Source organism: Pontibaca methylaminivorans (assembly GCF_900156525.1).
Lineage (GTDB): Bacteria > Pseudomonadota > Alphaproteobacteria > Rhodobacterales > Rhodobacteraceae > Pontibaca > Pontibaca methylaminivorans.
In genome coordinates, this window is the sequence record NZ_FTPS01000001.1 from 1,837,533 (window position 1) to 1,949,060 (window position 111,528).

A 111,528-nucleotide genomic window follows, 5' to 3' on the forward strand; every position below is an offset into this window, starting at 1 on the left:
CTTGACCGCGAGGCGATCGTTGCGGGGGTCTTCGTCGGCGCGCATGAGCGCCACGAGATCCTCGTCATAGACCTCTTTCTTGCGGTCGGCGAGCGCCTTGAAGCGCACGAATACGTCCTGGAGCTGGTTGTCCCCGACCTCGTAGCCGAGATCGCGCAGCCTGCTGCGCAGCGCGGCGCGGCCCGAATGCTTGCCCATGACGAGGTTCGAGACCGAAAGCCCGATGTCCTCCGGGCGCATGATCTCGAAGGTCTCGACGTTCTTCAGCACCCCGTCCTGGTGGATGCCGGATTCATGCAGGAAGGCGTTCTTGCCGACGATGGCCTTGTTGAACTGCACCTGGAAGCCCGACGCGGCGGCGACGCGGCGCGAGATGTTCATGATCCGGGTCGTGTCGATCCGCGTGTGCCAGGGCATGATGTCATGGCGCACCTTGAGCGCCATCACCACCTCTTCGAGCGCGGTGTTGCCGGCACGTTCGCCAAGCCCGTTGATCGTGCATTCGATCTGCCGCGCCCCGCCGGCCACGGCGGCGAGGCTGTTCGCCGTCGCCATGCCGAGATCGTCATGGCAATGGGTGGCGAAGATCACCTCGTCGGCGCCCGGCACCTCGGCGATCAGGCGGCGGATCAGGCTGGCGGATTCCTCGGGCGCGGTGTAGCCGACCGTGTCGGGAATGTTGATCGTATTTGCCCCGGCCCTGATGGCGATCTCGACCACGCGCTTCAGGTAATCCCATTCGGTGCGGGTCGCGTCCATGGGTGACCATTGCACATTGTCGCAGAGGTTGCGCGCATGGGTCACGGTCTCGTGGATGCGCTCGGCCATCTGGTCCATGGTGAGATTCGGGATCGCGCGATGCGAGGGCGAAGTGCCGATGAAGGTATGGATGCGCGGGCGCCTCGCGCCGCGCAGCGCCTCCCAGGCGCGGTCGATATCGGTCAGGTTGGCGCGTGCGAGCCCGCAGACGACCGAGTCCTTCGTGCGCTCCGCGATCTCGGCCACCGCCCGGAAATCGCCCTGCGAGGCGATCGGGAAACCGGCCTCGATGATGTCGACGCCCATCTCGTCGAGCAGTTCGGCAATCTCGAGCTTTTCGGAATGGGTCATGGTGGCGCCGGGACATTGTTCGCCGTCGCGCAGCGTGGTGTCGAAGATCAGCACGCGATCCTTGTCCACGGTTCGGTCGTCCACAGCAGCGGTTTCCGTGGGGGTCGTGTCAGTGGTATTCGTCATGTCGGGACTCTTTGTCTGTTGTTTCCTGTCCGTGGCGCGCAAGCAGCCTCCTCTGAGCGGTCGCGCCGGATTGGCACGCTCAGAGGCGCGCTAGGACGAGGAAAAGGGCGCTCGACACCCTCGCGGAACCGCGGGCAGCGGTGTTCGGTCCGACGATAGACATGGGGCGGGACTATACCGGCCTGCGACGGCGATGAAAAGGGCCATCTTGGGGCCGTTCCGCCATGCTGTTGCACCGGCGCCGCATCCCGCCCCGGCGTGATGGCGGTCGAGAGGGCAGGGGCCTCCGGCGGGGATATTTCTGCCAGAAGAAACCCCGGGCGTTGCGAAGGGATGCAGCCGACCTTTCAAAGGGGGGCGAGCGCCCGTCATGGTGAAACCGCCGGCGGGCGCGCCGTGCCGGGCGGGATCGCCCCTGCCATCGGTTCTTTTTCGACGGGGGCGAGGCGGCCGTTGCGCCAGTGCCCTTCGTAGCGGTATCCGCCCGGTGTCGTCAGCGTGCCCCAGCCGTGCATGGTGCCGGCGCGGAACTGGCCCGTATAGAGGGTTCCGTCGGCATAGGTGGCGCGGCCGCTTCCGTCGAACTTTCCTCTGCTCCAGCCGCCGTCGTAGCGGCTGCCGTCAGCGTAACGGATCATGCCCGACCCGTCCGGGAGATCATCCTTGATCTCGCCGATATAGACGGCCCCGTCCCTGTAGGTGATCATCCCGGCGCCGGACATCCGCCCCGCTTTCCACGTGCCACTGTAGGAAAAGCCGTCCTGCCCGGTCAGGCTGCCATGGCCGTCGCGCCGATCGTCGTGGAACGTGCCGGTGTAGATGTCGCCGTTCGCGTAGTTCATGCGCCCCCGGCCTTCGCGCTGCCCGGCGGCGAGGTTGCCCTCGTAGATGTCGCCATTGGGGAAGGCGAGCGTGCCGAACCCCTCGATCCGGCCGCTGACCCAGGTTCCGGCATAGGAAAGCCCGTCGGGAAAGAGAAGCCGCCCCTCTCCCTCTGGCTGCCCGGCCGCGACACCGCCCTCGTAACGCGCGCCGCCCGGATGTTCGACCACCGCCCGGCCGGTCCTGTCGCCCGCATGCCAGTCGCCCTCGTAGCGATACCCGTCCGGTCGGGTCAGGACACCGGTGCCGTGCGGCCGTCCGCCGTGAAAATCCCCCTCGTAGCGTGATCCGTCCGGGTAGTGCACGCGGCCCGCGCCCTCCAGCCGGCCGCGGTGCCAGTTGCCCTCGTGGACGGTGCCGTCGGAAAAGGTGATGCGTCCCTTGCCGTGCGGTTGCCCGCGGGCAAAGCGGCCCTCGTAGGTCGAGCCGTCGGGGAACTGCGCCCGGCCCTCGCCCTCGATTTCGCCCTCGATCCATTCGCCGCTGTATTCATAGCCGCCCGGCAGGCGATAGTCGCCGCTGCCGTGGCGCAGCCCGTCCCGGAAAGTGCCGCGATAGATCCCGCCCACGTCGTCCTGAAGGCCGCGGACCCGGGGGCTGTCGGCCAGCAGTGTCCCCGTTACGAGGCCGGGACCGAGAATGCCGAAGACCAGGGCGCGCGCGGCAGGACGGGGAAAACGCATGGCAAACCGGACAACGATAACGGTAGTGGGGGATAACGGTATTTCGGGGCGAAGCTACGCGAGCCGGCCGCGGCCGGCAATGCGCTGAAAAGCGGATTCGACGTGGTGGTGCTTTCACTCCGGTGCCGATCTGGTAAACCGCAGATATGGCGCCCGAGGGAGGACCGGACATGAGTGAACGTTTCCGCCTGACACTTGCGCAGCTGAATCCGACCGTGGGCGATCTTGCGGGCAATGCGCAAGCGGCACGGCTGGCCTGGCAGGCCGCCCGCGCCGAGGGGGCGGATCTGCTGGTGCTGCCCGAGATGTTCATCGCCGGCGGTGGCGCAAGGGATCTGGCGGCGCGCCCGGCGTTCAGCGCGCAGGCCGGACGCGTTCTTGCTGCCCTGGCGGCGGAATGCGTCGAGGGGCCCGCGATTCTGGTCGGCGGCCCCTGGAGCGGAGAGGGCGCAGTGTTCAACGGCTGTTTCCTGCTGTCGGGCGGCGGGATTCGCCACGTGGTGGGCAAGCGGCACCTGCAGGGCGCGGGCGGCCACGACGAGTCGCCAAGCTTCGCTCCCGCGCCGGTCTCCGGACCGCTGGCGGTTGGTCCCCTGCGGATCGGCTGCCTGATCGGGGCCGATGCCACGGACGGCGAGGCCGCCGAAACCCTGCTCGAGACAGGTGCCGGGATCCTGATCGTTCCGGATTGCGCCACTTACGGCGAGGATCGCGAATTGCGGCTGAACCGGATGGTCGCCCGGGTGGTCGAGACCGGCCTGCCGCTGATCTGGCTGAACATGACCGGCGGGCAGGATAACCTTGTGTTCGAGGGCGGGAGCTTCGGTCTGAACCCCGGCGGGGCGCTGGCGCTCCGGATGCCGCTTTTCGACGATGCGCTGGTGCATGTGGATCTTGAGCACGAGGGTGACGGCTGGCGCATCGCGCAGGGCGAGCGGCACAGGTTCCCCGATCCGCTTGAGCAGGATTATCGCGCCATGGTCACGGGGCTGCGCGATTACATGGGCAAGAGCGGCCTTGCGCGCGCGCTCATCGGCCTGTCCGGGGGACTGGACAGCGCCCTGGTTGCGACGATCGCGGTGGATGCGCTGGGCGCCGAGAACCTGCGCTGCGTCATGCTGCCCTCGGAATATACCGCGCAAGGGTCGCTCGAGGATGCCGCGGCCGTGGCTGCGGCACTCGGCTGCCGCTCCGACCTGATGCCGATCACGGCGGCGCAGGGCGCGGTCACGCAGACGCTGGCCCCGCTCTTTGCCGGGCGGGCGCCCGATCTCACGGAGGAAAACATCCAGGCGCGGCTGCGCGGGCTGCTGCTCATGGCGATCGCCAACAAGTTCGGCGAGATGCTGCTGACCACCGGCAACAAGTCCGAACTCGCGGTCGGCTACTGCACGATCTACGGGGACATGGCGGGTGGCTATGATCCGATCTGTGATCTCTACAAAACCCGCGCTTTCGACATCTGCCGCTGGCGCAACGAAAATCACCGCCCCTGGATGCGGGGCCCCGCGGGGATCGTGATTCCCGAGCGGGTGATTTCCAAGCCGCCGAGCGCCGAGCTGCGCCCCGATCAGAAGGACAGCGACAGCCTCCCCGATTACCGGCTGCTGGATCCGATGCTGGAGATCCTCGTCGGACAGGAGGGCTCGGTTGCGGATTGCGTGGCAGCGGGGTTTGATCAAACGACCGCGGAACGGGTGGCGCGGCTCGTCGCGATGAGCGAATGGAAGCGCTACCAGGCAGCCCCCGGGCCGCGGCTGAGCGCGCGCCCCTTCGCGGGCGGGCGGGCCTATCCGCTGGTGAACCGCTGGCGCGAGGCCGAATAGGGGGCGCGACGCCCCGCCTTCTTCTGGCAGAAATATCCCCGCCGGAGGCCCCCGCCGCCTGCCAGGTGCTCATCCGGCTGCTCCGGCGCACGCGCTTGCGGACCATTGCCCGAACTGGACAAACCGCATGGGCTGTGACAGATCGCAGATGACAGGAGACGCCCATGACAACGACCCGTTTCGCGCCCTCTCCGACCGGTCTCATCCATGTCGGGAATCTGCGCACCGCGCTCATGAACTGGCTGATCGCCCGCAAGGCCGGCGGCACCTTCATCCTGAGGATCGACGACACCGATCCCGAGCGATCGAAGCAGGAATATGTCGATGCGATCAAGGAGGATCTCGACTGGCTCGGGCTGCATTGGGACCGGTTCGAGCGCCAGTCGGACCGGCTCGACCGCTATCGCGAGACCGCCGGGCGCCTGCGCGACATGGGGCGTTTCTACGAGGCGTTCGAAACCCCGGGGGAGCTCGAGCTCAAGCGCAAGAAGCAGCTGAACATGGGCCGCCCGCCGGTCTATGACCGCTCGGCGCTCGCGCTTTCGGAGGGGGAGCGCGAGGCGCTCCGGGCCGAGCGGGGCAACGGGGTATGGCGGTTCCGGCTGGATCACGAGCGGATCGACTGGGAGGACGGCATTCTCGGGGCGATCTCGATCGACGCGGCGAGCGTGAGCGATCCGGTGCTGATCCGCGCCGACGGGCAGTTCCTTTATACGCTCGCCTCGGTGGTCGATGACATCGACATGGGGATCACCCATGTGGTGCGCGGATCCGATCATGTGACGAACACCGCGACCCAGATCCAGATCATGCGGGCGCTTGGTGCCGGGCCGCCGGCCTTTGCGCATCACTCGCTGCTGACCGGGCCCGAGGGCGAGGCGCTCAGCAAGCGGCTCGGCGTGCTCAGTCTGCGCGATCTGCGCGAACAGGGAGTGCAGCCCATGGCGCTGCTGAGCCTGATGGCGCGGCTCGGGTCGAGCGACCCGGTGGAGTTGCGCCATGACATGGACGAGTTGATCGAGGGGTTCGAGCTCGGTCATTTCGGCTCGGCCGCGACGCGGTTCGACGTGACGGATCTGTTTCCGCTGACGGCGCGCTATCTGCACGGGCTTGATCTTGCTGCGGTGCGCTCCGCGGTGGCGGACGCCGGGGTTCCCGAGCACCTGGCCGAGCCGTTCTGGGCCATGGCGCGGGAAAACATCACCACGCTTCCGGATCTGCGCAACTGGTGGGATCTCTGTCGCGACGGGGCGGAGCCGCTGGTGGACGAGGCCGATCGGGAGTTCGTTGTGCAGGCGTTTGAGCTGCTGCCGCCGCCGCCTTACGGCCCGGAGTCGTGGGCCAGGTGGACGGCAGCGGTGAAGGACGCGACCGGACGCAAGGGACGGGCGCTGTTCCTGCCGTTGCGCAAGGCACTGACGGGGCGTGCGGACGGGCCGGAGATGGCCGCGCTCATGCCGCTTCTGCAGGTGGTGAAGGCGCCGCGTTCCTGATCACGCGCGGCATTGGTTGCGAGGACGGGGGCCTCCGGCGGGGATATTTCTGCCAGAAGAAGGCTCGGGGCGTGACGCCCGACCTTCGCGCCATTCAGACCCGCGTGGCGCCGAGCGCGGCGAGGTGGTCGTCGACCAGGGCGGTTTCGCGGCTCGAAAGCCTGCGGTGGCGCGGATAGCGCGGTGCGCTGTGGTCGTCGAGGACCGGTGCGTCCCAGCCGTCGGTGGTGGCGAAAAAGCGCGCAACGCCCTCTGGGCCGAATTGGTGCAGATAGCCCTGCACCACGACATCCAGATAGCTGAGCAGGATCGGGCGGCGCGGCGCCGTTTCGATCCGGGCCCGGGGCGGAATCGCATAGACCGCGAGTTCGAGCGGGCCGACCCTCACGCAGATGCCTGTCTGGGCAACGCGGTCATAGCCGGCCTCGCGCGCGTCGAGGGCTTGCCAGTCGCCGCCGGGCACATGGGCGATGATGCCTTCGATGCTGCTGCTGTCGTCGCGCACCGCGGTCAGGAAGGCGAGGGGGCGGGCGGCGGTGTCGTACCAGCCGCGCCGCCAGCCATGCAGCGTGCCTGTGCGCGGCTCGCCGAGGCTGTGGGTGGTGAGGTTGACGAGGCTGCCATAGCCGAAGACATGGGGTTTCACTGTGGGTTTCGCTGTGGATTTCGCGGTCATGGATCGTGTTTTCCGTGCTGGGGTCCGGGTCGGTCCTCGGGGTACGGGCGCGGTGTGATGGGGGCTGCGCCCTCAGTTTGTGCCTTCGAGAATGCGGAGTTCGTCGCGGCTGTAGCGGTTCCGGGTCGGGCCGTCATCCCCGTCGCGGAAGTTCCGATCCTGGGGCAGGCAGCCGGGCCCGCAGATCTGGATTACGACCTCGGCGCTGCTGTCGATATACCAGAGCCGCCCGCCCGGGGTCGCGACATAGCCGTTCACGCCTTCGCGCCGGTCGCTGTCCATGTCCTGCACCGTCGGGAATTCGGCCGAGACAGTCGGGTCATAGGCGCCGTGGGTGTGCATGGAGGCGATCGGGGTAAATCCGGTCCGGGGCAGGCGCGGCGTGCAGGTGTTGCGTCTGCCGCGCAGCATTTCGGTAAAGGCAAGCCGTCCGTCGGGCAGGCTGCCGAGATAGCCGCAATATTCCCGGTCGGTTTCGATCGAACGCATCTGGGCCGGCGCGAGATGGGCGCGGACGGCGGCGACTTCGCCGGCCGGAGGCGGGCGCAGCGCCGCAGGTGCCGCCGCGGCGATGGAGGCCGGGAACAGGGCTCCCGCACCCGCTCCGACAGCGATGGCGAGCAGGGCGATGCGCCTGCGGAGGGCCGGGGACCGCGCCGGCCGGTGCCGGGGGGCGGGATCAGACAACGGTGACCATGGTGCCGATCGGAACCCTTTCATAGAGGTCGATCACGTTGCTGTTCGTCATGCGGATGCAGCCGTTCGAGACCGAGCGGCCGATGCTCTGTTCCTCGTTGGTGCCGTGCACGCGGAAATAGGTGTCGATGCCGTTTTCGAACAGATAGAGCGCGCGGGCGCCGAGCGGATTGTCGGGGCCGCCCGGCTGCACATAATCGTTGTCCTTGAAGCGGCCATAAGCCTCGGGGCTCCGGACGATCATGTCGTCGGTCGGCCGCCATGTGGGCCATTCCTTCTTGACGTCGATCGTGGCGGTTCCGGTGAATTCAAGCCCGGCCCTGCCGACGCCGACCCCGTAACGCAGCGCCGTACCGGGCGCGACCACCCAGTAGAGATAATAGAAGCTGGGCAGGATCAGCATTTCCCCCGGCAGGAAATCGGACCGGATGCCGACATAGCGCGGCGCCGGATCGAAGGGGGAACCTTCTTCGGCGCCCTCGGCAAGACCCGCATTCGGGGCGAGCGTGGAGGTGGCGGCGGCGGCGGTCGAGGCAAGCAGGAAATCGCGGCGTGACAGCATTTGGAATCGGACCCTTTCAAATGAATATTATCTGGGCCTCCCGGTTCCGGAATCAATCCCTTGCCGCAACCGGGAATTGCGGAGCGCCGAAATACGCGGGGCCCGCAGAAACTGCGGGCCCCGGTTGTGATTCTACTGGCAGTTCCCGGGCCTTGACGGTCGCCGGGCCGGTGTCATGCCGGTGTCACGCGAGCGAGATGTCGGTCGCGCTCTGGCGGCCGTCGCGGCCGGCTTCGATCTCGAAGGACACCTTCTGATTGTCCGCAAGGCCGGTCAGGCCGGCGCTCTGCACGGCGGAAATATGGACGAACACGTCCTTGCCGCCATCATCGGGGGCGATGAAACCATAACCCTTGGTGGTGTTGAACCATTTCACGGTGCCTGTGGCCATTTCCGTGTCTCCTGAACTTGGTGCTGTCCGCCGGAATGCGACAGCCTGGCGTCGGTGCTCTTTGGATCGATTGGACTGAGCGCCGTTTGGTCGGAGACAGTTGGTCGAGAAAGAAACGTCGGCCGGCCCATATTGCAGCGGAAAACCGGTCTTGCAAGACGATTCGCGCAATCGCCGCCAAGCGGCAAAGAAGTGCCGGATCCGGCCCGCTTTCCCTGGCCGCCGTCAACACGGCGGTGCGGCCAAGGAGCCATGCGCCATGCAGGGCGCGGGGCGGGCTTTTCCCGTCCATGATTGGCCGCCATTCGATGCGGTAGCTCACTTGACGATCACGCGGTTCTCCATGACGATGTGCGCGATTCCGGGCGGTCCCGCCTTTTTTCCGGAGGCCAGTATGAGCGAAACCCTCGAGCGGTTTTCCCCGCAGATGCGTAGCGTGCTCCGTATCGTGGCCGCGCTGATCTTCTTTGCCCATGGCAGCCAGAAGCTGCTCGGGTTCCCGGCAAGTGACATGAGCCCGGATGCGTTCACCCTGTCCTGGACTGCGGGAGTGCTCGAACTGGTGGGAGGCGGTCTGCTGATCATCGGCCTTTTTACCCGGCCGGTTGCCTTTGTCCTTTCCGGGCTGATGGCTGTCGCCTACTGGATGGCCCATGCACCGCAAAGCCCGTTCCCGGCGCTGAACGGCGGCGATGCGGCGATCCTCTATTGCTTTGTCTTTCTGTATATATCCGTTGCCGGTCCCGGCCCCTGGAGCGTCGATGCCGCGGTGCGGGGCAGGCGCTGACCGCCTTCTTTTCCGCCGGGCTGCGGGCCGGGGAGTCGGCCTCCGGGCTTACGCTTGACAGCGTGTTTCGCCACCGCAGCGACATCATCCGCCGAGAACTCGGGCCGGGATTGGAATCGAGGCCGGGGCGACGGCGCTGATTGCGTGCCCCGGCCCGGGTTGGGTCAGCGGGTGAACTTCTTGTGCTTCAGGCGCGTGGGTTCCAGCGCATCGGCGCCGAGGCGGCGTTTCTTGTCTTCCTCGTAATCGGCGAAGTTGCCTTCGAACCATTCCACATGCGCCTCGCCCTCGAAGGCGAGGATATGCGTGCAGATACGGTCGAGGAAGAACCGGTCGTGACTGATGACGACCGCGCAGCCGGCGAAATCGACCAGCGCGTCCTCGAGCGCGCGAAGCGTTTCGACATCGAGGTCGTTGGTCGGTTCGTCCAGCAGCAGCACGTTGCCACCGTCCTTGAGCAGGCGCGCCATGTGAACGCGGTTGCGCTCGCCGCCTGACAGCAGGCCGACCTTCTTCTGCTGGTCGCCGCCCTTGAAATTGAACGAACCGCAATAGGCGCGCGAGTTCACCTGCGCATCGCCGAGGTCGATCACCTCGGCCCCGCCCGAGATCGCCTCCCAGACGGTATCGGTGTCGTTCAGGTCGTCACGCGACTGGTCCACATAGGACAGCTTGACCGTATCGCCGTAGTCGACCGTGCCGGCATCCGGTTCAAGCTGGCCGGTCAGCATGCGGAACAGCGTGGACTTGCCGGCGCCGTTCGGGCCGATCACGCCGACGATGCCGCCGGGCGGCAGGGCAAAGGAAAGATCCTCGATCAGTTGCTTGTCGCCCATGTGCTTGCTGAGGCCGTTCACCTCGATCACCTTGCTGCCGAGGCGCGGACCGTTCGGAATGACGATCTGGGCGCGGGACAGCTTTTCGCGCTCGGACTGGCTGGCGAGTTCGTTATAGGCGTTGATCCGGGCGCGGGACTTGGCCTGCCGGGCCTTTGCGCCCTGGCGGATCCAGTCGAGTTCGCGTTCGAGCGTCTTCTGGCGCGACTTGTCCTCGCGCGCCTCCTGCGCGAGGCGCTTCGCCTTCTGTTCGAGCCAGGCGGAATAGTTGCCCTCGTAGGGGATGCCGCGGCCACGGTCGAGTTCGAGGATCCAGCCGGTGATCTCGTCAAGGAAATAACGGTCGTGGGTGACGATCAGGATCGTGCCCTTGTAATCGACCAGATGCTGCTGCAGCCAGGCGATGGTTTCGGCATCCAGATGGTTCGTGGGTTCGTCGAGCAGCAGCATGTCGGGTGCTTCGAGCAGCAGCTTGCAAAGCGCGACGCGGCGCTTTTCGCCCCCGGAAAGCGTGGTCACGTCGGCATCATCGGGCGGGCAGCGCAATGCCTCCATGGCGACGTCGATCTGACTGTCGAGATCCCAGAGGTTTTCGCTGTCGATCTCGTCCTGGAGCGCGGCCATCTCGTCGGCGGTCTCGTCCGAATAGTTCATGGCGAGGTCGTTGAACCGGTCGAGCTTGGCCTTTTTCGCGGCGACGCCCAGCATGACATTCTCGCGCACCGAAAGCGCCGGGTCGAGTTCGGGCTCCTGCGGAAGGTAGCCGACACGCGCGCCCTCGGCCGCCCAGGCTTCGCCGGAAAAATCGGTGTCGATTCCGGCCATGATCCGCAAGAGCGTGGACTTGCCCGAGCCGTTCACGCCGACGACGCCGATCTTGACTCCGGGAAGGAAGCTCAGGTGTATGTTTTCAAAGCATTTCTTTCCGCCCGGGTAGGTCTTGGACAGCCCCTGCGTGTGGTAGACATATTGATAGGCGGCCATGGTGGTGCTCCGGCTGGTCAGAAAGTTCGACTGCTGCCTCGTCTAGCCCCCGCTGCAGTCTTGGGCAAGGTCGGGTGCGATCGCTGCGATCATGGGGGCCGCCAGCGGCGCAGGCGATTTCCGCATCCGCGTTGGATTCACCGTTCCGCCCCGCGCCGGCATGGGCTATGGCCGGTCGCATGAGACAGGGCTTTCCGATGGCGACGCCGGGCATGGTGATCGGGCTGCTGGGGGGGTCGTTCGATCCGGCCCATGCGGCCCATGTCCATGTCACCCGCGAGTCGCTGAAACGCTTTGCGCTGGATCGGGTCTGGTGGCTCGTGAGCCCCGGCAACCCGCTCAAGGAACAGGGGCCCGCGCCGATGGCGGCGCGGATTGCCCATGCGCGCGGTCTGCTTGACGACCCGAGGGTCGAGGTGACCGGTATCGAGGCCCGGCTCGGCACGCGATATACGGCCGAGACGCTGGCGGCGCTGGTGGCGCGTTACGAGGGCGTGCGCTTCGTCTGGCTCATGGGGGCCGATAACCTTGCGCAGTTGCATCGCTGGCAGGACTGGCGCTGGATCGCCGACAATGTGCCCATGGGCGTTCTCGCACGGCCACGGATGCAGATGGCGGCGCTGTCATCGCCGGCGGCGCGGATCTACCGTGACCGGCGCATCCCCGAAAACGAAAGTCACCGCCTTGGCCGTGCCGAGCCGCCGGCCTGGTGTTTCGTGCATGCGCCGCTGCTGGACATATCCTCCACCCGGATCCGCGAGAGCGGGGCATGGGGCCGGGCCTGACCGCAGCCCCCGGGTGCCTGTGCTTGCCGAGCGGGATGCGCTCGCGTTATATGCGCCCATGAACAGATCGCGTCGTTCGTTCCTCGGCGGTCTCGGAGCGGTCCTGGCTGCGGGGCCGCTCGCGGCCGGAGCACCGGAGACATCGCTGCGCCCCCGGATGCGCGGCGCGATCGCTGCCGAGTTCCTGGACGGGCCGGAAGCGCTGGTAGCTCGTGCCGGGGTTGCGGGCCGGACGGCCTTTGTCGTTGCCGATGCCGAGAGCGGCCTGGTTCTTGAATCCCTTCACGGCAACCTGGGCCTGCCGCCGGCCAGCGTCGTGAAGGCCCTGACCGCGCTTTATGCGCTCGAGACGCTCGGGGCGGGATACCGGTTCAGGACGCGGCTCGCGGCGACGGGCAGTCTGCAGGACGGGGTGCTGCATGGCGATCTGGTCCTGCTCGGCGGCGGCGATCCCTCGCTCGATACGGACGATCTGGCCCGCATGGTGTCGCAGCTTGCGCAGGTGGGGGTGCGGGGCGTGCAGGGGCGTTTTCTGGTTGACGAGGGCGCTTTGCCGGCGGTGCGCAGCATCGACCCGGCGCAGGCGGCGCAACTGGCCTACAGCCCGGCGGTTTCGGGGATCGCGCTGAACTACAACCGCGTGCATTTCGAGTGGAAACAGGCGGGTGACGGCTATTCGCTCACGCTCGAGGCACGGGCGCGGGATTACCGCCCGGCGGTCACGGTCGCGAAGGTCGTGGTCGAAAGCCGGGCAACGCCGGTCTATGGCTACAGTGACACGGGCGGCGGCGACAGCTGGAGCGTCGCGCGCGCGGCGCTGGGCACCGAGGGCGCACGATGGCTGCCGGTGCGCCGGCCGGGCGCCTATGCGGGCGATGTGTTCCGCACCCTGGCCGAGGCGCAGGGAATCACGCTGCCGGCCGCCGGCATCGGTGCCGGGGCGACGCCCGCCGATGCGCGCGTGCTGGTCGAGCACCAGAGCGAGCCGCTGCAGGAGATCCTGCGCGACATGCTGAAATGGTCGAACAACCTGACCGCCGAGATGGTCGGCATGACCGCCACCGCGACGCGCAACGGGCGGCCGGCGTCGATGCGCGCCTCGGCGCAGGTGATGAGCGACTGGGCGGCGGCGCGTTACGGGATGCGCGGAACGCGGCTCATTGACCATTCGGGGCTGGGCGATGCGTCGCGGATGACGCCGGATGACCTTGTGGCGGCGCTGGTCCAGGCCCGCGCGCAGGAGCAGCTGCGCCCGTTGCTCAAGGAATTCACCCTCCGGGATGCGGGCGGCCGCCCCGATGCGAACCATCCGATCCGGGTCGATGCCAAGACCGGCACGCTGAATTTCGTCTCGGGGCTGGGCGGTTTCATGACCGGGGCGGACGGGACCGATCTGGCCTTTGCCATATTCTCGGCCGATGCCGACCAGCGCGCCGCCCACGCCGGCAGCGAGCAGGAGATCCCGCCCGGCGCGCGCAACTGGAACGCACGGGCGAAGTCCCTGCAGCAGAAGCTGATCGAGCGCTGGGGTGCGCTCTACTGCAGCTAGTCGTTCAGGTCATGTGGCGCGCCCGCGCGCCGCGTTCGATCGCCGCGGCATGCAGCCGGTCGATGTCCAGTTCGTGGCGGATTTCCTGCAGCATGCGCAATTCGGTCTGGGCAAGCCCCCCGTCGGAGGCGGCGACGTCGCAGGCCAGTGCATAAGCGGTTTCGCGGAGCCGCTCGGGCAACGCGCCGCGCACCCGGTTGAACAGCGTGTCGAGCCCGTCCTCCTGTTCGAGCAGCCCGAACACGGCCTGCGCCATGGCGGTCATTCTCGTGTCGTTGTAGTCGGCAAACACCGGAAGATGATTTATCAGCGCCTGAATCTTGACCAGTTCGGCAGTGCGGATCGTTTCATCCGCCGCTGATACCACGACCATGAGAGCAACCAGCGCGTCCTGCGCGCTCAACTGATCGACCTCCTGCATGACCCTTCCTTCCTGCTGTGAGCCGGGCATTTCCGGGCAGATTATTGACCCTCCTGCGGTGGCACAATAGGTAGCGGCCCAAGGGGTGCGCGAAGGTCGCATGCCGCTGTGATTTCTGGAGAAGAGAAGATGTCCGAATTGCGCGAAGCCGCGTTTCAGTCCCGAGCCTGGCCTTTCGAGGAAGCCCGCCGGATCCTGAAACGTTACGAAAAGGCGCCGCCGGCCAAGGGACATGTGCTTTTCGAGACCGGTTACGGCCCGTCGGGGCTGCCGCATATCGGCACTTTCGGCGAGGTTGCGCGCACCACGATGATCCGCCGCGCCTTCGAGGTGCTGAGCGATATTCCGACCCGGCTCGTGTGTTTTTCGGATGACCTGGACGGAATGCGCAAGGTTCCGGGGAACGTGCCCAATCAGGACATGCTGCGCGAACACCTGCAAAAGCCGCTGACATCGGTGCCCGATCCGTTCGGCACGCATGAAAGCTTTGGCGCACATAACAATGCCATGCTGCGGCGGTTTCTCGACACTTTCGGGTTCGATTACGAATTCGTCAGCGCGACCGAGTTTTATCGCTCGGGTCAGTTCGATGAAGTGCTGCTGCGCAGTGCCGAGCGCTATGACGATCTGATGAAGATCATGCTGAAAAGCCTGCGCGAGGAGCGTCAGAAAACCTATTCCATCTTTCTGCCGATCCACCCCGAAACCGGGCGGGTGCTTTACGTGCCGCTCAAGAATGTCGATGCGCGCGAAGGCACGATCACCTTCGATGACGAAACCGGGCGCGAATGGACCCTTCCGGTCACCGGCGGCAACGTGAAGCTGCAGTGGAAGCCGGATTTCGGCGCGCGCTGGGCGGCGCTCGGGGTGGATTTCGAGATGTATGGCAAGGACCATTCCTCGAATACGCCGATCTACGACGGTATCTGCCGCGTGCTGGGCGCCCGCCCGCCCGAGCATTTCGTCTATGAGCTGTTCCTGGACGAACACGGGCAGAAGATCAGCAAGTCGAGCGGCAACGGCATCAGCATCGACGAATGGCTGCGCTATGCGACCACCGAGAGCCTGTCCTATTTCATGTATCAGAAGCCGAAAACCGCGAAGCGGCTGTATTTCGACGTGATCCCGAAGGCGGTGGATGAATATCACCAGCAGTTGCGGGCCTATGCCGGTCAGGACGCGGCGGTGCGGCTCAACAACCCGGTGTGGCATATCCACGGCGGGGATGTGCCGCAGTCGACGCTCATCGTGCCCTTTGCCATGCTGCTGAACCTTGCTGCGGTTTCCAGCGCCGAGAATGACGAGCAGCTCTGGGGGTTCATCCGCCGTTACGCGCCGGATGCCTCGCCCGAAAGCCACCCCGATCTGGCCAAGGCGGTCGGCCATGCGCTGCGCTATTACGAGGATTTCATCCGCCCGACCCGCCGCTATCGCGCCGCGACCGAAGCCGAGCGCGAGGCGTTGCAGCAGTTGCGCGCGGATCTTGCCGCTTACGACGGGCCGCTTGAGGACGAGGCGTTGCAATCGGTTGTCTATGCGGTGGGGCGCGAGCGGTTCGACCCGCTTCGCGATTGGTTCGGGGCGCTGTACGAGGTTCTGCTCGGGGCGAGCCAGGGGCCGCGTTTCGGCGGTTTCATCGCGCTTTACGGGGTCGGCGAGACGATCGAACTGATCGACCGCGCGCTGGCGGGCGACCTGCTGGCCGAGGCGGTCTGACCCCTGTCGAAACGGAGGCGCGCAACGGCACCGTGACGGTGGCGTGAGCGCGCCTTCACCCTTTGCCGTTATCTCTTTCCCTCGCGTCGGGGCAGCCACGGATCAGGCCGCCGGGCGCGCTGTTCAGCCGATGGGAAAGGGATATTCATGAACAAGGCAATCACCGACGGCATTCTGTTCATGCCTCCGGCATTTGCTGACGGGCTTTCCGTCTGGTCGAGCGGGGACGGCACGCCGGGCTCGGATACCTATGCGGGGGCGCCGAACGCAGCCGTCGTCACGGCGGATCCGGATTTCGGCAGTTGTCTGGAGTTGCAGAAAACGCAGTCGGTGCAGAAGCTGCGGTTCATGGGCGAGACGCCGCTGCTGCCGGGGTGCTATCTGCAGATCCGCGCGCGCGTCAAGGCGGTGAGCGGCGCGCTGCCGTCGGTGCGGATCGCCGGCTGGGCGGGCGCAGGTGGCGGGGCTCATGTCGGCGGCGTGGTCGAGGTCGGGCCGACGGTGGTGCTGGCAAGTTATGGCGAGGTGGTCGAGGTCGCCGCCATCGTCGGCCCCGGGGCGCGCGGCGGCGTGGACATGCCCTGGGGCACGCGCGCGATCTATGGCCATTTCGGGCTGGATCTGACCGGGCAGAACGGCGGTGCGGTGCGGATCGACGCCATCGAGATCGAGGACGTCACCGGGATATTTCTGGGCGACATGATCGGTCGTGTCGATGTGCGCGATTTCGGCGCGGCCGGCGACGGCAGCACCGATGACACGGCGGCCTTTCTTGCGGCGGATGCGGCGACGCAGGGGCGGACCCTGTTCGTGCCCAAGGGGGATTACTTTCTTGCAGACAGCGTGACCATCGAGGCCCCGGTCGTGTTCGAGGGCACGGTTTCGATGCCTGCGGACAAGATGCTGCTGCTGACGCGCAGCTTTGACCTGCCGGCCTATGCGGATGCCTTCGGCAACGAGGAGCTGGCCTTCCGCAAGGCGTTTCAGGCGCTGCTCAACAACGTGGATCACGAATCGCTCGATCTCGGCGGGCGCAAGATCACCGTGACCGGGCCGATCGACATGGCGGCGGCGGTGCCCAACAAGGCGAGCTATGCCACGCGCCGCGTGATCCGAAACGGCCAGTTCGTGGCCGCGGAGTCGCCGGCATGGGAAACGGAGGTGGTGACGTCGCGTGCCTCTTACGGCTCCGGCGATGCACGCAGGCTGACCAATGTGGAGAATGTCGCCAATGTTCCGGTCGGCGCGCTGGTCACCGGCAACGGGGTGGGGCGTGAGGTCTACGTCCAGGCCAGAAACGTCGGCGCCGGGGAGATCACGCTGAGCGCACCGCTTTACGGCGCGGCGGCATCGCAGGTCTATACGTTCCACGGGTTCAGATATCTGCTGGATTTCAGCGGTTTCGAGCGGCTGAACCAGTTGTCCATCTCGAACGTGGAGTTCCAGTGCGGCGGGATCTGCAGCGGCATCCGCCTTGCGCCGGCGGGGCAGACCTTCAGCCTGCGGGACTGTTTCATCTCGCGGCCGATGGATCGCGGGCTGAGTTCGATCGGGGCCGGCTGCCAGGGGATGCTGATCGACCGTTGCCAGTTCCTGTCGGCGGAAGAGCCGCTCGACGTGGAATATCGCAAGACCATCGCGCTCAACGCCAATGCCAACGACGTCAAGCTGCGCCATAACCGTGCCACCAAGTTCAAGCATTTCGCCGTTCTGGGCGGGACCGACAGCATCGTGATCGGCAACCACTTCTTCCAGGGCGACGGCGTGAACAACGGCGTGCGCACCGCCGGGCTGATCATGATCGGCACTTACAAGGGCGCGACCATCACCGGCAACTATGTCGACAACTGCTCGATCGAATGGACCAACGAACACGACCGCGACCCGGTGTTCACCTCGGGGTTTTCCTTCAGCGCCATGAGCGTCACCGGGAACATCTTCCTGACCAGCGCGGCGGCGCCGTGGTTCAGCCAGATCGTCGTCAAACCCTATGGCGCCGGGCATTTCCTGAACGGGCTGACGGTGAGCGGCAACGTGTTCCGCTCGCTCAGCGGCAGGATCCAGCGGGGCGAGCGGGTGGATGACACCTTTGCCGGGCTGAACTTTGCCCGCACGAGGGATGTGGTCTTTGCCGACAACACCTATCACAACGTCGAGAAGCGGACCGCCAGCCCGCTGCGGCTGCGCCACAATCAGGGCACGGCAGCGGCGCAATGGACCGTCGACACCGACGGAGAGCTGCCCTTCGGCGGACGGGCGCGGGCGGTCGATGCGGTGGTCGCCATAGGCGAGCTGCGCAACGGCCAGGGGGCAACCAGATTCCTCGCGCCCCATGCCGGGCTGGAAAAGGGCGCCGGGCAGGAGCGGATCACGCTTGCCTGGGGCGAGGCGGTGCGGGGCGAGGTCTCCGTGGTGGTGCGGGTCGATCTCTGAGGCATGACGCCAGGGGGTCAGAATTCGCGCCAGATCGCGAGTTCGACCCCGGTGCCGGGGGTCGGGCCGAACCGACGCTCGACCCCGAGGACCCAGACCGTCTTGTCGCCGCGCCCGATCTGGATCGCCGGGATGAGCGACCAGGAGACCGGTGCATCAGCGATCCGGGAGGCCTCGAGCCGCAGCATGGGGCGGAACATGCGCCCGTTCGAGAGCCCGATGCCGGAATCGACCTTGTAGCTGCGGCCCGCCATGCCGGCGTGGTGTTCAACGGTGGCCTGCAGCGACATCCAGCCGCCCCCGAAGGGACGTTCAAAACCGCGCCCGACCGCGAGCGCAAGCGAGGACATGCGCGCCCGGCCGGTTTTGCGCATGGTGCGGCCGAGCCCGAGTTCGAGCGCGTAACGCGTGCGCCAGGATTCGGGGGTAAGCGGAACGCGCAGAAACAGCACTGCATGGCCGGTCTGCACCGCCACCAGTTCGGTTTCGTCGACCGCGGTCTTGTGGTTCAGATCAATACCGAGCGTCAGGTGCCGGAACAGGCCGTATTCGGCATAGATGCGGTTTTCGAGTTGCGGGGTTTCGGTCGGCCCGCGCAGCACCGCCGAGGTGGCGAGGAAGCCGCTGCCCTTTTCGCGCAGCCAGGCACCGGCCTCTGCCGGCGTGCCCGCCAGCAGTCCGATGCACAGCAGAAAGACGAGGATGACGCGCATGGGGAATCCCTTCGCCGTCACCATGAAAGAGCGTGGTTAACAGATCGTTAGCGCTTGCCTTTGCAAGGGCTTGCTCTAGGCTGGCGGAGAGCAGGGCCGGAGAGGCGATGGGGCGGATCATCACCATAGCGCAGCAGAAGGGCGGCAGCGGCAAGACCACCGTGGCGGTCAATCTTGCCGTCGGTCTTGCCCAGGCGGGCCATTCGGTCGCCTTGGTGGATACCGACCCGCAGGGAAGTTCCGGGCGCTGGTTCATGGCGCGGATCGAGGGGCTGCCCGAGCCGGGGATCGAATTTTCCACCGCCTCCGCCTGGGGCGTTCCCTATGAGTGCCGCAAGCTGGCCGACAGTCATGATTTCGTCATCATCGACACGCCGCCCAAGGCCGACAGCGACCTGCGCCCGGCGTTGCGGATCTCGGATCTGGTGCTGATTCCGGTCGCCACATCGCATCTTGATCTCTGGGCGGTCGAGGCGGTGCTGGACCTGACGCGCAGCGAGGGAATCCCGGCGCTGATCGTGATGACCCGCGGCCGGCCGGGAACCCGCCTTGAGAGCGAAGTCGGCGACAGCGCGGCCCGGCTTGATGCCGAGGTCGCGGCCGCGAGCCTTGCCAATCGCGTGACCTACGCCGAGACGCTGGCGCGGGGCCGGGCGGCGCTCGAGGCAGCGAAGGGGCCCGCCCATGACGAGATCCGGGGTCTTGTCGATGAAGTGAAGGCGCGGCTCGGGCCCGCATAGCCGCGGTTCACACCATGCGGGCCGACGGCCCGCAGCGTTCCGGAGAGCATCATGATTTACCACAATATCCTCGTTCCGATCGCATTCGATGCCGATCGCGACCTTCAGGCGCAGCTCAGCCTTGCGCGCAGGCTTGCGGCCCCCGAGGCACAGGTGACGCTCATGCATGTGATCGAGCAGGTGCCGAGCTATGCGATGTCCTATATCTCGGCCGATTACCTGGCCGAGGCGCGCAGCGCGATCCGGGCCGAGCTGCAGGATCTGGCGGCGGAGATTCCGAATGCGCGGGCGCAGGTCGTGGAAGGCCATCCGGGGCGCAGCATCATGGACTGGGCCAAGGCCAACAAGCCCGACCTGATCATCGTCGCATCGCACCGGCCGGGGATGCAGGATCTGCTGCTGGGCTCGACGGCGGCGCATGTGGTGCGCAGCGCGCATTGCTCGGTGCATGTGGTGCGCTGAAGGCGGATTCGGTGCGGACTGTGACCGGAAAACCGCGGAACTGCCAGGGATCCGGGCGAACAGCAACCCCTGGTTGATTGGCGGGCCCGCCCGATCTACCATCGGCGCCGGTGCTGAGAGGCCGGATTGAAACCGATGGCAGGGGGCCGTGGCATGAGCACGACCGTAACCTGGATGTGGATGGGAAACATTCCCGTTCTGAACACCTACCAGACGGCGAATATCTCGGCCCTGCGGGCGTCCTGGCTTATCGGGGAAACAGCCGAAGGGGGCGACATCGCCGCCGTCGACCTGACCGCGGCATCGGACCGGACCGGCGGCGCCGAGGTTTCCGGGCCAGCCACCAGGGCGGGGGCTCGCGCGGGCTCACGCCGCCGCCCTCGCGGTTTTCCTATCTCGACCCGGAAAGCGGCGAGCCCGTCACCGATACGATGGTCGTCGCATTCGTCGATGCGCGGTTCGCGGTCCGGGTGCCCGATGAAACCGGGGATGTGACGGTGCAGGAGCTTGACGGGCTGCTCATGCAGACCGGGACGGGTGACCTGTTCTTTGCCCCGAAACCGGAAACCGCTGCCGACTGGGCCGGGATAAGCGCGATCACCGGGATCGAGGTCATCGCTGCCGCACCCTTTGAAAACACCCATTTCATACCGATCATCAGCTATCGCGTGACCGGGCTCAACGAGGATGCGATTTGTTTCGGGCGCGGTGCCCTCATCCGCACCCCGGCCGGCGACACTCCGGTCGAGGAGCTGAAACCCGGCGATCTGGTCCTGACCCGTGACCACGGGCTGCAGGCGGTCCGGTGGGTCGGCTCGCGGCGGCTGTGCGCTGCCGAACTCGCGCTGTTTCCGCGGCTGCGCCCGATCCGCATCGCCGCCGGTGCGCTTGGCGAGGGGCTGCCGCGGCTTGATCTCGTGGTGTCGCCGCAGCACCGGATCCTGATCCGGTCCCGGATCGCCCTGCGCATGTTCGGCGCACCCGAGGTTCTGGTCGCGGCGCGCCAGCTTCTTGCGCTCGAGGGCGTGGAGACCGACCATGGCGCCGAAGAGGTCGAATATTTCCACCTGCTGTTCGCCCGTCACGAGGTGATCTTTGCCAATGGCTGCGAGGCGGAATCGCTGTTCACCGGACGCGAGGCGCTCCGCATGGCGGGGCGGCAGGCCGTGGCGGAAATTCTGGCGCTGTTCCCGGAGCTGCGCGAGCCCGGGCAGCCGCCGTCAAGCGCGCGGCCGATCCCGCCCGGGCGGGCGGTCCGGGGCATGATCCGCCGGCATATACGCAATCATCAGCCGCTGCTGAGCCGCATTTCCTGACGGAGTCCGGCAATTCTCCGCGGTTTGCGCATCCCCGCCGCAGGCTGCCCGAAAAGCGGACCGGACCCGGTCTGCGGATGCCCGGCCGGCCGCTGCCGTCAGCCGGCCGGAGGCGCGGAGGTTTCCCCCTGCCCGGAGAGGTCGGCAAAGCGCGCCTTGAGCAAGGCTTCGGCATATTCGGACCCGGCATCGCTGTCGTGGATCACGCCGCCGCCCACATTCACCCGCACGAGGTTCCCGGGCCCGCAGATCAGGGTGCGGATCGCCACCGAGAACGACATGGATCCGTCCGGGGCGATCCAGCCGATGGCGCCGCAATAGACATCGCGGGCGGCGGGTTCGAGTTCGGCGAGAATCTGCATCGAGCGGATCTTCGGGGCGCCGGTGATCGAGCCGCAGGGGAACAGCGCCTCGAAAATCTGCGTCAGCGTGATGCCGCGCGCAAGCTGCGCGGTGATGCGCGAGGTCATCTGATGCAGCGTCGCATAGGTCTCGACCGTGAAAAGCGCCGGCACCCGGACCGTGCCGATTTCGGCGATCCGGCTCATGTCGTTGCGCAGCAGATCGACGATCATCAGGTTCTCGGCCCGGTTCTTGGCCGATTCATGCAGCCAGCGGATGTTTGCGGTATCGGTTTCCGGGGTCGCGCCGCGGGCGATCGTGCCTTTCATCGGCTGCGCCGCCAGCCGGCCCTGCCGGTCCACGGAAAAGAACAGTTCGGGCGAACGTGACAGCACGACGGGGCCGCCAAGATCGACCAGCGCCCCGTGGGGCGCCGCCTGCCGATCGCGCAGCCGTTGCCAGAGCGAATCGATGCTGCCGCTGCGCGTCGTGCGCATGGGGAAGGTCAGGTTGGCCTGATAGATGTCGCCGGCGGCGATGTAATCCTGCACCCGGGCGAACGCCGCGCCATAGCTGTCGCTGTCCCAGTCGGGACGGAAGCGGCCCAAGCTCGCCCGCTCCTCGTCCTGCGGGGGGGCGGCCACGGGTTCGGGCGCATCAAAGACGCCGAACAGCAGCAGCGGCATGTCGCGCCGTGTGGGCAGCAGATCGTGCAGCTTGTCCGAAAACAGATAGCCGAGCTCATACCCCGCATAGCCGGCCAGCCAGTGGCCGTTGTCATGGGCATCCTGCAACGCCGCAAGCGCCGCCGGCACCTCGCCCGGATCATCCGCGCGGATGATTCGCCGCAATGAGCGAAACGCCGTGCCGCCGGGAACGGGGCCGTGTTCGAAGATCACGCGCGGATCGGGCATCGGGTGGCTGGTATCCTGTTGCTGTCGTCGCCTGCTTCAGAAATCGGCGGCAATCCGCAGTTCGCGCAGCGGCTTCACCGTGGCGGTGGAGTTCTCATAGATCGGATGCGCCTTGTAGGCCGCCAGATCCTCGGCGCTGGCGAATTCGGCATAGACGATCACGTCGACCTCGGTCGAATGGGCATCGCTGCGGCTGTTGCGGCGCACCTCGAAGAACTGCGCATGCGGAATGTCGGCAAGCTGCCCGAGTCCCTCGACTATGCGCGGGATGTCGGCCTTGTCCCTTGCGCTGAAGAAGACGACATGGCGGATTGCAGGTCTGTCAGACACGATGCACCCTTTCTGAAACGTTTCGCGGTGGTCTAGGCCATATTTTGCGGCCCGCCACAAGATCTGTCATCGGTCCTGCCAGGGCAAGAGGGCGCGGACGGACCACGCGCCGGGACGCAGAAGGTGTGCCCGGTGCTTTGCCGCATATCGACGGATATGCTTGCGCTCGCGCCGCGATTGAGCAAGGTTGCCGCACGGGAAGGTTCGGCGCCGGCGCGGAGAGTTTCCGACCGGATATTGCCCGCATGTCAAGGCGGGTCTCGGCCAGGTTGCAGGCTTTCACGTCGCAGGCTTTCGCGCAGCATGATCGACAACAACGGGATGCCATCCGATGAAACGTAGAACCAGCCTCGTGGCCATTCTCGGCGCCGCCGCGATGGCGCTTGCACCTGTGCCCGGCCTTGCGCAGGACGGGCCGATCCGGATCGGGGAAATCAACCATTTCAAGCGCATGGCCGCCTTTGCCGAACCCTATCGCAAGGGGCTCGCGCTTGCGGTCGAGCAGATCAACGAGGGTGGCGGCGTGCTCGGCCGTCCGCTCGAGGTGATCTATCGCGACGATCAGGCCGAGCCGGGCGAGGCGATCAGGATCGCCGAGGAACTGATGACCCGCGAAGGCACGGTGATGCTGACCGGGGCGATCCTGTCGAATGTGGGGCTCGCGCTCAGTTCGCTCGCGGCAAACCGCGGTTATGTCTATCTCGCATCCGAGCCGCTGGCCGATGCGCTGGTCTGGGAAAAGGGCAATGACTGGACCTTCCGCCTGCGCACCTCGACCTACATGCAGGCGGCGATGCTGGCCGAAGAGGCGGCAAAGACCGACGCGGTCCGCTATGCGACGATCGCGCCCAACTATGCCTATGGCAAGGATGCCGTCGCGGCCTTCAAGGAAACGCTCACCGCGCTGAAGCCCGAGGTCGAATTCGTCGCCGAGCAATGGCCGCCGCTGTTCAACATCGACGCCGCCGCCGAGGTGCAGGCGCTGGAGCGCGCGAAGCCGGACGCGATCTATAACGTGACCTTTGCCGGGGATCTCGGGAAGTTCATGCGCGAGGGCAACATGCGCGGCCTGTTCGAGGGGCGCGAGGTGTTCGGCCTGCTTTCGGGAGAGCCGGAATACCTTGATCCGGTGGGGGCCGAGGCGTCTGAAGGCTGGGTCGTGACCGGCTTTCCCTGGTACGATTTCGACGAAGGCCCCAAGGGGGATTTCGTCCGCGCCTACGAGGCCCGCTGGAACGACTATCCCCGCAACGGCTCGATCGTCGGCTACAACACCGGACTGTCGATCGCCGCGGCGATCGAGCGTGCCGGCTCGACCGAGCCCGAGGCGCTGCGCGAGGCATTCATCGGGCTGACGCTCGACACGCCGGTCGGCGAGATCACCTATCGCGAGATCGACCATCAATCGACCATGGGCGCCTTCGTCGGCACCACCGCGCTGCGCGACGGCAAGGGAGTGATGGTCGATTGGGAATATCGCGACGGGGCCGATTACCTGCCGGCGGACGACGTGGTGCGCAAGCTGCGCCCCGAGGGCTGAGCGGGGCGGCGCGCGCATCGTGGGGCCGCTTCTTGCACAGCTTCTGACCGGGCTTGCCGATGCCAGCGCGCTGTTCCTGGTCGCGTCGGGCCTGTCGCTGATCTTCGGCGTGACGCGGATCGTGAACTTTGCGCATGGTTCGTTCTACATGCTCGGCGCCTTCATCGGCTATTCGCTGATGCAGGCGCTTCCGGGCGCGGTCGGGTTCTGGGCGGCGGTCCTGCTCGCGGCGCTGGCGGTCGGGCTGATCGGGGCGCTGGTCGAAATGCTGGTGCTGCGCCCGATCTATCGCGCGCCCGAACTTTTCCAGCTGGTCGCCACCTTCGGCGTGATCCTCGTCGTGCAGGATCTGGCGCTGATGATCTGGGGGCCGTCCGACCTCTTTGGCCCGCGCGCGCCCGGATTCGACGGTGTGCTGCGGATCATGGGAGAGCCGGTGCCGGAATATGACCTCGTGCTGATCGCGGTGACGCCGCTGGTCGCGCTCGGGCTCTGGTGGCTGATCGCGCGCACGCGGCTTGGCGTTCTTGTCCGTGCCGCGACGCAGGATCGCGAGATGGTCTCGGCGCTCGGCGTCAACCAGCGCTGGCTGTTCACCGGGGTGTTCGCGCTCGGCTGTGCGCTGGCGGGGCTTGGCGGGGCGGTGCAGCTTCCCAAGGGGGGGGCCGATCTCCTGATGGATTTCAACATCCTTGCCGCGGTCTTTGTCGTGGTGGTGATCGGCGGCATGGGGTCGCTGCCCGGCGCCTGGCTGGCGGCGGTGCTGGTGTCGGTGCTCAATGTGTTCGGCGTGACCTATCTGCCGCAGAGCACGCTTGTGCTCATGTTCGTGGTGATGGCGCTGGTGCTGATGATCCGCCCCTGGGGGCTGCTCGGGCGGGCCGAGGTCGCGGGGGACCACGGCCAGCCCGGCGCGCCCGAGCGCCCGATCCGCCCCGCATCCGCGCGCGTCCGGCTGCTGGTCGCGCTCGGGTTAGGGGCGCTGGCGTTGCTGCCGGCCCTTGCACCGCCGTTCATCGTCACACTGGCCAGCGACATCCTGATCTTCTGCCTTTTCGCCGCCTCGCTGCATTTCCTGCTGGGGCAGGGGGGGCTCATCAGCTTCGGCCACGCGGCGTTCTTCGGCGGCGGTGCCTACGGGGCGGCGCTGCTCGTGCGCCATGCCGGCAGCCCGATGGAGCTTGCCCTGCTGCTCGCGCCGCTCTGTGCGGGGCTTCTCGCGCTGGTGTTCGGCTGGATCTGCCTGCGGCTGCGGGGCGTCTATTTCGCCATGCTGACGCTGGCCTTTGCGCAACTGCTCTGGAGCATCGCGCATCAGTGGACCGGAGTGACCGGCGGCGATGACGGCATGGTCGGCATCTGGCCCGCACCCTGGGCCGCGCCGCGGGCGGTGTTCTTCTATCTCGTGCTCGTGCTTGCGGTCGGGGGCATTCTCGTGCTGCGCCACCTTGCCCACGCGCCCTTCGGCTACGGGTTGCGGGCGGCGCGCGACAGCCTGCGCCAGGCCGAGGCGACGGGAATCAACACGCGGGTCGTGCAATGGATCGCCTTTGCCATTGCCGGGGCCATGGCGGGGCTGGCCGGGGGGCTGTTCGTCTTTGCCAAGGGCAGCGTCTTTCCCAACGAACTCGAGATCGCGCGCTCCTTCGATGCGCTGATCGTGGTGTTGCTCGGCGGCGTCAAGACGCTGTCCGGCGGCGTCGTCGGCGGTGCGGGTTTCGCGGCGGTCGAGGATCTGCTGGGGCGGTTCGAATACTGGCGCCTTGCGCTCGGGCTTGTGGTCATTGCCGTGGTGATCCTCTTTCCCGAAGGGATCGTCGGTTCGCTGCGCAACCTTGCCGACCGGCTGCGCGGCCCCGCCCGCGAGCGGGAGAATTCCCCATGACCGCGATGATGACCACCATGCTTTCGGTGCGCGGCCTTGCGCGGTCCTTCGGCGCGATCCGGGCGGTCGATGACCTGTCCTTCGACCTTGCCCGGGGCGAGATGCTGGCGCTGATCGGGCCGAACGGGGCGGGCAAGAGCACCTGTTTCAACATGCTGACCGGGCAGTTGCGACCCGACCGGGGGCAGGTTCTGCTTGAGGGCATCCCGATCACCGGCCTGCCGCCGCGCCGGATCTGGCGCCTTGGCGTCGGGCGCACCTTTCAGGTGACGGCGACCTATCTTTCGATGACCGTCGCGGAGAACGTCCAGATGGCGCTGATCTCGCATCACCGCCGCCTGTTCAACATGATCCGGCGGGCGCACAGGCTTTATCGTGACGAGGCGCGCGCGCTGCTCGATCTGGTCGGGATGGGCGATCAGGCCGGGCGCGCGGCGGCGACGCTGGCTTACGGCGATCTCAAGCGGCTTGAACTCGCGGTTGCGCTCGCGCATGGGCCGCGGCTTTTGCTGCTGGACGAGCCGACCGCCGGCATGGCGGCGGGAGAACGCGCCGCGCTCATGCGGCTGGTCGCGCGCATCACCCGCGAGCGCGGGCTGGCGGTGCTGTTCACGGAACACGACATGGAGGCGGTATTCGCCCACGCGAGCCGCATCATGGTGCTGAACCGGGGCCGGCTGATCGCGGAGGGCACCGCCGGGGAAATCCGCGCCGACCCGCAGGTGCAGGAGGTCTATCTGGGCGGCGGAACGCTTCTTGCACGCAGCGGAGGGGGCGGGGCATGATGCTTGACCTTGCCCATGTCAGCGCCTTTTACGGCAAGGCGCAGGTGCTGCACGATCTTTCCTTTACGGTCGGGCAGGGGCAGGTGGTCGCGCTGCTCGGGCGCAACGGCGCCGGCAAGACGACGCTGCTCAAGACCATCATGCAGATGATCGCCCCGCGCCCGGGGCGGGTGCGCTTTCAGGGCCGCGACATCACCGGCTGGCCGCCGCACCGGGTGGCGCGGGCGGGGCTTGGCTATGTGCCCGAGGAGCGGCGCATCTTCACCGATCTGAGCGTGCTTGAAAATCTTGAGGTCGGGCGCCAGCCGAAGCGGGACGGGGCCGCGCACTGGAGCACCGAGCGCCTGTTCGACCTGTTCCCCAACCTTGCCGAGCGCCGCCGCAACCGGGGCCGCGAGCTTTCGGGGGGCGAGCAGCAGATGCTCGCGATCGCGCGCACGCTCATGGGCAATCCGTCCTGCGTGCTGCTGGACGAGCCGTCCGAGGGCATCGCGCCGGTGATCGTCGAGGACATGGCGCGGGCGATCCTGGAACTGCGCGTGCAGGGGCTGACGGTGCTGCTGTCCGAACAGAACCTGTATTTCGCCCGTGCGGTGGCCAGCCATGCGCTGGTGCTGGACCGCGGCAGCCTGCGCTTCAGCGGCAGCCTGGCCGAACTCGACGCGCGCCCGGAACTCAGCGCTGCGTGGCTTGCGGTATGACGCCGCCGCAATCACCGTGCGGGACCGCGCAGCCGCCTTGCGCCGCACCGCGCGGGGCTTTACATGCTGCGCCATGAGAGTGCCGCTGCCCTTCGTCAAGAAACCGCCGCTGGTCGCGGTGCTGCGCCTGCAGGGCGGCATCGGCACTTCGGGGCGCATGACGCTCAGCGCCGCGCGGATCGCGCCGCTGCTGGAAAAGGCGTTCCGCAGCGGCAGGCCCGCGGCCGTCGCGCTCGAGATCAACTCGCCCGGCGGATCGCCGGTCCAGGCCTCGCTGATCGGCGCGCATATCCGCGCCCTCGCCGAGAAAAACAGGATCCCGGTGCTCGCCTTTGTCGAGGATGTCGCCGCTTCGGGCGGTTACTGGCTGGCCACTGCGGCGGATGAGATCTGGGCGGACGAGAGTTCGATCATCGGCTCGATCGGGGTCATTTCCGCCGGGTTCGGCGCGCATGAATTCCTTGCCCGGCACGGGATCGAACGCCGGGTGCACACGGCCGGGCGCTCGAAATCCATGCTCGACCCGTTCCGCCCCGAAAACCCGGAGGATGTGGCGCGGCTCGACGCGACGCTGGACCAGGTGCACCGGAATTTCATCGCCCATGTCCGGGCCCGGCGCGGCGCGCGGCTGGACGAGGCGGCCGACCTTTTCACCGGCGACATATGGCTTGGCCGGAAGGCGCAGGAGCTTGGCCTGATCGACGGCATTGCCCATCTCGTCCCCAAGCTGCGCGAACGTTTCGGCGACAAAGTGCGGCTGCGCCGGTTCGGCCAGAAACGCCCGCTGCTGGCGCGGCTCGGGGCGGAGACGGCACAGGGCATGCTGGCCGGGCTGGAGGAGCGGGCGGCCTTTGCCCGCTTCGGGCTCTGATGATCGTCAAGATCGTCCTTCTGTTCCTGATCGGCTTTGCGGCCCTCGCCATGTTCGGCAAGCTGCGCCTGCCGGGGCAGGCCCGGCGACGGGGACGGCGGCAGGCCCTGCGCTGCCCCTCCTGCGGGCGCTATCGCATCGGCCGCGGGCGCTGCCCTTGCGAAGACAACGGCCACGGGTGACGATCCCCGGCCGGCAAGAGGCCGATTCGACAGCAAGAGGGAGATCGCGACGATGAACAGGGCACTGGTCACGGGGGCGGGAAAGCGGCTTGGCCGGGAAATGGCGCTTTGCCTCGCGCGGCGCGGTTTTGACGTCGCGGTGCATTACGCAAGTTCGAAATCCGGCGCCGAAGAGGTCGTCGCCGAAATTCGCGCGCTCGGCCAGCAGGCGGTCGCGCTGCAGGCCGACCTGACCGTGGACGAACAGACCGCGGCGCTTCTGCCCGCGGCTGCAGAGGCGCTCGGCGGGCCGATCGACTGCCTTGTGAACAATGCGTCGATCTTTGACAACGACACGCTCATGACCGCGACCCGCGAGACATGGGACCGCCACATGCAATGCCACCTGCGCGCGCCCTTCCTGCTGATCCAGGCGCTGGCGGCGCAGGGGTTCGAACCGGAAACGGACGAAAACGGCGAACCGCTCGCAACCGCGCTCGTGGTCAACATGGTCGATCAGAGCGTGCGCAAGCTCACCCCCGGATTCATGACCTATACCCTGTCCAAGGCCGCGCTCTGGACCCTGACGCAGACCGCCGCGCAGGCGCTCGCCCCGGCGATCCGGGTGAACGCGATCGGCCCCGGCCCGACCATCCGCGCCACCCGCCAGCGCGAAGAGCATTTCGCCGCCCAGCGTGCGGGCACCGTGCTGCAGCGGGGCTCGAACCCGTCGGATATCGTGGCTGCGCTGGCCTATTTCCTCGATGCTCCCGCCGTGACCGGGCAGCTTCTGTGTGTTGACGGCGGACAGCACCTCGGCTGGCAGACACCGGACATTCCCGACCACCTCTGACGTGCCGGACGCGTTAACTTTTGCACCGGTCCCGGCGCGGCGCCGTCCCGGGCTGGAATCTGCGTTTGGATTCATCACCTTGCCGGAACCTGCGGGAAATATTCAGGTTTTCCAGTGGCTTGAGAATTTGCGCAAAATCTGTGCGATTTGGCGAAGTTGATCGAATAGAAGGGAAATTCCGGATCGGCCAAGAATTATCTCCAGGGTTATCCACAGGAACGGTGGATTTGTCCGGGCTTGATTCCGGCGACCCGAGATTGCAGCCGGCACCGGGGAATCATATCTCGGGGCCATGACCGAAATGCCAGAAACCGGGGCCGGAACAGAGGCCGGGAGCGAGAGCGCGCCGCTCAGGGGCTATACCTGTATCCAGTCCTATCTGCACCGGCTCGAATCCTCGCCGGGCGTCTATCGGATGCTCGATGCGCAGGCGCGGGTGCTCTATGTCGGCAAGGCGCGCAATCTGCGGGCGCGGGTTTCGAGCTATGCCCGCCCGGGCCATTCGCATCGCATCGAGCGGATGATTTCCGAAACCGCCTCGATGATGTTCCTCACCACCCGCACCGAGACCGAGGCGCTGCTGCTTGAGCAGAACCTGATCAAGCAGCTGAAGCCGCGATACAATGTGCTCCTGCGCGACGACAAGAGCTTTCCCAATATCCTCCTGACCGGAGATCATCCCTTCCCGCGCATCGTCAAGCACCGCGGCGCAAAAAAGCAGAAAGGCACCTATTTCGGCCCTTTCGCCAGCGCATCGGCGGTGAACCGGACGCTGAACCAGCTGCAGAAGGCGTTCCTGCTGCGCAACTGCACCGATTCCTTTTTCGCCAACCGCAGCCGCCCCTGCCTGCTTTACCAGATCAAGCGCTGCTCGGCGCCCTGCGTCGGGCATATCGGCGAAGGCGACTACGCGCGTTCGGTCCGCGACGCGGTGCGGTTCCTCGAGGGCCGTTCGAGCGACATCCAGGAAAAGCTGGCCGGAGAGATGCACGCGGCTTCGGATGCGCAGGAATACGAACGCGCCGCCGCCCTGCGCGACCGCATCCGTGCCCTGACCCAGGTGCAGAGCGCACAGGGCATCAATCCCCGCACCGTGGCCGAGGCGGATGTGATCGCGCTCCACCTCGAGGCCGGACAGGCCTGCGTTCAGGTGTTCTTCATCCGCGCCCACCAGAACTGGGGCAACCACGATTTCTATCCGCGCACCGGCGACGGGGCCGAGGCCGCCGAGGTGATGGAGGCCTTTCTCGGCCAGTATTACGACACCCGTGAGGCACCGCGGCAGGTGATCCTGTCGGACGCGATCGAGAATGCCGATCTCATGCAGCAGGCCCTGTCCGACAAGGCCCGGCATCGGGTCGAACTCGTCGTGCCCCGGCGCGGTGAAAAGGCCGAACTGGTCGCCGGGGCGCTGCGCAATGCCCGTGAATCGCTTGGCCGCCGCATGGCCGAAAGCGCGACCCAGCTGCGCCTGCTGCGCGGGCTTGCCGATACCTTCGGCCTCGACGCCCCGCCCGCGCGGATCGAGGTCTATGACAACAGCCACATCCAGGGCAGCGATGCGGTCGGGGCGATGATCGTGGCCGGCCCGGACGGATTCCTGAAAAGCCAGTACCGCAAGTTCAACATCCGCGGCGACGACCTGACCCCGGGCGACGATTTCGGGATGATGAAAGAGGTGCTGTCGCGCCGCTTCCGCCGCCTGCAGAAGGAAGACCCCGACCGCGACCGCGGGCTCTGGCCCGATCTGCTGCTGATCGACGGCGGCGCCGGGCAGGTCGGCGCGGTGGCCGCGATCCTGGGCGAACAGGGCATCTCGGGGATCCCCGTGATCGGCGTCGCCAAGGGGATCGACCGCGACGCCGGCAAGGAGGAATTCCACCGCCCCGGCAGACACCCCCTCGCGCTGCGGCGCAACGATCCGGTGCTCTACTACATCCAGCGCCTGCGCGACGAGGCGCACCGCTTCGCCATCGGAACCCATCGCGCGCGTCGGGCAAAGGCCGTGGGCGCGAACCCGCTCGACGATATTCCCGGGGTCGGGGCCCGGCGCAAGCGCGCGCTCCTGTCCCATTTCGGCTCGGCCAAGGCGGTCGCCCGCGCGGGCCTTGCCGATCTGAAGGCCGTCGAGGGGATCTCCGACGCGCTCGCGGAAACCATCTACGATCATTTCCACGACCAGGGCTGAGCGCGACCGCGCATTCTTCTGGCGGGAAATATCCCCGCCGGAGGCTCTGCCCGAAGGGCAGATCGTGCGGGGCAGGGCCTTGCTGCAGGGGGCGGCGCGAAAGCGGCGCGGGGCGGCCACGACACCGCTTCCAGTTCCCGCGCGCGCGCTGTAGATTGCCGCCATGACATGGACCCTCCCCAATATCCTGACCGTGCTGCGCCTCCTGGCGGCGCCGGGGCTTGCGGTCATGTTTCTTTATTTCCATCGGCCCTGGGCGGACTGGTTCGCGCTCATGCTGTTCGTCGGCGCCGCGGTGACCGACTGGTTCGACGGGCATCTGGCGCGCAGCTGGAAACAGGAAACCCGCCTCGGGACCATGCTCGACCCGATCGCGGACAAGGCAATGGTGATCATCGCGCTGATGGTGATCGTCGGCTATTCGTCCATGTCGGCCTGGCTCGTGCTGCCGGCGACGGTGATCGTGTTCCGCGAGGTCTTCGTCTCGGGGCTGCGCGAATTCCTGGGCAATGTGGCCGGCACGCTCAAGGTGACGCGGCTTGCGAAATGGAAGACCACGGTGCAGATGATCGCGATCGCGGTGCTGTTCGCGCAGGGCATATTCGAGCATTTCCTGGCGCTTGCGGCCGAGGGCATGCCGCCGGCCGAACTCGACGCGATCCTCTCCGGCACGGGGGCGGATCCGGAGGGGTTGCGCTGGAAACTGGCGGGGATGGAATGGTGCGGCCATGTCGGCCTTGCGCTGCTCTGGCTGGCGGCGGTCCTTACATTGCTGACCGGCTGGGATTACCTTCGCAAGGCGTTGCCACATCTCAAGGAGGGCTGACCATGGGTATCCCCGATTTCGACGTTCTCTATTTCGCCTGGGTGCGCGAGCGCATCGGCCTGCCGCGCGAGCGGATTTCCAGCACTGCCGGCACGGTCGGCGATCTGGTGGCCGAACTGCGCAGCCGCGAGGACCGCTATGCCGCCGCATTCGCCGACCTTTCGGCGCTGCGCGTTGCCGTGGATCAGGAACTGGCCGATTTCGACGCCCCGCTTGCGGGCGCGCGCGAGGTCGCGTTTTTCCCGCCCATGACCGGTGGATAAGATGCGCGTCCACGTGCAGCCGGGCGATTTCGACCCGGGGGCCGAGCTTTCCGCCTTCGGCCGGCGCGCCGGTGTGGGCGCGGTCGTGAGCTTTACCGGCATCGTGCGCGACAACGGCACCGGCACGCTCGAGGCGATGGAGATCGAACATTACCCGGCCATGACCGAAAGCGCGATCCGGCGCATCGCCGAGGCGGCGCAGGCGCGCTGGGCGCTGGCCGATCTGCTTGTGATCCACCGTTTCGGGCGGCTCGCGCCGGGGGCGCGGATCATGATGGTCGCGACCGCAAGCGCCCACCGCGCCGCCGCGTTCGCGGCTGCCGAATATCTGATGGATTACCTGAAATCCCGCGCGCCGTTCTGGAAGAAGGAAATCACCGCACAGGGCGGTGAATGGGTCGCCGCGCGGAACGAGGACGAGGCCGCGCTTGCCCGCTGGCGCGACGGCGCCGGCAAGGCACCCGGGCCGGGATCAGGGATCTGACCGCTCGATGCGGGCGCGCAGTTCCGCCGCCTCGCGCCGTGCCTCGCGCAGCCCTTCCATGGCGGCGCGCAGTTCCGCCTCGGTCTGGCCGATCTGGGTGGTGAGTTCGGCCTCGCGCTGCTGGTGATAGGTAATGGCGCGGTCGCGGGCCTCTTCGGCCTCGTGCAGTTCCTGGCTCATGCGGTCGAATTCCCCCACATCGCTGGCCCGCACCCGGGTAAAGCGATGCACGAGCCAATGCGCGAACCAGCCGAGCGCGAAGGCCACGAACAGGATGATCGCCGTGGTGATGATGAACTCGGGTCTGTTCATTGGCCGTTCTCTCCTGCTTCGTCGTCCTGGTTGTCGCTTTCGCTTTCGCTTTCGCTTTCGCCGTCATCGGCGCCATCTTCTGCGCCATCGGCCGCGTCGTCACTGATCAGCTGGAACTCGATGCGGCGGTTTTCCTCGCGGCCTTCTTCGGTGCCGTTGTCGGCGATCGGGCGCGAGGCGCCATAGCCCACGGCCTTGAAGCTTCCGGTCAGGATGCGGCGGGCACGCAGTTCGGCAAGAACCGCGTCGGCGCGTTCCTGGCTCAGCCTCAGGTTCATTTCCTCGCGTCCCTGGCTGTCGGTGTGGCCCTGGATTTCCAGCGGCATCTCGCCGCAGCGATCCAGAACCTTGACGATCGCGCTCATGGTCTGGCGCGACGCGCCGGATATGGTGGCCGCGCCCGGCTCGAAGGTGATCTTGCCGCCGCGCTGGATCTTGGCAAGCTGGGCCTCGCATTCCTCGGGCGAGGGTGCCTCGGTGCGGATCACCTCGGATTCGCGATAGGTGATGGCAAGATCGAAATTGCCGCTTTCGCCCAGCTTTTCGGCCAGAAGCTGGGACACTTCCGACCGCGCCTCGGGCCGCTCCGAGACCCCCGTGACCGTCACCGCATCCGGTCGGACCGTGACCGAACCCTCGACCAGCTTGGACAGCGCCTCGAGCCCGGTCAGAACCCGCACCGGCCAGTCGTTCGGCAGGTTTTCGACCTGGCGCGTGGCGGTATAGACATTGGACGAGCCGAAACTCGCGCGTGCATAGCTGTCGGCCATTTCGCGCAGGGCCGCATCGTTCAGCCGGCCGCGCAATTGCGCCTTGCCCTCGGCATCGAGCGAGGCGGTGAATTCGGGCGGGCCCTCGCCCTCGGCGTCGGATTGCGACAGGACCGCGTTCAGCGCAAAGACATCGGGCAGGGCGGTTTCAAGTTCGCCCATCACCCGGTCGAACCGGGCCGATTCGATAGAATCGCTTGCGACCAGCGTGATGTCGGCATCCGAGAAGGTCACGCTTCCCTCGCCAAGCTTGGCCAGCGCCTGGATGCCGGCCTCGGCGGCCTCGGCCCAGCGCGGCGAGGGCACGCCCATGCCGACCGTGCAGCGCGCGCCGTCCTCGAGCCCGGCCGCCTCTGCCGCGGCAAGGATGCGCCTGGCCGCGGCATCGGTATCGGCCGAGCAGGAATCGAAGCGCGCGCCGTCCTCGTCGATCAGGAATCGCAGGGTAAAGGGCGTGATCACCGGCCGCGGCGCGCTTATGTCGAGCACGAGATCGACCCCCGCCGGGGTCATGCGCGACAGTTCCGCCTGGAGCGCGGATTTCTCGGGGGCGCTGTCCGAAATCGCCGTGATGGCGACGCGCTCGGAATCGACCGACACCTTGGCACGGGGGAGCTTTTCGAGCGCGGTGAGCGCAAAGTTCAGGGACCGCTCCCAGCCCTCGGGCACCGGATAGGCCGCGGTTTCCAGAAGGTCGGTCACCTGGCTGTCGCCGGCCATGCGGGTCAGCCGCGCAACCAGCGCAGTGCGGTCCGAAGCCGCCGGGACAAGGCCGATGATGGAAATTCCGCTGTCATTTCGCAGGATTTCGGCAAGGAAATGCGGCGGGGTCAGATCCTCGGCCGGGGTGATCTCGATGCGGTCGACCACCCGCGCCGCATCGACCACGCTACCGGCGATGCTGAGTGCGGCGAAATGCTGCGCCTCGTCCGGCGCCGTGCCCAGAAGCACGACCTGCAACCCGTTCGCCGTCACCTCGGCCCAGCCGAAGGAGGATTCGTCGAGCGCGCGGCGGGTTTCGATCTCGGCGGTGCGCTCGATCGCGCCGACAGCGAACTGCGCGGCCACGAGGCAGAGCATCGCGGCAAGGGCGAAGGTGAGCGGGACGATGGCGGATGCCGACAGGCGGTTCTTCACGAGGGGCTCCTCCGGGCTGGCAGGGCCTCTTAACGCCGCCGGCCCGCAGGATCAATCAAAGCAGCAGGGCCAGCAGGAAGGGAATGAGCGGAATGAAGCCGGTGTCGCGATTGGCGCGGAACAGGCGCAGCATCCGCACCTCGTTGGTATGGTCGAAACCGCGCAGTTGCCAGGCCATATGCCAGCCCATGGCCCAGGGACCGGCAAGCGCCACCACCAGCGCAAGCGGACCCGCCCCCGGAACCATGGCCATGATGATCGCGATCGCCATCAAGGTGACCACCGCGACGAGGAAATAGCCAAGCCAGCGCGCGGTATCGTCCCCGAACAGGAGCGCGGTCGATTTCACGCCGATAAGCGCGTCGTCTTCCTTGTCCTGATGGGCATAGATCGTGTCATAGAACAGGGTCCAGAAAATCCCCGCGACATAGAGCACCAGCGCCGGCCAGCCGAGGCTGCCGGTATGGGCGGTCCAGGCCAGCAGCGCCCCCCAGTTGAAGGCAAGGCCCAGAAAGATCTGCGGCCAGTAGGTGAAGCGCTTGGCAAAGGGATAGATCGCGACCGGCACCAGCGCCACCAGCCCGAGCAGGATCGCCGCGCCGTTGAAGCTCAGCAGGATCAGCAGCGCAACGAGCGCCTGCGCCCCCATCCACGCAAGCGCCTGTTTCACGCTGACCTGTCCTGACGGCAGCGGGCGCGAGCGGGTCCGGGCGACGCCCGCGTCGATCTCGCGGTCGGTGATGTCGTTCCAGGTGCAGCCGGCCCCGCGCATCAGCCAGGCCCCGACCGCGCAGCCGAGCGCGATCCAGAGATCGCCCCAGCGCGGGCTCTGGTCATGCAGCATGGCAAGCAGGAGCCCCCACCAGCAGGGCAGCAGCAAAAGCCAGGTGCCGATGGGGCGGTCGGCGCGGCTCAGCCGCAGATAGGGGCGCAGGCCGGGCGGTGCGTGCCGGTCCACCCAGTTGTTGCTTGCATCAAAGACCCGGCCGGCGGGCGAAGTCTCTGGCCTCGGAGAATTGCCTTGCATATGTAATCCTGCATGAGTGCGAAGATCAGGCTTCATGTAGAGCATCCGCTGGCCGAGGGGCAACCGCTGCCGCTTGATCGCGAGCAGGCGCATTACCTGTTCACGGTGATGCGGCTGGAACCGGGCGCGCGGGTTCTGCTGTTCAACGGGCGCGACGGCGAATGGCTGGCCGAGGTCAGTGAGGCGGGCAGGCGGGGCGGCACCCTGACCGCGCTGGCCCGGACCGCGCCGCAGCGCATGCCGCCCGATGTCTGGCTCTGCTTCGCGCCGCTCAAGAAGGCGCGCACCGATTTCATCGTCGAAAAGGCGGCCGAGCTCGGTGCCGCGCGCATCCTGCCGGTGCAGACCGATTTCACCAATGCCGAACGCATCCGCCGCGACCGGCTGCAGGCCCATGCGCGCGAGGCGGCGGAACAATGCGGCGGCACTTACGTGCCCGAGGTGGCGGAGCTGCGCCCGCTTGCGGCGCTGCTTGGCGACTGGCCGCGGGGGCGGCGGCTCATGTTCTGCGACGAAAGCCGCGCCGGCCCGGCCAGCGTGCTCGAGGGCGAATCGCGGGGCGCCTGGGCGATCCTGATCGGACCCGAGGGCGGGTTTTCGCAGCCCGAGCGCGCGCGGCTCCTTGCGTTGCCCTTTGCCCGTGCGGTCAGCCTCGGGCCGCGGATCCTGCGCGCCGATACGGCGGCGGTCGCCGCGCTCACGCTCTGGCAGCAGGCGCTCGGGGACTGGGCATGAGCTTCATCCGGCCCGAGGCGCGCGCCGCGCTCTGGCGCTGGCGCGAGGTGCTGGCGGGCGGGGGCGTTGCGCTTCTGGGGGCAAGCTGGGCGCTGGGGCCGCGCGGGCTTCTTGGCTGGGTCGGCTGGGCGCTGATCCTCGCCGGCGTGGCGCTGGTCGTCATCGGCATCCAGCGCGGGCGCTTTCGCACGGGCGGCGGCGGGCATGGCGTGGTGCAGGTGGACGAGGGGCAGATCACCTATTTCGGCCCGCTTTCGGGCGGGACGGTGGCGGCGCCGGCGCTCGAGCGGCTGACGCTCGATCCGACCGCGCGCCCGGCGCACTGGCTCCTGGAGCAGCCGGGGCAGCCGGTGCTGTTCATCCCGGTCGATGCCGAGGGGGCCGAGGCGCTGTTCGACGTCTTTTCCACGCTGCCGGGGCTTCGCACCGAACACATGCTGGCCGAACTTCGCCGTGGTCGCCGGCCGGTGGTGATCTGGGAGCGCGCGAGCCAGCGCTTGCCGGAGGTGCCCCTGCACTGATGCGCTGCCGCATCATTTTGCCAACCGGTCACAGCGGCGGGCGGATCGACGGGTTGGATTGACAGTCGGGCCGATCCGCAGCAGTTGTGATTCCGTTGCATAGGTGAACAGCGGAGCTTGCGCCATGTCCATCCCTCAATCCGGCGGCGGCCTGATCGAAAGCACCGATCAGCTTGCCGAATATCTGGCCGATGGCTGCAAACCCGAGGCCGACTGGCGCATCGGCACCGAGCATGAAAAATTCGGCTATTGCAAGGATACGCTGATGCCGATTCCCTACGACGGGCCGCGTTCGGTGAATGCGATGCTCGAGGGGCTGCGCGATGCCCATGGCTGGGCGCCGGTGCTCGAGGCGGGAAAGCTGATCGGGCTGGAAAAGGGGCTGGCGAACATCTCGCTCGAACCCGGCGGGCAGCTCGAACTTTCGGGCGCGCCGCTCGAAACCATTCACGAGACCTGCGACGAGGTGAACCAACATCTGCGCGAGGTGCGCGATGTGGCCGAGCGTATAGGCGTCGGGTTCATCGGGCTTGGCGCCGCTCCGATCTGGACCCATGAGCAGATGCCGATGATGCCGAAGGGGCGGTACCGGCTGATGACCGATTACATGGATCGCGTCGGCACCATGGGCAAATCCATGATGTATCGCACCTGCACCGTGCAGGTGAACCTGGATTTCGGCTCCGAGGCCGACATGGTGCAGAAATTCCGCGTCGGCCTTGCGCTGCAGCCGGTGGCGACGGCGCTGTTCGCAAATTCGCCCTTCTTCGAGGGCCGGCCCACGGGGCTGAAAAGCTGGCGCTCGCGGGTCTGGCGCGACCTTGATGCCGACCGCACCGGGATGCTGCCCTTCGTCTTTGACGAAGGTTTCGGATTCGAAGCTTACGTCGATTACGCGCTCGATGTGCCGATGTATTTCGTTTACCGTGACGGGGCTTACATCGACGCGCTGGGCCAGTCCTTCCGCGACTTCCTGCGTGGCGAACTGCCGGCGCTGCCCGGTGAAAAGCCGATGCTTTCGGACTGGGCGGACCACCTGACGACGATCTTTCCCGAGGTGCGCATCAAGCGCTTCATGGAGATGCGCGGCGCCGATGGCGGCCCCTGGCGGCGGCTCTGTGCGCTGCCGGCGCTCTGGGCCGGGCTGCTTTATGATCAGAACAGCCTCGATGCGGCCTGGGATCTGGTCAAGGGCTGGGATGCGGACACCCGCGAGGAACTGCGCATCGCGGCCAGCAAGGACGCGCTTCAGGCGCAGGTCGGGCGCATCAACATGCACGATCTCGCGCGCGAGGTGCTGGCGCTGTCCGAGGCCGGATTGCGTGCGCGGGCGCGGCAGGGCGCGGGGGGCCTCGTGCCGGATGAATCCCATTTCCTCAACACGTTGCAGGAAAGCGTCGAAACCGGGCGCGTGCCGGCGGACGAGTTGCTGGCGCATTACAACGGCGACTGGGACGGCGACCTGACGCGGATTTATGCGGGTTACAGCTACTGAAGCCCCGGCCTGTCCGGCCGATTGCGCCGGGCCTCCGGCGCGGTGCCTGACGCACATGTCACCGGTGGCGGAGTCATGAATCGACCGGCCCCGCAAGAGGCCGGCCGTCTGTCGCAGAACTGATGCCGGCCCGCAGCTTCCTTGGGGGCGCTGCGAGCCGCCTTGTCAGCTTACCGTGCGGCGATCTGCTTGGCTTTTTCCACCAGCACTTCGGCCTGGCGGATCGACGCGTAGTCGATCAGGCGGCCGTCGAGCGACACGGCACCCTTGCCGGCGGCCTCGGCTTCGGCCATGGCCTCGAGGATGCGCTTGGCACGGGTGACTTCGTCATCCGAGGGGCTCATCACTTCGTTGGCGAGCGCGATCTGGCTCGGGTGGATCGCCCACTTGCCTTCGCAGCCGAGAACGGCGGCACGGAAGGCAGCGGCGCGGTAGCCTTCTGGATCCTGGAAGTCGCCATAGGGGCCGTCGATCGGGCGCAGGCCGTTGGCGCGGCAGGCGACGACCATGCGGGCGATCGCATAGTGCCACATGTCACCCCAGTGCACGTCGCGGTTGCCGCTTTCGTCGGCGTCGGTCAGCACGGAATACAGCTTGTTCACGCCGCCGATCACCGTGGTGCGGGCATGCATGCTGGCCGAATAGTCGGCAACGCCGAAGTGGAGGCTTTCGTTGCGCTTCGAGGCGGCAGCGATCTCGTGGACGTTCTGCATCCCGAGCGCGGTCTCGATGATATGTTCGAAGCCGATGCGCTTCTTGTAGCCTTTGGCATCCTCGATCTGGGTCACGAGCATGTCGACGGCATAGACGTCGGCGGCGGTTCCGGTCTTCGGAACCATGATCAGGTCGAGCCGCTCGCCGGCCTGTTCGACCACGTCCACCACGTCGCGATACATGTAGGGAGTGTCGAGCCCGTTGATTCGGACCGACATGGATTTCTTGCCCCAGTCGATCTCGTTCAGGGCCTTGATGATGTTCTTGCGGGCCTGCGCTTTCTCGTCCGGTGCAACCGCGTCCTCGAGGTCGAGGAAGATTACGTCGACGTCAGAATCCGCAGCCTTTTCAAACATTTGCGGCTGGCTGCCGGGAACGGCAAGTTCGCTGCGGTTCAGGCGGGGAGGGGCTTGTTCGATGGCATGAAAACTCATGTTTTTCGCTCCTGTCAGGGCTCGGGTTGATTTGCGCAAAGCAATTCGAGAAATCCGTTTACTGTCAAGAAATATTTTTTTCGCCTTTTCCCGGGTCCGTTTTCGGGGCCCGTTCCCGGTCGGCGCCGGGGCGCGCTCCGGTGTCAGCGGCGCGCTCAGCGGGGCGGGTTGTCCTGCGGCGCCGGTCCGCCCGGCAGGCGGCTGCGGTAGTAGAAGGCGATGGCCTGGGCGCGGTTGCGGACCGAGAGCTTTTCGAACAGGTTCGAGAGGTGGAACTTGACCGTGTTGATCGAGATGTCGAGTTCCCTGGCCAGTTCGCGGTTGGTCAGCCCCTTGGACAGCGCCTCGAGCATGGCGCGTTCGCGCCGCGACAGGGTGTGGATCGGATCCTTGCGCAATTCGCGCACGTCGAGGAACGGGAACACCATCTTGCCCTCGGCCACCGCCGCGCAGGTGTCGAGCAGCCCCTCGACCGGCCCGCTGCGCGAAACGAATCCCGCGGCGCCGGCGGCCATGGCTCCGCGATGCGAATCGGCGCTTTCATCGGCATAGACGACCATGCGCGGCGCCTTTTCGTGTTCGCGCAGCACCTCGAGCAGGCGCGCCCCCCCGAGCACCGGAAGATTCCAGTCGATCACGCCGACCTGGACCGGCACCCGCATGACCGTGGCGAGGAATCCCTCCGCGGTGGCGGTGGTCGCCACCAGCGAGAATCGCCGGTCGCGTTCGAAAACCGTGGACATGGCCGAGCGCACGAGCGGGTTGTTGTCGGCAAGCATGATCTGGATCGCAGGCGGAGAGTTCCTAAGCATATGATAAAAAAGCCTTTCCCATTTTTTCCCTACCCATTCGGATGGGGTGTTATTGGTATACAAAGGCATTCTTACCATTATGGGTGGGGAATCCACCACCCATTTAGATGCCCAAAAGCAGCATTAAGGAATGTTGCGCGGATTGACCGCGGCGTGTTCAGATATTACCAGCGGAATCGACCGACAGGGAACCGACGTCTTGAATCAGACCACGATCATCACTCGCCGCGCCTCCGCGCCCGTGGCCCCGGCTCGACTGGCCGGTGCCGGGTGCCTTGCGTGTCGCGGCCGGCGGGCGGTGTGCGCGACGGTTCGCCTGCGGTCCGGGTCATCCGCACGGCGGCATGACGCAATGCGCCAAGCCACCGGAGGAATGCGAATGCCCATTGCGATGCACGCCCTGTGCTGACGCGGCATTCCTGACCAGCAAACAGCTCCGATCAATGTCAGACCGAAAGGACGGACCATGGATATCCATGAATATCAGGCCAAGGAAATACTAAGCAGATTTGGGGTCGCGGTGCCTGCGGGTGCGCTTGCCTACAGCCCCGAACAGGCTGCATATCGCGCACGCGAACTCGGCGGAGAGCGCTGGGTCGTCAAGGCGCAGGTCCATGCGGGTGGCCGCGGCAAGGCCGGCGGCGTCAAGGTCTGCGACTCCGACGCCGAGGTCCAGGACGCGGCCGAGGAAATGTTCGGCCGCAAGCTCGTGACGCACCAGACCGGCCCCGAGGGCAAGGGCATCTACCGCGTCTATGTCGAGGCCGCGGTGCCGATCGCCAGCGAAATCTACCTTGGCTTCGTCCTCGACCGCTCGAGCCAGCGGGTCATGATCGTGGCCAGCGCCGAGGGCGGCATGGAGATCGAGGAAATCTCGGCCGAGCGTCCCGAGAGCATCGTGCGCGCCACGGTCGAGCCGGCGGTCGGCCTGCAGGAATTCCAGTGCCGCGAGATCGCCTTCAAGCTTGGCATCGCGCCCGGCATGGTGCAGCAGATGGTGCGCACGCTGCAGGGCTGCTTCCGCGCCTTCACCGAACTCGACGCGACCATGGTCGAGATCAACCCGCTCATCATCACCGGCGACGACCGCATCATGGCGCTCGACGGCAAGATGACCTTTGACGACAACGCGCTGTTCCGCCACCCGCAGATTGCCGAGCTGCGCGACAAGTCGCAGGAAGACCCGCGCGAAAGCCGCGCCGCCGACCGTGGCCTGTCCTATGTCGGGCTTGACGGCAGCATCGGCTGCATCGTGAACGGCGCCGGCCTCGCCATGGCCACCATGGACACGATCAAGCTCGCCGGCGGAGAGCCCGCGAACTTCCTCGACATCGGCGGGGGCGCATCGCCCGAGCGGGTGGCCAAGGCGTTCCGCCTCGTGCTGTCGGACAAGAACGTGCAGGCGATCCTCGTCAACATCTTCGCCGGCATCAACCGCTGCGACTGGGTCGCAGAGGGCGTGGTGCAGGCGCTGCGCGAGGTGCAGGTGGATGTGCCCGTGGTCGTCCGGCTGGCCGGCACCAACGTGGAGGAAGGGCAGAAGATCCTCGCCGAGAGCGGTCTGCCCCTGATCCGCGCCACCACGCTGATGGAGGCCGCCGAGCGCTCCGTCGAAGCCTGGCAGAGCGAACAGGCCCAAAACACTCAAGTGAGGACCAACTGATGAGCATCTATCTGGATCGCGACAGCAAGGTTGTTGTGCAGGGGATCACGGGCAAGATGGCCCGGTTCCATACCAAGGACATGCTGAATTACGGAACCAACGTCGTCGCCGGCGTCGTGCCCGGCAAGGGTGGCGAAAAGGTCGAGGGCGTGCCGGTCTTCAACACCGTGAAGGAGGCCGTCGAGGCCACCGGCGCCAACTCCTCGCTGATCTTCGTGCCGCCGCCGGCCGCTGCCGACAGCATCATGGAAGCCGCCGACGGTGGCATCCGCTTTGCCGTCTGCATCACCGACGGGATCCCGGCGCAGGACATGATCCGCGTCAAGCGCTACATGTATCGCTATCCCCGCGAGCGCCGCATGGTGCTGACCGGCCCCAACTGCGCCGGCACGATCAGCCCCGGCAAGGCGCTGCTCGGCATCATGCCCGGCCATATCTTCCTTGAGGGGAACGTGGGCATCATCGGCCGTTCGGGCACGCTCGGCTATGAAGCCGCGGACCAGCTCAAGGCGCTCGGCATCGGTGTTTCGACCTCGGTCGGCATCGGCGGCGACCCGATTAACGGCTCGTCCTTCCGCGACATCCTCGAGGAGTTCGAGAAGGATCCCGAGACCGACGTCATCTGCATGATCGGCGAAATCGGCGGACCGCAGGAAGCCGAAGCTGCCGATTACATCAAGCAGCATGTGAAAAAGCCGGTGGTTGCCTATGTGGCAGGTCTGACCGCACCCAAGGGCCGCACCATGGGCCACGCGGGCGCGATCATCTCGGCCTTTGGCGAAAGCGCCAGCGAAAAGGTCGAGATCCTGACCGCCGCCGGCGTGACCGTGGCCGAGAACCCGGCCGTGATCGGCGAGACCATCGCTTCGGTGATGAAGTAAGAGGAGTGCCGCGATGGCCGGCAAGCCGAGGGTATTCGTAACCCGGCGCTGGCCCGCGGCCGTCGAGACCGGGCTGACCGAGCGGTTCGATGCGGTGCTGAATACGGACGACCGTCCGCTGGCACCCGAGGAACTCCGGTCAGCCCTTTTGTCTTTCGATGCCCTGCTGCCGACCGTAACCGACGCGATCGGCGGCCGGGTGCTCGATCTCGAGGCCCCGCGCGCGCGGATCATCGCGAACTTCGGCGCCGGTTTCGGCCACATCGACCTTGCGCGGACGCGCGAGCTCGGGATTGCTGTCACCAATACCCCCGATGTGCTGAGCGATTGCACCGCCGACCTGGCCATGATGCTGCTGCTGATGGTGGCGCGCCGGGCCGGGGAAGGGCTGCGCGAGATCGCGGAGCACCGTTGGAGCGGCTGGCGCCCGACCCACATGATGGGCCGCCGGGTGTCGGGCAAGGTGCTTGGCATCATCGGTTTCGGCCGTATCGGGCAGGCGGTGGCACAGCGCGCGCATCACGGGTTCGGCATGGACATCCGCGTGCAGAACCGCTCGCCCGTGGCCCCCGGGGTGCTGGCGCGCAGCGGCGCGCGGCAGGTGGACAGCGTCGAGGCGCTGCTGCCCGGTTGCGATTTCGTCACGCTGCACTGTCCGGGCGGGGCGCAAACGCGGCATCTGATCGACGCAAAGCGCCTTGCACTGATGAAACCGGGGGCGATCCTCGTCAATACCGCGCGCGGCGAGGTGGTGGACGAGGCGGCGCTTGCCCGTGCGCTTTCCACGGGCGCGCTTGGCGGGGCGGGGCTTGACGTGTTCGAGGGCGAGCCGTGCATCAATCCCGCATTGCGCGCCTGCCCGAACCTCGTGATGCTGCCGCATCTTGGCAGCGCGACGCTTGAGACGCGCGAGGCGATGGGGTTCCGCGTGATCGAAAATCTTGAGGATTTCTTTTCGGGGCAGCGCCCGCGCGACCGCATCGCCTGACCGGACCCCCCACTATACTATATATACCCGTGTCGCGTGACCACATATCGCCCCGCCTGCGCCGGCAGCGCATACTATATAATATAGTATGCGCCTGTCCCATGCGCCCGGGCCATTATCCCGCTTCGGGGCGTTCCTCCACCAGTCGTTCAAGTGCTTCGGCCGCGATGGCGAAGGATCTGCGCCGCGCCTCGGGATCGTGGATCATGCCGCTGACCATCAGTTCGTCGGGGCGGTGCGCCTTGATGATTGCGGCGAGTTCGCGCTCGACCGTTGCGGGGGCGCCGGTGGCGGATACGGACAGCGCCTGCTCGGCCTGGGCGAGGAACCCCGGCGCGATCTCGGCCGCCGGGTCGGCGATCGGGTGCGGCAGTCTGCCGGGCTTGCCCATGCGAAGGCGCGCAAAGGACAGCAGTTGCGACGAACGCAGGACGCGCGCCTCTTCATCGCTCGGCGCGGCAAAGACGTTGGCGGCGATCATCACATAGGGCCGGTCGAGCCAGGGCGAGGGGCGGAACTGGTGCCGGTATGAGGCGAGCGCCTCTTCCAGCAGCATCGGCGCGAAATGCGAGGCGAACGCATAGGGAAGCCCGAGATGCGCCGCAAGCTGCGCGCCGAACAGGCTCGATCCCAGGATCCAGACCGGCACATGGGTGCCCTGACCCGGCACCGCCTGCACCTTGGCATCTTCGGGCGTCTCGCCCAGATAGCCGAGCAGTTCGACCACATCCTGCGGAAAGCTGTCGGCGCTTTCGAAATACCGCCGCAATGCCCGTGCCGTGGCCGTATCGGTGCCCGGAGCCCGCCCGAGCCCGAGGTCGATGCGCCCCGGAAACAGGGTGGCGAGGGTTCCGAATTGCTCGGCCACCATGAGCGGCGCATGGTTGGGCAGCATGATCCCCCCGGCGCCGACCCGGATACGCTCTGTCGCGGCGGCCACCTGTCCGATCAGCACCGCGGTCGCGGCCGACGCGATTCCCGTCATGTTGTGGTGTTCGGCCAGCCAGAAACGGTGATAGCCCAGCCTTTCGGCATCGCGGGCAAGATCGAGCGTTGCCGAAAGCGCGGCGGCGGTGGTCGATCCCTCCGACACCGGCGAGAGGTCGAGCAAGGAATAATATCGCATGAAAATCCCCTTTGGTTTCCCCTGATCTAGGGGCGGGGGCGCGCCGTGCCAAGCACGGGCCGGCAGGCGGCGGGACGGGCGCTCCGGCCGGAGCGCCCCGGTTCCCCTCGTGCCGGGTTCAGCCCGCGGCGGCGCGGAACGCCTGTTCCAGGTCGAGGATCAGGTCATCCGGGTCTTCGAGCCCGACCGAGACCCGGATCAGCCCCTCGTTCACGCCCGACAGCTTGCGCGCGGCTTCGGAAACGCCCGAATGGGTGGTCGAGGCCGGATGGCAGACCAGCGATTCCGACCCGCCGAGCGACACCGCAAGCTTGAAGATGCGCAGCCCGTTCAGGATCCGGAAGGCAAGCGCGCGGTCATCCTCGACCACGAAGGAAAAGGTCGAACCCGCCCCCGTGCATTGCCGCGCGAACACCTCCCGCGCCGCCGGGTCGGGGTCATGAAGCGGATGCATGAGCCGGCAGGGGATCATGCCGTTCTCCGCCAGCCACCCGGCGACCTTGCGCGCCGACTGTTCGGCCCGCTCCATGCGCAGCGACAGGGTTTCGAGCGAGCGCCCGATCATCCAGGCCGAATGCGGGTCGAGCTGCAACCCGTAGGTCGATCGCGTAAGCCGCACCGGCCGCAGCATCTCTTTCGAGCCGGTGATGCCCCCGGCCACGAGGTCGGAATGCCCGCCCACGTATTTCGTCAGCGAATAGACGCAGATATCGACGCCGTGTTCGAGCGGTTTCTGGAACACCGGCCCGAGCATCGTGTTGTCGCAGACGATCACCGGGCGCTTCCCGTCCCCCGTCCAGTCATCCACAACCCGGCGGATCATGGCGAGGTCGATCATGGCGTTGGTCGGATTGGCGGGCGTTTCCAGGTAGATCATGCGCACCGGCCCGGCCTGTGCCCCCTGCTCGAGTGCCTCGCGCAGGCCGGACTCGCGCAGCCCGTCGGTGAAGGAGACCGAATTGACATGCCACTGCGCCATCACATCCTCGAACAGGGATGCGGTGCCGCCATAGAGCGGGCTGTAATGCACGAGCGTGTCGCCCGGACGCAGATAGGTCAGCGCGACGGCGCTGATCGCGGCCATTCCCGACGCGGTGACGAGCCCGGCCTCGGCCCCGTCGCAAAACGCGAGCCGGTCCTCGACGATCTCGCTGTTGGGGTTGTTGAAGCGCGAATAGACCAGCCCCCCCGCGCCCATGCCTTCCGGCGGGGGCTTGCGCCCGGCCACCACGTCGAAGAAATCGGCACCCTGCTCGGCGGACTCGAACACGAAGGTCGAGGTCAGATAGATCGGCGGCTTGACCGAGCCCTCGGACAGGGACGGATCATAGCCGTAATTGGTCATCTGGGTGGAGGGATGAAGTTTGCGCCCGGCCAGATGGGTGCGACGGAAATCCCGACGTGTCATGTGGAAAGCCTCCTTGTGAACGCGGGCGGGGCGGGCTCCGGCGGGGCGCGCCTCGTCAGCGGCCGAAGCTTAGCGCGCTCATGGGGCCGGTGCCAGAGCCTCGCCGGGCGAAAACACAATGCCGTGACAACGGTTGCCGGATACCGCCGGCGCCGCGGCCGATGCGTTGACGTTGCGGCCGCCACCCTGCAAAAGTTTGACTTTTGACCTCCGGTTTGGTCATACCCGGTTCCTGAGCATACCGATAGGAAATGCCCCATGATCAAACGCCTCATCATCGCCGTTGTCGTGCTGGGACTGGTTGCCGTCGGGATTATCGGCTTCGAGATGTTCCGCAGCCAGGCCATCAAGGATTTCTTTGCCGGCAACAAGCCCCCGGCGACGGCGGTTCCGATCTATGATGTCAGGCCGCGCGCCTGGACGCCGGTGGTGTCGGCGATCGGCACCGCGGCGGCGGTCCAGGGCGTCGACCTTTCGGTCGAGGACGCGGGCATCGTCAAGGAGGTCGGCTTCAAGGCCAATGACCGGGTCGAGGAAGGGCAGCTTCTGCTGCGGCTCGACGATGGGGTGCAGATCGCGGATCTGAACGCGGCGCGCACCCAGGCGCGGCTGGACGAACAGGCGCTGGAGCGGACGCGGGCGCTGCGCGAGCGCGGCGTGTCCTCGGGCGTGACCCTGGACGAGGCGCAGGCGCAGGCCGATTCCTCCTTTGCGCAGGTGGCCAAGCTCGAGGCGGTGCTCGCGACCAAGCGGCTGCGCGCGCCCTTCGGCGGGATCATCGGCATCCCCGCCGTCGATCCGGGCAGCTATGTCTCTCCGGGTACGGTGATCGCGACGCTGCAGGATGTCGATCAGCTGCATGTGGATTTCAAGGTGCCCGAACAGCAGTTCGCGCTTCTGGCGATCGGGCAGGACGTGCGGGTCGGCCCCGAAGAGGGGTCGCTTTCGCTCAAGGGCGAGATCACGGGGATCGACCCCAAGATCAACCCGGCGACCCGGCTCGTCTCGGTGCGGGCGAAGGTCGAGAATGGCGACCCGACGCTGGTTCCCGGACAGTTCGTGCAGGTCGAGGTGCATCTCCCGCGCGAGACGGGCGTGCTCACCATCCCGCAGACGGCGCTGGTGACCAGCCTTTACGGCGATCACGTCTTTGTCGTCCGCCCGGGCGAGGACGATCCCGAAGTGTTCGAGGCGCGGCAGGTGTTCGTGACCGCCGGGCGCCGTTCCGGCGGGATGGTCGAGATCGTGAAGGGAATCGAGCCCGGCAATATCGTGATCACGGCCGGCCAGAACCGCCTTTCGAACGGCACCGTGGTGAAGCCCGACAACAGCGTCTCGCCGGAGGTGGACGATGTGGGGCAGGCTGAGGACGACGAGGTCGAGGGGGAAACCCGCATCGACGAAACCCCCGACGGGACAGAGCAGGGCGGTGACGGCGACACCGGGGCCGGTGCGGACAGCGGCACGCAAGAGCCTGTGGGCGGCGGCGCCGACGAGGGCGACGACCTGTCCGAGGAGGACCGCGGAGCGGACGGCGCCGGTGCGGATGATGCAGAGGCCGATCCGAGCGAAGCGGTGCAGGAATGAGCATTTCCGACATCTTCATCCGCCGGCCCGTTCTTTCGACGGTGTTCGGCGCGCTGATCATCCTTCTCGGGGCGCAGGGGTTCTTCAACATCTCGGTGCGCGAATATCCCGAGGTGGACGAGACCGTTGTCACGATCACCACCATCTATCCCGGGGCGAGCGCGGAACTGATCCAGGGCTTCATCAGCGAGCCGATCTCGAATGCGGTCTCGACCACCGAGGATATTGATTACGTCACGTCGGAATCGCGCCCCTCCGCCAGCACCGTGACCGTGCACATGGAGCTTGGCGCCGACCCGGACGCGGCGCTGACCGAGGTCATGTCCAAGGTCCAGGAGGTGCGCAGCGAACTGCCGCAGGATGCCGAGGATCCGACCATCGTCAAGGGAACGGGGCAGAATTTCGCCACGCTCTATCTGGCGATGCAGAACCCGAACATGAACGCGGAAGAGCTGACGGAATACATCGACCGGGTGATCCGTCCGCGCATGTCCACGATCGAGGGCGTGGCCGAGATCCAGATCCTCGGCGCCTCGGAATATTCCATGCGGGTCTGGGTCAACCCGCTGAAGCTCGCATCGCGGGGCCTGACCGCGGCCGAGGTCATGGAGGCGATCAACGCCTCGAACTTCCTGGCCGCGCCGGGCAAGACCAAGAACGAATTCGTCGCCTATCCGATCACGGTGAAATCGACACTGCAGACGCCCGAAGCCTTTGGCGCCATGCCGCTCGGGCAGAGCGCGGAGGGCGACGGTGTCGTGCGGCTGCGCGACGTCGCCGAGGTCGAGATGACCGCCAAGAGCACCGACACGATCGTGAATTTCAACGGCGAGAGCGGCGTGTTCATCGGCGTGTCGCCGACACCCTCGGCCAACCCGCTCGACATGACGAGCGCGGTGCTGGACGAGGTGCCCGCGATCCGCAATTCGCTGCCCACGGGCATGACCATGACGGTCATGTATGACGCGACGGAATCCATCGCCGCCTCGATCGAGGAGGTGTTCAAGACCATCGCCGAGGCGGTTCTGGTGGTGGTGCTGGTGATTCTGCTGTTCCTCGGATCGCTGCGGTCGGTTCTGATGCCCATCGCCACCATTCCGCTGTCGCTGATCGGGGTCGGTTTCTTCCTGTTCCTGGCGGGTTATTCCATCAACCTGCTGACCCTGCTGGCCATGGTGCTGGCGATCGGGCTTGTGGTCGATGATGCGATCGTCGTGGTCGAGAACATCCACCGCCATATCGAAGACGGGTTGACGCCAAAGCAGGCGTCATTCGTCGGCATGAAGGAAATCGCCGGGCCGGTGGTCGCCATGACGATCACGCTCGCCGCGGTGTTCGCGCCCCTGCTGTTCACCGGCGGATTGACCGGAGCGCTGTTTTCCGAATTCGCCGTGACGCTTGCGGGGGCGGTCATCATCTCGGGGCTGGTCGCGCTGACCATCACGCCGATGATGTCGGCGCGGCTTCTGACCAGGGGCGGCGGCCGCTTTCAGGCGACGATCGACAACATCTTTGAGAAGCTCGCGAACTGGTACGAGCGCCGGGTGTCGTCTTCGCTCGATTTCCGCCCGGTGACGCTCATTCTGGTGGTGGTGCTGCTCGGGCTGACCGGTTTCATGTTCGTCAAGACATCAAGCGAACTCGCCCCCGAGGAAGACGTCGGCGCGCTGTTCGCGATGGTGAACGCGCCAAGCTATGCCACCGCCGACTATACCAATCTCTACGCCACGCAGATGCGCGACCTGACCAAGGATCTGCCCGAACTGCGGCTGGATTTCCAGGTAACGGGCATGGGGGGGCAGACCAATTCGGCTTTTGCGCTCTGGGCTTTCAACGACTGGGGCGATCGCGACCGTTCGCAGCAGGAGCTGCAGGAGGATATCCAGGGCCGCCTTGCCGGGGTTTCGGGCGTTGAACCGCTGGTCTTTTCCCCGCCGAGCCTGCCGGGCGCGGGCGGCGGCCTGCCGATCGAGATGGTGATCCAGTCCACCGGGAGCGTGGATCGCGTTTATGAGGTCGCCGAGGAAATCAAGGAACGCGCCGAGCAGACCGGGCAGTTCATCGTCGTGCAGAACTCGCTTGCCTATGACCAGGAAGAGGTGGTCGTGACCATCGACCGCGACCGCGCGGCGGCGCTGAACCTGCCGATCCGCGAGATCGGCAATACACTCAGCCTTCTGGTCGGGGACGGCACCATCGCCCAGTTCGACCGCGAGAGCAGTTCCTACGACATCATCATGCAGGTGCCCGAGGAATACCGGGACAACCCCGAGCGGCTGGGTGAATTCTTCGTGCGCAGCGTGACCGGCGACATGGTGCCGCTTTCGGCAGTGGTGACGATCTCGACCGATGTGACCGCCAGCACCATCGAACAGTTCGACCAGTTGAACTCGGCCACCATCTCGGCGCTGCCGATGCTGGGTGTCACAACGGGCACCGGCCTTGCGGAACTGGTCAGCATCACCGAAGAGGTCATGCCCGATGATTTCTTCATCAACTATTCCGGCCAGTCGCGCCTCGAGATCCAGGAAGGCAATACGATCCTGCTCGCCTTTGCCCTGGCGCTGACGGTGATCTATCTGGTGCTCGCGGCACAGTTCGAAAGCTTCCGCGACCCGCTCATCATCATGATGTCGGTGCCCCTGTCGATCTTCGGTGCCATGCTGCCGCTGTTCTTCGGGCTTTCGACGCTGAACATCTATACCGAGGTCGGATTGATCACGCTGATCGGGCTGATCACCAAGCACGGCATTTTGATGGTGGAGTTCGCCAATCAGCAACGCCGCGACCACGGGCTGGACCGGGCAGCGGCGATCGTTGCGGCGGCGCGCACCCGCCTGCGGCCGATCCTGATGACCACGGCGGCGATGGGGCTGGGCGTGGTGCCGCTGATCCTGGCCTCTGGTGCCGGTGCCTCGGCGCGCTATGCCATGGGGCTTGTGATCTTTACCGGCATCATCATCGGCACCATGTTCACGCTGTTCGTCGTGCCGATGTTCTATACGCTGATCGCCAAGCGCGAACTCAGGGCCGAGACCGAGGACGACCGGCCGCCGGTCAGCGCCACCTGACCGGGCGCACCGGCAACGCCGGGCGCACGCTCAGCAGAGAAAGGCCCGGATCTCCTCGCTCCGGGCCATGGTGTCGCTATAGCCGAGGTCGATCAGCGCACCGATATAGCTCGGCTCGAACAGCAGATAGCTCAGCAGCCGGCCGTCGCTCCCCCAGGAGCCGATCGAACGCATCAGGAACCGCATCGACAGCGGCAGTTCGCCGGCATGCCTGGTGGCGATTCCCCGCAGGTCCTTGCTCGGCAGGAGCATGAGCGATTCGATCCGCCGCAGCGGGCTGCGCCGCCGGGCGCGCTCGTCCAGAAGCGCGACGGTCTGGTTGACCCGCGTCAGCCGTTCGTGGTCGGCGTCGAGATTGTCGTTGAAGAGAATGTCGAGCGCATGGCCCACGGTTTCCCCGAGGCTCGGGCTCGCATGGGAGCGGGCGGGCTTTTCGTCGGGTTCGCGGTCACGGCTGGCGACCACGAGGATACGGTCCGCACCCGCATGGATCGCCGGGGAAAGGGGCGAGGTCAGGCGCAGCGATCCGTCGCCGTAATGGCTGGTGCCGATCTTGACCGGGGCGAAGACGAAGGGCAGGGCCGATGAGGCCAGCAGATGCCGCGCGGTGATGCGCGTGCGCTCGCCGCGGCGGCGGGCGCGGCGCCAGGGCTCCAGATCGGGATGCGCCTGGAAGAAGGTGACCGCGCTGCTTTCCTCGTAGCTCGAGGCGGTGATGCAGAGCGCGTCGAGCGCACCGCAGGCGATTGCGCGGCTGATGTGGTCGGGGTGCACCTCGCCCTCGAGCAGCCGCGCGAGCGGGGCATTGTCCAGCAGCGACACCGGCCGCGGCCCGTCGCGGACACCGCCGATCAGGAAGGAACCGAGCCAGCGCAGCCCGGCGAAAGCCAGCGAAAGCGTGTGGGTCTCGTAGACCGAGGTGCTGTGCAGCCCGCGCCAGAGCGTTTCGAGGCGCTGCACGCTGCGGGGAAAGTGGGTCGCCCCGGCAGCAAGCGGCGCGGCGTTGATCGCCCCGACCGAAGATCCGCAGATGATCGAAAACGGAGAGCGGCGCCGTGGTGCGAGTTCGGCAATCGCCAGAAGCGCCCCGACCTGATAGGCGCCCCGCGCCCCGCCGCCCTGAAGAACGAGCGCGCTTCGCGGGCGGAGGTCGGAGCGGAGTTGCAACATCGGGCCGCTGGTCCTTGTCTGAGCCGTTTCCTTCGACGGTGACAAGGCTGGCCCCTGATTGCAAGCATTTCATGAATGCAATCAGGGGCTTCGCGGGCCGGGCGGGGCGGTGCCCCGCATCAGGTGCCGGCGGTTTCTTCCTTGGATGCGGGCGCGGGCAGGCGGCGCCAGGCGATATAGGACGTGCCGGCCACCAGCGCCATGACGGGGATCAGCAGCGCCGCCGCGAGCACCGGATCGGCAAACAGCGCCGCAACGGATCCCATGACGAGCCCCGCACCCATCTGCATGAATCCCATCAGCGAGGAGGCCGCCCCGGCGATGCGGGGAAAGGGCGCAAGGGCTGCGGTGGTCATGTCGGGCATGACGAACGCCACGCCGAAGGAATAGATGCCGATCGCCCCCATGATGCGCAGCAGCGTCGGCGTTCCCCAGAGCAGGGTGACGAAGGCCAGCCCGCCCGCGGCGATGAAGCCGAGCCCCGGCGCCACCAGCCGCGCGGCGCTGTGGCGTTTCATCAGCTGTCGCACGGCGAGCGAGCCGAGAAAGAAACTGCCGGTCTGCAGGATCATGGCCATGCCGAACTGGGCCGGGGTAAAGCCGAGCTCTCCCATCAGGATGAAGGGCAGGATGGTGGCCTGCGTATAGACCGCGCCAAGCGCCCCGGCGATGGTCAGCGCCGCATACATGAAGTGCCGGCTGGTGACGAGTTCGCGATAGGAGCGACCGAGCGCACGCAGCCGCAGGCGGTGAAAATCGGCAGCCACGGTTTCCTGCAGGCCGAAATGGGTGACGATGACGATCAGCGCGCCAAAGACCGTCATGACGAGGAACAGCACCTGCCAGCCGGCATAGGTGACCAGAAGCCCGCCGATGGTCGGCGCCAGGGCCGGCGCTATGGCCAGGATGATCCCGATCAGGTTCATGATCCGCGAGGAATCATCGCCCTGGAACTGGTCCCGCACGATCGCGCGCGAGATCGCAATGCCGGCCGATGCGCCGACCCCCTGCAGGAATCGCGCCGCCAGGAACACCTCGATCGAGGGGGCGAGCGCCGCAAGCAGGCTCGCCGCGCCGAATATGCCCATGAAGGCGGTGATGATCGGGCGCCGCCCGAGCGCGTCGGAAATCGGCCCCGCGATCAACTGGGCAAAGGCGAAGCCCGCAAAATAAAGCGTGAGCGTCATCTTGACCATGCCCTGGGTGGTGCCGAAGGCATGGACGATTTCCGGCATGGCCGGGGTATAAAGCGCCATGCCCACGGGTCCGATCGCCACGAACAGGGCACCGATCAGGCTGACGCGCAGCGCGCTCATCCGGGGCGCGCTGGACGCGGGTAACATGGTCGTGTCGGCAAGGCTCATCTGGTACCTCTCGTTGCGGCGCTCTGCCGTGCCGCGATCTGGTTGTTGCGTATGTGCCGCAGGCTGTTGCGCAGCGCCTCCCATTCGGTTTCGGGCATGGCGCCACGCATCACCGCCCGCACCTCGTCGCCGATGGTGCGCAGTTCCTGCAGCAGCGGCGTGGCGGCTTCGGTCACTTCGACCACCTTGCACCGCCGGTCATCGGGATCGGGAATGCGCCGGATCAGCCCGGCCGCCTCGAGCCCGTCGAGGAACACGGTGACGCTCATGCGACTCTGCCCCGAGAGTTCGGCGAGGCAGTTCTGCCGGATCGGCCCGTGCCGGGCGACACCGGCAAGGGTGCGCGCCTCGCCCGCGGTGATGCCGAGTTCGGCCGCACCGACCCGGGCCTCGAATTCGGCACGGGTCATGCGGGCGATGTCGATCAGAAGGAAAGATGTGCTTTCCGGGTCGATGAGCGGTTTCATGGAGCGTCCTGTATTGTTGTGATCATATATAGTAAGTGACATATACTATATAAGGGAAATGATCGCGGTGCCGGCGCAGAAAGACGGCCTCATGGAGTGAACCGGGATGAATCAGGGCAAGTCGGCTGCGGATCAGCTTGCGCGCAGGGGCAGGATGAGCGTTGCGGTCTCGCCGCCGCCCGCGCGCGGCGCGAGCGCAAGCTCCCCGCCAAGGCGCCGGGCCGCAACGGTGACGATCGCCAGCCCGAGCCCGCTGCCCTGCCGGTTGCCATTCGCACCGCGATAGAACCGCTGGGTGATGCGGGCGCGTTCCTCGTCGGCGATGCCCGCGCCCCGGTCCATGACCAGAAGCCGCAAAACGCCGCCCTCGCGCTGCAGGGCAAGGTCGACCGTGCTGCCCTCCGGCGCGGCGGCCAGTGCATTTTCCACGAGGTTGCGCAGCGCGATCCGCAGCAGCCCGCCATCCGCCACCGGGGCGGGCGGGCCCTCGGGGAGGTCGGCGCGGATGTCGACCGCGCGGGACCGGGCCGTGCGGGCCAGGTCCGCGGCGACCTCGCGCATGATGGTTGCGGCATCGGCCGTGACATCGGCGGCGGTGCTGGCCTCGGCGCGGGTCAGGTCGAGAAGCTGCCGCACGAGCCGGTCGGTGCGATCGACCCCGCCTGCGATGCGGGCAAGCGCCTGGTCGCGGATCGTTGCCTCATCCGTCGCGGCGGCGATCTGGGCCTGGGTCCGCAGCCCTGCGAGCGGGGTCTTGAGCTCATGCGCGGCAAATGCGGTGAAATCGCGCTCGCGTTCCCGCGCGGTTGCCACACGCGCGAAAAGCCCGTTCAGCGCCGCCGCAAAGGGGCGCAATTCGCGCGGGCGCGGGGTTTCGAGCGGGCTGAGGTCGCCCGCATCGCGGGCCGAAAGCGCCCCGGCCATGCGGTCAAGCGGCGCCAGCCCCCGCCCGACGCTGATCCAGATCAGCCCGGCCAGCGCCGGCAGGATCAGCAGCGCCGGCAGGATCAGCCCCTTGATCACATCCGCAACCAGCCGGTCGCGCACCGCGATGCTGTCGCCGACCATGACCCGCAGGCCCAGTTCCTCGTTCACGACCACATGCACGCGCCAGTCGGTGCCATCCACCGAAGTGTTGAGAAACCCGGTCTCGGCCCCCGCGAGCCGCGACAGCGGCGCCCCTTGCGAGCGCCCGACCAGCCCGCCTTCGAGGCTCCAGATCTGGCAGGAGAGCCGGTGCGAATAGGCCGGCTCGGTCATGTCACGCGGCGCGGTGGCGATGTCCGCGGCATCGGCGATGTCGATGCGCCCGTCCGACAGCAGCGACGAGACCATCTGCGCGGCTTCGGCAAGGCGCGCATCCAGCACCCGGCGCAGTTCGGCACGGGTGGAATACTGGATCCAGAGCACCCCGGAAAGCCAGACGACCCCGGTTGCGATCATCAGGATCAGGAACAGGCGGAGCCGGATCGAGGTCACGCCGGATCCTCGGCCGCCAGCCGGTAGCCGACCCCGCGCACCGTCTCGATGAAGCGGCTTCCGAGCTTGGCGCGCAGGTTGTGGATATGCACCTCGACCGCGTTGCTTTCGACACCTTCCTGCCAGCCGTAAAGCCGGTCTTCGAGCGCGGCGCGGTCAAGGATTGCGCCGGGGCGGTCCATCAGAGCCGACAGGATCGTGAATTCGCGCCGGGAAAAGGCCAGCACCCGTCCGTTCATCGTGCCCTCCATCCGTGCCGGGTCGAGCGTGAGCCCGTTCCACTGCGGTTCCGCGCTTGCCCGCCCGCTCGCCCGCCGCGACAGCGCCCGCAGCCGCGCCGCCACCTCGTCCAGGTCGAAGGGCTTGCCAAGGTAATCATCCGCCCCCGCGTCAAGCCCGGTGATGCGGTCGTTCACCTCGTCAAGCGCGCTCAGCATCAGCACGGGCAGGGCGGTGCCTTCCCCGCGCAGCCGCGCCAGCAGATCGCACCCCGAGCCGTCCGGCAGCATCACGTCAAGCACCATCGCGCCGAAATCACCCGCTTCGAGCGCCGCGCGCGCATCTTCGCAGGTGGTGACGAGTTCGGGCGTGAAGCCCTTGAGCCGCAGCCCGACGCTCAGGCCGTCCCCCAGTGTTTCGTCGTCTTCGACAATCAGAACCCGCATGACCACTCCTTGATCGGTGCCGCAGGGTCGCGCCGCGAGCTTAAGCCTCTCTTAAGGCGGGGCCGGGAGAGAGGCCAGACAAGGTGGAAACCCATGCCCCCAACCGCTTTGGGCCGACGCATCGGTGCCGGGCCGGGGAGGGGGCGCGAACAAGGAGAGCAGAGCGATGAACCACGGGCACACGAGGCGCGGTCTGATCCGGCTGGCCGCGGCCGGCGCGGCGGGGCTGGCCATGCCGGCGCTGCTGCGGGCCGGGCCCGCAACCGGACAGGCGAAGGAAACGGCGCGCCGCAACGCGTCGAGCTTCCGGATGCAGGACTGGCGCGATCATTTCGACGAACTCGGCCGGGTGACGCTGGTCTGCGACACGCAGTCCCGCGCGGTGCATTACTGGAGCGCCGACGGCGAGGATTACCGCATCTATCCGACCTCGGTCCCGATGAGCGAGGAACTGACCAAGCGCGGCTATACCAAGGTCGTGCGCAAGCGCATCGGCCCCGACTGGACCCCGACGCCGAGCATGGTCGAGCGCAACCCCGATCTGCGTTACATGCCGCCGGGGCCGGACAATCCGCTGGGCACCCATGCGATGTACCTGTCCTGGCCGGCCTATCTGATTCATGGCACCCATGATACGCGCAAGATCGGGCGGCCGTCATCGGATGGCTGCATCGGCCTTTACAACGAGCAGATCGAGGAACTGTTCGGGATCACCCCGGTGGGCGCGCAGGTGCGGATCATCTGATCATCGTGCCCGTCCGGCGTGAAACCCGTCAGAAAAAGGCCCCGGCAGCGTCCGGGGCCTTTTTGCATCACGTGGCGGCCCGGCGGTCAGCCCCGGGCGCGGGACACCGCGCGCGCCAGCGCCTCGCCGTCCATCGCCCCGCTGTAAAGCCGCCCGCCGATGATATAGGCCGGCGTTCCCTGCAGGCCGAGCTGTGCAGCCTGCGCGCCGGTGCGGCTCATCAGCGCGTCCCATTGCGCCCGCCCCTGCCGATAGGACCGTTCGAGCGCCGCCGGGTCGAGCCCGGCCTCCGCCAGCGTGCGCCCGATCAGCGCCTCGGTCAACTGGCCCGGGGTCGCCATGAGCGCCGCATGGGCGGTTTCATAGCTGCCGGGCTCCACGCCGCCCAGAACAAGCTGGCTTGCCTTGATCGAGGGCGCGCCGAAAATCGGCCAGTCCTTCATGACGAGGCGGATATTGCCGTCCCGCGCCACGAGGTTCATCAGCGCCGGATGGCCCGTCTTGCAGAACGGGCACTGGTAGTCGAAGAACTCGGCAATGGTGACATCGCCATCCGCGTTGCCGAGCACCGGATTGTCGGCGTCCTGCAGCATGTCGTCGAGCGTCGCCTTTTGGCGCGGGCGCAGGGCGAAACTCAGCAGCGCGCCGGTGCCGAGCAGCGCCGCGCCGGCGGCACCGGCGCCCAGCAGCATGGTTCTGCGGTTGATATGGCTCATGGCTTCGACTCCTTTCCCGGCATCAGGTCATGGCGCGGCTTGCAGCGCCCGGATCTGGCACATGAGTTCGGCGCGCGAGATTTCACCCACGTGGACATTGACCAGCGCGCCGTCGCTGTCGAAGAACAGCGTCCCCGGCAGCCCCGGGATTTCATATTCCTGCCCGAGCGTCGAATCCGGGTCGCGCAGGATGGCCGCGTCGGAAAGCCCTTCATCGCGCAGGAATTTCGCGATCACAGGGGCGGATTCACCCTGGTTGACCAGCACCAGATGCACGCCCTCGGCCGTTGCGGCGGTCTCGATCAGCATCGGCATCTCGCGCCGGCAGGGCGGGCACCACGTGGCCCAGAGATTGACCACGACCGGCACCCCGCCGGCGCGGTCGCCGCCGGGAAGAAGCGGGGCAGGGGCGCCGCTCATGTCGGTGAAGAGGCGTGCGGGCAACTGCCCCTCGACCCGGTCGGGCAGGACGCGATGCGCCCCCATGGCGGCGAGCGCCGTCACCGCTATGGCGATCGAGAGCGGCATCAGCGCCGGCGAGCGGCGCAGCACCAGGATGAGCATGATAAGCGCCACCGCGACCGCGCCGATGAAGGGGGCGAAACCGCCCTGCCAGATCTTCAGCGCATCGAGCGGATGGGCGCGGAAGCTTTCGAAATTGTCGAGCACGAAGCCAAGCCGCGCCCCGATGATCCAGCCGACGACCAGCGCGAAGGACCAGAAATGGATCACGCGCGACTCCTCGCGCAGCCAGCGTGCGAGGAGCTCGGCGGTGATGAAGAAGGCGAGCACGGCGATGATCGCGACCAGGCGGTCGCTGGCAAAGACGAGCGGGCCGATCTGCACCGCGTTCATGGGCGTTGCTCCGCTCGCGCACAGGGCGCGGGAAAGGGGGGCATGGGCTGGGTCATGGCGGTCTCCTGTTCGGCCGGGCTTAAGACAGCCTTAACGGATCCCGCCGCTTCCCCGCCAGATGCCCGCGGCCTTGCATCGCGGGGAAATGGCGTCAAATATGATCGGGACAGGCGGCCGATGCGGCAAGCGGACTACAGAGAAACCGGAGACAGATCATGAGCGAAGAAGATTTCAACATGTCGATGCGCAAGTTCCTCAAGAAGGTCGGCGTGACCTCGCAGCAGGAGATCGAAAAGGCGCTGCGCGAGGCCGAAAGCAACGGCAAGGATTACGAGGCGCGCATGGTGCTGACCATCGACGAACTCGGCCTGCGCCACGAGATAACGGGCAAGATCACGAGCGCGAATTGACGCGACTCATCCGTGCCCCCGGGCGGCCCGGCTGACAGCGGCCGCCCGAAGGTTTTCCCGTGCCTATTCGGACACGCCCGATTCGGTCCCGGGTGCGGAAAAGCCGTGCGCGGCCAGGATGTCCTGCCCTTCGGGCGACAGGATATACCCGGCAAAGGCGATGGCCGTCTCCGGTGCGCCGGCGAGCACCGCAAGCCCGTAATCGGCGCCGACCGACAGCGCCTCGGGCAGTTGCACGATCTGAAGCCCGGGCTTTTCGCGCGCAGCCAGCATCGCGTTGGTGCAATAGGTCAGGAACAGATCGGCGCGGTCCTCGTCCATCACCCAGGCATAGGTGTTGCGCCCCTCGGGTGCCGGCGCGCTGTCGGGCCCGCCGGTCAGCTGCAGCGCCTTCGCGGCAAGCGCGGCCTCGGCGCCCGGCTCGACCTGTTCGGCGCGGGCAAAGAGCGCCCAGGCATAATCGCCCGACGGATCGGCGCCGGGCGTCGAGGTGCCGAGCCGGGTGCTTTCATCGAGCATGACCGCAAGCAGGGTCCCGGGCGTGACCTCGACATTATCCTGCGCGATGGCGCAGAGGCGGTTGCGCGCGAACATCACGACCTCGCCCGCCAGTCCGGCCTCGGAAAGCGCTTCGGGATGCGCCATGTTGGCCGAGGCAAAGACGCCCGCCGCCTCGCCCCCTTCGATACGCTCGCGCAAAAGGCCGGACGGCCCGTAATCGGTGCTGACCGCGATGCCGGTCCCGGCGCTGAACTCTGCGGCGATGTCGGTCATCACGTCCCGGAGGCTGCCGGCGGCCAGCAGGCGCACGTCCTCCGTTTCAGACGCCGCCATTGCGGCGCCGCCGATCAGCCCGAGCGCAAGCGCCGCGGTTGCAATCGTCTTCATCGCTCAAACCCCTCATGGAAAAAGGGCGCCCTCGGGGCGCCCCTGCCGAACACCGGATCACTCCGCCGCTTTGGCGTTGGGAAAGAACAGCTCCTGGCCGTCGATCTTGTAGGACGCGATGGCCTCCTGGCCCTCGTCCGAAAGGATCCAGTCGATGAACTGCTGGCCGGCCTCGGCCTTCACGTTCGGGTGCTTTTCGGGGTTCACGAGAATGATGCCGTACTGGTTGAACAGCTTTTCATCGCCCTCGACGGTGATTTCATAACCGTCCTTGTTGCCGAAGCTGATCCAGGTGCCGCGGTCGGTCAGGATATAGGCACCCATGCCGATGCCGGTGTTGAGCGTCGCCCCCATGCCCGAGCCGGTCTCGGCATACCAGCCGCCCGAGGCGTCGGCGATATCAATGCCGGCGTCTTCCCAGATGCGCAGCTCGGCCTTGTGGGTGCCGCTTTCGTCGGCGCGCGAGGCAAAGGGCGCTTCGGCTTCGGCGATCTTGCGGAAGGCATCGACCACGTCATCATCGCCCTTGATGCCGGCCGGATCGGATTCCGGGCCGACGAGGATGAAATCGTTGTACATCACGTCGGCGCGGCTCACGCCCTCGCCATCCGCGACGAATTTTTCCTCTGACGGCGTATCGTGGACGAAAAGCACGTCACCATCGCCGTTCGCCGCGTTCTTGATCGCCTGCCCGGTGCCGACGGCCACCACGCGCACCTCGATTCCGGTCTTTTCGGTGAACTTCGGCAGGAGTTCGTCGAACAGCCCCGAATTTTCGGTGGATGTGGTGGACTGGACGGTGATGAACTCATCCGCCGCAACCACCGGCCCACCCAGCCCCAGCGCCATCACGGCGGCGGTGGCGAGGCCCAGGAAACTGCGTTTCAGCATCATTATTTACTCCCTTTCTGCTGGATATCTGCAGGTGTTTCGTCGTTTGCGCGTTCAAGGAACAGCCGTCCGCCCAGCCAGGCGCGGGCGGCTTCCGAACGGGGTGATGCGAGGATCGTGGAGAGCGGGCCGGCTTCCGCCACGCGGCCGCGATCCAGAAAGATCAGGTCGTCACCCATGCGGCGCGCCTGTCCGATGTCGTGGGTCACCAGAAGCGTGGTGACGCCGCTGCGCTGGGCCTTGCGCAGGATTTCCTCGATCATGTGGGTCGAGGCAGGGTCGAGGCTCGCCGTCGGCTCGTCCAGAAACAGGAGATCCGGCGCACAGGCCAGCGCGCGGGCGACGGCAAGACGCTGCTGTTCGCCCCCCGACAGCACCCGGGCCGGGCGCTTGACCAGGTGGTCGAGCCGCGCCGCATGAACCGCCTCCGTTTCGCGCCGGGCCCGCTCGGCGCCGCGGATTCCGCGGGCGGCAAGGGCAAAGCGCAGGTTCGCGCCCACCGAGCGGCGCATCATCACCGGACGCTGGAACACCATGGCCTGTTCGCTGCGCGAGGCGCGGCCAAGCGGCCGCCCGCGCCACTCGACGCGCCCCTCGCTCGGGGTGATGAGCCCGTGCAGCAGGCGCAGGAGCAGGCTTTTGCCCGCCCCGTTCGCGCCCATGACGACGGTGCGGCTGCCGGGGCGGAGTTCGAGGTCGATATCCTCGATCAGCCGCTGATCGCGCATTCGGAACCCGAGCCCCCGCGCCGCAAGAAGCGGCGTGTCGGCGGGCACCTCCCAGGTGGTCATGACGGCCCGGTCAAGCATAGGCAGCCCGTGCCGCGGAGCCGCGGATCGCATAGACGAGCCCGTTCACGAACATCGCGATGGTCAGCAGGACCAGGCCGAGCGCGAGCGCGAGCTCCAGGTTGCCCTTGGAGGTCTCGAGCGCGATGGTCGTGGTCATGACGCGGGTCACGTGATTGATGTTGCCGCCGACGATGATGACCGCGCCGACCTCGGCCGCGGCGCGCCCGAAACCGGCAAGCGCCACCGTCAGCAGGCTGTAGCGCGCGTCCCACAGCAGCGCGGCCACCCGCCGCCAGGGGCCGACCCCGAGCGAGGCGAACTGTTCCGCATATTCCATATGCAGATCCTCGATGGTCTGCCGGGTCAGCGCGGCGATGATCGGGGTCACGAGGATCGTCTGGGCGATGATCATGGCGGTCGGCGTGTAAAGCAGCCGGAGCGGCCCGAGCGGCCCCGCCGCCGAGAGCATGAGATAGACCACGAGCCCGACCACCACCGGCGGCAGGCCCATCATGGTGTTCAGGACCACGATGATCGGCGTGCGCAGCGGAAAGCGGAACGCTCCGATTATGGCGCCGAGCGGATAGCCGATCACGCAGGAGACCGCGACCGCCGTCAGCGTGACCTTGAGCGACAGCCAGATGATCGCGATCATGGTCGGATCACCCGCGAGGATGAGCCCGATCGCCTCTGCCAGTATCGCCGAGAAATTTTCCATTATGTATCTTACCCCATAACGGTCGCCAACCTATACCAGCCGCCGCGATAATCCAGTCCGATTCGACCGGATTTTTGCTTGCGGCTTGCTCCCGGGGGGAGGATTTGCGACTCTGGCCGCGAGGGACGGCGAACGGGCGGAACAGCCCGCCGCAGGGGCGAACCGGACTGCCGGGGCGCGTTTTGGGAAACGAACGGAAGATGACGCCGCGAAGATGACACTGCTAAGGGGCCTGCGGACGATCAGCGGCGAGCTGTCGGGCGCGCTTGGCGATCTCGGTACCTTTCTGCCCTATGTCGTCGCGATCCTGGGCGCGGGCGTGCTGTTGCCGGAAATGGTGTTCGCCGGTTTCGCGCTGGCCTATGCCCTTGCGGCGCTGGTCTATCGCATGCCCATGCCGGTGCAGCCGATGAAGGCGATCGGGGCGCTGGCGATCGCCGGCGGGATGGCAGCCGGCGATATCATGATTTCGGGCATGATCATCGGGGCGGTGCTGCTGGTCTTTGCGGCAAGCCCCCGGCTCGAGGGGCTGGCCCGCGCCATTCCGCAATCGGTGGTGGTCGGGCTGCAGGCGGGGCTCGGACTGATGATGGGCTGGATCGCGCTCGACCTCATGGCCGGGCAGTGGGGGGTTGCGGCGCTTGCGCTTGCGGTGCTTGCCCTGTCCTTCGTCGCCCCGCGCGGCCCCTGGGTGCCGCTGGTCCTGGTTGCCGCGGTTCTTCTAGCGCCGGGAGGGGAGGGGGCGGGGCTGCTGGCGATTTCCGGCCCCGCGGCGCCAAACGCCGCCGCCGTGATTGCGGGCGTGACCGCGCAATTGCCGCTCACGCTGCTGAACGCGATCGTGGTCACGGCGGCGGTTGCGCGTTCGCTTTATCCCGAGAACGCCGCCCGGGTGAGCGAGCGCCGCCTTGCCGCCACCAGCGGGGCGCTCAATCTGTTTCTGGTGCCGCTCGGGGCGCTGCCGATGTGCCATGGTGCCGGCGGGCTGGCGGCGCATTACCGGTTCGGTGCGCGCGGCATGATCGCGCCCCTGTTCCTGGCCCTGCTCTGCGGGCTGAGCGCGCTTGCGGGCGAGGTGGTGCTTGGCTGGCTCGTGCGGATCCCGCCGCCGGTGATCGGGGCGCTGCTGCTTTACGCGGCGATCGAACTCACGTGGAGCCGCCGCCTGCGCGATGCCCGGCCGGATTGCCGGCTGGTGATCGGCGCGGCCGCCCTTGCGACCCTGTTCCTCGGCGCTCTGGCCGGGCTTGTCGCGGGGCTCGCGGCCGAGGCGCTGCGGGTCTATCTGCGCGGGCGTCGCTCCGACGTCTAGGTCGGCACCGCGCCGCGGCGGCGGGCAAGGCGGAACTGCAGCATCCGGCCCAGCGCGATGCGCTTGTCGGCAAGGCCGCGGCGATGCTTTCGCAGAGCATGGCTGTACAGCTGATCCTTCGGTGAGCGCGGGATCGCGTTGATGTCGCTGCCGCCGGCGGTTTCCCCGGTGATCAGCGGGGGGCAGACCGCAAGCCCGAGCCCGGTGCGGGTCAGCTGGTGGCGCAGGTAGTTGTCGATCGGCGCCCAGATGCGGTCATGCGCATCAACGAAGCGGCGGGCGCCGGCCCGCGACCAGATCAGCCCGGCGGTGGTCATCGGGAAATAATGCGCCCGCGTCAGCGTGTAGCCGTGCCCTCCGGCCTCGAAATCCGCGAGGGTCGTGTAAATCTTGTGCTTGGTTGCGCCGATATTGACCAGATCCCAGGCCGCAAGCCCGCCGAGACAGGCCAACAGCCTGTCCAGCCCCTCGGCAAAGCCGGGCGCGAGTTTCAGGTCGTCCTCGAACACGACGCCGAGCGGCGCCTGCGTGGCCAGAAAACGCCGCGCGCAGTCGAGGTGGCTGAGATAACAGCCGATCTCGCCCCCGCCGAGGGGCCGGCCCATGTAACGAAGTGCGGCTTCGGCGTCGTAGTCGGGGAACTGGTCGGCGCGCAGTCCTCGCCCGTCGAAGGCCGGGACGCGCTCGAATGACAGCCCGGCGGAGTCAAGCTGTTGCCGCGCCGAATGCAGCCGCGCGTCGGAACCGTCGAGGTTGATCAGATAGATCGGAATGCTTGTGATCGCCGGATCGCGGTTGTCCATGGTGTTCTGCTGTCTGCCCGTATGTCGTGTCCCGCCTGCGCAGGTGTGCGCGCGGCTTACTTAGGGCGCTTTCTCAGCCGGGCCAGCCGTAATGTGCGATCATCGCGGCAAGGGCGCGGTCGTTGCCTGTGCCCTGCGTGTTTGCGTCACGCAGGCTCTGGCCCTGGCTGCCCTGCCATTCCAGTATCCGGACGCGGTGGCCGATCTTTTGTGCATCAATTCCGTTCAGGCGGTACATCCAGTACAGCCAGATATCGTCCGAGGTCGGCGCCAGCGTGGTGAACAGATCATCCCGCACGACATCCGAATGGAATATGCCCGGGGCGTAAATCACCCCCGACACACCGGTCGGAAAGACCATGGGCGAGTGTTCGGGCCGGTCCATGTTGTGTTGCCAGACGTCATAGGAGGCCGGCCCGGCTCCGCGCAGCACGACGCGGTGCGCGCGGTGACAGGCGACCGGCGCCCCGGCGGAAGCGGCGGCGACAAGCCCGGCCAGCCAGCCGTGCGGATAATAGACGTCGTCGTCGGCCGTCACTACGAAGGCGTCCGGATGGAGCAGAAGGGTCGGCACGATCTTGTTGTAGGAGCGGAAGTCCGGGCAGGTCAGCACATCGACCCCGGGCAGCGAGGCGACCTCTGCCGGCAAGTGCTGCAGGTCATCATCTGCAAGCCAGAGGATTATCCGATCGGGCCGCACCGTCTGCCGCAGCAGGCAGGCGAGGGTCAGGCCCAGCGTTCCGAAACGCGCCGGATAGCTGGTCAGCGAGACGACCAGCCTGCCCGGCAGGCCATGCGCCGCGCCCCCGTCCGGGCGCGCGTGCAGTTCGGCCCGCGCCCGGGCCAGACGGCGACGGTGTTTGAATTGCCGGAATGTGTCGCCGATCATGGTCTTTGCCATGCCTTTTGCAGCCAGTCGATCTTGCCGATGCGACGATACCAGCGCCCGCCATGACCGGCAAAGACATCGGCCATTTTCGGCTCGCCGGCAAATACGACGATCCGGGCACCATCGGGAAGCACGGGTTCCCTATACCAGTTGCGCAGGCCACGCGGCACGCAGTCGTTCTTGAAACTGACGCACCAGCCGCGGGGCCAGTAATGCAGGTTGCCATGGGCCGCCAGTTGCGCGCTTTGGAATTGCTGGCTAATTTCGTAACTTTCGGTGGCCGCGGCGGGATCGGACAGGAAGGCATCCAGAATATAGGAATGCCGACCTATTTCGTAACGGAATACCGACGAATTGCCAACCGAATGCAGGAATGTGTCACGGGCCGGGTTTATCTTTCGCAGCGGCTTCGGGCGAAAAAGATCATCGTCGCGGATGATGAAAAACTCGCCCGGCAGATCGAAGAACGGCTCCAGGCGGTCAACAACAACCAGGTCGAGATCCAGAAACAGGGCCGTGCCCGACAGACCGGCCAGATCCCGCCGAAACAACGCCAGCTTGCGCCAGCGGGTATCCGTATGACCGGGAGGCAAGCCCAGGTCGGGCAACGGGAGCGCCTCGACCCCCGGCAGGAGCCCGGCGGGATCATCGGTAAAACAGACGAACCGATGCGGCCGCGACAGGTTCCGCTGGACACCCCGGAACAGGTTGTTCACATATTCCGGACCGTAGAGAGTGCCCCATTTCATGCAGAGGATGTTGACAGTATCGGTCATCGTTCGCCTCGATGTCTGCCCACACGGACTGACAGCTTGCGACGAAATTCCTCACGAATACTCCTGCGATGCGTTGAAGAGTTTTCCGCACGTCTGGATTCGAGCAATCCGCGCTGCATTTCCAGATGCGAGGTGCATTGAGGTCCCGGAATTTGATGGGATGCCAAGCGTGGAACCATTAACCACGCATCCAGTTCATAAAGCGAACAAGGCCAGTCGGCGGGGCTTTTGACCGGCGTGGTCGCTTTCAAAAGACGGCCGGCAGCAGTCTGAGAAATCGTATATGCGCAAGCCATGGTACATTGCACCGCCGCCCGATGCAGGGTGCCCTGACTGACAATGCGTCGAGTGAACCGGACAGCGCGTCCATAAGCGTAATAAGCCAGGATCATAGGGGCTTTTTCGTAATCGCGTGCGCGCACGAAGTCCCCGAACGACGGCTTCAGGATTGCGTCGTCCTCCAGAATGATCGCCCCGGGCAGATTTTCGTCCAGTATACGTTTATAAACAGCCCGATGGGATAATGCGCATGCAAATTCGCCATCGGTCATTGGCCGGCCAAGAGATTCTGTTGCCGCATTGCGGTCGACCAGTTTCTCATATTCAGCCGGAAGGCCGGCCCGCCCGTCGACCCCCATTACCAACTCGTAAGACAGTCCCTGTCTTTCCAGAGTGTTTGCCAGCTCTGCTCGGCGGTCGTCGTCACCCTCTAGCGTCAACACGAAAATCGGCCAATCCGTCTGCATCGTGATAACCTCGAGCGATTAATGTAAAGGAGCCACGGCACTGCCGTGGCTCCTGTCAGTGGAAGCGCTACGACTTACTCGTCCCGCGGCTCGCTCCTCTTTTCGGCAATCTCCTGGCCGCTGTCCTGATCGACCATCTTCATGCCGAGCCGGACCTTGCCGCGGTCGTCGAAGCCGAGCAGCTTGACCTTGACCTCCTGGCCTTCCTTGAGCGCTTCGGAGGGGTGGCCAAGGCGCTGGTTGGCGATCTGGCTGACGTGAACCAGGCCGTCGCGCTTGCCGAAGAAGTTCACGAAGGCGCCGAAATCGACGATCTTGACCACCGTGCCGTTGTAGATATGGCCGGTTTCGGGCTCGGCCACGATCGAGTGGATCATGTCGCGGGCCTTTTCGATCGCCGCCGCGTCGGGAGAGGCGATCTTGATCACACCGTCGTCGTTCACGTCGACCTTGGCGCCCGAGGTCTCGACGATCTCGCGGATCACCTTGCCGCCCGAACCGATCACTTCGCGGATCTTGTCGGTCGGGATCTGCATGGTCTCGATCCGGGGCGCGTGCACGCTGAAGCTGCCGGCGCTGCTCAGCGCCTTGCTCATCTCGCCCAGGATATGCAGCCGCCCGGCGCGGGCCTGTTCAAGCGCCCGTTCCATGATCTCGGCGGTGATGCCGCTCACCTTGATGTCCATCTGCAGGCTGGTGATGCCCTGTTCCGTCCCGGCCACCTTGAAATCCATGTCGCCGAGGTGATCCTCGTCGCCAAGGATGTCGGTCAGGATCGCGTAGGAGCCGTCATCCTCGAGGATCAGCCCCATGGCCACGCCCGCGACCGCGGATTTGAGCGGAACGCCCGCGTCCATCATCGACAGCGAGGAACCGCAGACCGAAGCCATCGAGCTCGACCCGTTGCTTTCGGTCACTTCCGACACGACGCGGATCGTATAGGGGAAATCGGTTGCCGGCGGCAGCACCGCCTGCAGCGCCCGCCAGGCGAGCTTGCCATGGCCGACCTCGCGCCGCCCCGGTGCGCCGACGCGCCCGACCTCGCCCACGGAATAGGGCGGGAAGTTGTAATGCAGCAGGAAATTCTCGCGGAAGTTCCCGTGCAGCGCGTCGATGATCTGTTCGTCGTCGCCGGTGCCGAGCGTGGTCACGGCAAGCGCCTGCGTCTCGCCCCGGGTGAACAGGGCCGATCCGTGGGTGCGCGGCAGCAGCCCGGCCTCGGCGATGATCGGGCGGATCTCGTCGGTGCGGCGCCCGTCGATGCGCTTGCCGGTCTTCACCACGTCGCCGCGCAGGATCGCGGCTTCCAGATCCTTGATCGCCGCGCCGAGGTTTTCATCCTCGCGCTGCTCTTCCGACAGGCTTTCGGTGATCGCCACGGCGGCGGCCGCGACGGCGGCGGTGCGTTCCTGCTTGTCGGTGATGGCAAAGGCGGCGCGCATCTGGTCTTCGCCCGCGGCTTTCACCGCCTCGTAAAGCGCCGAATAATCCGGCGGGGCAAAGGCAAAGGGTTCCTTGGCGGCGGCTTCGGCCAGGCTGATGATCAGGTCGACCACCGGCTGGATCTGCTCATGGGCAAAGGTCACCGCGCCGAGCATCTCGGCCTCGGAAAGCTCATAGGCCTCGGATTCGACCATCATCACCGCATCGCGGGTGCCGGCGACCACGAGGTTGAGTTTCTGCTCGGGGTTGCTGCGCAGATCCTGCATGTCGTCAACGGTCGGGTTCAGCACATATTGCCCGCCCTCGAGGCCGACACGGCAGCCGGCGATCGGCCCCATGAAGGGCACGCCGGAAATGGTGAGCGCGGCCGAGGCGGCGATCATCGCCACGATATCGGGGTCGTTCACCAGGTCGTGGCTGAGCACGGTGCACATCACCAGCACTTCGTGGCGGAAACCGGGGGCGAACAGCGGCCGGATCGGACGGTCGATCAGCCGCGCGGTCAGGGTTTCCTTTTCGGTCGGGCGCGCCTCGCGCTTGAAGAAGCCGCCCGGCACCTTGCCCGCGGCATAGTATTTTTCCTGATAATGGACGGTCAGCGGAAAGAAATCCTGACCGGGCTTTGCCGCCTTGGCAAAGGTCACGTTGGCCATGACGCTGGTCTCGCCAAGCGTGGCGATCACCGAGCCGTCGGCCTGACGGGCCACCTTGCCCGTTTCCAGGGTGAGGGTCTCTTCCCCCCACGTCATAGATTTCGTCGTTACGTTGAACATGTGGGTTTCCTGTCTCGGCCGTCAGTGCGGCCATTGCGTAGGGGGCGAATTCCCCCTGACTCCGGGTTCTTGATATTCACGGGCGCTGGAGTCCGGGCGCCGATCTCGGATTTCGGGGCCATACAGCACATTCGCTGCAATAGGAAGCGCCCCCGCACGGGGCCATACCCCTCGTGCAGGCAAAGGGCCGCGCGCCCATTCTCCGGCTCGCGGCCCCGTTGTCCTTGTCGCGGCAGGGCGTCGTCCACGCCCCGCACGGTTCGGGAAAGGCGCGGTTCAGCGGCGCAGCCCGAGGCGCTTGATAAGGTCGCGGTAGCGCTCTTCGTTGTGCTTCTTGACGTAATCCAGAAGCTTGCGGCGCTGGGCGACCAGCATCAAAAGGCCACGGCGGCTGTGGTTGTCTTTCTTGTGCGTCTTGAAATGCTCGGTCAGATTGGTGATGCGATGGGTCAGAAGCGCAACCTGCACCTCGGGCGATCCGGTGTCGCCGTCCTTGGTGGCATATTCCTTGATCAGACGCTGCTTGTCTTCGGCAGTGATCGACATCGGGGTCTCCTTCGATTTTCGGTGATGGTCATGGCGCAGGGCCGGGATGTCGTCCAGCCAGGGCCCATGGAGTTCTTCCGCCCGTTCCGCAAGCCGGACCGGGTGGATGCCGTGCCTCTAGACGGGTTCATCCGCAAAGGCAAAGGGAAACTGGCGCGGGCGCTCCAAATCGTCCAGTGTCAAATCGCCCAGTGTTCGGGTTCCTGCGCATAGGGCAGGTAAAGCGGATGCCGCGGCTGCCCGCCTTTCGTAAGCCCCAGATGCCACACCGGCCGGCCCGCCGCCCGCAGCAGCAGCGCAACCTCGGCACCCCGCCCCAGAAAGTCGCCGTGGCTGCCCCAGGCGGCGATGGTGCGGTCCGCCCAGGCCAGCCCCTCGCGGATCGCCACGTCGTTTTCGGGGCCGACCGGATCGGCAGTCCGGCGCAGGGCGCGGGGGTCGGTGTCGCGCCAGGCAAAGATGTTGGTCACGCGGAACGCGCCGAAGCCGAGCGCCCGCGCGCGGCGTTCGCAACGCTCGACGGTCGGATCGTTCTGCACCTCGGTCGCGGTGGAGGGGTTGAGCATCACGAAATGCGCGCGCGTCCCCGAAGCGTCCCAGATCCGCGTGAGGCTGTAGCGATAGCGCTCGCAGTCCGAATAGACCGCCCATGACGGCGCGTCGCCCTTGATATGGCTGCGGGTGATCACGGGGGTCAGCGGTTGAACACCCGGCTCGGGTGCAATTCGCCCGCCCGGTAGCGCCCGACCGCGATCGCCTGTCCCTCATGCGAGGCCCAGGCCTCCTCGCCGTATTCGACCTCCGAGGCAAGCACCATGCCCGGATTCCCGTTGCGCAGCCGCGCCGCACCCTCTGCCGTGCAGGGGAGTTCCGGCAGATCGGCAAGCCCCGCCTCGAGCGGCAGCAGATGCGTGTCGAGTTCGGGGCTGCGGGCCAGGCGTTCGAGGGTCTCCATCGTGATCCCGTCCTCGGCATCGAAAGGCCCCGACCAGACCCGCCGCAATTGCGTCACATGACCCAGGCAGCCGAGCGCCTCGCCCAGATCGCGGGCAAGGGCGCGCACATAGCCGCCCTTGCCGCAGACCATCCGCAGCACCGCGTGATCGGCGTCGGGGCGCGAGACGAGCACCAGTTCATCGACCCAGAGCGGACGCGCGGCAAGTTCCAGTTCCTCGCCCTCCCGGGCCAGATGATAGGCGCGTTCACCGTCGATCTTGACCGCGGAAAACTGCGGCGGCACCTGCATGATGTCGCCGGTGAAGCCTTTGAGCGCGGCGCGGATGTCGTCATCCGCCGGGCGCGCATCGCTGGTCGCGATCACCTCTCCCTCGGCATCGTCGGTGTTGGTGGCCGCCCCGAATCGCACGGTGAATTCGTAGGCCTTGAGCGCATCGGTGATGAAGGGCACGGTCTTGGTCGCCTCGCCCAGCGCCACCGCCAGCACCCCGGTTGCCTCGGGGTCGAGGGTTCCGGCATGGCCGGCCTTACGCGCGTCCAGCGCCCAGCGCACCTTGTTCACCACCGCGGTCGAGGTCGGGCCCGCGGGCTTGTCGATCACCAGCCAGCCCGAAATGTCGCGGCCCTTTTTCCTGCGTGCCATGGGGTCTTTCCTTTTGCTCCGGCGCGGCCGCCTAGCCAATGGTTCCGCCGCCGTCAATTGCCGGTTCAGTCGCGGGGCACCGTCACCCCGACCACCGGCCCCATGGCAAAGCCGAAATCGTTGCGCCCGAGCCCCGGCGCATAAAGGCGCGAGATGTTGCCATCGAAATAAAGCGCATCGGGCAGCTTCAGCCCGTCGCGGAAGAACCGCCCGAATTCGTGAAACGTGACCCCGCTGCGCGAGATCGCAAAGACCGCGCGCCGTCCGTCGGCGCTCGTGCCCACGCCGTTGCGGATATAGCGCGAGGTGCTGTCGATCAGGAACCGGGGATGAAGCTCGCCCCCGATCACCAGCATCGGGCCGGATTGGGTCGCATGGTCGCATTCCGTGCCCGATTCGATAAAGGCGCGGGTCTCGAACACATCCGCGCGGCCCTTGCGGATACAGAAGATCCCGTTCGGCAGCAGGCCGAAATTGCCGGGGCCGGGCTCGATCACGGCGCCGTGCTCCTCGCTCCCGTCCTCGACATAAAGCCCGACCGGCGCGCGGTCCGAATGATACATGCCCGCATTCATGGCAAAGACGAGGCGGCGCCCTTCCTGCCCGAGCAGGGAATCGATGGTCCGGAACTGTCCGAGCACCCGGCCCGACGGATCGCGCAGGAACAGCCGCAGATCGGCGGCGGCGCTGTCGACCTCGCAGATGCTGTAGCGGTTGCCGTCATATTCGAGCTCGCGGCAATCGACCCCGCCCTCGGCCTCCGGCGCGCCGCCGGAATGTGCCGCCGGACCGGCGGCCGCCCCGGCACTGCCGGCGACCATAAGGGCGACCATGGTGGCCATCACGGCAATGATCGCGCTGGCCGGCCCGCGCCTCATTCCTCCAGATCGCGGCGCACCGCCTCCTGGTCGAGCAGCCGGCGGGTCTCGTCCATGCGGTCGAACGTCTCGTCGAGACGGAACCGGAGCTCGGGCGCGAACTTGAGCGCAAGCCCCTTCGCCAGCAGGCGGCGCAGTTCGGCGTGATTCCCGGCAAGCAGCTTCACCACCCTATCCTGCCCCTCGCCGCCAAGCGGCAGCACATAGGCCGTGGCCACACGCAGATCGGGCGAAACCCGCACCTCGCCCACCGTGATCGACATCCGCTGCAGATCGGGGTCATGGACCTCGCCGCGGGCGAGGATCTCGGATAGGCGGCGGCGGATCAGTTCGCCGACGCGCAACTGCCGCTGCGACGGGCCGGGGCCCTCGTGAAACCTGTTCTTGCTCATGCCGCGTGGATCTAGGCGCTTGCGGGCGCTTTGCCAAGCGCTGCGGGATTGGCTAGGGAACAGAAAAAGCGCAGCAAGGGAAACAGCAGCATGACGGATTTGCCGGTGATCGCGGTCGCAGGGGCCGCCGGACGCATGGGGCAGATGCTCATCCATGTGATCCGCGACAGCGGACAGGCACGGCTCGGAGGCCTGCTGGTGCGCCCGGGGCACGACTGGGCCGGGCGCGATCCGGGCGAGGCCATGGGCGGCAGCGCGCTCGGGATCGTGGCCAGTGACGACCCCGCGCGCGCCCTTGCCGGGGCCGATGCGGTGATCGACTTCACCAGTCCCGATTCGAGCCTCGAATTCGCCGCCCTCGCGGCAGAGCGGGGATTTGTGCACGTGATCGGCACCACAGGGTTTTCCGAATCACAGCTCGCCGGGCTGCAGGACCACGCGCAGCGCGCGGTCATGATCCGCGCGGGGAACATGAGCCTCGGTGTCAACCTTCTGGCCGGGCTCGTGCAGCGGGTCGCGGCGGCCCTGGACGAGGATTTCGACATCGAGGTGATCGAGGCCCACCACAACCGCAAGGTCGATGCCCCCTCGGGAACGGCCCTGATGCTGGGCGAGGCCGCCGCAAAAGGGCGCGGTGTCCCCCTTGCCGAGGTGTCAGACCGCGCGCGCGACGGCCATACCGGTGCGCGGCGGCGCGGCGACATCGGCTTTGCCGTGGTCCGCGGCGGCGATATCGTCGGCGAACATGACGTGATGTTCGCCGGAAAGGGCGAGCGCCTCGTCCTCAGCCACGTGGCGACCGACCGGGCGATCTTCGCGCGCGGCGCCCTGCGCGCGGCGCTCTGGGGCCTCGGCCGGCCCCCCGGCGAATATGACATGACCGACGTGCTCGGCCTCTGAGCCCGGGCCGCATCGCCGCTGTAGCAGCCCGGCGGACATGCCTTCTTCTGGCCGGAAATATCCCGGGGTCCGGGGCAGAGCCCCGGCCCGGTCGGGGCATCCCGCGCAGCCGGCAGATCATCGGTCCGAATCACCCCCGCCCGTGGCATCGGGCAGGCCCCGGAACGGATCCGGCCGCTCGGCCCGCTCGCCGAGCACCCAGGCATAGACCTCGCCGATCTGTTCCGCCTTGCGCTCCCAGGTGAAATGCGACGCAACCAGCGCCGTGCCCGCGGCGGCCGCGGCCCGCACCGCCGCGGGGTTCTCGCAAAGCCAGGCCAGCCGTTGCTGCAGCCCGGCAATGATCGCGTCGCGCGGCCCGATCGGCACCTTGAACCCGGTTTGCGTCCCGACCAGCTCGCCCGGTCCGGCGTAATCGACCACGAGCGGGACGACCCCGATCGCCATGGCCTCGAGCACGACCCCGCCGCCGAATTCGCGGATCGAGGGAAAGCCGAGCACCGCGCAGGAGGCCAGGATCCGCTGCACCTCGCGATGTTCGACCCAGCCGTGGAACGTCACCTGCCCCGCACCCGAACGTTCAGCCAGCGCCTCGAGTTCGCCCCGTATCGGCCCGTCGCCGATGATCTCGAGCCGGAGCCGGCCATCCTCCAGCAGCGGCGCCGCCGCCTCGATCAGCATGTCGGCGCCCTTGTAGGGCACGAGGCGTCCGACGAAACCGACGCGCAGCGGGGTCTGGTCATCCGGATTCGCGCGGGTGTTGAACCGTGCGAGATCCACGGCGTTTTCCGGGATATAGACACAGCGTGCGCGATGGGCGGCCGGGATCTCGCTTTCTGTGTGGCGCGAGCCGACGATGATCGCAGCGGCACTTGCGAGCGTCCTCTTCCGCCCCGGCGCCAGCTTGTAGATGTTGCGGATATAGGACAGCCATTCGCGCTCGCGCCGCCGCTCGCGGTCGAAGCCCCGCGGCCAGGGCACGCCCCCGTTCAGCGGCCCCATGACGAAGGGCACCCCGCAGGCCGCCACCTTGGCGGCGACGGCGCTCGAAACGGTCGGCGTGAGCGGCGTCACCCGGTGCACCACGTCGAATTCGCCCGAAGCGATGCGCTGCCGGAACGCGCGCCAGAGCAGGCGCTCGAAATACCCGTAGGACAGTGCCGAAATCGCCTGCAGCGTGGTCCAGCCCTTGCCCTCGCCCATGCGCAGGAAGGTCGCGAGCTTCCACAGCGGCGCGGCGAGGCGTTCCGAATCGATCGCGGTGAAATCCTGCCCCTCGATCAGCCCCGCCCGCAGGAAGGCCTCGCGGTTGCGCACCTGGGTGACGATATGGACGTCGTGCAATTGCCGCATCGCCGCGCAGACCGACCAGCCGACCAGCGGCACGCTGACGAATTCGGGATTCGCCGCCTCGGCGATCATGAGCACGCGCAATCGTCTGGTCATGGTTCCGACCACCTCCCGAACCCTTTTCGCGCGATCCTGACACGAAGCCGCGCATCAGGCGAGTGTCATATGTCGGGCAGGATGATGGCCCGATCGTGGCGGCCGATCACCTGGCCGGTCATGACGGGCAAGGTCGCGGCCGGCCAATGCGCCGGGCCGGGGGTCAGAAATCGACGGCAAGCCCTTTCTTTTCCCAATCGCCATAGCGTGCGGGATCGGGGCCGTCGCGGCCGCCGATCTCGCGCGGCGCCGGGGCCGCGGCGGCGGCCGCCTTGCGCCGGGCCTCGGCCTCGGCCAGCGCGCGCTTTGCCTCGGGGGGCAGGGAGGGGGGGGATGGCTCGCTCATGACTGCCGTTCCTCAAGAGGTTTCCTGGCCGGAGCCCCGCCTTCGAGTCCCGCGGCGGGTTCCTTGTGCGGGGGCAATGATATATGCGCGGGGCCGACGGGGACAAGGCCGGGAGCCGGGGCGGTTCGGGCAAAGCGGGACGGGGCGCATGACAGAAGGCGGAAAATCCGCGCGGCGGGCGGCGCTCGATCTGCTCGGGCAGGTGCTGGGGGAACGCCGGCTGCTTGGCGATGTGCTCGGCTCCGGGGCGCTCGACGCGCTGCCCCCGCCCGAGCGCGCCCGCGCGCAGCGCCTTGCGGTCGAGACCCTGCGCGGGCTGGACCGGGCCGACCACCTGCTTGCCGCCCATCTCAGGCGTCCGCCGCCGCTCCGGGTCCGGAACGCGCTGCGCCTCGGCACGGTCGAGCTTGCCGGGGGCGCGGCGGCGCACGGGGTCGTCAATGCCTATGTCGGCATCATCGGCACCGATCGCGCCCATGCCCGGCTGAAGGGGCTCGTGAACGCGGTGCTGCGCCGGGTGGCCGGGACGGCATCCGCGGCCTGGGCGGGGCTGCCGGTGCCGCGCATGGCCGGCTGGCTGCGCGACCCGCTCGTTGCCGCATGGGGCGCGCCTGCGGTCGCCGCGATGGAGCGCGCGCATCTCGCCGGTGCGCCGCTCGACATCACATTGAAACCCGGTGCCGCGAGCGATGATCTGATGGCGCAGGGCGCGCATCTGCTGCCGAACGGATCGCTCCGGATCGGGACGGCGGGGCAGGTCTCGGCGCTGCCGGGATACGAGTCGGGCGCGTGGTGGGTGCAGGATGCGGCGGCCTCCATGCCGGTGCGGGTGCTTGATCCGCGCGCGGGCGAATCGGTGCTCGACCTCTGCGCTGCGCCGGGGGGCAAGACGCTGCAGCTTGCGGCCGCCGGAGCGGAAGTGACGGCGGTCGATATTTCGGAGGCGCGGCTCGGGCGGCTGCGCGCCAACCTTGCCCGCACCGGGCTGCGGGCGGATATCCGTGCCAACGATGCGCTGGCCGAGAGCGGGGCATATGACGCGGTTCTGCTTGATGCGCCCTGTTCCGCCACCGGCACGCTGCGCCGGCACCCGGACCTGCCCCATGTGCGCGATGCGGACGCCATCGCCCCGCTGGTCGCGTTGCAGGAGCGGCTGATCGACCATGCCTGGACGCTGGTGCGTCCGGGCGGGCGGCTCGTGTTCTGCACCTGCTCGCTGCTTTCGGCCGAGGGCGAGGCGCAGCTTGAGCGGGCGCTGGCAACATTACCCGGCGCCGCGGCCGACCGCGCCGCCCTGATGCGCCCGGGGGTCGAGCCCGGCTGGATCACGCCCCCCGGCGGTCTGCGCCTGCGCCCGGACTACTGGCCCGACATCGGCGGAATGGACGGCTTTTTCATCGCCCGCCTGAACAGGGCCACCTGAACAGGGCCGTCTGACCGAGACCGCCTTGGCCCGGATGTCCCTATCCGTCATGACTCGCGGGTGCGCAGGTGATATGTTGCGGGCGATGTCATCCGCGCCCCTCACCCAAGGCCCGCCGCGCAGGGCCCGCGCCGCAGCCCCGCGCCGGCCGGGGACAGGGCTTTCCGATGTGATCCACGCACGGCTGGCCCGTGCCGCGCGCCCGATTTCAGATTTTGTCACCGAACCGGTCCCGCGCAGCACCGGCAGCCCCCTGCGCGGGCAGCTTGTCCTGTCGGGCGAGGCGGAGCTTGGCGGGCAGCGGATCGGCGCCGGCGAGGGCGAAGGCGCGGGCACGATCTGGGACACAGCCGCGCGCGCGCCCGGATTCGAGACCGCACGGCAGGATTTCCGCTGGCTCGACGACCTTGCGGCGCTTGGCAGCGCGCCCGCGCGCGGGCTTGCGCAGCGCTGGGCGCGGGACTGGGTCGCGCGCTACGGCCGGGGGCGCGGACCGGGATGGCGGGCGGATATCGCCGGGGCGCGACTGCGGCGCATGATCGACCATGCCCCCTTCCTGCTGGCCGGGATGGAGGGTGCCGCGCGGGCGGATTTCTTCCGGGCGCTTTCGCGGCAGGCGCGGTTCCTGGCGCGGCGCTGGCGCGGGGCGGCGGCCGGCCTGCCCCGGGTCGAGGCGCTGGCCGGGCTCATTCGCGCGGGGCTTGCGCTCGAGGGGCATGACAGGTTTGCCGATCAGGGCCTGCGCGCGCTTGCCCGCGAATGCGGCGGCGGCATCGCGCGCCCGGTCATGGAGGCGCGCGATCCCGGGGCGCTGCTCGATCTGCTGGTGCTGCTCACCGATACCGTTCAGGCGCTCGAGGCGGTCGGCCGCGGCGCGCCGCCCGCGGTTTCGGCGGCGATCGAGGCGCTGGTGCCGGATCTGCGGGCGCTCGCCCATGCGGACGGCGGGCTTGCGCAGTTCCATGGCGGCAGCCGCAGCGTTTCGGGCGCGTTCGAGCATGTGCTTGCCGCAAGCCGCAACCGTGCGCGCTCGGCCGGGCCGGTGATGGGGTTTGTCCGCCTTGCCGCGCGCCGCACGAGCGTGCTCATCGACGCCGCGCCGCCGCCCATTGGGGCCGGGGAAAGGGCCATGTCGGTGCTGGCCTTCGAGATGACCGTGGGGCGGCGGCCGCTGATCGTGAGCGGCGCAGCGCCCGGGGACGGTCGGCGGCGCGCCGGCGCCTCGACGCTCGAACTTGGGGCGGGCTCGGGCCGCGTGCCGCGCAACATGCCCTTCGAACTGGACGAGAGCGCGGAGGGCTTCGGCTTTCATGGTGCGCATGACGGCAATCTGCGCCGCCTTGGGCTCACTCATGTGCGCCGGCTCGACCTTGCTCGCGACGGCGGGCGCCTGTCGGGGGAGGACATGCTGCTTGCGCTCGAGGGGCGCAGCCAGCGCCGGTTGCGGCGGCACCTGCGGCGCGGGGCAGGGCGGCCCGGTTTCGCGATCCGCCTGCACCTGCACCCGGATGTGGAGGTCGGGCACGAGGAGGGGGCGCTGGTGCTGCGGCTGAAGAATGGCGAGCGCTGGATCTTCAGTCATGACGGTCATGCGGATCTGACGCTTGACCCAAGCCGCTATCACGACCCGGAACAGGGGCGGTCCCGCCCCGGCCGGCAGATCGTGCTGCGCGGGACCGTGCGCGGCCCGGCGACGCGGCTGCGCTGGGAACTGGCGCGCCCCATGGGCGCCCCGGTCGCCCTGCGCGACCTCCCGCCCGATGACCGGATCGCGCCCGCCATGCCGGAGCCCGGACCCGCCCTTGCAGAAAGCTGATTGCGGCAATGCGCGCCGCGCTTTATGCCGTTGCGCGACATGCCCGCTGCGGGCGCCATCCCCTTGCCCGTCGCCTGCAAGGACGCTTTCCGGAGGCCCAGATGACCGACCAGACCCCGATCCGCCGTGCATTGCTTTCCGTTTCGGACAAGACCGGGCTTGTCGATCTTGGCCGCGCGCTCGCGACGCAGGGGGTGGAGCTGCTTTCGACCGGAGGCACGGCGAAGGCGCTGCGCGATGCGGGGCTTTTGGTGCGCGACGTCGCCGATGTGACCGGCTTTCCCGAGATGATGGACGGGCGGGTCAAGACGCTGCACCCGGCGATCCACGGCGGGCTTCTGGCGCTGCGCGACGATCCAGGCCACCGCGCCGCCATGGAGGGGCACGGGATCGCGGCGATCGACCTCTTGGTGGTGAACCTTTACCCGTTCGAGGAAACCGTGGCGAAGGGCGCGGATTTCGCCACCTGCGTCGAGAACATCGACATCGGCGGTCCGGCCATGATCCGGGCGGCGGCAAAGAACCACGCCCATGTGAGCGTGGTGGTCGATGTCGCGGATTATGCCCCGCTTCTGGCCGAGATGGAGGCCATGGGCGGCGCGACGAGCCCCGGATTTCGCCGGCAACTTGCGCAGACGGCCTTTGCGCGCACCGCAGCCTATGATGCGGCGGTCAGCAACTGGATGGCGGGGGCCGCCGATGTCGCCACCCCGCGCCGGCGCGCCTTTGCGGGCACCCTCGCCCAGCCGCTGCGCTATGGCGAGAACCCGCATCAGGCGGCGGCCTTCTATCGCGACGGCAGCACCCGCCCCGGCGTGGCGAGCGCGATGCAGATCCAGGGCAAGGAACTGTCCTACAACAACATCAACGACACCGATGCGGCGTTCGAACTCGTGAGCGAATTCGCCGCCGATGACGCGGCGGCCTGCGCGATCATCAAACATGCGAACCCCTGCGGCGTCGCGCGGGGGCAGACGCTGGCCGAGGCCTTCGGCCGGGCCTTCGACTGCGACCGCACCAGCGCCTTCGGCGGCATCATCGCGCTCAATCGCGCGCTCGACGGGGAAACCGCCCGCGCAATCACCGAGATTTTTACCGAGGTGGTGATCGCCCCCGGTGCCGACGAGGAGGCCCGCGCCATTTTTGCCGCAAAGAAGAACCTGCGCCTGCTCGTGACCGATGCGCTGGCCGATCCGGCCGCGGGCGGGCTGGCCTGGCGGCAGGTCGGCGGCGGTTTCCTCGTGCAGGAGCGCGACAACGGCCGCATCACGCCCGCGGATCTGCGGGTCGTGACCCGGCGCCAGCCCGAAGCGGATGAACTGGCGGACATGCTTTTTGCCTGGCGGGTCGCGAAACACGTGAAATCGAACGCCATCGTTTATGTAAAGGATGGCGCGACGGTCGGCATCGGCGCCGGTCAGATGAGCCGGGTCGATTCGACCCGCATCGCCGCGCGCAAGGCGCAGGACATGGCCGGGGTGCTCGGGCTCGACGCCGTGCCGACGCAAGGGTCGGTGGTGGCCTCGGATGCGTTCTTTCCCTTTGCCGACGGGCTGATCACCGCGGCCGAGGCGGGGGCGCGGGCGGTGATCCAGCCCGGCGGGTCGATGCGCGACGACGAGGTGATCGCCGCGGCGGATGCGGCGGGGCTTGCCATGGTGTTCACCGGCATGCGCCATTTCCGGCACTGAGGCGACAGGATGCTCGTGATTTTCCTTGCCGCGCTTGGTGCGCTCATCGCCGATCAGGCAAGCAAATACTTGGTCGTGCACATGATGGGGCTGTCGCAGATCGGCTCCATGGATATTCTGCCGCCGGTGCTGAATTTCCGCTACGGCGAGAACCGGGGCATCAATTTCGGCCTGCTCGACAGCGATGCGGAACTGGCGCGCTGGCTTCTGATCGGGTTTTCAGTCGTGATCTCGGTCGCGGTGGTCTGGTGGCTGCGGCATCGCCGGCACGGGATAATGATGCGGATCTCGGCCGGACTTCTGGTCGGAGGGGCGCTCGGCAATGTGGCGGACCGGCTGCTTTACGGCTATGTGCTCGACTTTCTGAACATGTCCTGCTGCGGCATCGCCAACCCTTTCGTGTTCAATCTTGCCGATGTGTTCATCTTTGCCGGGGCGCTTGGCCTGATCCTGTTCGACGGCGGAAAAGGGCGGAAAAAGGCCGCGTGACCTTGGCTTCCGAATGCGTTAGAAACGGCGAAACTGATGGGAGGATGGCCATGCGGAGGCCGCTGGGCGCGATCATCTTGACGACGGTTCTCGGGGCCGGGGGTCTCGTGACGGGCGCATGTTCGGACGGGAACCTGCGCGACCTGCGCAGCAGTTCCGAGGGCCCCGAAGAGTTCGCCGTGATGCCGGTGAAACCGCTTGTCATGCCGCAGAACCTGTCCGCACTGCCGCCGCCCGCGCCGGGCCAGCCGAACCTTGCCGATACGAACCCGGTCGGAGAGGCGGTCGATTCGCTCGGCGGCAGTTCCGGTGCGCTCAACCCCACGGGGCCGGTTCCGGCCTCGGATGCGGCGCTGGTCGCACGGGCCAGCCGCTATGGCGTGCCCGAGGGCATCCGCGCGACGCTTGCCGCCGAGGACGAGGCATTCCGCCGCCAGCAGGCCCGCTGGTCGGGCTTCCGCCTCTTCCCGGTGGATCGCTACGAACAGGCCTACAGGAACCAGGCGCTCGACCCGTTCAGCGTGACGCGGCAGGCCCGCGCCGGCGGACTGGCGACGCCTTCTTCTCCGCCCGAGAAGAAGCAGACGCGAAAATAAACCTGACGTTGCCGTTCACAATCGTGACAGGGGCGCTTGAGTCGGCCGGGGCTCTCGCGCAGGCTCCGCAACGATCCGCTGCCCTGACCGCACGCGCCCCGACACTCGCGCCGGTGGCTGCGGGCCGGCGGGCATCCGATGGGGTATCCTGAGAGGGTTTGCTGATGTTGCGCGTCATCGTCTCGCTTGCCGTGCTGCTTGTCTGGGGTCAGGCCGCGCTTGCCGCCGAGGCGACGAAAGAGGCGGTGACCGCCTTTCGCCTGGAGAACGGCCTGCAACTGGTCGTGATCGAGGACCACCGCGCGCCGGTGGTGCAGCAGATGGTCTGGTATCGCGCCGGTTCGGGGGACGAGCCGCCGGGAAGCTCGGGGATCGCCCATTTTCTCGAACACCTCATGTTCAAGGCGACGGACAGCCTTGAAGCGGGCGAGTTCTCGCAGATCGTGGCGGCGAACGGGGGGCAGGACAATGCCTTCACGAGCTATGACTACACCGCCTATTTCCAGCGCGTCGCGGCGGACCGGCTCGGCACCATGATGGAGATGGAGGCCGACCGGATGGAGAACCTGCGCCTCACCGAGGACGTGGTCAGAACCGAGCGCGACGTGATCCTTGAAGAACGCAACCAGCGCATCGACAACAATCCCGGCGCGCTGTTCAACGAACAGATGCGCGCGGTCCAGTATTACAACAGCCCCTACAAGCGCCCGGTGATCGGCTGGCGCCACGAGATGCAGACGCTCGACCTGTCCGACGCGCTCGATTTCTACCGGCTGCATTATGCGCCGAACAATGCGATCGTGGTCGTCGCGGGCGATGTCGAACCCGACGCCGTGCGGGTCTTGGCCGAAGAAACCTACGGGCAGATCCCGGCAAACCCCGATCTGCGCCCGCGCGACCGCCCGCAGGAGCCGCCGCAACTGGCGGCACGGCGCCTGACCCTGCGCGATGCGCGGGTCGCGCAGCCCTATCTGAGCCGCTCCTACCTTGCCCCGCCGCGGGCAGGCGGCGCGCAGGAACACGCCGCCGCGCTCACCCTCCTGGCCGAGATCCTTGGCGGCGGCACGACGTCATACCTTGCCGAAAAGCTTGAATTCGATGCCCCTGTCGCGGTCCATACCGCGGCCTATTACAGCGGGCTGGCGCTTGGCCGGGCGGGGTTCGACCTCGTGGTGGTGCCGGGGGCGGATGTCGGGCTTGAAGAGGCGGAAGCGGCGCTTGACGCGGCGCTTGCGGATTTCCTCGAACAGGGGGTCGATCCCGAACAGCTTGAGCGGATCAAGTTCCAGTGGCGCGCGGCGCAGATCTATGCCCGCGACAATATCGAGGGGCTGGCGAACCGGTACGGCAGCGCGCTTGCCACGGGGCTTGCGCTCGAGGACGTGGAGGACTGGCCGGAGGTAATCCAGGGCGTGAGCGGCGATGACATCATGGAGGCGGCGCGTGACCTGCTGCGGCCGGAAACCTCGGTCACCGGCTGGCTCATGCGCAGCGAGGAGGACGCGCAATGAGACAGCTTGCCGCCATGTTCTGCCTGATCCTTTTCGCGCTGCCCGCCCGGGCCGAGGTCGATGTGAAGGAAGTCACCTCTCCGGGTGGCATCACCGCCTGGCTGGTCGAGGAACATTCGCTGCCCTTCACCGCGCTCGAGCTGCGGTTTCGCGGCGGCACATCGCTTGATCCGGGGGGCAGGCGCGGCGCCGTCTATCTGATGACCGGGCTGCTCGAGGAAGGGGCAGGCGACATGGATGCGCGCGCCTTCGCCCGGGCGCTCGAGGCGGCGGGCGCGAGCATCGGCTTTGATTCCGGCGACGACATGGTTTCGATCTCGACCCGGTTCCTGAGCGAGAACCGCAACGACGCCATGGCGCTGCTGCGCACCGCCCTGCACGAGCCGCGCTTTGATGAGGCCGCCATCGACCGGGTGCGGGCGCAGGTGCTGTCCGGGCTCGCGTCGGAGCGGAAGGATCCGAATGCGATCGCCGGGCGCACCTTTGCCGAACTGACCTTTGACGGGCATCCCTATGGATCGAACCGCAAGGGCACGGCAGAGTCGGTGAGAGCCTTGACGCGCGACGACATGATCGCGGCGCACGGCGCGGTCTTTGCCCGCGACCGCCTTTACGTGGGCGCGGTCGGCGACATCGACGCGCAGGAACTGGGCGAACTGCTTGACGATCTGCTTGGCGATCTGCCGGAACAGGGCGCGCGGCTGCCCCCGCCCGCCGAGGTTGCCGGCGACGGCGGCACCGTCGTGGTCGATTACGACACGCCGCAATCGGTTGCCGTATTCGGCCAGGAGGGGCTGGAGCGGGACGATCCCGATTTCTATGCGGCCTATGTGCTTAATCAGATTCTCGGGGGCGGATCGTTCGAAAGCCGCCTCATGCAGGAACTGCGCGTGAAACGGGGCCTGACCTACGGAGTCTATACCTATCTTGCGCCCAAGGATCTGGCGGCGCTTTACATGGGCGGGGTGGCCTCGGCCAATGACCGGATCGCCGAAGCCGTTGAAATGATCAGACAGGAATGGGCGGACATGGCGGAAAACGGCGTCAGCGAAACGGAACTCGCCCGCGCCAAGACCTACCTGACCGGCGCCTATCCGCTGCGGTTCGACGGCAACGGGCAGATCGCGCGCATCCTGGTCGGGATGCAGATGGATGACCTGCCGATCGACTATATCGCCACCCGGAACGACCGCATCAACGCCGTGACGCTGGATGAGGCGAACCGCGTCGCGCGCGAGCTTCTGCGCCCGGGCCAACTGCGGTTCGTGGTGGTCGGGCAGCCCGAGGGGCTGGACGAGGCGCCCCGCGTGGGCATGCCGGAGTAGGAAACATGCCCCGAGCGTGTTTCCGGCCGGCGGCCGGATTTCTGCATCTGCTGGAACAACCCGGGGCGCGCCTGCGGCAGTTGTCCGGCCTGTCTGCCCGGCGGCCGGCTGAGGAAGGGCAGGGCGCGCTTGTCTGGAATATGTCGGGCGCTCAACCGCGCCGTTTGACCCGGGCCTCGACCTCGGCCCCCGATTCGATGACGAGCGTGCGATAGCTGATCGTTCCGCTGACCCGTGCCCCGGTGTGCAGCGTCACCGAATCGCCGGCAAGGTCGCCCTTGACCCGGCCGCGCACCGCGATGGAGCGGGCCGTGAGCGCGCCCTCCGTCTCGCCGCTTTCGCCGACCATGATCGACTCCGCGATGATGGTTCCACGGATCTGTCCGAGCACCTCGACCAGCCCCGGAAACTCGAGATCGCCGGTGATCCTCGAGCCCCGGCAAAGCGCCGAGCGGCCGCCGGCCGGTGCGGTGCTGCTGTCGCCGGCCTGTTTCGGATCGGCCATCGCAATCTGTGCCATCTGTTTTCCCTCGTCCCGCCGGATGCCGGCGAGACTAGCGGCAAGAGCCCGGCATGCAAAGCCGAAACGCCGCTCTGCCCCCGCGTGTTCGCCCGCGCCCCCTGTCCGTGTCAGGCGGTCGCCGCTGCATTGGCGAGCCCGGCGAGGATCGGGCAGTCCGGCCGCTCGTCGCCCGCGCATTCCTTCACCAGCCCGCGCAGGGTCGCGCGCATGGATTCAAGCTCGGCAAGCTTTTCCTCGATCCGCGCCAGATGGTTTTCCGCGATCGCCTTCACATCGGCGCTGGCGCGGCGGCGGTCGTCATGGAGCGCAAGCAGTTCGCGGCAATCCTCGATCGCAAAACCGAGCGAGCGCGCCCGGCGCAGAAAGATCAGCTTGTGCAGGTCGGTTTCGGAAAAGCGGCGATAGCCGTTCGCGCCGCGCCCGGGTGTGACGAGGTTGATCTCCTCATAGTAGCGGATCGTCTTGGCCGGCAGGCCGGCCCGTGCGGCCACATCACCGATGTTCATGTCTGGCCTCCTCTCTGGTTCGTCATTCCGCCGGGGCCGGTTGCGGGACCGGATGCCCGCCGCCACCACTGCCCTGTTCGGGCAGCGGCGCGGCAACGCGGCGCAGGCGCAGGGCATTTCCAAGCACGAAGACGCTCGAAAGCGCCATCGCCCCCGCGGCCAGCACCGGCGAAAGCATCAACCCCGCGACCGGATAAAGCACCCCGGCCGCGACCGGGATCAGCGCCGTGTTGTAGGCAAAGGCCCAGAACAGGTTCTGGCGGATATTGCGCATGGTGCGCGCCGAGATGTCAAAGGCATTGACCACCCCGCGCAGATCACCGGACATCAGCACCACATCCGCGGCCTCGATCGCCACGTCGGTGCCGGTGCCGATGGCCAGCCCGATATCGGCATGGGCCAGCGCCGGCGCGTCGTTGATCCCGTCACCGACAAAGGCGACGCGGCGTCCGCCCCCGCGCAGGGAATCGAGCGCGGCGACCTTGCCCTCGGGCAGCACCTCGGCGACCACGTGGTCGATGCCGACCTCTGCGGCGATGGCCTCGGCGGTGGCGCGATTGTCGCCGGTGATCATGGCGACCCGGCGCCCCTGTTCGTGCAGCGCGGCGATGGCCGCCCGGGTGGTCGGCTTCAGCGGGTCCGAAACGGCGAGCGCCGCCACCGCCTGCCCGCCAATCGCGACATAAAGCGGCGACTTGCCGGCAGCCCCAAGCCGTGCGGCGCTGGCATCAAGCCCCCCGAGGGCAACGCCTTCGCCGCTCATCAGCCGTTCGGTGCCGATTAAAACCGCCTGATCCTCGATACTTGCGCGCAGCCCGTGGCCCGCCAGCGCGGCGAAGCCGGACACCTCCGGCAGGTCCAGCCCGCGTGTCCGCGCCGCGCGCAGGATGGTCTGGGCGATCGGGTGTTCAGAGGCCGATTCGGCCGCTGCCGCGATGCGCAGCACGTCGTTTTCGTCCTGGCCGGGGGCCAGTTCGATATCGGTGAGTTCCGGGCGCCCCTCGGTCAGGGTGCCGGTCTTGTCGAAGGCCACCACGTCGATTCCCTGCAGCGACTGCAGCGCATCGCCCTTGCGGAACAGCACGCCGAGTTCCGCCGCGCGCCCGGTGCCGACCATGATCGAGGTCGGCGTCGCGAGCCCCATGGCGCAGGGGCAGGCGATGATGAGCACCGCGACCCCCGCGACCAGCGCATGCGACAGCACCGGCGCCGGGCCGATCAGCAGCCACACCAGCACCGTGACCACCGCCGCCGCCATCACCGCCGGCACGAACCAGAGCGTGATGCGATCGACGAGCCCCTGAATCGGCAGGCGCGCGGCCTGCGCCTCTTCGACCATGGCGATGATCTGCGAAAGCGTCGTGTCGGCGCCGACACGCGTCGCGCGGAAGCGGAAACTGCCCGCAGCGTTGACGGTGCCGCCGACGACATCATCGCCCGGGGTCTTGCGCACCGGCAGGGGCTCGCCGGTGATCATGCTTTCGTCCACGTGGCTTTCGCCCTCGGTCACGGCGCCGTCGACGGGAATGCGCTCGCCCGGGCGCACGAGGATGATATCGCCCTGCCGCACATCTTCGATCGGGATTTCCACCAGTTCGCCGTCGCGCAGGATCATGGCCGTGCGCGCCTGCAGGCTCAGGAGCCTGTGTATCGCGGCGCCCGTGCGTCCCTTGGCGCGGGCCTCCAGCCAGCGCCCGACCAGGATCAGCACGACGATCACCGCGGCCGGTTCGTAATAGACCGCAAGGCTGCCCTCGGGCAGGAGCGCGGGCAGGAAGGTCGCGACCACGGAGAATCCGTAGGCCGCCGCCGTGCCGAGCGCGACCAGGCTGTTCATGTCCGGCCGGCCGTGCAGCAGGGCAGGGATGCCGGTGGCATAGAACTGCCGCCCCGGTCCCAGAAGGATGACCGTGGTCAGGGCGAACTGGATCAGCCAGCTTGTCTGCATGCCGATGGTGGCCGCGATCCAGTCGTGGAACCCCGGCACCATGTGGCCGCCCATCTCGAGCACGAACACCGGCAGGGCAAGCGCCGCCGCGAGCAGCACGCGCCGCGCAAGGGTGCGGGCCTCGGTGCTCCGGCGCTCCTGCGGATCCTCGCGCGGCGCGTCGGGCTCCTGCGGCGTCGCGGGATAGCCGGCGTCGCTCACCGCATGGGCAAGGTCGCGGATCGAGTGTTCCCCCTCGAGCCAGGTCACGCGCACGGTCTGGGTTGCGAGATTCACATTGGCGTCGATCACGTCGGGCAGGGTGCGCAGCGCCTTTTCGACCCGCCCCACGCAGGAAGCGCAACTCATGCCCTCTACGTCGAGCGTCGCGGTGCTGGTGCGGGCGGGATAGCCGGCGGCGTCGAGCGCCTCGCGCACCGCCCGCGCATCAGCCGCGCCGTCAAAGCGGATCGTGCCCCGTTCGTTCGCAAGGTTCACGTCAGCCGCCTGCACCGCGGGAATCGCGGCAAGCGCCTTCTGCGCCCGCGCCGCGCAGGAGCCGCAGGAGAGCCCGTCAATCCGCACCACGAGGCTGGTTCCGTTCGTCGCATTCGCCATGAGATCGCTTCCCGACATCTGTTGATGCAGGGGACATAAGGGTTCCAGCAACTGGAGGGTCAAGGGCCGGTTGCGAAAAAGACCGGGAATTACCGCGTCCGGGGTCCGGGTTCGGTTGAGCCGGGTCCGGCGGCGGCCCCGCTGCTGCGCTCCGGCGGGCAGAACATGGCGTAAAGCACCTCGACCACCCGTCGCGCCGCCTCGCTTTCGATATGGTACCAGACCATCTGGCCCTCGCGCCGCCCGGCGATCAGCCGGTCCTTGCGCAGGAGCGCAAGATGCTGCGACACGGTCGAATCGCGGATCCCCAGAAATTCGACCAGTTGCCCGACGGATTTTTCGCCCTCGATCAGGTGGCACAGGATCAGCAGCCGATGGCGGTTGGACAGCGCCTTCAGGAGTTCGCAGGCATCGTCTGCGGCGTTCTGCATGGTGTCGGGATCAAGCTTCATTCTTACCTGCATAGTTTCGAAGTCTTGCATATATGTCAATGTCGATCTAGATATAGGATAATGCTGTATCGTGACACTGCGAGGTCAGGATGAAAGCTGCGACCACCATCGTCTGTTCCGAATGTGCCGCAGTCAACCGCGTCTCTGCCGGGCGCGACTTGAAACCGGCGCGCTGCGGCCGTTGCAAGGCGCCGCTGTTCCGTGGCCGGCCGGCCGAGGCCGATGCCCGGATGTTCGAGCGTCAGGTCAGCCGCAGCACGCTGCCGGTGCTGGTCGATATCTGGGCACCCTGGTGCGGCCCCTGCCGGATAATGGCGCCGGCCTTTGCGGATGCGGCCGCCGAACTGGAGCCGCGGGTGCGGCTGATCAAGCTGAACTCCGACGAACACGGCGAGCTTGCGGCGCGGCTCGGCATTCGCGGGATCCCGGCGCTGCTGCTGTTCCGGGACGGGCGGGAACTGGCGCGGCTTTCGGGTGCCATGGGCACGGCGCAGATCGTCGCCTGGGTCGAGGGACAGCTCGCATCCGCAGGGTGACCGGACAGGAAGGGGAGGCGGTCATGGATCGAAGGCATTTCTTGCTGACTGCAACGGGCGCGGTGTCGGCCGGTGCCATGTTCGGCACCCCATTCGGCGGGCGGGCCGAGGCAGCGGCGGTGTCGCCGGCAAAGGCGCGGATCGTGATTGCCGGTGCCGGTGCTGCGGGGCTTTCGCTCGCGTCGCGGCTACGGCGCCAGATGCCGCAGGCGACCTTGACCCTCATCGACGAGAAGACCGAGCACCATTTTCAGCCCGGCTTTACCCTGATCGGCGCCGGCCTGTGGCAACCCGGTGACGTGACCTTCCGCAATGCCGATTTCGTGCCGCGCGGCGTCGAGTGGATCACCGAGCCGGTGGCCGGGTTCGATCCCGAGGCCAACACGGTCGTCACCGGGAGCGGGCGGCGGATCGGTTATGATTTCCTCATGGTCGCGACCGGGCTCAAGCTGGATTATGCCAGCATCGAGGGGATGGAAACCGGGCTGATCGGGCGTGAGGGAATCGCCTCAATCTATGCCGGGCCCGAGGCGGCCGCGGCCTCCTGGCGGGTGATCGACGCCTTTGTCGACAGCGGCGGCACCGGCCTTTTCAGCCGCCCCTTGACCGAGATGAAATGCGCGGGCGCGCCGCTCAAGATCACCTTCATCGTCGATGACCTTGCCCGCCGCCGGAACCGGCGCGATGCGGTCGACCTGATCTATAATGCCCACAATCCGACGGTTTTCGCGGTGCCGCCGGTGAACGAGCGCGTGGAATACCTGTTCGCCGGGCGCGGCATCGTGGTCAATCATGACCGCGTGCTGAGCGCGATCGACCCCGCCGCACGGCGGGCGAGCTATGACACGCCCGAAGGCACTGTCACCATGGATTACGATTTCATCCACGTGGTGCCGCCGATGCGCGCGCCTGATGCCGTGCGCGACAGCCCGCTGCCATGGCAGGACGGGCCCCTTGCCGCCGATGGCTGGGTCGAGGCCGATCGCGCCACCCTGCGGCATCCGCGCTATGCCAATGTCTTTGCGCTTGGCGACGTGGCCGGTGTGCCGCGCGGCAAGACGGCGGCCAGCGTCAAGCTGCAGGTGCCGGTGGTGGCGGAAAATCTCGTGGCCGAGACCATGGGCAGGGAACCACTCGCCGCCTTTGACGGCTACACGTCCTGCCCGCTCATCACCCGTTACGGCCGCGCCATGCTGATCGAGTTCGATTACGAGGACAATCTCGTGCCCTCCTTTCCCTTCATCGACCCGCTCGAGGAACTCTGGGTGTCGTGGCTGATCGAGGAAAAGGGGCTCAAGGGGGCTTATCGCGCGATGCTGCGCGGCCGGGCGTGATCCGGTCAACATGCGTGAGGACAAGACATGCAGGGTTTCGATCCCGTCGCACTCTGGGCCATCATCCGCGAAACCCTGGGGCTCTGGCTGTGGCCGCTGCTGGCGCTCGCGTCTGTGCTGTTGCTTGCGGTGACGGCGGGCGCCCTGCGCCTGCGCGCGGCGGCGGGGTCCTGGCGGCGTCCGCTGATCGCGGCGCTTGTCGGGGGCATCATCGCGACCGCCATTGCCTTTCTGCTCGTGCCGGGCTGGAGCCATGCGCGGCTCTCGGCGCTGGCGGCGCCGGTGGATGTGGTCGTCGCGCTGGCGATTTCGCTCCTCCCCGGAGCGGTGGTGGCCGGCGTGATCTTTTCGCTGGTGTCCGTCACCTGCGCCCGCCGGCTGCGCCGCGGCTAACCATTGCCGACAGTCCGTCCCGACAATTCTCCCGACAAACCGCCGGCAGGCCCGGCTGCAAGATCAGGACTTACGAACACGATGACACGCCAGACCACAGCCCGACGGAACATATATGTCCTGACCACCGCGCAGGCGCTCGGCGCGGCAAGCCCGCCGATCATCGTCTCGCTCGGCGGACTGGTCGGGCAGCAGCTTTCGGAGGATCCGGCGCTCGTGACCCTGCCGGTCAGCCTGTTCAACCTGGGGCTCGCGCTCGGCACGCTGCCCTCGGCGGCCGTCATGCGTCGCTTCGGGCGGCGCAGCGGCTATGTGCTCGGGGCCGGGTTCGGCATAGCCTCGGGGCTGGTCGCGGCGTTCGGCATCTTTTCGGCCTCGTTCCTGCTGTTCTGCCTCGGCACCTTCACCGCGGGTTTCTACGCCGCCTATGTGCAGAGCTATCGTTTTGCCGCCGCCGATGCGGTCGAGGGGGAAATGAAGGCGCGCGCCATCTCGGCCGTGATGATCGGCGGGCTGATCGCCGCGATCATCGGGCCGCAGATCGTGATCTGGACCCGCGATGCCCTGCCGCAGACGCCCTATGCGGGCAGTTTCCTGAGCCAGGCGGGACTTGCGCTTCTGGCCTTGCCGGTGCTGCTGATGCTGCGCACACCGAAGGAAACCGCCGCCCTGGCCGGCGCGGGGGGCGGTCGCAGTCTCGGGCAGATCCTCCTGCAGCCGCGCTACATGCTGGCGGTGGCGGCAGGGGTCGTGTCTTACGGGCTCATGGTCTTTGTCATGACCGCGGCCCCGATTGCCATGGTCGGGCATGGCCATTCGGTCGACCAGGCGGCGCTCGGGATCCAGTGGCACGTGCTGGCCATGTTCGCACCCAGTTTTATCACCGGGCGCCTGATCACCCGCTTCGGCAAGGAGCGTGTCACCGCGCTCGGCCTGCTGCTCATTGCGGTCTCGGCGGTGGTGGCGCTGGGCGGGCTTGCGCTTGCGCATTTCTGGATCTCGCTGGTGCTGCTGGGGATCGGGTGGAACTTCGGCTTCATCGGGGCCACCGCGATGGTGACCGACTGCCACAGCGACGCCGAGCGCGGCAAGGCGCAGGGAGCGAATGATTTCATGGTCTTCGGAACCGTTGCGGCGGCTTCGTTCTTTGCCGGGACGCTGCTGCATGCGTCGGGATGGCAGACCATGAACTGGCTGATCTTTCCCGCCGTCGCGCTGGTCCTGATGCCCCTGCTGCTGGTGTCGGGCCGGTCAGGGCGGGCGCTGAGGGCGCGCTAGAACGCTGCGGCCGCGACAGGGGCGGGCTGATTTTCTGCTTGGCAATACATTCCAAAGTTCGTATATACGAAACATACAGAACACAGAGGTATCGCCATGACTCTTGATCGTGCCATGTTCGCCTTTGCCGGGACGATGGTCCTGGTCTCGGTGGTGCTGACTGTCTGGGTCTCGCCCCATTTCGTCTGGCTTACGGTTTTCGTCGGTGCCAACCTGCTGCAATCGGCCTTTACCGGCTTCTGCCCCAGCGCCTGGGTGATGAAGCGGCTTGGCGTCCGTCCCGGCCCCGCCTTCTAGGGGCGGCGGCCGATGCGTGTGCCCGGCCTTGCCCCGGCCGTTTTCGTCCTGGCCGTGGTCGCGGCCCCGCCGGTATCCGCGGAGCAGATGATCGAGCTCGTCCCGCGGACCCTGCTTGAATGGAAGCCGGTCTATGGACGGGTCGAGGCGCGCAACACCGTGCCGGCGCGCGCCCGGATCGGCGGCACCATTGTCGAGCTTGGCGTGACCGAAGGCGACAGGGTGCGCACGGGTGACCGGATCGCGCTGGTGCGTGACGACAAGATCGCCTTTCAGATCAGCGCGATGGATGCCCAGCTTCGCGCGCTCGAGGCCGAACTGATCCGCGCCCGCGCCGAACTCGAACGGGGGCGATCGCTGGTCGAACGCGGTGTTTCCACCGCGCAGCGGCTCGAACAGCTTGAAACCGATGTCGAGGTGACCGCGAACCGGATCGCCGCGGTTCAGGCGGAGCGTTCGGTCCTCGTGCAGCAGGCGGAAGAAGGGGCGGTGCTTGCCCCGGCCGACGGGCGGGTGCTCGCGGTTCCGGTCACCAGCGAGGCCGTCATCATGGCGGGAGAACCGGTTGCGACCATCGCCGGCGGCGGGGTGTTCCTGCGCCTTGCCATCCCCGAACGTCATGCCGCCGACCTGCGGGAGGGGGCGGAATTGCAGATCACCTCGAACGGGGCGGTGATGCCGGGGCGTCTGGTCAGGCTTTATCCGCAGATCGAAAACGGCCGTGTTATCGCCGATGTCGAGGCCGAGGGGATGAATTCCGATTTCATCGACGCCCGTGTTCTGGTGCGGGTTCCGGTCGGCTCGCGCGAGGGGCTGGTGGTGCCGCAGGCGGCGGTGCAGAATCGCGCGGGGCTGGATTTCGTGCGCATTCGCGAGAGTGGCCGCCGGGAGGTGGACCGGGCGGTCATCCCCGGTGAGGCCATGGTGCTGGACGGCACCGAGATGGTCGAGATCCTGACCGGCCTGCACGCGGGCGACATGGTGCTGGTGCCCTGAGATGGGTGATCGACCACGCCTCGGCATGGCGGGCTGGCTGACCCGCGCCTTCATCGCCTCGCCGCTGACGCCCCTGCTGCTGATCGCCTCGCTCGCCTTCGGGCTGATCGCGCTGATGGCGCTGCCGCGCGAGGAAGAGCCGCAGATCTCGGTGCCGATGATCGACATTCAGGTGATGGCGCCGGGGCTGAAGGCGCCCGATGCCGTCAAGCTGATCACCGAGCCGCTGGAGCAGATCGTCAAGGGCATCGACGGGGTGGAACATGTCTATTCCCGTACGCAGGACGATGGCGTTCTGGTCACGGCGCGCTTCCTGACCGGCACCCCGGCCGATACGGCGGTGCTGCGCGTCCATGACAGGATCCGCGCCAACATGGACCGCATCCCCGCCGGCATCCCCGAGCCGCTGATCGTCGGGCGCGGCATCGACGATGTGGCGGTCATATCGCTGACCCTGACCCCGGACCCGCAGGCGGACGGCATCAGCGCCAATGACCTGACCCGCATCGCCCGCGAATTGCAGGCCGAACTGATCAAGATCGAGGATGTCGGCCTGACCTACCTGGTCGGCGCCAGTGATGAAATCATCCGCATCAGTCCCGATCCGGCGCGGCTCGCGCTTTATGGCGTCACGCTGCAACAGCTTGCGGGCAAGGTGCAGGGCGCGAACCGCGCCTTTCCGGCCGGCCTTGTCCGTGACCGGGGGCAGCAGATCATGCTGGTCGCCGGCGAAACGCTGGCCACGCCCGGCGCGATCGGGAACCTTCTGCTGACCACCCGCGACGGCCGCCCCGTCTATTTGCGCGACGTGGCCGATGTGGCGCTGGCGACCGACACCGGGGATGCGATGGTGGCGACGGTCCTGCGCGGCCCGGACGGTGAACCGGTCCGCACGCCCGCGGTGACGCTGGCCCTGGCCAAGCGCGCGGGATCCAATGCGGTGACGGTCGCGGACACCATCCTGCACCGGGTCGCGGATCTGCAGGGGCGGTTGATCCCCGACGACATCGGCGTGCAGATCACCCGCGATTACGGCGAGACCGCCAATGAAAAGGCCAATGAACTGCTGTTTCACCTGGGCCTTGCCACGATTTCCATCATCGCGCTGGTCTGGCTGGCGATAGGCCGGCGCGAAGCGCTGGTTGTCGCGGTGGTGATCCCGGTGACGATCCTGCTGACGCTGTTCGCGTCCTGGATCATGGGCTATACGCTGAACCGGGTCAGCCTGTTTGCGCTGATTTTTTCCATCGGCATTCTGGTCGACGACGCCATCGTGGTGATCGAGAACATCGCCCGCCACTGGGCGATGAATGACGGCCGCCCCCGCCAGCAGGCCGCGATCGAGGCCGTGGCCGAGGTCGGCAACCCCACCATCGTCGCCACGCTGACCGTGGTGGCGGCCCTGCTGCCCATGCTGTTCGTCTCGGGCATGATGGGGCCTTACATGAGCCCGATCCCCGCCAATGCCTCGGCCGCGATGATATTCTCGTTCTTCGTCGCGGTCATGGTCACGCCCTGGCTGATGATGAAGATCGCCGGACGCGCGCCGATGGCCGGGCACGGCGAGGCCGCGCATGGCGGCGGGCGGCTCGGGCGCGCCTATGCCGCGGCCGCCCGCCCGCTGCTGGCCAGCAAGGCGCGCGGCTGGCTGTTCCTGGCCGTCGTGCTGGTGCTGACCGGCGGTTCACTGTCGCTGTTCTATGTCAAGGCGGTGACGGTCAAGCTGCTGCCCTTCGACAACAAGTCGGAACTCGCGGTGATGATCGACCTGCCCGAAGGCGCATCCGCCGAGGACACCGACGCCGTGGCGCAGGAGATCGCGCGCATCCTGCTGGACATGGACGAGGTGCAGTCGGTCCAGACCCATGCCGGCACCGCCGCACCCTTCGATTTCAACGGTCTCGTGCGCCACAGTTTCCATCGCAACCAGCCGCAACTGGGCGATGTGGCGGTGAACCTGCGCCCCAAATCCGACCGCGACCGGCCAAGCCACGAAATCGCGCTCGACATGCGCGAGCGTCTGAATGATGCCGCCCTGCCCGGGGGCACCGTGCTGAAGGTGGTCGAGCCGCCGCCCGGCCCGCCGGTCATGGCTACGCTGCTGGCCGAGATCTACGGCCCCGACGCCGAGACCCGCCGCGCGGTCGCGGCCCGGGTCGAGGATGCCTTCCGCTCGGTCCCCTTCATCGTCGATATCGACAATTCCTGGGGCATGGCACCGCGCAAGCTGCGCGCGGTGGTCTCGACCGATGACCTTGAGTTCTTCCATGTCGAGGAAGGCGATGTGCTCGATACGATCGGCCTGCTGAACACGGGCACGCTGGTCGGCTATTCCCATCGCGGCGAGGGCCGCCCGCCGATCCCGATCCGCATCGAGCGCCCGAGATCCGCCCGCGTCATGGATGAAACCTTCCTGACCACGCCCATCCCCGCCAATGTGCTGCCCGGCGATCGCGGCGTGGTGGAACTCGGCGACGTGGTGGAGGTGGTCGAGGAGCGCGCCTCGCTGCCGATCTTTCGCCGCAACGGCCGCGCGGCGGAAATGGTGACTGCGGAACTCGCCGGCGATTTTGAGGCGCCGCTTTACGGCATGCTGGCGGTGCAGGATGCGCTTGATGCACAGGACTGGACCGGCCTGCCGAAACCCGTGATCCGCCTGCACGGCCAGCCCGGCGACGAGGCCACCCCGACCCTGCTCTGGGACGGGGAATGGGAGGTCACCTGGGTCACCTTCCGCGACATGGGCGCGGCTTTCATGGTGGCGCTGCTCGGCATCTATATCCTGGTCGTGGCGCAGTTCCGGTCGTTCAGGCTGCCGCTGGTGGTGCTGACCCCGGTGCCGCTGACCTTCATCGGCATCATGATCGGGCATTGGCTGTTCGGCGCGCCGTTCTCGGCCACCTCGATGATCGGCTTCATCGCCCTGGCGGGGATCATCGTGCGCAACTCGATCCTGCTGGTGGATTTCATCCGCCACACCCCGCGCGGGGATCGCCCGCTGACCGAGGTCTTGATCGAGGCCGGCGCCATCCGCTTCAAACCGATCCTGCTGACCGGGATCGCGGCGATGATCGGCGCGGGCGTGATCCTCGCCGACCCGATCTTTCAGGGACTGGCGATCTCGCTCCTGTTCGGGGTGGCGAGTTCGACCCTGCTGACCGTCCTGGTCATTCCGGTGATTTATCGGGTGCTGCGCGGCTGAGGAGGCCCGGGCCGTGGGGTTGCGACGGGCGTGCCGGGCGGGGCGTCCAAAAACGGATCCGGGCGATAGCGGTAAACTAATCGTGATCTCGGTTGAAACCGGCGGATGACGACTGAAATTCCCGGGTATGGGCCGGGCCCCTCTGGCGACCGAGACAGGTCGTGATGTCGGACCGAAATCGAGCATGCTCGATGCTGGTTCTGATCAGAGGGCCTGCTGTGAGTCGTGCTCCGGATACAGGAGACGGCGAGTGGCTTTCATGACGATCCTCTGGCTGGGAAAACCGCTCTGGATGTGGCTGGTTTTCATGGTTGTCGTCGGTCTGCTGCTGGCACTGGATCTGGGGGTGCTGCACCGCAAGCACCGCGTGGTCGGCGTTCGCGAAAGCCTGCTGCTGTCGGCCGGCTATATCGCCATGGGGCTGCTGTTCGGCGTCGTCGTCTGGTGGCAGCTCGGGGCGGATGCGGCGATGCGATACGTCACGGGCTTCGTGGTCGAGAAAAGCCTCGCGCTCGACAATATCTTCGTCATCGCCCTGATCTTCGGCTTTTTCGCCGTTCCGCGCCAGTATCAGCACCGCGTGCTGTTCTGGGGCATTCTCGGCGCCATCGTGATGCGGGGACTCATGATCGGCGGCGGCGCGGTGCTGGTCGCAAGGTTTGACTGGATACTCTATGTGTTCGCCGCTTTCCTGGTCCTGTCAGGAATCCGGATGCTGCTGGTCCGGGGCGAACCTGCCGACCTGTCGAAAAACCCGCTCCTGCGCTTCATGCGCAACCGGTTCCGCATCACCGAGGAGCCGCATGGCGAGCATTTCCTGGTCAAGCTGCCGGATCCCCGGACCGGGCGGATGGTGCGCTACATGACGCCGCTGTTCCTTGCGCTGGTCTCGGTCGAAGTGGCGGACGTGATCTTTGCGGTGGATTCGATCCCCGCGATCTTTGCGATCACCAGCGACCCCTATCTGATCTATACCTCGAACATTTTCGCGATTCTGGGCCTGCGGGCGCTGTATTTCGCGCTGGCGGCGGTGATGCACCGTTTCGCCTATCTCAAACATGCGCTCGCCGTGCTGCTGATCTTTATCGGAGGCAAGGTCTTCCTCACCGATTTCCTGGGCATCGTGCATATCCCCGAAATCTGGTCGCTCGCCATCACCTTCGCCATCCTGCTGACCGGGATTCTCTGGTCACTATGGCGCAGCCGTTTTTCCCGTCCGCATCAGCCAAAGAAAGGATCTACCTGATGCCATTGCTGCTTTGTCCCAACGACAACTCCACCATGCAGACCGTGCAGCGGTCCGGGGTCGAGTTCGATATCTGCCCGACCTGCCGCGGTGTCTGGCTCGACCGCGGGGAGCTGGAAAAGCTGCTCGATGCCGCCAACCAGGAGGCTCACCGCGGGCAGACCTCCACGACCCATTACCAGTCGCCCCCGACGTCGCATTACGCGCAACGAAGCGAGCGGCGCGACTGGGATGACGATGATAACCGTTATCGCAAGCGGCGGCGCCCCAGTATCTTCGATATCTTCGACTGATTTTCAGCGCTCGAAGGGATTGCCGGCGGTCTTTTCGCCCCGGCAATCCCGCGGGTTTTCCGACACGGATAGTCCGTTTCGACGGACTGCGCCTTGAGCGGCCACCGGGCCGGGGAGGAGCGTCACGCGCGCCGCCTCGCGCGATGGCGGGATCAGTTCGAAAGCACCTCGATCAGGTTCAGGATCGCCAGGATCTTCCGGGTATCGCGGTCAACGCGATAGATCCGGTTTTCGTCGCGGTAATATTGCCAGCCCTGACGGCGATCGAGATCATACCGCTGCGGATCCCGGATGACGGCATAATCGCCGATGCGGAGGATCTCTCCGATGCGGTTGCCGTAGCGTTGCTCGTGCTGTCTTGCCTGTCCCGGCGGAACGCATGGCGGGTTCTTCTTGGCAAGACCGGGCGGGCAATGCGCAACGCGATGACGATCATTCGCCCCGCGGTGACTTTCGCTGTGATGCTTGCCGTGCCCGGGATCGGCATGGACCGCCGTGACCGGCGAAAGGGCGAATGCAATGGCGACGGTCAGTCGGACGATGCGGGTCATGATCCTGCTCCCTGAGGTTTCCCCAAATATAGACCTGATCGCGCCGCATGGCACGGGGGACGGTGGTGCCGCGCCCCGCATATGAAAACCAGAGTTCCGACCGGATGCCGGGGCGGCCGGATTCATGGATTGTCCTGCAGCCATTCAATCACCCGGTCGGCATTCCGGTCCGGCGGAAACACCGGATAGAAGACATGCTCGATGCGGCCGTCCTTCGCCACGATCGTCATGCGCTTCAACAGCCTTTGGCCGTGAACCGTGAGGGTCGGCAGCTTAAGCGCCCCTGCCAGCGCAAAGCCCTCGTCCGACAGGAGCGGGAACGGCAGGTGGAGACGGTCGGCGGCTTCCTTCTGGTAGGCGGTGCCCTGCACCGAGAGGCCGAACAGATGCCTGACGCCAAGGTCGCGAAGCGTGGCGAAATGATCGCGGAAGGCGCAGGACTGCAGGGTGCAGCCGCGCGCCCCCGGGATGGTATCCCAGCCGTCCGGCGCCGGAATGTCGGGGCGCCCGGTCATCGGATAGATATAGATGACGCTGCGCCCCGGGAGCTTCGAAAGGTCCACCACGCTTCCGTCCGTGCCGGCAAGCCGGACAGAAGGAAGCGTCATGCCCGGCAGATGCGCGGCCAGACCGTCCTCGACCGGTACAGGAATCCGGGACCAGTCCACTCCCGCCGGGTTCTCCATTGCGCCGCCTCCTGTCCTGCGGGCAGGAATGCCCGGTTGCGGTCCTCGCCGCAAGCCTTCGGATTGCGGGCCCGGACCGCCGCCGGATAGCCCGCCCGGTGGTGGCAGCAGGCGCGGGAAATCTCGACCACCTGATGACGGCGAGCGGGCCATTCAGCGCGTCATTTGCCGGCGCCGGTCATTTGCGCCCTCGCCGGCCCGATCCGCCGGGGCAGGGGTTCGGTGGCATCGATGGCTCCGGACGGGCGACCGCCCGCGTCCATATACAGGTGTCCATATACCTGAAACGACCGCGTCCGGGCATGACCCGGTCACTCCTCGTCCTTCTTGAGCACGCTCAGGCGGCCGTCGCCCTCCACATAAGAGGATTTCACCTTGGAGATGTCATCAATGCCGTGAATGCGCAGGTGACTCATCAGTTCTTCGGGTGTCAGCAGCTCTTTTTTCATGTTGCGCGGTATCGTCTCGCCGTCCTTGATGATCTGCAGCGGGGCATGGGCCGTCATGCGCTCGAACCAGGGAAACCGGAGCACCAGCCGATTGCTGAAGTGATTGAGTATCAGCAACGTCACGATCACCACCACCCCGTCGGACAGGGAACTGTAATCACCGAGCGAGTGCGACGCCGCCTCGGTGATCAGGAGCAGGAACACGAGGTCGACAGGCGCCAGTTCCCCGCCCGTCCGCCGCGGGAGCAGCCGGAAAAGCACCATGAACAGGATGAACAGGAACGCGCCACGCGCGACGAGTTCAAAGAACGGTGTTTCAAGCTCGAACATGGCAGGTGCCTTCCGGTGATGCCTATGCTCAAACCGAACCGGCCCCCGACGGTTCCCCCGGCCGCCCTCTGCCTGCGCCGGCGGTGTCGTCGCGTCACAACACGGGCGCAACCAGCCGGATCCGGGTGCAGGTTTCCCCGGATGGTCCCGGCGCGGGGCACGCGATGGGCCAATGCGTTGAAATAGCGTCTGAACACGTCGTGCGTGGTAGGCCCGGAGGTGGCCCTACCTGCTCGAAAAAACAACAGCTTGGGCAGTCCAACACGGGATTCGACCCTCATTGAGAATGCAGGGGAATTTCCGCGAGTGTCCAACCGGGGCAAGCTGGAAAAAGAAAACCCCGGCGCGCTGGCGGGCGCAACCGGGGCTGAACATTCGAGCGATGCGTATAGTTGCTCTAGGAGCGAGTATACGCCGGCCACGGGCGGAAGCGCAACCGACCATGTGCAGCCCGGTCATCGACGTGCGCTTCATGTGCTCGGACTCGCGCTCGCGCTCGGCGATGCCGACGCATGGGCAGCCTTCGGAGCACTCGCGGCCCGCCACCTGACGGAAACCGAGCGCGCGGGACTTGCTTTTGCGGCGCTGGCCCGTCTTGCGCCGAAGCAGGCCGAACGGGTTGCTGCGGCGGCTCTGGATGCCGCTGGTGCCCCTCTGCCGGCTTTCCTTGGCGACATGGCCGAGGCGCGCCTCTGGGCGTCTCTGGCGAGCCGCACGGAGCGAAAAGCATTCGCGCTCGCCGCCTTTGAAAGCTTGGACGAGACCGACCGCGCCTCTTTCCTGCAACACGTCAGCCCGAGGGCGGCAGCATGACCAGAGGCGTTAAGGATAATCACTCTGCCTTGCGGAACCCGACCCCCTTCAGCCGCCGCCCGCTTTCGCATCACGCGCAAGCGATCCTGTCCCGGATCGTGCCTGCGGATCGCGTCGATGTGGTGATTGATCGCCCCTATGTGGTCAAGGGCTGGCTCGATCAGGGCGCGGTCAGCGTCGTCTATGGCGAGCCGAACGTTGGCAAGAGCTTCTGGGCCATCGACATTGCGCACCATGTGCAGGAGGGCCTGCCATGGGCGGGCCATCGCGTGCGGAAGGGCAACGTGCTCTACGTTGCCGCCGAGGGCGGGGCGATGTTCGACAACCGGCTTGTGGCCCGCAAAGCGCGTTTCCACGTCCTGCAAGGCGCAATCACGCTCACCGGTCGGAGCAGCGATGGTCCCGGCCTGGTCGAGGCCGTGCATGCCCTGTCCGAAACAGTCGGGGAGTTCTCGCTGATCGTCATCGACACGATGGCCCGCGTCATGGGCGATGCCGATGAGAACGCCGCCGCTGACATTGGCCAATTGGTCAAGAACGTGGATCGCATCAAGGAAGCGACCGGCGCGCATGTCATGATCGTGCACCACACCGGCAAGGACACGGCGCGAGGCGCACGCGGTCATTCGAGCCTGCGGGCGGCGGTGGACACGGAAATCCAGCTGACCGCCAAGGACGATGACCTGATGCCGTACGACAAGCGCGCCAAGACCACGAAGCAGCGCGACATGCCGGGCGGGCTTGAGGTCGATTTCAGATTGCAGCGCGAGGTGCTCGGCACTGACAGCGACGGTGACCAGGTCACCAGCTGCACCGTTGTTCACGAAACCGAGGGAGGGCCTGCCTGATCATTCACCGCTGACCACTTTTCAGGAACAGCCCGGCCTTCGACGCAACGCGCCGTACGCCGGAAATGGCCTCCCCGTTGACGAATGTCCGGCGCGGCTGTCGCCCCCGAAAACCGGCCAGCACTGAAACCGCATCAGAACCGTGGAGCGATGGCCACGCGACCACACCTATGAGCGCAGCGTTTCTGCGAACGATATCGGCTTGCCTGATGAAACGAGAGGCTGTTGAGACGATGAGAAAACCGCATAAAATCAACAGTATGGCCGGCGTACGGGCCGGGTGGAGGACCCCCCCTAAAGGGGGGTTCCTCCAACCCCTGACAGGGCAACCACGGCCCGCCCGCCGATTACACCCATTGGCGCTCCGTTTGAGCGCTGCGGCCCGCGTGTCTTGGCACGACACGTTCCGACCCACTGACAACGAAAGGACATGACGATGACCAAGAAGACCAACAAGACAGAGCAGGCCGAGCAGGCCGCAACGCTGATCGCCGAGGCGCTTCTTCGCATTGCCGACGAGAGCGGCTTGCCCGTCGAGGCGATTCTTGCCGGCGCGCACGCGCAGATCGTGACGATGATGGTGACGACGATGGGCGGGCCGGTGACGGCGGCGAGCTGCGAGCGCGCCGCGGCGCGGGTGCGCACCCTGCCTTCGCTCAAGGCGCTGTCGCTCGCTGTCGCAGCACCTGAAGGGCACGCCTGATGGCCCGCCACGGGTCCTTCCTGCGCTCGAGGTATGCGGGGCGGCTTTGCCCGAAAGTTCATCCTGTGCAAATAAAATCAAGGGGATAAGAGACTTGCGCATCTTGGATGAACTGGCTTTGGACGGCGAACGCCTGCACCGCATCGGCGGGAAAGACCTGTGCGAGCTGCTGGGCCTGTCTTCCGGGATGCTGACCCAACTCAAGAAGCGCGGTATTGCCGTTCATCTCGGGCATGATGCCTATGACCTCGAGGAGACGGTGCGCAACTATGTGACGCATCTTCGCGGCATTGCGAGCGGGCGGGGCGGCGAAGCCGAGACGCTGACCCTGACAGGCGAGCGGGCGCGGCTGGCGCGGGCGCAGGCCGAGGCGGTGGAGATGAAGAACGCGGTCCAACGGGGCGAGCTGGTGGCAGCTGCCGATGTGGAACGCGCATGGGGCGACGTGTTGCGGCAGGTGCGGGCGCGCATCCTCGCTGTGCCGTCACGGGTGCAGGCTTCGCAGACTCTCGCCCCGACTGATGTGGAGATGATCGACCGCGAATTGCGAGCGGCGCTGACGGAGCTGGGCCATGCCGACGATTGAGGATATTCAACGCGGCGCCTTGCGCGCCCTGGTCCCTCCGCCGCGCCTGCGCCTGTCAGAATGGATCGAATCGCAAATTGTTCTGCCCGAAGGCGTGAGCGCGCAGCCCGGCCCGGTGCGCCTGTGGCCGTTCCAGCGTGAAATTGCGGATGCGATAGGCGACCCGCTGGTGGAGCGCGTGACGCTGGTCAAGCCGGTGCGCGTGGGCTTCACGACGCTTCTAACCTCTGCCGTCGCGTCCTTCGTCGCAAACGAGCCTGCGCCGATCCTGTGCCTTCTGCCGGCCGAAGCCGACTGCCGCGATTATGTCGTGAGCGATATCGAGCCGATCTTCGCCGCCTCGAAGGCGGTTGCCGATGCGCTGGCCGATGATCGGGAAGAGGGCGAGCGCAACACCCTGTTGAGCCGCCGCTTCCCGGGCGGAAGCCTCAAGGTGGTGGCCGCGAAGGCACCCCGGAACCTGCGACGGCACAATGTGCGCGTGCTCTTCATTGATGAAGCTGACGGCATGGAGGCGACGGCCGAGGGCTCTCCGATCCTATTAGCCGAGCGGCGCACCTTGTCATTTCCTGACAGAAAGATCGTGCTGGGCTCGACCCCTGTGCATGAGGAAACTTCGCACGTCCTGCGCGCCTGGGCGCAGTCCGATGGGCGTATCTTCGAGGTGCCGTGCCCGGATTGCGGCGATTTCTCGGAAATCCTGTGGGAGTCGATCCGGTGGCCCGAGGGCCGGCCCGATGAAGCCGCCTGGTGTTGCCCGAGCTGCGGCACGCTGGTTCCCGAGCGGCGCAAGCCGGAAATAGTTGCGCAAGGCTGCTGGCGTCCGACACGCCCCGAGGTGCAGGGACACGCGGGCTTCCGCCTCAACGCCCTGGTAAGCCTGCACGCGAATGCGGCGTGGTCGAAGCTGGCGACGGAATTCCTGACGGCGAAGACCGATCCGACCACGCTGCAGACCTTCGTCAACACGATCCTTGGTCAAGGCTGGAGGGGCGAGGGCGAAGAAATCGAAGAGGCCGACCTTGCCGCGCGCGGCGAGCCCTGGGGGCTGGAAGCGGTGCCGGAAGACGTGCTCGCCCTGACCGCGGGCTGCGATGTGCAGCACGACCGCCTGGAGCTGACCTTCGTTGGGTGGTCCGAGTCCGGTTGCGCCTTCGTCCTTGGGCACCGCGTCATATGGGGCGCATGGGATGCGGGCGAGACATGGGAAGAGCTTAGCGATCTGCTGCGCGCCCGCTTCCCGCACGCCTTGGGCGGGCGGATAGGCATTGATGCCGCGGCGATCGACGCAGGTGACGGAACCACCATGCACACAGTCACCGCATTCTGCACGCCGAGGACACGGCGGAGGGTGCTGGCGATCAAGGGCGCGGCAGGCAACCGGCCGCTGATCGAGCGCGCAGGCTCGAAGACGAAGACCGGCGCGCGCCTCTGGATCGTGGGCGTGGACACTGCGAAGATGCAGCTCTTCGCGCGCCTGACGCGGGGCGAGTCCATCCGTCTGTCGGGCGATCTGCCCGAAGTCTGGTTCGAACAGGTAGCTAGCGAACGCGCGGTGGTGCGCTATCGGCGCGGGCAGCCCGTTCGGAGCTTCGAGCGGATACCGGGGCGCAGGGCCGAAGGGCTCGATTGTTTGGTCTATGCACACGCCGCACGCGCGATCATCAACCCGGACTGGACCGCGCGGCGGGCCGAGCTGGCGCTTGCCGCGCCCCCGGCCGCGCGTCCAGCACCCATTCTAAAATCGTCGTGGATGGCGGGATGACTCTTAGCGCAAGCCCAAGACCGCACAGGAACCGGCGAACCGTTCCTATTTGTTGTACTCGGTCGATGACGGGCGCGCGTTATTCTCCGAGATTTGATGTAGCAGATCGGCGGCAACCGTCAGGTTTTCTATCCAATCGGTTGCATCTTCTGGAGACAGGAGGATGCCTTTTTCCTTGGAACCCGTGGTCGATAGGAGTTCCAGATTGTATGCCAGATTTTCGGCCATCACTTCCAAAATGCATGCGGCCGAATTGTAAGTCTTTTTCCTGTCATCCATTTGACCCGCCTTTCTTTCTCGAGATTGGTTGGACTTCCCCGGCGCCGCACATTGAACGATACGAACTCAGCCGTCAATAAAAGTGTTGTGCTCTCACCTGTTTGTGCATATGGTGAGCACACAACACTTTTGGATGACCTACTGATGACCCGACCGCCGGAAGGACATGGCCGCTACAGACCGATGACGGTCGGTGAGATCGCTCGCATAGCCGATGTGCCGCGGGAGACTCTGCGGACCTGGCTACGGTCCGAAGCCTTCGACACCCTGCGACAAGCCAAGCGGGAAGGCGGCTGGCGGCGCTTTACTGACTTCGAGGCGATCACCATCGGCGTCTATGCGCGCTTGCTGAAATGCGACTTGGGCCACGACGCCGCAGAAGCCGGGATGCTTATCTCAGCCAAAATGCTGATGGATGAATGGGCCAACGTGGAGGGAGTTCCCTATTTCTCCGACACAACATTCATGTCGGATCGCTTTCTCTTCTTTTGGCGCAACGAGGAGGGGCAATGGCGAGCCAAGATTGAGATAATGGGGGAGGCGTTCAATGCTGAGATGAACGAGCGTATTAACGACACCTATGCAGATGTCTCCGCTTTTTCCGTGATCAACCTTGGCGTTATTCTCAGACAGACGTTCTTGTCGCTTCTCGAAGTGCAGGTGGAAAAGGAGACGGGCGAATGATCCATATCGCAGTCCTTGCTCAGCGACTTGTTGCAGAAGCTCGCCGCCTCCGCGCGCACGAAGTGCTGGAGGTAGCAGAGTGACCTTCATGTCTGCGATCAACCGTATCCTGCGCCCGGCCTCGAAGCGTTCCGGCATCGAGGCGGGCGGCGGCGGGCGGCGATGGCAGGGCACGCCGATGCTGGGCACCCCGCAACAGGCGGCGCTTGGGGCGCGCGGCCCGGCGAAGGCTCGCGCGGCCGCACTCTACCTCAATACGGCCTACGGCAATAGGATTGTGGAAGCCTGGACAAGCGCGATGATCGGGCGCGGGTATCAGGCGCGCAGCCAGCATCCCGCCCCGGGTATTCGTCGCCGCCTCAACGATGACTTCGAGGCGATGGCCAACCCGATCCTGACGCCGCTCGCCCGCGCCCTGGTGCGCGACGGCGAAGCATTCTTGCAGGTTGTCACCGAAGACGATGGCGGGCTGCGCCTCAAGCTGATCCCGGCCGATCAGGTTGACCCAGCCCTGACGCGCGAGCTGGGCGGCGGCGCCCGGATCGTGGCGGGCATCGAATATGACGCCGCCGACCGCGTGGTGGCCTTCCACGTTCTGCGCGAGGCGCCCGGCGCGCCCTTCTCGACCTTCGGGGAGACGGTGCGCGTGCCCGCCGCCGACATGATCCACACCTTTGACCTGCTGTTTCCCGGGCAGGTGCGCGGCCTGTCATGGCTTTCCCCGGTCCTGCTGAAACTGCGCGACCGCGACGAAGCAAGCGATGCGCTACTGATGCAGCTCAAGACGGCGAGCCTGATCACCGGCTTCGTCCGCGATCCCGAAGGCGGCGCGGCGGGCTTCGATGATGGCGCATCGGGGGCGCAGGTGAATGTCAGCCTTGAGCCCGGCGCGATGCGCATCCTTCCGCCCGGTGCCGATGTGACCTTCTCGCAGCCCGGGCAGGGGCTTGCCCAGGCGGTGGAATTCCTGCGGGCGCAGGATCGGGAAATCGCGGCCGGTGTTGGCCTGACCTTCGAGGCCCTGACCGGCGATCTTGGCGAGGCGAATTATTCTTCCGCCCGCGTGGGTCTTCTCGAATTCCGGCGCCGTGCCGAGATGATGCAGAAGAACCTGATCGAAGCCCAGGTGCTGCGCCCCTTGTGGCGGCGGTGGATCGACACGCAAGCCCTTGCAGGCACGATCCGGGCCGATGGCGCAGATCTCGCCGATTATCGCCATGTCCGCTTCGTCGGGCCGGGCTGGGCCTGGGTTGATCCGCGCAACGAAATCGAGGCCGAGATTGCGGCGATCGGCGCGGGCCTGAAATCCCGCGAGGAGGTGGTGGCCGGGCGCGGCCGGGACATTGACGACCTGGACGAAGAGCTCGCCCGCGATGCGAGCCGCGCAGGCGAAGGAGCGACAGCATGACCATTCACCTGCGCGCGGTGACGCCGCATCCAGCAACGCTGGACCCGCAGGCCCGCACCATCGAGGCGATTGTCTCGACCGGCGCCGAGACTGCCCGGCCCGGCTATATCGAGCGGCTGGACCTGCGCGGCGCCGACCTCTCGCGCCTGATCGGCGGGCCGGTGCTCGATGCGCACCGAGCAAGCTCGACGCGCGATCAACTCGGAGTGATTGACGCCGCCGAGGTACGCCGGGAAGGGCTTTGGGTCCGCATCCGGTTTCGCAGCAACGAGGCTGCGCAGGCGGTACTGGCCGATATCGGCGACGGCACGCTGCGCGGCTTGAGCATCGGCTACAGCGTGGCCGAGTGGAAAGAGGCGCGTGACGGCGACCGCCGCATCCGCACCGCAACCCGGTGGACGCCGCTTGAGGTTTCCATCGTTCCTGTCCCGGCCGATCCGGGCGCACATTTCCGTCATGGAGGCAACCAGATGGATACCCAAGAGCAGACGGCCGAACGCCCGGCCGAGACGGCGCGGCAGACCCGCGCCCAGGCGAACGCCGAGATCCGGACCATCGCCGAGACGGCGGGCCTGTCCCGCGCATGGGCGGATGAACAGATCGACGCCGATGCGACCCCGGAGGATGCGCGCGCCGCAGCCTTCGAGGCGATGCGCACGCGGAGCGTGCAGGCCACGACCCGCACGACGCGGGCCGAAATCGCCTTCGACCATACCGACCCGACGGTGACAGCCGCGCGGGCGGGCGAAGCCCTGTATGCGCGGGCGCATCCCGGACATACCCTTTCCGATGCCGCCCGGCCCTTCGCCTACATGACGACCGTTGACCTTGCGCGCGACTGTCTGCGTCGCGTCGGGGTTTCGATGACGGGCGCGGCGACGGAAACCCTGATCACGCGGGCACTGCATACCACGTCCGACTTCCCGCTGATCCTGGGCGATGCAGTCGGGCGTGAGCTGCGCCGGGCCTATCAGGCCGCGCCGTCCGGCATCCGGCAGCTTGCCCGGCAAGGGACCATCCGCGATTTTCGTCCGAAACGTTCCATCATGTTCGACGAAGCCCCGGAACTGGAAAAGGTTCTCGAAGGGGGCGAGTTCCAACACGGAACGATGGACGAATCGGCCGAGCTCTACAGCCTCGAAACCTTCGGCAAGATTTTCGGAATCTCGCGGCAGGCACTGGTTAACGATGACCTTGGCGCCTTCACGACGATCCCGGGGCGCTTGGGCACTGCCGCCAGTGCCTTCGAGGCGATGCAACTCGCCGCTAAGATAGCGGCGAACCCGCTGATGAGCGACGGGGTGGCCGTCTTCGCCGCGGCCGGGCACGACAACCAAAAGGCCGCGACCTCGACCGGCGAGGGAGTTACCGTCCTCGACGCGATCAAGGCAGACCTTTCCGCCGCCCGTCTGGCGATGCGAAAGCAGACCGGCCTTTCGGGAATGCTGATCGACGTGACCCCGCGCTTCGTTCTGGTCCCGCCTGACCTCGAAACCACGATGGAACAGGCCCTTTCCGAGGTGCAGGCAACCAATACCGACGAAACCAACCCCTTCTCGGCTTTGTCATTGGTGGTGGAGCCTCGCCTTACATCCGATTCACAATGGTATGTTGTGGCCGATCCCGACCTGATTGACGGGCTCGAGTACAGCTACCTCGAAGGAGCGCCCGGCCCGCAGATCGAGACCAAGGTGGGATTCGAGGTAGACGGGGTGCAGATGAAGGTGCGCCTCGACTTTGGTTGCGGATGGCTGGACCATCGCGGCTGGTTCCGGGTTGGCTGATGGCACTGGGGACCGAGGATATGGTGGAGCTGCGCGACGAGCTTATCCGGGCTCGCGCGCGCGGCGTCCGCGTTACGATGTATGAAGGCAGGCGCGTTGAATACGCGAACGACGCTGAAATGGCAGCGGCTATCGCAGACCTCGAACGCCGCATTCGCAGCGCCTCGACCCCGCGCCCCGCCACCGTGATGTTTTCAAGCTCGAAGGGGCTATGACATGGCGAACCGTGCCGCGACCGTGAAGCAATCCGACCTAACACGCTACCTCAAAGCCGCTTCGGCGGCGGGTGTGATCGTGTCGAAGATCGAGGTGGCGCGCGACGGCACGGTGCGCATTTTCACGCCCGATGCTGGCCCGGACGAAGGCTCTAACCCCTGCGACAGGCTGCTGAAATGACGCGGCGCCGCAATCCTTTTCCCGGTGTGACCCGCGCCCCCGACCGCCATGGGAAAGTGCGGTGGCGATTTAGACGCAAGGGCTTTTCCTGCTATCTGCCGGGTGCATACGCATCCGCCGAATTCCGCGCTGCCTATGAGGCGGCGCAGCTCGAGGCGAAAACCCCGACTCCGATCGCGCGTTGGCCGCATGGCTCCTTAGGCTGGTTGATCACGCATTATCTCGCTTCGCCGCGCCATGCGCAGAAGGCGCCAAGCACCCGCAAGACCCTACGGGCCGAATTGGACTGGCTGCGCCATACGAAGGATGAAGGCGGCGCCGATGCGGGTGATCTGCCCGTTGCCAGCTTTCGCGGGCGCCACGTTGAAGCCCTCATGGACAAAAAGGACGGCCCTGCCGCGCAGAATCGCGTGCGCAAGAATATGTCTCTTCTGTTCAATTACGCGATCCGTCTTGAGCTGATCGCGGCGAACCCTGTTCGCGCTACAGATCGCGTGAAACACAAGAGCGACGGCTATCATACTTGGACGGATGCGGAAATTGCACGCTTCCTGAAACGCCACGACTCTGGCACCCAGGCCCGCCTTGCTCTTCTGCTGGCGCTAAACACAGGCGCGGCGCGTCAAGACCTTGCCAAGCTTGGATGGCAGAACGTGAAGGGCGGGCGTATCACCTATAAGCGCGGGAAGACCGGCGTGGAGGCTGACTTGCCGATCCTGCCCGAGCTTGCCGAAGAGCTCGCCAAGGTGCCACGCACCCAAATGCTCTTCTTGCCGACGCAGGCGGGCGCGGCCCGGACCCCGGCGGGCTTCGGTGGCTGGTTTAAGGCGAAGGCAGTGCAAGCCAATGTGACGGCCGACAGTGCCAATATTCACGGACTTCGCAAGGCGGGTGCGACCCGGCTTGCCGAACATGGTGCGACGGAATGGGAAATCGCCTCTTTCCTCGCCCATGAAGACACCAAGCAGGCCGCGGTTTACGTTCGCAAGGCGAACAGGGCGAAGCTTGGCACGTCTGCGCTTGCCCGGCTTGGCGGGGCGAAAAGCGAACATAACTTGTCCAACCCCGGTGAAGGGTTGGGCAAATCAGATGCAAAACGAAAGGAATAACATGGCTTTACAAGGTGTCATGGTAGGCCCGGAGGGACTCGAACCCCCAACCAAAGCGTTATGAGCGCTCTGCTCTGACCAATTGAGCTACAGGCCCGCCTTCAGGCTGCGTAGCACCATGCACGGTCCCGTCAAGACTCCACGTTGCAAGAGCGCGCGCGATCGACTACCCCGCGCAGCAGCGGCTGCGGAGAGGATCGGGCGATGACGACGGCAGGCAAGGGCGGCATGACCTATGCCGGGGCGGGAGTGGATATCGACGCCGGCAATGCGCTGGTCGAGCGGATCAAACCGGCGGCGAAGCGCACGCTGCGCAGCGGCGTCGTTGGCGGGCTCGGCGGGTTCGGGGCGCTGTTCGACCTGCGGGCGGCGGGCTATCGCGATCCGGTGCTCGTCGCCGCGACCGACGGGGTCGGCACCAAGCTGCGCATCGCGATCGACACCGGGACCGTGGAAGGCATCGGCATCGACCTTGTGGCGATGTGCGTGAACGATCTGATCTGCCAGGGCGCGGAGCCGCTGTTCTTTCTGGATTATTTCGCGGTCGGCAAGCTCGAGACCGAAAGCGCGGCGCTGGTGGTCGAAAGCATCGCGCGGGGCTGCGAGCAGTCCGGCTGCGCGCTGATCGGGGGTGAAACCGCCGAGATGCCGGGGATGTATGCGGC

110 protein-coding genes and 1 tRNA gene (2 of these 111 running past the window's edge) are annotated in these 111,528 nt (G+C 66.9%); 61 read left to right on the forward strand and 50 right to left on the reverse strand.

The window, feature by feature from the left end:
* Nucleotides 1-1,236, reverse strand: the 5' portion of a protein-coding gene (locus tag B0B01_RS08990; RefSeq protein WP_143733031.1) for a 2-isopropylmalate synthase. The gene continues 384 nt to the left of window position 1, outside the view; only the first 1,236 of its 1,620 coding nucleotides appear in the window; its start codon is at nt 1,234-1,236; the stop codon falls past the left edge of the window.
* 368 nt (nt 1,237-1,604) lie between these two features.
* On the reverse strand, nt 1,605-2,801 hold the full coding sequence (locus B0B01_RS08995; protein WP_076649553.1) for an MORN repeat-containing protein: 1,197 nt from the start codon (nt 2,799-2,801) through the stop codon (nt 1,605-1,607).
* A gap of 170 nt (nt 2,802-2,971) precedes the next feature.
* On the opposite strand from B0B01_RS08995, the gene B0B01_RS09000 reads away from it, so the two are divergent.
* A complete protein-coding gene (locus B0B01_RS09000) occupies nt 2,972-4,627 on the forward strand; it encodes an NAD+ synthase (RefSeq protein WP_076649554.1) in 1,656 nt (551 codons plus the stop codon).
* Between the two features lie 164 nt (nt 4,628-4,791).
* Nucleotides 4,792-6,120 carry a glutamate--tRNA ligase gene (gltX, locus tag B0B01_RS09005; RefSeq protein WP_076649555.1) on the forward strand — a complete coding sequence of 443 codons (1,329 nt, stop codon included), beginning with the start codon at nt 4,792-4,794 and terminating at the stop codon, nt 6,118-6,120.
* Nucleotides 6,121-6,214: 94 nt separating this feature from the next.
* Here the strand turns inward: gltX and B0B01_RS09010 are convergent, their stop codons facing one another.
* The 4 genes from B0B01_RS09010 to B0B01_RS09025 form a co-directional block, all read right to left on the reverse strand.
* Nucleotides 6,215-6,796 carry a gamma-glutamylcyclotransferase family protein gene (locus B0B01_RS09010; protein ID WP_076649556.1) on the reverse strand — a complete coding sequence of 194 codons (582 nt, stop codon included), beginning with the start codon at nt 6,794-6,796 and terminating at the stop codon, nt 6,215-6,217.
* A gap of 72 nt (nt 6,797-6,868) precedes the next feature.
* A complete protein-coding gene (locus B0B01_RS13515) occupies nt 6,869-7,516 on the reverse strand; it encodes a DUF4329 domain-containing protein (RefSeq protein WP_083946129.1) in 648 nt (215 codons plus the stop codon).
* Entirely contained in the window at nt 7,476-8,054 is a 579-nt protein-coding gene (locus B0B01_RS09020) for a L,D-transpeptidase (RefSeq protein WP_076649558.1), read from the reverse strand. Before B0B01_RS09020 ends, B0B01_RS13515 begins: the two co-directional genes overlap by 41 nt.
* A gap of 184 nt (nt 8,055-8,238) precedes the next feature.
* Nucleotides 8,239-8,445: a cold-shock protein gene (locus B0B01_RS09025; RefSeq protein WP_076649559.1), complete on the reverse strand. Its 207-nt coding sequence runs from the start codon at nt 8,443-8,445 to the stop codon at nt 8,239-8,241.
* Between the two features lie 394 nt (nt 8,446-8,839).
* Here B0B01_RS09025 and B0B01_RS09030 point away from each other — a divergent pair, with 394 nt between their 5' ends.
* A complete protein-coding gene (locus B0B01_RS09030) occupies nt 8,840-9,232 on the forward strand; it encodes a DoxX family protein (protein WP_076650142.1) in 393 nt (130 codons plus the stop codon).
* Nucleotides 9,233-9,396: 164 nt separating this feature from the next.
* On the opposite strand, the gene ettA is transcribed toward B0B01_RS09030, so the two are convergent.
* Nucleotides 9,397-11,052 carry an energy-dependent translational throttle protein EttA gene (ettA, locus tag B0B01_RS09035; protein WP_076649560.1) on the reverse strand — a complete coding sequence of 552 codons (1,656 nt, stop codon included), beginning with the start codon at nt 11,050-11,052 and terminating at the stop codon, nt 9,397-9,399.
* 179 nt (nt 11,053-11,231) lie between these two features.
* On the opposite strand from ettA, the gene B0B01_RS09040 reads away from it, so the two are divergent.
* Both B0B01_RS09040 and dacB read left to right on the forward strand, forming a co-directional pair.
* Nucleotides 11,232-11,837, forward strand: coding sequence for a nicotinate-nucleotide adenylyltransferase (locus B0B01_RS09040; protein WP_076650143.1), 606 nt, complete (start codon nt 11,232-11,234; stop codon nt 11,835-11,837).
* Nucleotides 11,838-11,895: 58 nt separating this feature from the next.
* Nucleotides 11,896-13,386: a D-alanyl-D-alanine carboxypeptidase/D-alanyl-D-alanine endopeptidase gene (dacB, locus tag B0B01_RS09045; protein ID WP_076650144.1), complete on the forward strand. Its 1,491-nt coding sequence runs from the start codon at nt 11,896-11,898 to the stop codon at nt 13,384-13,386.
* Nucleotides 13,387-13,390: 4 nt separating this feature from the next.
* Here dacB and B0B01_RS09050 read toward each other — a convergent pair whose 3' ends face one another.
* Entirely contained in the window at nt 13,391-13,807 is a 417-nt protein-coding gene (locus B0B01_RS09050) for a tellurite resistance TerB family protein (RefSeq protein WP_076649561.1), read from the reverse strand.
* Between the two features lie 129 nt (nt 13,808-13,936).
* Here B0B01_RS09050 and B0B01_RS09055 point away from each other — a divergent pair, with 129 nt between their 5' ends.
* Both B0B01_RS09055 and B0B01_RS09060 read left to right on the forward strand, forming a co-directional pair.
* Nucleotides 13,937-15,523 (forward strand): lysine--tRNA ligase, encoded by a 1,587-nt coding sequence (locus B0B01_RS09055; protein WP_076649562.1) that lies wholly within the window; start codon nt 13,937-13,939, stop codon nt 15,521-15,523.
* Between the two features lie 147 nt (nt 15,524-15,670).
* The gene (locus B0B01_RS09060) at nt 15,671-17,956 is read left to right on the forward strand and encodes a glycosyl hydrolase family 28-related protein (RefSeq protein ID WP_076649563.1); all 2,286 of its coding nucleotides are present in this window, start codon (nt 15,671-15,673) and stop codon (nt 17,954-17,956) included.
* A 17-nt stretch (nt 17,957-17,973) separates the two neighbouring features.
* On the opposite strand, the gene B0B01_RS09065 is transcribed toward B0B01_RS09060, so the two are convergent.
* Nucleotides 17,974-18,669 (reverse strand): hypothetical protein, encoded by a 696-nt coding sequence (locus tag B0B01_RS09065; RefSeq protein ID WP_143733032.1) that lies wholly within the window; start codon nt 18,667-18,669, stop codon nt 17,974-17,976.
* Between the two features lie 107 nt (nt 18,670-18,776).
* On the opposite strand from B0B01_RS09065, the gene parA reads away from it, so the two are divergent.
* From parA to B0B01_RS09080, 3 genes are all read left to right on the forward strand, one after another.
* On the forward strand, nt 18,777-19,409 hold the full coding sequence (gene parA, locus B0B01_RS09070; protein WP_076649565.1) for a ParA family partition ATPase: 633 nt from the start codon (nt 18,777-18,779) through the stop codon (nt 19,407-19,409).
* Nucleotides 19,410-19,463: 54 nt separating this feature from the next.
* Nucleotides 19,464-19,871, forward strand: coding sequence for a universal stress protein (locus B0B01_RS09075; RefSeq protein ID WP_076650145.1), 408 nt, complete (start codon nt 19,464-19,466; stop codon nt 19,869-19,871).
* Nucleotides 19,872-20,302: 431 nt separating this feature from the next.
* On the forward strand, nt 20,303-21,187 hold the full coding sequence (locus tag B0B01_RS09080) for a Hint domain-containing protein (RefSeq protein ID WP_143733033.1): 885 nt from the start codon (nt 20,303-20,305) through the stop codon (nt 21,185-21,187).
* A gap of 98 nt (nt 21,188-21,285) precedes the next feature.
* On the opposite strand, the gene B0B01_RS09085 is transcribed toward B0B01_RS09080, so the two are convergent.
* Together B0B01_RS09085 and B0B01_RS09090 are read right to left on the reverse strand one after the other, a co-directional pair.
* Nucleotides 21,286-22,443, reverse strand: coding sequence for an aminodeoxychorismate synthase component I (locus B0B01_RS09085; RefSeq protein ID WP_076649566.1), 1,158 nt, complete (start codon nt 22,441-22,443; stop codon nt 21,286-21,288).
* 36 nt (nt 22,444-22,479) lie between these two features.
* Nucleotides 22,480-22,773 (reverse strand): Dabb family protein, encoded by a 294-nt coding sequence (locus B0B01_RS09090; protein WP_076650147.1) that lies wholly within the window; start codon nt 22,771-22,773, stop codon nt 22,480-22,482.
* Between the two features lie 331 nt (nt 22,774-23,104).
* Here B0B01_RS09090 and B0B01_RS09095 point away from each other — a divergent pair, with 331 nt between their 5' ends.
* From B0B01_RS09095 to B0B01_RS09145, 11 genes are all read left to right on the forward strand, one after another.
* Nucleotides 23,105-24,313, forward strand: a complete 1,209-nt coding sequence (locus B0B01_RS09095) for an ABC transporter substrate-binding protein (protein WP_076649567.1) — start codon at nt 23,105-23,107, stop codon at nt 24,311-24,313.
* A 19-nt stretch (nt 24,314-24,332) separates the two neighbouring features.
* Complete coding sequence (locus B0B01_RS09100) at nt 24,333-26,198, forward strand: ABC transporter permease (protein ID WP_076649568.1); 1,866 nt, start codon at nt 24,333-24,335, stop codon at nt 26,196-26,198.
* Between the two features lie 8 nt (nt 26,199-26,206).
* Complete coding sequence (locus tag B0B01_RS09105; protein ID WP_076650149.1) at nt 26,207-26,983, forward strand: ABC transporter ATP-binding protein; 777 nt, start codon at nt 26,207-26,209, stop codon at nt 26,981-26,983.
* The gene (locus tag B0B01_RS09110; RefSeq protein ID WP_076650148.1) at nt 26,983-27,684 is read left to right on the forward strand and encodes an ABC transporter ATP-binding protein; all 702 of its coding nucleotides are present in this window, start codon (nt 26,983-26,985) and stop codon (nt 27,682-27,684) included. The genes B0B01_RS09105 and B0B01_RS09110 overlap by 1 nt, the downstream gene beginning before the upstream one ends.
* Nucleotides 27,685-27,757: 73 nt before the next feature.
* Nucleotides 27,758-28,555, forward strand: coding sequence for a S49 family peptidase (locus tag B0B01_RS09115; RefSeq protein ID WP_076649569.1), 798 nt, complete (start codon nt 27,758-27,760; stop codon nt 28,553-28,555).
* The gene (locus B0B01_RS09120; protein WP_076649570.1) at nt 28,555-28,737 is read left to right on the forward strand and encodes a hypothetical protein; all 183 of its coding nucleotides are present in this window, start codon (nt 28,555-28,557) and stop codon (nt 28,735-28,737) included. Before B0B01_RS09115 ends, B0B01_RS09120 begins: the two co-directional genes overlap by 1 nt.
* 43 nt (nt 28,738-28,780) lie before the next feature.
* Entirely contained in the window at nt 28,781-29,569 is a 789-nt protein-coding gene (locus tag B0B01_RS09125; RefSeq protein WP_268802044.1) for an SDR family oxidoreductase, read from the forward strand.
* Nucleotides 29,570-29,870: 301 nt separating this feature from the next.
* Nucleotides 29,871-31,757, forward strand: a complete 1,887-nt coding sequence (uvrC, locus tag B0B01_RS09130; protein WP_234967780.1) for an excinuclease ABC subunit UvrC — start codon at nt 29,871-29,873, stop codon at nt 31,755-31,757.
* A gap of 163 nt (nt 31,758-31,920) precedes the next feature.
* Nucleotides 31,921-32,583 (forward strand): CDP-diacylglycerol--glycerol-3-phosphate 3-phosphatidyltransferase, encoded by a 663-nt coding sequence (gene pgsA, locus B0B01_RS09135; protein ID WP_076649573.1) that lies wholly within the window; start codon nt 31,921-31,923, stop codon nt 32,581-32,583.
* A gap of 2 nt (nt 32,584-32,585) precedes the next feature.
* The gene (gene moaD / locus B0B01_RS09140) at nt 32,586-32,846 is read left to right on the forward strand and encodes a molybdopterin converting factor subunit 1 (protein ID WP_076649574.1); all 261 of its coding nucleotides are present in this window, start codon (nt 32,586-32,588) and stop codon (nt 32,844-32,846) included.
* A gap of 1 nt (nt 32,847) precedes the next feature.
* Complete coding sequence (locus tag B0B01_RS09145; protein ID WP_076649575.1) at nt 32,848-33,330, forward strand: molybdenum cofactor biosynthesis protein MoaE; 483 nt, start codon at nt 32,848-32,850, stop codon at nt 33,328-33,330.
* Here the strand turns inward: B0B01_RS09145 and B0B01_RS09150 are convergent.
* From B0B01_RS09150 to ubiA, 3 genes are read right to left on the reverse strand one after another with little or no spacing between them, the layout of a single operon-like run.
* Nucleotides 33,319-33,642 carry a hypothetical protein gene (locus B0B01_RS09150; protein WP_076649576.1) on the reverse strand — a complete coding sequence of 108 codons (324 nt, stop codon included), beginning with the start codon at nt 33,640-33,642 and terminating at the stop codon, nt 33,319-33,321. The genes B0B01_RS09145 and B0B01_RS09150 overlap by 12 nt on opposite strands.
* Nucleotides 33,639-35,549 (reverse strand): OmpA family protein, encoded by a 1,911-nt coding sequence (locus B0B01_RS09155; protein ID WP_234967736.1) that lies wholly within the window; start codon nt 35,547-35,549, stop codon nt 33,639-33,641. The genes B0B01_RS09150 and B0B01_RS09155 overlap by 4 nt, the downstream gene beginning before the upstream one ends.
* Nucleotides 35,550-35,604: 55 nt before the next feature.
* Nucleotides 35,605-36,576, reverse strand: coding sequence for a 4-hydroxybenzoate octaprenyltransferase (ubiA, locus tag B0B01_RS09160; RefSeq protein WP_076649577.1), 972 nt, complete (start codon nt 36,574-36,576; stop codon nt 35,605-35,607).
* A gap of 12 nt (nt 36,577-36,588) precedes the next feature.
* On the opposite strand from ubiA, the gene B0B01_RS09165 reads away from it, so the two are divergent.
* The 3 genes from B0B01_RS09165 to B0B01_RS09175 all read left to right on the forward strand — a co-directional run bounded on the left by B0B01_RS09165 (nt 36,589) and on the right by B0B01_RS09175 (nt 39,327).
* Nucleotides 36,589-37,311: a 16S rRNA (uracil(1498)-N(3))-methyltransferase gene (locus B0B01_RS09165; protein ID WP_076649578.1), complete on the forward strand. Its 723-nt coding sequence runs from the start codon at nt 36,589-36,591 to the stop codon at nt 37,309-37,311.
* The gene (locus B0B01_RS09170; RefSeq protein WP_076649579.1) at nt 37,308-37,832 is read left to right on the forward strand and encodes a hypothetical protein; all 525 of its coding nucleotides are present in this window, start codon (nt 37,308-37,310) and stop codon (nt 37,830-37,832) included. The genes B0B01_RS09165 and B0B01_RS09170 overlap by 4 nt, the downstream gene beginning before the upstream one ends.
* A gap of 124 nt (nt 37,833-37,956) precedes the next feature.
* The gene (locus B0B01_RS09175; RefSeq protein ID WP_076649580.1) at nt 37,957-39,327 is read left to right on the forward strand and encodes a glutamate--cysteine ligase; all 1,371 of its coding nucleotides are present in this window, start codon (nt 37,957-37,959) and stop codon (nt 39,325-39,327) included.
* Nucleotides 39,328-39,497: 170 nt separating this feature from the next.
* On the opposite strand, the gene B0B01_RS09180 is transcribed toward B0B01_RS09175, so the two are convergent.
* Complete coding sequence (locus B0B01_RS09180) at nt 39,498-40,475, reverse strand: HpcH/HpaI aldolase/citrate lyase family protein (RefSeq protein WP_076649581.1); 978 nt, start codon at nt 40,473-40,475, stop codon at nt 39,498-39,500.
* 155 nt (nt 40,476-40,630) lie between these two features.
* Complete coding sequence (locus B0B01_RS09185) at nt 40,631-41,287, reverse strand: response regulator transcription factor (protein WP_234967737.1); 657 nt, start codon at nt 41,285-41,287, stop codon at nt 40,631-40,633.
* A 466-nt stretch (nt 41,288-41,753) separates the two neighbouring features.
* On the opposite strand from B0B01_RS09185, the gene B0B01_RS09190 reads away from it, so the two are divergent.
* From B0B01_RS09190 to B0B01_RS09200, 3 genes are read left to right on the forward strand one after another with little or no spacing between them, the layout of a single operon-like run.
* Nucleotides 41,754-42,950 carry a malate--CoA ligase subunit beta gene (locus B0B01_RS09190; protein ID WP_076649583.1) on the forward strand — a complete coding sequence of 399 codons (1,197 nt, stop codon included), beginning with the start codon at nt 41,754-41,756 and terminating at the stop codon, nt 42,948-42,950.
* On the forward strand, nt 42,950-43,831 hold the full coding sequence (gene sucD / locus B0B01_RS09195) for a succinate--CoA ligase subunit alpha (protein WP_076649584.1): 882 nt from the start codon (nt 42,950-42,952) through the stop codon (nt 43,829-43,831). The genes B0B01_RS09190 and sucD overlap by 1 nt, the downstream gene beginning before the upstream one ends.
* A gap of 13 nt (nt 43,832-43,844) precedes the next feature.
* Nucleotides 43,845-44,819: a 2-hydroxyacid dehydrogenase gene (locus tag B0B01_RS09200; protein ID WP_076649585.1), complete on the forward strand. Its 975-nt coding sequence runs from the start codon at nt 43,845-43,847 to the stop codon at nt 44,817-44,819.
* Between the two features lie 115 nt (nt 44,820-44,934).
* Here B0B01_RS09200 and B0B01_RS09205 read toward each other — a convergent pair whose 3' ends face one another.
* Together B0B01_RS09205 and B0B01_RS09210 are read right to left on the reverse strand one after the other, a co-directional pair.
* Nucleotides 44,935-45,945, reverse strand: coding sequence for an LLM class flavin-dependent oxidoreductase (locus B0B01_RS09205; protein ID WP_076649586.1), 1,011 nt, complete (start codon nt 45,943-45,945; stop codon nt 44,935-44,937).
* A gap of 118 nt (nt 45,946-46,063) precedes the next feature.
* Nucleotides 46,064-47,353: a cystathionine gamma-synthase family protein gene (locus B0B01_RS09210; protein ID WP_076649587.1), complete on the reverse strand. Its 1,290-nt coding sequence runs from the start codon at nt 47,351-47,353 to the stop codon at nt 46,064-46,066.
* 258 nt (nt 47,354-47,611) lie between these two features.
* On the opposite strand from B0B01_RS09210, the gene B0B01_RS09215 reads away from it, so the two are divergent.
* On the forward strand, nt 47,612-48,940 hold the full coding sequence (locus tag B0B01_RS09215) for an efflux RND transporter periplasmic adaptor subunit (protein ID WP_076649588.1): 1,329 nt from the start codon (nt 47,612-47,614) through the stop codon (nt 48,938-48,940).
* The gene (locus tag B0B01_RS09220) at nt 48,937-52,011 is read left to right on the forward strand and encodes an efflux RND transporter permease subunit (protein ID WP_076649589.1); all 3,075 of its coding nucleotides are present in this window, start codon (nt 48,937-48,939) and stop codon (nt 52,009-52,011) included. Before B0B01_RS09215 ends, B0B01_RS09220 begins: the two co-directional genes overlap by 4 nt.
* A gap of 30 nt (nt 52,012-52,041) precedes the next feature.
* Here the strand turns inward: B0B01_RS09220 and B0B01_RS09225 are convergent, their stop codons facing one another.
* From B0B01_RS09225 to B0B01_RS09245, 5 genes are all read right to left on the reverse strand, one after another.
* The gene (locus tag B0B01_RS09225) at nt 52,042-53,181 is read right to left on the reverse strand and encodes a patatin-like phospholipase family protein (protein WP_076649590.1); all 1,140 of its coding nucleotides are present in this window, start codon (nt 53,179-53,181) and stop codon (nt 52,042-52,044) included.
* Between the two features lie 119 nt (nt 53,182-53,300).
* Nucleotides 53,301-54,545, reverse strand: a complete 1,245-nt coding sequence (locus tag B0B01_RS09230; protein WP_076649592.1) for a multidrug effflux MFS transporter — start codon at nt 54,543-54,545, stop codon at nt 53,301-53,303.
* Nucleotides 54,542-55,012: a MarR family winged helix-turn-helix transcriptional regulator gene (locus B0B01_RS09235; RefSeq protein ID WP_076649593.1), complete on the reverse strand. Its 471-nt coding sequence runs from the start codon at nt 55,010-55,012 to the stop codon at nt 54,542-54,544. Before B0B01_RS09235 ends, B0B01_RS09230 begins: the two co-directional genes overlap by 4 nt.
* A gap of 132 nt (nt 55,013-55,144) precedes the next feature.
* Nucleotides 55,145-56,491, reverse strand: a complete 1,347-nt coding sequence (locus tag B0B01_RS09240) for an ATP-binding protein (RefSeq protein WP_076649595.1) — start codon at nt 56,489-56,491, stop codon at nt 55,145-55,147.
* Nucleotides 56,488-57,156, reverse strand: coding sequence for a response regulator (locus B0B01_RS09245; RefSeq protein ID WP_076649596.1), 669 nt, complete (start codon nt 57,154-57,156; stop codon nt 56,488-56,490). The genes B0B01_RS09240 and B0B01_RS09245 overlap by 4 nt, the downstream gene beginning before the upstream one ends.
* A 166-nt stretch (nt 57,157-57,322) precedes the next feature.
* Between B0B01_RS09245 and B0B01_RS09250 the strand changes: the two genes are divergently transcribed.
* Nucleotides 57,323-57,901 carry a L,D-transpeptidase gene (locus B0B01_RS09250; RefSeq protein WP_076649597.1) on the forward strand — a complete coding sequence of 193 codons (579 nt, stop codon included), beginning with the start codon at nt 57,323-57,325 and terminating at the stop codon, nt 57,899-57,901.
* 86 nt (nt 57,902-57,987) lie between these two features.
* Here B0B01_RS09250 and B0B01_RS09255 read toward each other — a convergent pair whose 3' ends face one another.
* Both B0B01_RS09255 and B0B01_RS09260 read right to left on the reverse strand, forming a co-directional pair.
* A complete protein-coding gene (locus tag B0B01_RS09255; RefSeq protein ID WP_076649598.1) occupies nt 57,988-58,617 on the reverse strand; it encodes a DsbA family protein in 630 nt (209 codons plus the stop codon).
* Nucleotides 58,618-58,644: 27 nt separating this feature from the next.
* Nucleotides 58,645-59,472 carry a TlpA disulfide reductase family protein gene (locus B0B01_RS09260; protein WP_076649600.1) on the reverse strand — a complete coding sequence of 276 codons (828 nt, stop codon included), beginning with the start codon at nt 59,470-59,472 and terminating at the stop codon, nt 58,645-58,647.
* Between the two features lie 215 nt (nt 59,473-59,687).
* Between B0B01_RS09260 and B0B01_RS09265 the strand changes: the two genes are divergently transcribed.
* Nucleotides 59,688-59,882: a DUF6494 family protein gene (locus B0B01_RS09265; RefSeq protein ID WP_076649602.1), complete on the forward strand. Its 195-nt coding sequence runs from the start codon at nt 59,688-59,690 to the stop codon at nt 59,880-59,882.
* A gap of 63 nt (nt 59,883-59,945) precedes the next feature.
* Here B0B01_RS09265 and B0B01_RS09270 read toward each other — a convergent pair whose 3' ends face one another.
* The 4 genes from B0B01_RS09270 to B0B01_RS09285 are packed head-to-tail and all read right to left on the reverse strand — an operon-like array spanning nt 59,946 to nt 63,170.
* Complete coding sequence (locus B0B01_RS09270; protein WP_076649604.1) at nt 59,946-60,770, reverse strand: molybdate ABC transporter substrate-binding protein; 825 nt, start codon at nt 60,768-60,770, stop codon at nt 59,946-59,948.
* 57 nt (nt 60,771-60,827) lie between these two features.
* Nucleotides 60,828-61,661, reverse strand: coding sequence for an ABC transporter substrate-binding protein (locus tag B0B01_RS09275; RefSeq protein ID WP_076650151.1), 834 nt, complete (start codon nt 61,659-61,661; stop codon nt 60,828-60,830).
* 2 nt (nt 61,662-61,663) lie between these two features.
* Nucleotides 61,664-62,452: an ATP-binding cassette domain-containing protein gene (locus B0B01_RS09280; protein ID WP_076650152.1), complete on the reverse strand. Its 789-nt coding sequence runs from the start codon at nt 62,450-62,452 to the stop codon at nt 61,664-61,666.
* 10 nt (nt 62,453-62,462) lie between these two features.
* On the reverse strand, nt 62,463-63,170 hold the full coding sequence (locus tag B0B01_RS09285) for an ABC transporter permease (RefSeq protein ID WP_076649605.1): 708 nt from the start codon (nt 63,168-63,170) through the stop codon (nt 62,463-62,465).
* A gap of 214 nt (nt 63,171-63,384) precedes the next feature.
* On the opposite strand from B0B01_RS09285, the gene B0B01_RS09290 reads away from it, so the two are divergent.
* Complete coding sequence (locus B0B01_RS09290) at nt 63,385-64,482, forward strand: putative sulfate/molybdate transporter (RefSeq protein ID WP_076649607.1); 1,098 nt, start codon at nt 63,385-63,387, stop codon at nt 64,480-64,482.
* Here B0B01_RS09290 and B0B01_RS09295 read toward each other — a convergent pair.
* From B0B01_RS09295 to rbfA, 10 genes are all read right to left on the reverse strand, one after another.
* The gene (locus B0B01_RS09295) at nt 64,479-65,285 is read right to left on the reverse strand and encodes a glycosyltransferase family 25 protein (protein ID WP_076649608.1); all 807 of its coding nucleotides are present in this window, start codon (nt 65,283-65,285) and stop codon (nt 64,479-64,481) included. The genes B0B01_RS09290 and B0B01_RS09295 overlap by 4 nt on opposite strands.
* Nucleotides 65,286-65,358: 73 nt before the next feature.
* Complete coding sequence (locus tag B0B01_RS09300) at nt 65,359-66,186, reverse strand: glycosyltransferase family 2 protein (protein WP_234967738.1); 828 nt, start codon at nt 66,184-66,186, stop codon at nt 65,359-65,361.
* Complete coding sequence (locus tag B0B01_RS09305) at nt 66,171-66,782, reverse strand: hypothetical protein (RefSeq protein ID WP_234967739.1); 612 nt, start codon at nt 66,780-66,782, stop codon at nt 66,171-66,173. The genes B0B01_RS09300 and B0B01_RS09305 overlap by 16 nt, the downstream gene beginning before the upstream one ends.
* Nucleotides 66,783-66,946: 164 nt before the next feature.
* Nucleotides 66,947-67,696, reverse strand: coding sequence for a glycosyltransferase family 25 protein (locus B0B01_RS09310; protein WP_076649611.1), 750 nt, complete (start codon nt 67,694-67,696; stop codon nt 66,947-66,949).
* A 74-nt stretch (nt 67,697-67,770) separates the two neighbouring features.
* A complete protein-coding gene (gene pnp / locus B0B01_RS09315; RefSeq protein ID WP_076649613.1) occupies nt 67,771-69,912 on the reverse strand; it encodes a polyribonucleotide nucleotidyltransferase in 2,142 nt (713 codons plus the stop codon).
* Between the two features lie 276 nt (nt 69,913-70,188).
* The gene (gene rpsO / locus B0B01_RS09320; RefSeq protein ID WP_076649615.1) at nt 70,189-70,458 is read right to left on the reverse strand and encodes a 30S ribosomal protein S15; all 270 of its coding nucleotides are present in this window, start codon (nt 70,456-70,458) and stop codon (nt 70,189-70,191) included.
* A gap of 179 nt (nt 70,459-70,637) precedes the next feature.
* Nucleotides 70,638-71,147, reverse strand: coding sequence for a DUF1643 domain-containing protein (locus tag B0B01_RS09325; RefSeq protein WP_076649617.1), 510 nt, complete (start codon nt 71,145-71,147; stop codon nt 70,638-70,640).
* 5 nt (nt 71,148-71,152) lie between these two features.
* On the reverse strand, nt 71,153-72,058 hold the full coding sequence (truB, locus tag B0B01_RS09330; RefSeq protein WP_076649619.1) for a tRNA pseudouridine(55) synthase TruB: 906 nt from the start codon (nt 72,056-72,058) through the stop codon (nt 71,153-71,155).
* A gap of 65 nt (nt 72,059-72,123) precedes the next feature.
* Nucleotides 72,124-72,936, reverse strand: a complete 813-nt coding sequence (locus B0B01_RS09335; protein ID WP_234967740.1) for a phosphodiester glycosidase family protein — start codon at nt 72,934-72,936, stop codon at nt 72,124-72,126.
* Nucleotides 72,933-73,328 (reverse strand): 30S ribosome-binding factor RbfA, encoded by a 396-nt coding sequence (gene rbfA / locus B0B01_RS09340; RefSeq protein ID WP_076649621.1) that lies wholly within the window; start codon nt 73,326-73,328, stop codon nt 72,933-72,935. The genes B0B01_RS09335 and rbfA overlap by 4 nt, the downstream gene beginning before the upstream one ends.
* A 90-nt stretch (nt 73,329-73,418) precedes the next feature.
* Between rbfA and dapB the strand changes: the two genes are divergently transcribed.
* Complete coding sequence (gene dapB, locus B0B01_RS09345) at nt 73,419-74,228, forward strand: 4-hydroxy-tetrahydrodipicolinate reductase (RefSeq protein WP_076649623.1); 810 nt, start codon at nt 73,419-73,421, stop codon at nt 74,226-74,228.
* Between the two features lie 117 nt (nt 74,229-74,345).
* Here dapB and B0B01_RS09350 read toward each other — a convergent pair whose 3' ends face one another.
* Both B0B01_RS09350 and B0B01_RS09355 read right to left on the reverse strand, forming a co-directional pair.
* Entirely contained in the window at nt 74,346-75,674 is a 1,329-nt protein-coding gene (locus tag B0B01_RS09350; protein ID WP_076649624.1) for a glycosyltransferase family 4 protein, read from the reverse strand.
* Nucleotides 75,675-75,837: 163 nt separating this feature from the next.
* Nucleotides 75,838-76,020: a DUF1674 domain-containing protein gene (locus tag B0B01_RS09355; protein ID WP_076649625.1), complete on the reverse strand. Its 183-nt coding sequence runs from the start codon at nt 76,018-76,020 to the stop codon at nt 75,838-75,840.
* A 148-nt stretch (nt 76,021-76,168) separates the two neighbouring features.
* On the opposite strand from B0B01_RS09355, the gene B0B01_RS09360 reads away from it, so the two are divergent.
* The 7 genes from B0B01_RS09360 to B0B01_RS09390 all read left to right on the forward strand — a co-directional run bounded on the left by B0B01_RS09360 (nt 76,169) and on the right by B0B01_RS09390 (nt 84,871).
* Nucleotides 76,169-77,443: an RsmB/NOP family class I SAM-dependent RNA methyltransferase gene (locus B0B01_RS09360; protein ID WP_076649626.1), complete on the forward strand. Its 1,275-nt coding sequence runs from the start codon at nt 76,169-76,171 to the stop codon at nt 77,441-77,443.
* Between the two features lie 169 nt (nt 77,444-77,612).
* Nucleotides 77,613-79,259 carry a heparinase II/III family protein gene (locus B0B01_RS09365; protein WP_143733034.1) on the forward strand — a complete coding sequence of 549 codons (1,647 nt, stop codon included), beginning with the start codon at nt 77,613-77,615 and terminating at the stop codon, nt 79,257-79,259.
* Between the two features lie 101 nt (nt 79,260-79,360).
* Entirely contained in the window at nt 79,361-80,950 is a 1,590-nt protein-coding gene (purH, locus tag B0B01_RS09370) for a bifunctional phosphoribosylaminoimidazolecarboxamide formyltransferase/IMP cyclohydrolase (protein WP_076650155.1), read from the forward strand.
* 9 nt (nt 80,951-80,959) lie between these two features.
* Entirely contained in the window at nt 80,960-81,439 is a 480-nt protein-coding gene (gene lspA / locus B0B01_RS09375; RefSeq protein WP_076649628.1) for a signal peptidase II, read from the forward strand.
* Nucleotides 81,440-81,483: 44 nt separating this feature from the next.
* On the forward strand, nt 81,484-82,035 hold the full coding sequence (locus B0B01_RS09380) for a DUF3035 domain-containing protein (protein ID WP_234967741.1): 552 nt from the start codon (nt 81,484-81,486) through the stop codon (nt 82,033-82,035).
* A 164-nt stretch (nt 82,036-82,199) separates the two neighbouring features.
* Nucleotides 82,200-83,546, forward strand: a complete 1,347-nt coding sequence (locus B0B01_RS09385) for a M16 family metallopeptidase (RefSeq protein ID WP_076650157.1) — start codon at nt 82,200-82,202, stop codon at nt 83,544-83,546.
* Complete coding sequence (locus B0B01_RS09390) at nt 83,543-84,871, forward strand: M16 family metallopeptidase (protein WP_076649629.1); 1,329 nt, start codon at nt 83,543-83,545, stop codon at nt 84,869-84,871. The genes B0B01_RS09385 and B0B01_RS09390 overlap by 4 nt, the downstream gene beginning before the upstream one ends.
* A 151-nt stretch (nt 84,872-85,022) precedes the next feature.
* On the opposite strand, the gene B0B01_RS09395 is transcribed toward B0B01_RS09390, so the two are convergent.
* The 4 genes from B0B01_RS09395 to B0B01_RS09410 all read right to left on the reverse strand — a co-directional run bounded on the left by B0B01_RS09395 (nt 85,023) and on the right by B0B01_RS09410 (nt 88,897).
* A complete protein-coding gene (locus B0B01_RS09395; protein WP_076649630.1) occupies nt 85,023-85,391 on the reverse strand; it encodes a bactofilin family protein in 369 nt (122 codons plus the stop codon).
* 110 nt (nt 85,392-85,501) lie between these two features.
* Nucleotides 85,502-85,900, reverse strand: a complete 399-nt coding sequence (gene cueR / locus B0B01_RS09400; protein ID WP_076649631.1) for a Cu(I)-responsive transcriptional regulator — start codon at nt 85,898-85,900, stop codon at nt 85,502-85,504.
* A 22-nt stretch (nt 85,901-85,922) separates the two neighbouring features.
* Nucleotides 85,923-88,445: a heavy metal translocating P-type ATPase gene (locus tag B0B01_RS09405; RefSeq protein WP_076650158.1), complete on the reverse strand. Its 2,523-nt coding sequence runs from the start codon at nt 88,443-88,445 to the stop codon at nt 85,923-85,925.
* Nucleotides 88,446-88,534: 89 nt separating this feature from the next.
* Complete coding sequence (locus B0B01_RS09410; RefSeq protein WP_234967742.1) at nt 88,535-88,897, reverse strand: ArsR/SmtB family transcription factor; 363 nt, start codon at nt 88,895-88,897, stop codon at nt 88,535-88,537.
* 89 nt (nt 88,898-88,986) lie between these two features.
* Between B0B01_RS09410 and trxC the strand changes: the two genes are divergently transcribed.
* The 9 genes from trxC to B0B01_RS09455 all read left to right on the forward strand — a co-directional run bounded on the left by trxC (nt 88,987) and on the right by B0B01_RS09455 (nt 98,472).
* Nucleotides 88,987-89,433, forward strand: a complete 447-nt coding sequence (gene trxC, locus B0B01_RS09415) for a thioredoxin TrxC (protein WP_076649633.1) — start codon at nt 88,987-88,989, stop codon at nt 89,431-89,433.
* Between the two features lie 41 nt (nt 89,434-89,474).
* The gene (locus tag B0B01_RS09420) at nt 89,475-90,767 is read left to right on the forward strand and encodes an NAD(P)/FAD-dependent oxidoreductase (protein WP_234967743.1); all 1,293 of its coding nucleotides are present in this window, start codon (nt 89,475-89,477) and stop codon (nt 90,765-90,767) included.
* Nucleotides 90,768-90,794: 27 nt separating this feature from the next.
* Complete coding sequence (locus tag B0B01_RS09425; RefSeq protein WP_076649635.1) at nt 90,795-91,160, forward strand: DUF5368 family protein; 366 nt, start codon at nt 90,795-90,797, stop codon at nt 91,158-91,160.
* Nucleotides 91,161-91,241: 81 nt separating this feature from the next.
* Nucleotides 91,242-92,438, forward strand: coding sequence for an MFS transporter (locus B0B01_RS09430; RefSeq protein WP_076649636.1), 1,197 nt, complete (start codon nt 91,242-91,244; stop codon nt 92,436-92,438).
* A gap of 96 nt (nt 92,439-92,534) precedes the next feature.
* Nucleotides 92,535-92,735, forward strand: coding sequence for a YgaP family membrane protein (locus tag B0B01_RS09435; RefSeq protein ID WP_076649637.1), 201 nt, complete (start codon nt 92,535-92,537; stop codon nt 92,733-92,735).
* Between the two features lie 12 nt (nt 92,736-92,747).
* Entirely contained in the window at nt 92,748-93,731 is a 984-nt protein-coding gene (locus B0B01_RS09440; protein ID WP_076649638.1) for an efflux RND transporter periplasmic adaptor subunit, read from the forward strand.
* Nucleotide 93,732: 1 nt separating this feature from the next.
* Nucleotides 93,733-96,933, forward strand: a complete 3,201-nt coding sequence (locus B0B01_RS09445; RefSeq protein WP_076649639.1) for an efflux RND transporter permease subunit — start codon at nt 93,733-93,735, stop codon at nt 96,931-96,933.
* A gap of 259 nt (nt 96,934-97,192) precedes the next feature.
* Nucleotides 97,193-98,179 (forward strand): TerC family protein, encoded by a 987-nt coding sequence (locus tag B0B01_RS09450; RefSeq protein WP_076649640.1) that lies wholly within the window; start codon nt 97,193-97,195, stop codon nt 98,177-98,179.
* Entirely contained in the window at nt 98,179-98,472 is a 294-nt protein-coding gene (locus tag B0B01_RS09455; RefSeq protein ID WP_076649641.1) for a TFIIB-type zinc ribbon-containing protein, read from the forward strand. The genes B0B01_RS09450 and B0B01_RS09455 overlap by 1 nt, the downstream gene beginning before the upstream one ends.
* Before the next feature lie 152 nt (nt 98,473-98,624).
* On the opposite strand, the gene B0B01_RS09460 is transcribed toward B0B01_RS09455, so the two are convergent.
* The 3 genes from B0B01_RS09460 to B0B01_RS09470 form a co-directional block, all read right to left on the reverse strand.
* Nucleotides 98,625-99,023 carry a hypothetical protein gene (locus B0B01_RS09460; protein ID WP_076649642.1) on the reverse strand — a complete coding sequence of 133 codons (399 nt, stop codon included), beginning with the start codon at nt 99,021-99,023 and terminating at the stop codon, nt 98,625-98,627.
* Between the two features lie 122 nt (nt 99,024-99,145).
* On the reverse strand, nt 99,146-99,862 hold the full coding sequence (locus tag B0B01_RS09465) for a peroxiredoxin (RefSeq protein WP_234967744.1): 717 nt from the start codon (nt 99,860-99,862) through the stop codon (nt 99,146-99,148).
* Nucleotides 99,863-100,020: 158 nt separating this feature from the next.
* Entirely contained in the window at nt 100,021-100,488 is a 468-nt protein-coding gene (locus tag B0B01_RS09470; RefSeq protein ID WP_076649644.1) for a DUF421 domain-containing protein, read from the reverse strand.
* Between the two features lie 306 nt (nt 100,489-100,794).
* On the opposite strand from B0B01_RS09470, the gene B0B01_RS09475 reads away from it, so the two are divergent.
* The 5 genes from B0B01_RS09475 (at nt 100,795) to B0B01_RS09495 (ending at nt 105,203) form a co-directional block, all read left to right on the forward strand.
* A complete protein-coding gene (locus tag B0B01_RS09475; RefSeq protein ID WP_143733035.1) occupies nt 100,795-101,301 on the forward strand; it encodes a hypothetical protein in 507 nt (168 codons plus the stop codon).
* Nucleotides 101,298-102,149, forward strand: coding sequence for a helicase RepA family protein (locus B0B01_RS09480; protein ID WP_083946141.1), 852 nt, complete (start codon nt 101,298-101,300; stop codon nt 102,147-102,149). The genes B0B01_RS09475 and B0B01_RS09480 overlap by 4 nt, the downstream gene beginning before the upstream one ends.
* A 436-nt stretch (nt 102,150-102,585) precedes the next feature.
* Nucleotides 102,586-102,852, forward strand: a complete 267-nt coding sequence (locus tag B0B01_RS09485) for a hypothetical protein (protein ID WP_143733036.1) — start codon at nt 102,586-102,588, stop codon at nt 102,850-102,852.
* A gap of 94 nt (nt 102,853-102,946) precedes the next feature.
* Nucleotides 102,947-103,438: a DNA packaging protein gene (locus B0B01_RS09490; RefSeq protein WP_076649648.1), complete on the forward strand. Its 492-nt coding sequence runs from the start codon at nt 102,947-102,949 to the stop codon at nt 103,436-103,438.
* Nucleotides 103,425-105,203, forward strand: coding sequence for a phage terminase large subunit family protein (locus B0B01_RS09495; protein ID WP_076649649.1), 1,779 nt, complete (start codon nt 103,425-103,427; stop codon nt 105,201-105,203). The genes B0B01_RS09490 and B0B01_RS09495 overlap by 14 nt, the downstream gene beginning before the upstream one ends.
* 45 nt (nt 105,204-105,248) lie before the next feature.
* Here the strand turns inward: B0B01_RS09495 and B0B01_RS09500 are convergent, their stop codons facing one another.
* Nucleotides 105,249-105,482: a hypothetical protein gene (locus tag B0B01_RS09500; RefSeq protein ID WP_143733037.1), complete on the reverse strand. Its 234-nt coding sequence runs from the start codon at nt 105,480-105,482 to the stop codon at nt 105,249-105,251.
* A 51-nt stretch (nt 105,483-105,533) separates the two neighbouring features.
* On the opposite strand from B0B01_RS09500, the gene B0B01_RS09505 reads away from it, so the two are divergent.
* The 6 genes from B0B01_RS09505 to B0B01_RS09530 all read left to right on the forward strand — a co-directional run bounded on the left by B0B01_RS09505 (nt 105,534) and on the right by B0B01_RS09530 (nt 110,863).
* On the forward strand, nt 105,534-106,166 hold the full coding sequence (locus B0B01_RS09505) for a MerR family transcriptional regulator (RefSeq protein WP_143733038.1): 633 nt from the start codon (nt 105,534-105,536) through the stop codon (nt 106,164-106,166).
* An 88-nt stretch (nt 106,167-106,254) separates the two neighbouring features.
* Nucleotides 106,255-107,574 (forward strand): phage portal protein, encoded by a 1,320-nt coding sequence (locus B0B01_RS09510; RefSeq protein ID WP_143733070.1) that lies wholly within the window; start codon nt 106,255-106,257, stop codon nt 107,572-107,574.
* Nucleotides 107,571-109,358 carry a prohead protease/major capsid protein fusion protein gene (locus B0B01_RS09515; protein ID WP_076649653.1) on the forward strand — a complete coding sequence of 596 codons (1,788 nt, stop codon included), beginning with the start codon at nt 107,571-107,573 and terminating at the stop codon, nt 109,356-109,358. The genes B0B01_RS09510 and B0B01_RS09515 overlap by 4 nt, the downstream gene beginning before the upstream one ends.
* Nucleotides 109,358-109,573, forward strand: a complete 216-nt coding sequence (locus tag B0B01_RS09520) for a phage head-tail joining protein (protein WP_076649654.1) — start codon at nt 109,358-109,360, stop codon at nt 109,571-109,573. Before B0B01_RS09515 ends, B0B01_RS09520 begins: the two co-directional genes overlap by 1 nt.
* Nucleotide 109,574: 1 nt before the next feature.
* Entirely contained in the window at nt 109,575-109,754 is a 180-nt protein-coding gene (locus tag B0B01_RS09525; RefSeq protein WP_076649655.1) for a hypothetical protein, read from the forward strand.
* Complete coding sequence (locus B0B01_RS09530; RefSeq protein WP_076649656.1) at nt 109,751-110,863, forward strand: tyrosine-type recombinase/integrase; 1,113 nt, start codon at nt 109,751-109,753, stop codon at nt 110,861-110,863. The genes B0B01_RS09525 and B0B01_RS09530 overlap by 4 nt, the downstream gene beginning before the upstream one ends.
* A 20-nt stretch (nt 110,864-110,883) precedes the next feature.
* Here the strand turns inward: B0B01_RS09530 and B0B01_RS09535 are convergent.
* A tRNA-Ile gene (locus B0B01_RS09535) sits at nt 110,884-110,960 on the reverse strand.
* A 107-nt stretch (nt 110,961-111,067) separates the two neighbouring features.
* Here B0B01_RS09535 and purM point away from each other — a divergent pair.
* On the forward strand, nt 111,068-111,528 hold the 5' portion of the coding sequence (gene purM, locus B0B01_RS09540) for a phosphoribosylformylglycinamidine cyclo-ligase (RefSeq protein ID WP_076649657.1). Its footprint extends 589 nt past the window's final position; the window shows 461 of its 1,050 coding nt (coding positions 1-461); it begins with the start codon at nt 111,068-111,070; its stop codon lies beyond the right edge, outside the window.

Bases quoted from the DNA above. Each gene is read 5' to 3' on its own strand.
- B0B01_RS08995 (WP_076649553.1), bottom strand. From the start codon at position 2,801: ATGCGTTTTCCCCGTCCTGCCGCGCGCGCCCTGGTCTTCGGCATTCTC.
- B0B01_RS09000 (WP_076649554.1), top strand. From the start codon at position 2,972: ATGAGTGAACGTTTCCGCCTGACACTTGCGCAGCTGAATCCGACCGTG.
- gltX (WP_076649555.1), top strand. From the start codon at position 4,792: ATGACAACGACCCGTTTCGCGCCCTCTCCGACCGGTCTCATCCATGTC.
- B0B01_RS09010 (WP_076649556.1), bottom strand. From the start codon at position 6,796: ATGACCGCGAAATCCACAGCGAAACCCACAGTGAAACCCCATGTCTTC.
- B0B01_RS13515 (WP_083946129.1), bottom strand. From the start codon at position 7,516: ATGAAAGGGTTCCGATCGGCACCATGGTCACCGTTGTCTGATCCCGCC.
- B0B01_RS09020 (WP_076649558.1), bottom strand. From the start codon at position 8,054: ATGCTGTCACGCCGCGATTTCCTGCTTGCCTCGACCGCCGCCGCCGCC.
- B0B01_RS09025 (WP_076649559.1), bottom strand. From the start codon at position 8,445: ATGGCCACAGGCACCGTGAAATGGTTCAACACCACCAAGGGTTATGGT.
- B0B01_RS09030 (WP_076650142.1), top strand. From the start codon at position 8,840: ATGAGCGAAACCCTCGAGCGGTTTTCCCCGCAGATGCGTAGCGTGCTC.
- ettA (WP_076649560.1), bottom strand. From the start codon at position 11,052: ATGGCCGCCTATCAATATGTCTACCACACGCAGGGGCTGTCCAAGACC.
- B0B01_RS09040 (WP_076650143.1), top strand. From the start codon at position 11,232: ATGAGACAGGGCTTTCCGATGGCGACGCCGGGCATGGTGATCGGGCTG.
- dacB (WP_076650144.1), top strand. From the start codon at position 11,896: ATGAACAGATCGCGTCGTTCGTTCCTCGGCGGTCTCGGAGCGGTCCTG.
- B0B01_RS09050 (WP_076649561.1), bottom strand. From the start codon at position 13,807: ATGCAGGAGGTCGATCAGTTGAGCGCGCAGGACGCGCTGGTTGCTCTC.
- B0B01_RS09055 (WP_076649562.1), top strand. From the start codon at position 13,937: ATGTCCGAATTGCGCGAAGCCGCGTTTCAGTCCCGAGCCTGGCCTTTC.
- B0B01_RS09060 (WP_076649563.1), top strand. From the start codon at position 15,671: ATGAACAAGGCAATCACCGACGGCATTCTGTTCATGCCTCCGGCATTT.
- B0B01_RS09065 (WP_143733032.1), bottom strand. From the start codon at position 18,669: ATGCGCGTCATCCTCGTCTTTCTGCTGTGCATCGGACTGCTGGCGGGC.
- parA (WP_076649565.1), top strand. From the start codon at position 18,777: ATGGGGCGGATCATCACCATAGCGCAGCAGAAGGGCGGCAGCGGCAAG.
- B0B01_RS09080 (WP_143733033.1), top strand. From the start codon at position 20,303: ATGGTCGTCGCATTCGTCGATGCGCGGTTCGCGGTCCGGGTGCCCGAT.
- B0B01_RS09085 (WP_076649566.1), bottom strand. From the start codon at position 22,443: ATGCCCGATCCGCGCGTGATCTTCGAACACGGCCCCGTTCCCGGCGGC.
- B0B01_RS09095 (WP_076649567.1), top strand. From the start codon at position 23,105: ATGAAACGTAGAACCAGCCTCGTGGCCATTCTCGGCGCCGCCGCGATG.
- B0B01_RS09105 (WP_076650149.1), top strand. From the start codon at position 26,207: ATGACCACCATGCTTTCGGTGCGCGGCCTTGCGCGGTCCTTCGGCGCG.
- B0B01_RS09110 (WP_076650148.1), top strand. From the start codon at position 26,983: ATGCTTGACCTTGCCCATGTCAGCGCCTTTTACGGCAAGGCGCAGGTG.
- B0B01_RS09115 (WP_076649569.1), top strand. From the start codon at position 27,758: ATGAGAGTGCCGCTGCCCTTCGTCAAGAAACCGCCGCTGGTCGCGGTG.
- B0B01_RS09120 (WP_076649570.1), top strand. From the start codon at position 28,555: ATGATCGTCAAGATCGTCCTTCTGTTCCTGATCGGCTTTGCGGCCCTC.
- uvrC (WP_234967780.1), top strand. From the start codon at position 29,871: ATGCCAGAAACCGGGGCCGGAACAGAGGCCGGGAGCGAGAGCGCGCCG.
- pgsA (WP_076649573.1), top strand. From the start codon at position 31,921: ATGACATGGACCCTCCCCAATATCCTGACCGTGCTGCGCCTCCTGGCG.
- moaD (WP_076649574.1), top strand. From the start codon at position 32,586: ATGGGTATCCCCGATTTCGACGTTCTCTATTTCGCCTGGGTGCGCGAG.
- B0B01_RS09145 (WP_076649575.1), top strand. From the start codon at position 32,848: ATGCGCGTCCACGTGCAGCCGGGCGATTTCGACCCGGGGGCCGAGCTT.
- B0B01_RS09150 (WP_076649576.1), bottom strand. From the start codon at position 33,642: ATGAACAGACCCGAGTTCATCATCACCACGGCGATCATCCTGTTCGTG.
- ubiA (WP_076649577.1), bottom strand. From the start codon at position 36,576: ATGCAAGGCAATTCTCCGAGGCCAGAGACTTCGCCCGCCGGCCGGGTC.
- B0B01_RS09165 (WP_076649578.1), top strand. From the start codon at position 36,589: ATGAGTGCGAAGATCAGGCTTCATGTAGAGCATCCGCTGGCCGAGGGG.
- B0B01_RS09170 (WP_076649579.1), top strand. From the start codon at position 37,308: ATGAGCTTCATCCGGCCCGAGGCGCGCGCCGCGCTCTGGCGCTGGCGC.
- B0B01_RS09175 (WP_076649580.1), top strand. From the start codon at position 37,957: ATGTCCATCCCTCAATCCGGCGGCGGCCTGATCGAAAGCACCGATCAG.
- B0B01_RS09180 (WP_076649581.1), bottom strand. From the start codon at position 40,475: ATGAGTTTTCATGCCATCGAACAAGCCCCTCCCCGCCTGAACCGCAGC.
- B0B01_RS09185 (WP_234967737.1), bottom strand. From the start codon at position 41,287: ATGCTTAGGAACTCTCCGCCTGCGATCCAGATCATGCTTGCCGACAAC.
- B0B01_RS09190 (WP_076649583.1), top strand. From the start codon at position 41,754: ATGGATATCCATGAATATCAGGCCAAGGAAATACTAAGCAGATTTGGG.
- sucD (WP_076649584.1), top strand. From the start codon at position 42,950: ATGAGCATCTATCTGGATCGCGACAGCAAGGTTGTTGTGCAGGGGATC.
- B0B01_RS09200 (WP_076649585.1), top strand. From the start codon at position 43,845: ATGGCCGGCAAGCCGAGGGTATTCGTAACCCGGCGCTGGCCCGCGGCC.
- B0B01_RS09205 (WP_076649586.1), bottom strand. From the start codon at position 45,945: ATGCGATATTATTCCTTGCTCGACCTCTCGCCGGTGTCGGAGGGATCG.
- B0B01_RS09210 (WP_076649587.1), bottom strand. From the start codon at position 47,353: ATGACACGTCGGGATTTCCGTCGCACCCATCTGGCCGGGCGCAAACTT.
- B0B01_RS09215 (WP_076649588.1), top strand. From the start codon at position 47,612: ATGATCAAACGCCTCATCATCGCCGTTGTCGTGCTGGGACTGGTTGCC.
- B0B01_RS09220 (WP_076649589.1), top strand. From the start codon at position 48,937: ATGAGCATTTCCGACATCTTCATCCGCCGGCCCGTTCTTTCGACGGTG.
- B0B01_RS09225 (WP_076649590.1), bottom strand. From the start codon at position 53,181: ATGTTGCAACTCCGCTCCGACCTCCGCCCGCGAAGCGCGCTCGTTCTT.
- B0B01_RS09230 (WP_076649592.1), bottom strand. From the start codon at position 54,545: ATGAGCCTTGCCGACACGACCATGTTACCCGCGTCCAGCGCGCCCCGG.
- B0B01_RS09235 (WP_076649593.1), bottom strand. From the start codon at position 55,012: ATGAAACCGCTCATCGACCCGGAAAGCACATCTTTCCTTCTGATCGAC.
- B0B01_RS09245 (WP_076649596.1), bottom strand. From the start codon at position 57,156: ATGCGGGTTCTGATTGTCGAAGACGACGAAACACTGGGGGACGGCCTG.
- B0B01_RS09250 (WP_076649597.1), top strand. From the start codon at position 57,323: ATGAACCACGGGCACACGAGGCGCGGTCTGATCCGGCTGGCCGCGGCC.
- B0B01_RS09255 (WP_076649598.1), bottom strand. From the start codon at position 58,617: ATGAGCCATATCAACCGCAGAACCATGCTGCTGGGCGCCGGTGCCGCC.
- B0B01_RS09260 (WP_076649600.1), bottom strand. From the start codon at position 59,472: ATGAACGCGGTGCAGATCGGCCCGCTCGTCTTTGCCAGCGACCGCCTG.
- B0B01_RS09265 (WP_076649602.1), top strand. From the start codon at position 59,688: ATGAGCGAAGAAGATTTCAACATGTCGATGCGCAAGTTCCTCAAGAAG.
- B0B01_RS09270 (WP_076649604.1), bottom strand. From the start codon at position 60,770: ATGAAGACGATTGCAACCGCGGCGCTTGCGCTCGGGCTGATCGGCGGC.
- B0B01_RS09275 (WP_076650151.1), bottom strand. From the start codon at position 61,661: ATGCTGAAACGCAGTTTCCTGGGCCTCGCCACCGCCGCCGTGATGGCG.
- B0B01_RS09280 (WP_076650152.1), bottom strand. From the start codon at position 62,452: ATGACCACCTGGGAGGTGCCCGCCGACACGCCGCTTCTTGCGGCGCGG.
- B0B01_RS09285 (WP_076649605.1), bottom strand. From the start codon at position 63,170: ATGGAAAATTTCTCGGCGATACTGGCAGAGGCGATCGGGCTCATCCTC.
- B0B01_RS09290 (WP_076649607.1), top strand. From the start codon at position 63,385: ATGACACTGCTAAGGGGCCTGCGGACGATCAGCGGCGAGCTGTCGGGC.
- B0B01_RS09295 (WP_076649608.1), bottom strand. From the start codon at position 65,285: ATGGACAACCGCGATCCGGCGATCACAAGCATTCCGATCTATCTGATC.
- B0B01_RS09300 (WP_234967738.1), bottom strand. From the start codon at position 66,186: ATGGCAAAGACCATGATCGGCGACACATTCCGGCAATTCAAACACCGT.
- B0B01_RS09310 (WP_076649611.1), bottom strand. From the start codon at position 67,696: ATGCAGACGGATTGGCCGATTTTCGTGTTGACGCTAGAGGGTGACGAC.
- pnp (WP_076649613.1), bottom strand. From the start codon at position 69,912: ATGTTCAACGTAACGACGAAATCTATGACGTGGGGGGAAGAGACCCTC.
- rpsO (WP_076649615.1), bottom strand. From the start codon at position 70,458: ATGTCGATCACTGCCGAAGACAAGCAGCGTCTGATCAAGGAATATGCC.
- truB (WP_076649619.1), bottom strand. From the start codon at position 72,058: ATGGCACGCAGGAAAAAGGGCCGCGACATTTCGGGCTGGCTGGTGATC.
- B0B01_RS09335 (WP_234967740.1), bottom strand. From the start codon at position 72,936: ATGAGGCGCGGGCCGGCCAGCGCGATCATTGCCGTGATGGCCACCATG.
- rbfA (WP_076649621.1), bottom strand. From the start codon at position 73,328: ATGAGCAAGAACAGGTTTCACGAGGGCCCCGGCCCGTCGCAGCGGCAG.
- dapB (WP_076649623.1), top strand. From the start codon at position 73,419: ATGACGGATTTGCCGGTGATCGCGGTCGCAGGGGCCGCCGGACGCATG.
- B0B01_RS09350 (WP_076649624.1), bottom strand. From the start codon at position 75,674: ATGACCAGACGATTGCGCGTGCTCATGATCGCCGAGGCGGCGAATCCC.
- B0B01_RS09355 (WP_076649625.1), bottom strand. From the start codon at position 76,020: ATGAGCGAGCCATCCCCCCCCTCCCTGCCCCCCGAGGCAAAGCGCGCG.
- B0B01_RS09360 (WP_076649626.1), top strand. From the start codon at position 76,169: ATGACAGAAGGCGGAAAATCCGCGCGGCGGGCGGCGCTCGATCTGCTC.
- purH (WP_076650155.1), top strand. From the start codon at position 79,361: ATGACCGACCAGACCCCGATCCGCCGTGCATTGCTTTCCGTTTCGGAC.
- lspA (WP_076649628.1), top strand. From the start codon at position 80,960: ATGCTCGTGATTTTCCTTGCCGCGCTTGGTGCGCTCATCGCCGATCAG.
- B0B01_RS09380 (WP_234967741.1), top strand. From the start codon at position 81,484: ATGGCCATGCGGAGGCCGCTGGGCGCGATCATCTTGACGACGGTTCTC.
- B0B01_RS09385 (WP_076650157.1), top strand. From the start codon at position 82,200: ATGTTGCGCGTCATCGTCTCGCTTGCCGTGCTGCTTGTCTGGGGTCAG.
- B0B01_RS09390 (WP_076649629.1), top strand. From the start codon at position 83,543: ATGAGACAGCTTGCCGCCATGTTCTGCCTGATCCTTTTCGCGCTGCCC.
- B0B01_RS09395 (WP_076649630.1), bottom strand. From the start codon at position 85,391: ATGGCACAGATTGCGATGGCCGATCCGAAACAGGCCGGCGACAGCAGC.
- cueR (WP_076649631.1), bottom strand. From the start codon at position 85,900: ATGAACATCGGTGATGTGGCCGCACGGGCCGGCCTGCCGGCCAAGACG.
- B0B01_RS09405 (WP_076650158.1), bottom strand. From the start codon at position 88,445: ATGGCGAATGCGACGAACGGAACCAGCCTCGTGGTGCGGATTGACGGG.
- B0B01_RS09410 (WP_234967742.1), bottom strand. From the start codon at position 88,897: ATGAAGCTTGATCCCGACACCATGCAGAACGCCGCAGACGATGCCTGC.
- trxC (WP_076649633.1), top strand. From the start codon at position 88,987: ATGAAAGCTGCGACCACCATCGTCTGTTCCGAATGTGCCGCAGTCAAC.
- B0B01_RS09425 (WP_076649635.1), top strand. From the start codon at position 90,795: ATGCAGGGTTTCGATCCCGTCGCACTCTGGGCCATCATCCGCGAAACC.
- B0B01_RS09430 (WP_076649636.1), top strand. From the start codon at position 91,242: ATGACACGCCAGACCACAGCCCGACGGAACATATATGTCCTGACCACC.
- B0B01_RS09435 (WP_076649637.1), top strand. From the start codon at position 92,535: ATGACTCTTGATCGTGCCATGTTCGCCTTTGCCGGGACGATGGTCCTG.
- B0B01_RS09440 (WP_076649638.1), top strand. From the start codon at position 92,748: ATGCGTGTGCCCGGCCTTGCCCCGGCCGTTTTCGTCCTGGCCGTGGTC.
- B0B01_RS09445 (WP_076649639.1), top strand. From the start codon at position 93,733: ATGGGTGATCGACCACGCCTCGGCATGGCGGGCTGGCTGACCCGCGCC.
- B0B01_RS09450 (WP_076649640.1), top strand. From the start codon at position 97,193: ATGACGATCCTCTGGCTGGGAAAACCGCTCTGGATGTGGCTGGTTTTC.
- B0B01_RS09455 (WP_076649641.1), top strand. From the start codon at position 98,179: ATGCCATTGCTGCTTTGTCCCAACGACAACTCCACCATGCAGACCGTG.
- B0B01_RS09460 (WP_076649642.1), bottom strand. From the start codon at position 99,023: ATGACCCGCATCGTCCGACTGACCGTCGCCATTGCATTCGCCCTTTCG.
- B0B01_RS09465 (WP_234967744.1), bottom strand. From the start codon at position 99,862: ATGGCCCGCTCGCCGTCATCAGGTGGTCGAGATTTCCCGCGCCTGCTG.
- B0B01_RS09470 (WP_076649644.1), bottom strand. From the start codon at position 100,488: ATGTTCGAGCTTGAAACACCGTTCTTTGAACTCGTCGCGCGTGGCGCG.
- B0B01_RS09480 (WP_083946141.1), top strand. From the start codon at position 101,298: ATGACCAGAGGCGTTAAGGATAATCACTCTGCCTTGCGGAACCCGACC.
- B0B01_RS09485 (WP_143733036.1), top strand. From the start codon at position 102,586: ATGACCAAGAAGACCAACAAGACAGAGCAGGCCGAGCAGGCCGCAACG.
- B0B01_RS09495 (WP_076649649.1), top strand. From the start codon at position 103,425: ATGCCGACGATTGAGGATATTCAACGCGGCGCCTTGCGCGCCCTGGTC.
- B0B01_RS09500 (WP_143733037.1), bottom strand. From the start codon at position 105,482: ATGGATGACAGGAAAAAGACTTACAATTCGGCCGCATGCATTTTGGAA.
- B0B01_RS09510 (WP_143733070.1), top strand. From the start codon at position 106,255: ATGTCTGCGATCAACCGTATCCTGCGCCCGGCCTCGAAGCGTTCCGGC.
- B0B01_RS09515 (WP_076649653.1), top strand. From the start codon at position 107,571: ATGACCATTCACCTGCGCGCGGTGACGCCGCATCCAGCAACGCTGGAC.
- B0B01_RS09520 (WP_076649654.1), top strand. From the start codon at position 109,358: ATGGCACTGGGGACCGAGGATATGGTGGAGCTGCGCGACGAGCTTATC.
- B0B01_RS09525 (WP_076649655.1), top strand. From the start codon at position 109,575: ATGGCGAACCGTGCCGCGACCGTGAAGCAATCCGACCTAACACGCTAC.
- B0B01_RS09530 (WP_076649656.1), top strand. From the start codon at position 109,751: ATGACGCGGCGCCGCAATCCTTTTCCCGGTGTGACCCGCGCCCCCGAC.